Source organism: Bacillus sp. FSL L8-0199, assembly GCF_038005705.1.
In the GTDB taxonomy this organism is placed as follows: Bacteria; Bacillota; Bacilli; order Bacillales; family Bacillaceae_G; genus Bacillus_A; species Bacillus_A cereus.
The window spans coordinates 4003771-4119113 of record NZ_JBBOTS010000001.1; the positions used below are offsets into that span (position 1 = coordinate 4003771).

The window sequence follows — 115343 nt, forward strand, 5'->3', positions numbered from 1 at the left end:
TCTGATTCACTATAACTAATATCCTTAGGCATTTCAAATACACTTTCATCCGCAGTAAAGTTTGCAATGACAAGTAGTTTTTCATCTCCATATGTTCTTACATAAGCAAAAATAGAAGGGTCATTATCTAATATTAAATCATATGATCCATACACAACTATTTCATTATTTTTGCGTAGTTCAATTAATTTCTTATAGTAATAAAAAATTGAACCTTCATCTTGGATTGCTTGTTTCACATTAATCTCTTTATAGTTAGGATTTACAGTAATCCAAGGTTCACCTTTTGTAAATCCAGCGTGATTCTGATCATTCCACTGCATCGGAGTTCTAGCATTATCACGACCCTTTATATAAATAGATTCCATTACTTTTTCTATATCTTCACCATGGTCTATCACTTTTTCTTTATACATATTTAACGTTTCAATATCTCGATATTCATCAATTGATTGGAATCGAACGTTCGTCATTCCAATTTCCTCTCCTTGATAAATATATGGCGTTCCTTTCATCATATGAAGAACTGTCGCTAACATTTTTGCTGATTCAATGCGATACATTCCATCATTACCAAAACGAGATACAACGCGAGGCTGATCATGATTATTCCAATAAAGGCTATTCCATCCGGTATGCTCTAATGCTTTTTGCCACTTTGTTAAATTCTCTTTTAAAGTAAGAAGTGAGCATGGTTTTACATCCCACTTTCCACCTTCTCCTGAATCTAAATCCATATGTTCAAATTGGAATACCATTTGCAACTCTTTTCGTTCTTCTCCAGTATACAATTTCGCTTCTTCTGTCGTTACACCAGGCATTTCACCAACCGTCATAATATCATAATGCGATAATACTTCCTCATTCATTTCATGTAAATATTTATGAATGTTTGGACCGTTCATAAAATGCTTATGACCTGAAACATACCCCTCTTCTTCTGTTTCAACAGCTGGTAATCCCTCTTCTTTAGAAATAAAATTAATAACATCCATACGGAAGCCATCAATTCCTTTTTCTAACCAAAACTTCATCATTTCATAAACATCTTGTCTTACCTTTTCATTATCCCAATTTAAATCTGGCTGTTTTTTAGAAAACAGATGTAAATAATATTCATCTGTCATTTCATCATACTGCCATGCTGATCCACTAAACGCTGCTCCCCAGTTATTCGGCTCTTTTCCTTCTTTTCCAGGGCGCCATATATAGTAATCTCTATATTTATTATCTTTTGATTTACGTGATTCAATAAACCAATTATGTTCATCCGAAGTATGATTAACAACTAAGTCCATCATAAGTTTCATATTACGTTCATGCATTTCATGTAATAGCTCATCCCAATCTTCCATTGTTCCGAACTCGTTCATAATTTTACAATAATCGCTTATATCATAACCATTATCATCATTTGGAGATTCATAGACTGGTGATAACCAAATCACATCAATCCCTAACTCTTTTAAGTAATCTAGCTTTGAAATAATCCCTTGAAGATCTCCTATACCATCACCATTACTATCCATAAAGCTACGAGGATAAATTTGATATACTACACTTTCTTTCCACCATTGTTTTTCCATTATGCTACCCCATTTCATTCATCATTCATTTTTCTCTTTTTTAAGGCGCAAACGTTTTCATTAATGAATGATAACAGATTCTATCTCAATTTAAAATAGCGCTTACAATTTTTATTGTTCTTTTTCTAAGAAAACATATGAAAACCACTAATAAATCTCCAATAAATGAAAACGTTTTATTTTTTTATTTATTTTTTGAATCTATTCGTTTATAATGAACTCAAAGAAAACGTTTGCATAATTATTTCTAGGGGGAAATACCATGGCAGAACTTAAATTAGAAAACATTTATAAAATATATGATAATAACGTAACAGCTGTAACTGATTTTAATTTACACATTCAAGATAAAGAATTTATTGTATTTGTCGGTCCTTCTGGATGCGGAAAATCTACAACATTACGAATGGTAGCTGGACTTGAAGATATTTCAAAAGGCGAGTTTTCAATTGATGGTAAACTAATGAATGATGTTCCTCCAAAAGATCGAGATATCGCTATGGTATTCCAAAACTACGCTCTTTATCCACATATGAGTGTATATGATAATATGGCATTTGGATTAAAACTTCGAAAAATACCAAAAGATGAAATCGATCGTCGTGTGAAAGATGCAGCAAAAATTTTAGGACTTGAACAATATTTAGATAGAAAACCGAAAGCATTATCAGGTGGACAGCGCCAACGTGTTGCTTTAGGTAGAGCAATCGTTCGAGATGCAAAAGTTTTCTTAATGGATGAACCATTATCAAACTTAGATGCTAAACTCCGTGTTGCAATGCGCTCAGAAATTTCTAAGCTACATCATCGTCTTGGAACAACAACAATTTATGTAACACATGATCAAACAGAAGCAATGACTATGGCTTCGCGTCTTGTCGTTATGAAGGATGGAAAAATCCAACAAATTGGAACTCCAAAAGAAGTATATGAAACACCAGAAAACATTTTCGTGGGTGGATTTATCGGCTCACCAGCTATGAACTTCTTCCGTGGTAAATTGACTGAAACCGATTTCGTTATAGACAATACTATAAAAATTAAAGTATCTGAAGGAAAAATGAAGATGCTACGTGAACAAGGCTATGTAAATAAGGAAATTGTTTTAGGTATTCGTCCAGAGGACATTCATGATGAACTACTATTTTTAGAAGCTTCACAATCTACTGCCTTCACAACAAAAATTGAAGTCGCTGAGTTATTAGGTGCTGAATCCATTTTATATATGAAACTTGGGAATCAAGATTTTGCGGCACGTGTAGATGCAAGACATACGTTTTCACCTGGTGACCAAATTAAATTAGCATTTGATATGAATAAAGCGCATTTCTTTGATAACCAAACTGAACAACGTATTCGCTAAAAAATTTATCTTTACTATACACATACAAAAAACCGTCCACATATATTGAGGGCGGTTTTCATTATTATACTAGGGCTTCTACTGTATGAAATGATTGTCCTTTCGTGCTAATAATACCGAAAATCGGTAAATCACTAAGCACCACTTCTTCTTGCTGTTTCATAAAAGATGACGTTAATTGTTTTATCTCTATCCAAACGTCATTAATACAAAGTACATTGGAATCGTTCTCTTGTTGGCGAGAAAAAATAGAATCTATTTTATATAAACCTGCATTTTGAAAAAGCATATCAATGCGACTGAATGCATTCAAAGTAATGCTAATAACGCGTTGCCAATCTCCTTGCTTTCCCATATCATAGGATACAAAAAGTGCCTCTCCGCCTAGATTCATAATTTCCTCCACTGTTGCTTGTCCACTCTCTTGATCAATGTCCGTCACAATAACTTTTGCGCCTTGTTTAGCCAACAAAAGAGCTGTATTACGACCAATACCGATGCCACCGCCAGTTACGATAGCAACTTTTCCTGCAAGCTTCATTTTCATTACCCCTTCTATAAGTCTTACCGTCATTCAGTATACTCCTTTATAAGATTAATCTGCAAGCAAGAAAAATTGCTATTTCATTTGTAAACGTTTACTTTTTATCCTTCTTTTTTCTTACTATTACGCTGATCGAAAACTAAACCGATGAAAATTAAAATCCCCCAAAAGATTACACTACCTCCAGTCATTTTAATCTCCCCCTTATTATATAAAGATATTATTTTAATCATTATAACATTTTCTAAATTTTCAATCTATTAAAAATAAAAATGATATTATTACATAAATGGTATTTGTATAACAAAAAAAAAAAGACCTTCTTATTTTATGTATAAAAAGGTCTTTTTTTCATTATACAAGACTTATTACTTTCGTTTTTGTAATTAAATCCTGAAAACCACAATTATCTTTGCGGAACAACATCATATATATATTACATATTAATGGAATTCCTAATAGCAATACGTTCGGTAATAACACTACAAAAAATCTTATAATTAATGTTTGCAACGTTAGCTTTTCACTCTTCAATGAAATTAATTTTATTCTCGTTACCTTTTTTCCAAGTGTAACACCGTTCCAAATAAAGGGTAACACAATAAAATATATCGCCATTAATATAAAAACTACTGCGAAATCATATCTAAAATCACCTAAGCTTATATTAAAGCGCTTAAACATAGCACTATAGTTTCCGGTCATAACAGCTACTACTGCACCATACATAACCGAGATTAAAAACATGTCAATTAGGGAAGCACCTATGCGATTCATTACAAGCGCTGGACGATGCATCTTTAACTTCATTTTATGTCGACTCCTTCATATCCTTCTTTACCCGTCTCATCGTACCACTTCTAAAAAACATTGTAAACTAGCGTTTCTCTTACTTTTCTTGTACAATTTGTTACAATAGCATTATAAAGGAGGTTCCCATATTGAAAAAATGGATAATCCTATTCGTCGCCTTCCTATTAACTGGTTGTGCAGGAAACACAGGTCACTTAACTTATACGGTTAACGATGAATACGAACTCATACGTACTTCTGGAAATGCATTTGAACTTTTCCCCTCGCAAGATGCTGTATATGCCACACAATACATCCCTGCAAAAATTACAGACATTGCTTGGGATGATAAATACATTATTGCAAAACAAACCGAGGAAAAATCAGATCCGAATAACCCTGACGCAGCAATTGCAAATAAAAAAAGTGAACATTATTGGATTATTGACGTAAAGCACAATAAACGTTTCGGTCCCTACAATGAAAAGCAATTTAATGAACAAAAAGATGCGTTTAAAATTAAGGTGCCTTTTCAAAGTGTAGATTCATACATAAAAGAAATAAAAAAACAGTCAGCATAATATTTGAATGCTGACTGTTTTGTCTTACATTATTTTAGTGAGATGTTAAACGTTTGTGGCTCTTTTACAACATCTTGTGTTTCTGAATCCCCTGCAAGTAAATCATCAGTTGTAAACTGAATATCCTTTACCTTGTCTTTTCCATCGTCAAGTATTAAACCAATAATACCATCTCTTGTTTCACCAGGCTTATAGTCTTCTCTTGATACATTTTTTGTACCAACTAACGTATCTTCGTCATATAAAAAGTTTTGAGTGGCTACTTTAAAATGTTGCTTACCATTAATCATAACATCATTCATAGAGAAAAATTGCATATTTTTATTTCCGCTATTCTCCACTTTATATGTAATCTCAACGTAACGAATTGTATTACTAATCTCTGTTCCACTTAGCGATGCATACAATTCTGCATCTTCTTGGCTTACTTTATCCCCTAATCTCCGTTTTACTTCTTCAGGAGTTAGTGCCGTGTATACTTTCAATGTTTTTTTTGCCTTTTCACTCATCTGTGATAAAGAAATTACTTTCACATCTTGTACGTGAATTTTCATTGGCGCTACTTCAAATGTTTGATTCACAGAATGCATCTGCTCTAACTTGAAAGTACCCCATCCTGTTTCTTTCACTTTTTGTCCTACTTTTTTCAGCTCACGCCCACCATATTCTTTTGTTTCAGGAATAGATTCTTTCTTCTTTGGTTCAGCTTTCTTTTCTTCTTGATGGAAGCAACCACTTAACATAAGAAGAAAACTACATAAAACAAAAATACTTTTCCATGCTTTCATCATTTCATTTCTCCTAACGCTATCATTCATGAATATAAAATTAGTCCCTGGCTTTGTAAACTATAGAAACAATGACAAGTCCACAAAATGAACTTGTCAGTCCAGATACTATTATACCTCCAATTTGGAAAATATGAAAATAGGGATCTAGGAACGCGTGCACGATAAATATAATAGTTGCTACAACAATTACTGAAACCCAATACTTTCTTTTTTCCGAAGCTAAAATAAGATCTTTACCCATTTCATTTCTATACTTCCATAAAACGTATACTAATAATAGAACACCAATACATGTACTTCCATGTTGCATATATTTATAAACAGAGATACCGTACCATTCTCTTTGTAATAATGGTATTTTCATAACAAAATAGCCTGTCTTATGAGTGAATGCATCCCAAACAACATGCGTTAACATACCTAATAATGCTGAATAACAAAATACAAAAAGATTCTTCCATGTATGAAGCCCCCACCGCTTGTCTACTACATATGTATAATACCCAGCAAACGGTTTAGGTAAATGCGTTATAAAAGGCTTTTTTAAAATGTAATGATATATGTATGCTAACAAGAAGACAAGTGGTAAATTCAAATATAAGAATCCAAGCCATGTATGCCCAATTACACCATACGGTCTAAAGTGTAAAAAATATTCAAAGTCAGGCGCCATACTACCTAATATAAGAGCCGTTACTGAAATATGTTTAGAATGTTTTTTCGCAAAAGGAAGAACTGCTGCTGGATGTGCAAATGTAAACGGCATACTTTAACTCCTTCTCACATTTTCAATAGAATACCATATATCATAACGAGAGAATGGATCTTCATGCAATATTTATTTTCACATTGGAATATGATAGTTTAAATGATATAATCCACATAAAATATTCAGAAAATAAGGAAGGGATTCAGGTGTCATTAACACTTGTATTTGCCGCCTTTTTAGAATCAAAATCCTTTATGAATTGAGGTTTATATATTGATTGACGTACCTTTTTTACAAAATGTCACATTAAAAAAAGAAAATATCCCTAGTTTTTCCGCATATCCTTACTGCTTACCCGCTATTCGAACATTACAATCACTAGCTTTCCATCCAAATGTAACATTCATTATTGGAGAAAACGGAACAGGTAAATCAACATTACTTGAAGGAATTGCAATTGCGTTAGGCTTTAATGCAGAAGGTGGAACGAAGAATTTCCGCTTTAGCACTAACGATTCACATTCATCTTTACATGAATACCTTCGAATTTCCAAAAGTTTCAATACACCAAACGACGGTTTCTTTCTTCGCGCTGAATCATTTTATAACGTTGCTTCTTATATTGATGAAATAGATGTTATAAAATCTTACGGCGGCGTTTCACTACACGAACAATCTCACGGCGAATCATTCTTTTCCTTATTTATGAACCGTTTTTCAGGACAAGGTTTATACATTTTAGATGAGCCTGAGGCAGCTTTATCACCAATGAGACAACTTTCCATGCTCATTCGAATGCATGAGCTAGCGGAACAAGGTTCACAATTTGTTATTGCGACGCATTCTCCTATTTTAATGGCCTACCCTGAATCCACTATATATTCTTTAACACAAGAAGGGATTCACGAATCCACATTAGAAGAAACTGAGCATTACCAAACGACGAAACTTTTCTTTGAAAATCGTGATCGATTATTTCATCATCTATTTGAGTCGTAAAAAAAGAAGCAGCAATAGCTGCTTCTTTTTTATAGTGCTTCTATAAATAAGGCAACCCCGATACCGCCACCGACGCATAAAGAGGCAATTCCTTTTTCTAACCCACGTCTTTTTAATTCGTGAATTAAACTTACTGTAATACGAGCCCCTGTACAACCAATTGGATGCCCAAGTCCTACGCCACTACCGTTTACGTTCACTTTTTCACGGTCTAAGCCTAACTCTTTCTCTACAGCCAAATATTGAGCCGCGAAAGCTTCATTAATTTCAAGTAAATCTGCATCTTCCAATGACCAATCTACTTTTTCTAAACCTTTACGAATTGCTGGTGCTGGTCCAATACCCATAACTTTTGGATCTACTCCAGCTACTGAATATCCAACAATTCTAGCTAACGGTTGTAAGCCTTTTTCTTTCGCTTTTTCTTCGCTCATTAATACTAGAACCGCGCTTCCGTCATTCAGGCCAGATGCATTACCTGCAGTTACTGAACCATCTTTACGGAAAGCTGGTTTTAATCCAGCTAATTTTTCTGCTGTAATATCAGCACGTGGATGTTCATCCTTTGAAAATACTACTTCTTTTCTACGTTCTTTTATTTTAATAGGAACAATTTGATCGTCAAAGTATCCAGACTCGATTGCCTTCAGTGCCAATGTATGACTTCGAAGAGCAACTTCATCTTGTTCCTCTCTTGTAATTTCATATTGTTCAACTAAATTTTCCGCTGTTTCCCCCATCATAATATGATGAATCGGATCTTCTAACACTTCCCACACCGTATCACGAATTTCTCCGTGCTGTAGACGTTGTCCCCAGCGGTGTTGTTTCAATGCATAAGGGCTTGAACTCATTGCTTCTACTCCACCTGCAATAACAACATCACTTACACCTAATTGAATTTGCATTGCAGCTGACATAATTGCTTGCATACCTGAAGAACATTGGCGTTGGATTGTATACCCTGTAACTGTGTCAGGAAATCCTGCCGCTAATGCAGCTGTTCTTGCCGTATTTGCTTCATCAGTTCTTTGAATACAATGACCTAAAATCACTTCATCAACTTCGTGTGGTTCTACCCCGCCTCGTTTTACAGCTTCCTGAAGTACAGGAACAGCTAATTCTACTGGCGTTACATTTTTTAGCGCTCCCCCAAAAGTTCCAATTGGCGAACGAACTGCAGCTGTAATAACAACATTATGCATTTTGCACTTGCCCCTCTCTTATGTACCCTAGTCAGTTTTTAGGTGAAATTCCATAAGATGTATATCTATAACTATCATACTATAAACATACTAAAAAATCAAAATATTTAATATAATAAAAATAGAAGGAATTAACCTTCTATTCTGTCAATGCATATAAAAATTTTTGTAAAATTTTCTCTGTCGTTTCATTCAATTTGGGTAACTTATCTACCGGAAAATATTGAAGCTTCAATCCTTCATGATCAAGCCTTAATTCTCCGCCCACATGATGCCCTTGATACAGATGAATGACATTAAAAATTTCATCTCCATTAGGATAACGGAAATATACTTCCTTTCCTGAAAGGACACCAAGAAATTGCATAATTTTTGCTTGTAACCCCGTCTCTTCGAATAATTCTCGGCGAGCAGTTTCTTCTGTCGTTTCTCCTAATTCCATCGCGCCGCCAGGTACACCCCAATCATATGTATCTGAACGATATTGAAGCAATACTTCTTGATTATCATTTAATATAATGATTGCTGACCCAACGAGAATAAGTGGCCTTGTCCCAACGACTTTGCGTAACTCTTCAATATACCCCAATATGTAAACTCTCCTTTCCTCACCCTCCCTTATCATAACAAAATTTTTCTCCTTTTGTTGATGTAATTTCCAAGAAAAAAAAGGAAGTTTCCGCTTCCTTTTTTCCCATTTCTATTTCTTAAAACTTTCATATTTTACAGCTTCAAAAGCTTCTTCAATTTCATCATTACGATAATGGACGTATGTAAATCGCCCTAATTCTACTAATCTTGCTATTTCTTGTAACGCTTTATGCTGCTCATATGTTTCTTTCAGCTTAATATGTACATAAAACTTCATCAACGGATGTTCATATAAAGGTTCTCCCACCTCTACATATACATCTTCAACCCCTTGCACAACTCTTACATAACTTGCAAATTGATAAAGAGCTTCTCTGTCTGAAACGATTTTTAATGTATACATATATTCTCCCCCTTTTCTTTACTATATCAAAAAGATGATCACACCATGTTATAGAACTATGAAATTTTTTCGACTTGTCATCTATATATTCAATAAAGAAGGCGTTTATCCATACATGACATCTTTTTCCCACATATATTATAGGAAGAACTTTTTTTCATTTGAGGTGTTCCTTATGGATCCATACGTCAATATATGTATTTGTATTACTCCCGGCGCCGATATTTCTGATGACCGCATCGCAAAAGATTTAGCTGTTGCAGAATCAATTTGGCACCCCATTACATTTCAAATTCAAGAAGTAATTGTATTAAATGAACTTTTCCGTTTTTTTGACCGTGAAATCAGTTATAAAAATTCCATTCAAAGTCAAGAAAAGCTGGCATCCTTTTTCCAAACATGTGTAGATGAAGCTCCTGAATGCGACCTTTATATTTGTTATATTGGCAGTGATTATTTCAAAGAAACAGCAGTAATTGCCTGCGCTTATTCTTTAGCAAAACAACAGCAACTTACTGGCTATATCGTTTTAACAAATTCGGCTGCTCCTATGAAAAATATATATACGCTCGCTCACGAAATCGGTCATATTTTATTTACAAGACGTGTTCACGGAAAACTTACTCATGCAGATCCTCATTCTCCAACCGGCTCGGAGCACCACCCTTCTCCAACAAATCTTATGTATCCGATAGTCCCTCGTCCAGAAAACGTTCATATTCATTCCTTATTAACAGCAGAACAAAAAGCGCTCTCTTTACAAAGCTCTTTATTACAAAGAAAAAAACAGTAACCCTCATGTTACTGTTTAAAAAAACTTATTCCAATCAACAAAACAAATCCCGGCTGCTAGAAATAAAAATAGACAACTAAATGTAAATGTAATCCCCCTAAAAATCCCTATATAATATTTCTTTGGAAATAATTTTTGGTATATCCAGAGCAGCCGCTTTCCTATTAATTTAAAAAGATACATTCAGACTTATCCCCTAATAAAATATTAAAATAGTCATCATGTATTTTTTCGTGAAAACAGTATAGTTGATCCTAGAAATCAAATCCCTCATATACATATAAATAACTGTCCCTCTTGTTTATTCGTATACTTCTTTTTTTTCTAATTTTATATGAATTTTCAAAAGCATGTAAATAACAATGAAAAGAATTATTTGTTGTACATACATTCCAATAATACTTGATACATCTATCATTACAAATACATATTCTAATACAATTGGAACCAGTAAATATGACAGAGTAAACCAACCACCAAATTTAATATTTGTAACAGCCGCTAAAAGAACTACTATACCAACAAGAATGAAGCTTTCTGTACTAGTAAATTTAATAAATGTTGTACCATAAAAATTATTTAATAATGCAATACTGAAAATTAATAAAAACCACATTGCACCACTTATATACATAATTAAAAATTCAGTTCTTTTCCGCTTAAATGAGGCTGTTCTCATGCCCCATATTAATACACTAATTCCTACAAAAATCATAATCGGATAGCCAATTAATTCAATTAAAGAATAAGACAAACGATGGTCGACTTCACTAAAAAATACACTCTTCATCATCGTGAATGCTAATAAATTTATAATGAAATAAAGCAATAATTTATAATTTCCTTTTTTATCAACTTCCATCTCTTTGGCAAGTTGATTTGCATACTCTTTTGGAGCATGTCCGAATATATCATTTACACTCTTCCCTCTCTTTTCTCCTTCTATTAAATGAACTTCCCCATCTTCTATAAATGAAATAATATCAGCTTCTCTAATGCCCTTTGTTCGTAAATACCCTTGGGTATCATCTAAAAATTTTTGCCCTTCATTTGATAGCATTTTATCACTCCCTTATTTAACCATTTCTCTTCTATTCGTCTTCATCATAATTTCAACAAAAATTAAAATAAATAAACTTCCGTATAAACATATAATTTGAAATAGCATTGGCATAAGTTCTTCCGTTGTAAATGTTTTAAACACTAACATAATTGAAAGTGGAATGATTAAATATAAATTTTTAAACCATCCATCAAAATACATATTTACCGCTACTGTAATGATAAAAATACTACCAGCTAATAAATAACTTTGCATTTGAGTGAATATAAACATTTTGGTAGGATATATCACATCTAATACCGTAATAACTCCCATTAAAAACATCGGCGCAATCATAACTAAAAACCACATAGAAAACCACGTTTTTGTAAAACTTGTTACGAAGGTCATTTTGCGAAGTAGAAAATTAGGACCTATAACAACTAAAATAAATGAAAAACTATAACCGATACACTGAATAAGTGAAATCTGTAACATTCCATTATTCACTATTAAGATAGAAGCAATAATCCAAAACGTTACGATATTCATTACTGTAAAACCAATTTGCTTCCACGTTTCCCGTCTATCCTTTTCCATTACCTTTACAAGTTCATGCGCATATTCTTTCGGGGAGCTTCCGAAAATATCTTCTACACTCTTCCCCTCACTCTCACCTTCTATTAAATGCAACTCTGCATCTTCTAAAAAGTTTTCAATATCACTTTCTTTTACACTCTTTGCCGTCAAAAATAATCTCATATCTAACAAAAACTTTCGTGCTTCTCTTGATAGCATTATTTTTTTCTCCCCTTCCCTACCAGTAGACGCTCTACACTACTTTGCATCGCTTCCCAGCGATCCATAAATTCATCAAGTGCTTCCTCGCCTTTTTCTGTTAATGTATAATATTTTCGCTTTGGACCAGATGGAGATTCCTTCATTACGCTTGTTATTAGTCCTTCTTTTTGCATTCGTATTAATAACGGATAAATACTCCCCTCACTCGCCATTGTAAAACCATACTTCGCTAGCTTTTCACTCATTTCATAACCGTATATTTCGCCTTCAGAAATAATAGCAAGTAAGCATCCTTCTAAAATCCCTTTCAGCATTTGACTTGTCGACATAATTCAAATCCTCCTACTATCTTGCTTTACAAGATAGATAAGCGTAAGTATCTTGCTTTACAAAATAGTATAGCAAAGACTATTTTGCAAAACAAGATAGCTAACGATATTTTTTCCAAATGTTTGCAGGAATTTCATTATAGCTTCTCTAAATAGAGCACTATGAAAACTTTATTATGAAGGGATGTTTTTCATCATGGTTACAAATCGAGTTGTCTTTTTAACAGGTGCTGCAAGTGGCATTGGTTATGAAATGGGAAAGGCTTTTGCAAAAGAAGGTGCAAAAGTTGTGATTACCGATCGGCTTGAAGAACGTGCAAAAGAAGCTGCTGAACAATTACAAAATGAAGGTTTTCAAGCTATCGGTTTAAAATGTGACGTTACATCTGAAGAGGAAATTACAGCAGCAATTTCTCAAACAGTTGATCATTTCGGTTCATTACATATATTAATTAACAACGCAGGAATGCAACACGTTTCACCCATTGAAGACTTTCCAACTGAAAAGTTCGAGCTACTAATTCAAATTATGCAAATTGCTCCGTTTATCGCAATTAAGCATGCCTTTCCGATTATGAAACAACAAAAATATGGTCGTATTATTAATGTCGCTTCTATTAACGGCCTTGTCGGATTTGCTGGAAAAGCTGCCTACAATAGTGCAAAACATGGCGTAATTGGATTAACAAAAGTTGCTGCTTTAGAAGGTGCTACGAATGGTATTACTGTTAATGCCCTTTGCCCTGGTTATGTCGATACCCCTCTTGTACGTAATCAACTAAACGACTTAGCTACTACACGAAACGTACCACTTGAAAATGTTTTAGAAGATGTTATTTATCCACTCGTCCCACAAAAGCGCTTATTACAAGTACAAGAAATCGCTGATTATGCGATGTTTTTAGCGAGTGAAAAAGCTAAAGGTATAACGGGACAAGCTGTTGTTATAGATGGTGGTTATACCGCTCAATAAAAATAAAGTTTGCTCAAGAAGAGCAAACTTTATTTTTATTCCCGAGGATCTTCGTACTTTAGTAATTGCCGCGGGAGCTTCTCAATTGCAACAATTACCCCCTCTAATTTACTTTCAATACGGTGGAGTAAATATAATGTTACAACAATCGGAAACCCTACATTACCTATCATCTTGATCCACTCTTCCATCCTCTTCCCCTCCTTTCATTATATAAGTAAGAGAAAACACTGCATTTAGGCATAAAAAAACAAGCTATTATGTATTAGCTTGTTTTTCAAATAATGATGCAATTTCTCGTTTATAGTCCCCGCGTATAATACCTTTCTCAGTAATAATTCCTATAATTAATTCATTCGGCGTTATGTCAAATGCTGGATTATAAACATCCGTTCCAATTGGTGCTACTTGTTTTCCAAAGATTTTTGTAACTTCTGTTTCATCTCTTTCTTCAATAATAATTTCGGCTCCAGTTTCTTTCGTAACATCAAATGTTGACAGTGGAGCAGCAACGTAAAATGGGATATTAAAGTGCTTTGCTAAAATAGCTAAATTCATTGTCCCTATTTTATTGGCTGTATCTCCATTTGCGACAATTCGATCCGCTCCCACAATAATCGCGTTTATTTCTTTCGTTTGAATAGCATGAGCTGCAGTATTATCTGTAATAAGGGTCACATCAATATTTGCTTGCTTCAATTCCCACGTCGTTAAGCGACCACCTTGTAAAACTGGCCTCGTTTCACACGCATATGCATGTAAACGCACACCTTTCTCTTTTCCAATATAAAAGGGAGCTAATGCAGTTCCATATCTGGCAGTTGCAATACTTCCAGCGTTACAGATTGTTAAAATATTATCGCCATCTTTAAAACATGTTAACGCATATTCCCCAATATTTCGACACACCTCTTCATCTTCCTGTTGAATACGAAGCGCTTCTTCTTCTAATATTTTTTGTGCTTCTTTTATTGTAGTAATCTCTCGAATAGATTCTCTCATACGATCAATTGCCCAAAATAAATTTACTGCTGTCGGACGTGACGTTCCTAAATAATTACAATCCCTATTAAACTTCTTTTGAAATTCTTCAATATGTACAGTAGTATATTTTTTTGAAGCAAGCGCCAAGCCGAATGCAGCTACAATTCCAATTGCAGGTGCTCCTCGCACTTCTAGCATGACAATACTTTTCCATACCTCTTCAATCGTCGTTAATGTTTTGTATTCTGTGCTATGCGGTAACTTTGTTTGATTTAATACTGCAATGGCATCACCTTTCCAACTGACAGACCTCGGAATCGTAACAATTGTACTCATGCTTTTACCCCTCCAGAAGCTGTCTGTTGAAATAATGTTCGGAACAGTTGAATATCCGCACTTTTAGATTCATATTTTATTAGTTCTTTTCCTAAGGATAGCGCTTGTTTCTTAGCTTGAATTCTTGTTTCTTTATTTTCTATTTCATCTAAATCTGCTACATGAGCTAAACCAATTGTTCTACGAATTAGTTCACATCCGGCAAATCCAACAGCATCCGTAAAGATATTTTGCAAAATAATTGGTAACCATTGTTTTTCTTTCGTATATGCTTCTACACCTTCCCCAATCCATAACTTTGTAAAAGTCTCTACAAAATAACTCCACGTCTTTTCTATATGAAAAAATAGTACACTTCTCTTTTCTTCTTCTCTAGATAAAGCATTTAATAATAGATTTGCAATAAATTGACCTATGTCAAATCCAAATGGGCCATATGTCGCAAATTCTGGATCAATCACTTTCGTTTCAGAAGGTGACGAAAAAATACTACCAGTATGTAAATCACCATGAATAAGAGTTTCTTTTCTTGTTAAGAACTTATATTTATATTGTGCTACTTTTAGTTTTAAAGTTTTATCACTCCAAAGTTCATCAACCACGAGCTGTAAATCTGGCTCATAATCATTTGTATCATAATGTCCAAATGGATCTGTAAACACTAAATCCTCTGTAATTTTACAAAGGTCCGGATTTACAAAGGCACCTTCTAGTACCCTCTTCTCTTCTGACTGTAAACCAAAATCTGAAGTGTAAAATAAAACATGTGCTAGAAAACGACCAATATGCTGGGATAAAAGCGGATATTCTTCTCCGTCTATTAATCCTTTTCTTGTAATTGTTAGTCTTGATAAGTCTTCTACTACCGTTATCGCTAACTCTTCATCATGACTGTACACTACTGGAACATAATCCGGTACATACTGCGCAAAAATTTGTAATGCCTTGCTTTCAATCGTTGCTCTTTTTATAGACAATGGCCAGCTTTCACCAACTACTTTCGCATAAGGCAGTGCTTGTTTTATTATAATGGATTTCTCTCCATCATCTAATTTGAACACGTAATTTAAGTTTCCATCTCCAATTTCATGACAAATGACATTTGCCTTCTCTTCAAAATAGCCATGATCTTTCGCATATTGTACAGCTGTTATTTCTGTTAATGAATAATATCCCATCGTCTTCTCCCCCTTTTTAAATTCAGAGGTTTTTCTAACATAGAAAAACCTCTTTCCACTAAGAAAGAGGTTTGAAGTTTATCTTCTCCCCTCTTATCTGCCAGAAAGTTTTACTTTCTGCTGGAATTAGCACCGTGCCTTTTGGCGTAATAAACGCCCCATTTCACAATGGTATTACGGTCGGTTGCTGGGCTTCATCGGGCCAAATCCCTCCACCTGCTCTTGATAAGAGTTGTATAATTTTTTGAATTTTTAACTTTATGTTGAAGACTATACCAAGAATAAAAATCACTTGTCAACATTTTATTTGTATAATTCTGGACGGCGATCCGCAAAAACTGGAATTCCTTTACGTACTTCTTTAATTTTCTCGAATACAAGCTCTCCAAATAAAATTGATTCCTCTTCATTCGCCTCTACTACAACTTCACCCCAAGGATCCACAATTAAAGAATGACCTGCAAATACATTATTCGAATCCTTTCCTGCTCTATTACACGCAACAACATAACATTGATTTTCAACTGCTCTTGCTTGCAATAGCAAACGCCAATGTGCTAAACGAACTAATGGCCATTCAGCTACAACAAATAATAATTTTGCCCCTTTAGCAGTATGGACACGCATCCACTCTGGAAAACGAATGTCATAACAAATTGTTCCAGCGCATTCAACATCATCTAGCTTAAATTCGCCCGTACCATTACCAGCTATTAAATATTTATGTTCATCCATAAGCTGAAATAAATGTACTTTACTATATTCGTTGACTAGCTGTCCTTCATTATTTACAACATACATCGTATTTGTAACGCCTTGATCCGTTTGCTTCGCTATGGACCCACCAACAATATGTACATCATATTGCTTCGCCCATTCTATTAACTTTTCTTTCGTTTCCACTCCATCCCTATCTGCAATTTCAGAAAGTCTCGTTAAATCATATCCTGTTGTCCATAGTTCTGGTAAGACGATAACATCTGGTCTTTCCTTCATAGCTTCGCTTATTTTATTTTTAGCATTCTCAATATTTTTTTCTACATCTCCAAAAACAATATCCATTTGAATACATGCAACTTTCATTTTTTCAGCCCCATTCTTATTTTTCTCTTTACAAAATACTGGAAAGATTATATCATTTGTCACTAGAATTGTAACAACTTTCAAAAGAGGTGGAAAGTATGAAATTATTTCAACCTTCTGAGATAGTAACATCATTGCCAACACAATTTTTCGCTTCACTTGTTGCAAAAGTTAACAAAGTCGTTGCAGCTGGTCACGATGTTATTAATCTAGGTCAAGGTAATCCAGATCAACCAACACCGCAGCATATCGTAAAAGCTTTACAAGATGCTGCCGAAAAGACCATTCATCATAAATATCCGCCATTTCGCGGACATGAAAGCTTAAAGGAAGCCGTGGCTACATTCTATAAACGTGAATACGGCGTCGAATTAAACCCAAAAACTGAAGTTGCTATTTTGTTTGGCGGGAAGGCTGGACTAGTAGAATTACCGATTTGTTTTACAAATCCTGGTGATACGATTCTCGTTCCGGATCCAGGTTATCCAGATTATTTATCCGGGGTTGCTTTAGCAAAAGCACACTTTGAAACAATGCCGCTTATTGCAGAAAATAACTTTTTACCAGATTATACGAACATTGATGACTCTATTGCAGAGCGTGCAAAATTAATGTTTTTAAACTATCCAAATAATCCTACCGGTGCTACTGCATCAAAAGATTTTTTTGATGAAACCATTCACTTTGCTAATAAACATAATATATTAGTTGTTCACGATTTTGCTTATGGCGCTATCGGATTTGATGGTCAAAAACCTGTTAGTTTCTTGCAAGCAGATGGTGCGAAAGATATAGGAATTGAAATTTACACATTATCAAAAACTTTCAATATGGCTGGCTGGCGCATCGCTTTTGCTGTAGGGAATGAAAGTGTGATTGAAACAATTAACCTATTACAAGATCATATGTATGTTAGTATATTCGGTGCAGTTCAAGATGCTGCTCGAGAAGCGCTATTAAGTTCACAGTCTTGCGTAATAGACCTTGTAAATAGTTACGAATCTCGAAGAAACGCTCTTATTTCAGCCTGTCACTCAATTGGTTGGAATGTAGACATTCCAACAGGATCATTCTTTGCATGGCTTCCCGTTCCAAAAGGATATACCTCTGAGCAATTTTCTGATATTTTACTAGAAAAAGCACATGTCGCAGTTGCTCCTGGTGTTGGATTTGGTGAGCATGGGGAAGGGTATGTCCGTGTTGGTCTCTTGCATACAGAAGATAGATTACGAGAAGCCATTAATCGAATCGATAAATTAAATTTTTTCAAAAAGTAATTGACAACATGAAAAATATCTGACAAAATTCAGTTATCTTAAAAATTTAAACATTTCTAAATACTTCTTATCAAGAGCAGGTGGAGGGACGAGCCCGACGAAACCCGGCAACCGATCTACAATTGTAGACACGGTGCTAATTCTCGCAGCATGATGCTGACAGATAAGGAGCTGGTTGTAAAAAAACCTCTCCTTAGCTGAGAGGTTTTTTTATTTAACTAGGAGGTTATAACAATGAGCGGAATTATAGCGACGTATTTAATCCATGATGATTCACATAACTTAGAAAAAAAAGCTGAGCAAATTGCACTCGGTTTAACGATTGGCTCTTGGACACATTTGCCACATTTATTGCAAGAACAATTAAAACAACATAAAGGCAACGTCATTCATGTTGAGGAATTAGCTGAACATGAACATATCAATTCGTATTTACGTAAAAAAGTAACACGCGGGATGATTAAAATCGAATATCCATTATTAAATTTCAGTCCAGACTTACCAGCTATTTTAACAACTACATTCGGAAAGCTATCACTTGATGGCGAAGTGAAATTAATTGACTTAACTTTTTCAGACAAGTTAAAAAAACATTTCCCTGGGCCAAAGTTCGGCATAGATGGTATTCGAAACCTTTTACAAGTGTATGAGCGCCCTCTTTTAATGAGTATTTTTAAAGGGATGATTGGACGAAATATTGGGTATTTAAAAACGCAATTACGCGATCAAGCAATTGGTGGCGTGGATATCGTAAAAGATGATGAAATATTGTTTGAAAATACATTAACACCTCTTACGAAACGCATTGCATCTGGAAAAGAAGTTTTACAATCCGTATATGAAACGTACGGACATAAAACGTTATATGCCGTAAATTTAACAGGACGAACTTTTGATTTAAAAGAAAATGCGAAACGTGCAGTGCAAGCTGGGGCTGATATTCTATTATTTAACGTATTTGCTTATGGACTAGATGTACTACAATCACTTGCAGAAGATGATGAAATCCCAGTTCCCATTATGGCACACCCTGCTGTAAGTGGTGCTTACTCATCATCCAAGTTATATGGAGTTTCCTCTCCATTATTACTAGGAAAGCTACTACGTTATGCTGGGGCTGACTTTTCATTATTCCCATCTCCATACGGAAGTGTTGCACTAGAAAAAGAAGAAGCTCTTGCTATCTCAAAATATTTAACTGAAGACGATGCATTTTTCAAGAAGAGTTTCTCTGTTCCGTCTGCTGGTATTCACCCTGGTTTCGTTCCCTTTATTGTACGAGATTTCGGTAAAGATGTTGTTATTAATGCTGGCGGCGGGATACACGGACATCCGAATGGAGCGCAAGGCGGCGGTAAAGCCTTCCGTACTGCGATTGATGCTACTTTGCAAAATATACCTCTCCATGAAGTAGATGACATAAATTTGCATAGTGCACTACAAATATGGGGAAATCCCTCTCATGAGGTGAAATTATGAGTATTCAAGTATTTTGTGATTTCGATGGCACGATTACAAATAATGATAACATTATGTCCATTATGGAAAAATTCGCACCACCAGAAGCTGAAGAAGTAAAGAATAGAATTTTATCACAAGAGCTATCTATTCAAGAAGGTGTTTCTCAATTATTTCAATTCATACCTACTAATCTGCACGATGATATTATTCAATTTTTAATAGAAACTGCTGAAATCCGTAGTGGTTTTCATGAGTTTATACAATTCGTAAAGGAAAATAACATTTCTTTTTACGTGATATCAGGTGGAATGGATTTCTTCGTCTATCCACTCTTACAAGGAATCATTCCAAAAGAGCAAATTTATTGTAATGAAACAGACTTTTCAGCAGAGTTTATTACAGTTAAATGGCCTCATTCTTGTGATGATCATTGTCAAAATCATTGCGGATTATGTAAATCATCATTAATCCGTAAATTAAGTGATACAAATGACTTTCATATTGTAATTGGAGATTCTATTACTGATTTACAAGCCGCGAAACAAGCTGATAAAGTATTCGCTCGCGATTTTCTTATTACAAAGTGTGAAGAAAATCATATTGCTTATACACCGTTTGAAACATTTCAAGATGTGCAAGCTGAATTAAAACTTTTGTTGGAGGTGAAGGCATGAAACAACTTTTTCGTCAATGGTATGACTTAAGCGAGATAAAAAAAGAGTTAACAACACGAAATTGGTTCCCAGCAACAAGTGGTAATATTTCTATAAAGGTTAGTCATGAACCACTTACTTTTCTTATTACAGCAAGCGGTAAAGATAAAACAAAAACCACTCCAGATGATTTTCTATTAGTAGATCATGTAGGAGTTCCCGTTTTAGAGACTGAATTACGCCCTTCAGCAGAAACAATATTGCATACACACATTTATAACAATACGAATGCCGGTTGCGTACTTCATGTTCATACAACCGATAATAATGTCATCACAAATTTATATAGTGATGCAGTCATCCTTCAAAATCAAGAAATTATTAAAGCTCTCGATATTTGGGAAGAAGATGCAACCATTCACATTCCTATTATCGAAAACCATGCCCATATCCCAACACTTGGAGAAAACTTCCGAAAGCATATACAAGGAGATTCGGGTGCAGTATTAATCCGTAACCACGGTATTACCGTATGGGGCCGAGATAGCTTTGATGCAAAGAAGAGATTAGAAGCTTATGAGTTTTTATTCCAATTTCATATAAAACTATTATCAATTCAAGGAGGCGTTTCTAATGGCGCAAATTCGTATTCATGAAGTAAATACTCGTATTGAAAATGAAGTGGAAGTATCTAAATTTCTACAAGAGGAAGGCGTTTTATATGAGAAATGGAATATTTCTAAACTTCCTACTCATTTAAATGAAAATTATTCGTTAACAGATGAAAACAAAGCTGAAATATTAGCTGTGTTTTCAAAAGAAATCGCTGATGTTTCAGCACGCCGTGGTTATAAAGCACATGATGTAATTTCACTTTCAAATAGCACCCCTAACCTTGACGAATTATTAATTAATTTCCAAAAGGAACACCATCATACAGATGACGAAGTTCGCTTTATCGTCAGTGGTCATGGCATTTTCGCTATTGAAGGTAAAGATGGGAAATTCTTTGATGTTGAACTTGAGCCAGGCGATTTAATATCTGTTCCTGAAAATGCAAGACATTATTTTACCTTGCAAGATGATCGCCAAGTTGTAGCTATTCGTATTTTTGTGACAACTGAAGGCTGGGTTCCAATCTATTAAGGTAGTTAGTTGAATAAAAGGACTTGGACCCCCTTTTCCAAACTTTTATTCACTCTACATATATACATCCTCCTATGGAACAGGCTTATTTCATTTTGAAATAAGCCTGATTTTTTATTTACTTGAAAGTACTATTTCATCACAAATTTAACACCTTGATTTTTCAAGTGCATTTTCCGAACATTTTTTGAACATTTATTGAATTTTTTCTGAAAATTCTGTTTTATATGTGATATACTACAATTAATTAAGAAGGAAAATAATATCGCAAACAGAGGGGGATAATCATGAGCTTACTTATCGCACTTATACTTGGAGTTACATGTGGAGCATTTCCTGTTATTTTAGGAGCTATTATGGAAGAGTTAGAAATTGGTGTTTTAGGATTTGTCGCATCTTGTGTAAGCGCTTTATTGTTTGGTTTATTCGGCGCTATTCCTGTTTCAATTCTGTGTGCTTTTTATATAATACGCCATGCTCGTACAAAACAATTTGGCCCTAATCACATCGCACAAATTATCCCGTTCCCGGTTGAACGATGCCGCCGGGCTTCTAACTTATAATTATAAAAATTAAAGATGACTAAATAAATAAAAGTCCTCATTTGAGGACTTTTATTTATTTTCTTCTAGAAATTGAAACAATTCTTGTAAATGTAGGGCATCTTCACCATAGCTAACAGATACATGAAATATGCCGTCAATCTCAGCTTGCATATAAAGATCCACTCCATCACGATCATATTTCAATGCTAAATAAAACTCCATTTCTTCTAACATCTTTTTTGAGGTTCGAATTACATAATGCCCCTTCTCATCTCTTCCATATTCAAATTCTGGTTCAAAATCATATTTTTGTTTAAAAGCTTCTTTTTGTCTTTCATTAATTTGCATACAAGTAGCTCGCTGTACAGTATCAATCATCTCATCAAACTTTTGAAGGTCCACCTCGTTTACCCCCTTATATATTTTTTATATAATACTTGTGTTCCACTATTTTCTTCGCCATCCTTAATTAACTCTTCATACAATTCTTTCGCCAAACTTAAGCCTGGGACTGGTAATTGTAATTTTTCTGCTTCCTCTAAAGCAATTTTCATATCTTTCATAAAATGCTTTACATAAAATCCTGGCTCAAAGTCTCCTTTTAACATTCGAGGAGCTAAATTACTTAAAGACCAGCTACCTGCTGCCCCTGTTGAAATACTCTCTAACACTTTATCTGGATTCAGTCCAGCCTTCTTCGCGTAAGCAACAGCTTCACATACTCCAATCATATTGGAAGCAATGGCAATTTGATTACACATTTTTGTATGTTGTCCACTCCCAGCTGGTCCTTGTAATTGAATGTTTGTTCCTAACTTTTCAAGTAAAGGTAAGCATCTATCATATATTTCTTTCTCTCCACCTACCATAATTGCGAGTTTTGCTTCTTTCGCGCCAACATCTCCTCCTGAGACAGGTGCATCTAACGTATATATTTTTTTGCTTTTTGCAACTTCATTAATACGTTTTGCTAAAGTAGGTGTAGATGTCGTAAAGTCAATTGCTATCGTACCTTCTTTTGCATGTTCTATAATTCCTTCTATACCAAAATACACTTCTTCTACATCATGTGGATATCCAACCATTGTCATTACAATATCAACTTGCTTCACTAACTCTTTTGGCGTATCACACCAATGTGCACCAGCTTGCACTAAAGAATCTGTTTTTGCTTTCGTTCTATTATATACATATACTTTATGACCATCTTGCATTAAGTGATAAACCATACTTTTTCCCATTACGCCAATACCAATGAAACCTATTGATACAGTTTTATGTTCCATTTTCTCATCCCCTTTGTTCTAATAAATCATTTACCATCTTTCGGAACTCTTTATTAAAGTCATCATCCATACTATTTTTCACATTTGAAAATAACATAACAAAAATTCTTTTTTCTTTATTAAAATTATTAAAAGTGTTCCAACCAGATAATACACCATGATTATGAAAATAATCTGGATATATATAAAAACTAAATGCATATTTCCGTTCTGCTGAAGGCGAAAACATTGCTTGTATACTTTGTTCAGAAAGAAGTTTTCCATTTATAATTGCTTCGTCTAACTTCTTCATATCTCCAACTGTCGTATACATCTCACCACAACCATATAGCCAATCCATGCCTAACTTCTGCGCTGGTACAAGCTCTTTATCTTTTTTCACATAACCCTTTGTAAAATTTTTTTCTCCAGGTACCATATTTCCCATACCGGATTCATGCATATCTGCTTTTACAAATATGTTTTCTTTTATGTAATCTCCTAAAGGTTTTTTCGATATATGTTCTATTATATAAGCAAGCACCATATAATTATAATCTGTATATCTCCAACCTGTTCCTGCAGGAAATTCTAAATTTTGACGTCCAATCCAATTAATTAATTGTAAGCGGGAAGCCGCATTCACATTTCCTTTCGCATGTTCAGGTAAACCAGAGGTATGCGTTAATAAATGATATAGCGTAATATTTTTATTCTCCGGAAATGAAGGAATATATTTATTTACATTATCTTGAATATTCAATTTACCTTGTTCTTGCAACTGTAAAATAGATGTGGCAACAACTGTTTTCGTAATAGAACCGATACGATATTTTGTTTGAGGCGTATTTTCTATTTTATTTTGAACATCAGCATACCCATATCCTTTATTCAATATAACATGCTCTTTATCTGTTACCAAAACTGTTCCATTAAATTGCTTTCCGACTAAATATTGATCTAATTTTTGAGATATACTAGCATAAGCAATTTGTTGCTCTTCTTTTTCTTCTATATTCCCTTGTACTTCCGATTCAATAGTAGGATTCACTTTAGTTGTTAATACAGTGTTTTCCTTTATATTGGGGCTAACAAGAAAATAGTATACTCCGCCGCCAACTATAGCAGACAGTGAAGCCACCACCATTACTTTTTTTATCATATTGATCCTCCATAATTCCTTCGCTAAAAATTGTCCCCCCTATTCTATTATCAAACAATAAAAAAAAATCGCAACAATTTGTTGCGAAAAATTACATTTTTTCTTTTCTATACACACATACTTGATTCTTTCCATTTTTTTTCGCTTCATATAATGCAATGTCCGCTCGTTGCATTAATTCTTCTCTTGTAGTTCCTTGTTCATATAACGCAACTCCAAAGCTAGCTGTTAACTTCGAAATTCCAGTAAATTGCTTTGTTTCAATGAAGAATCGTAATGACTCCGCAACTTGAAATGCTTCCTTTTCTACTGTATTTGTCACTAATATAATGAATTCTTCTCCTCCCCATCTTGCAAATACATGTTGCTGCTCCACTTTAGATTTCATAAGCTCTGCAAGTTGTATTAATGCTAAATCGCCAAAATCATGACCATATGTGTCATTAACTGTTTTAAAATTATCTATATCAAATAAAATGATTGCTATTTTCTCATCACTACGTATTACCTTTTCCCATTCTACCTCTAGTATTTGTTGAAACTTTAAACGATTATAAATCTCTGTCAATGAATCTATCATAGCAAGTCTTTCTTGTTCTTGATAGGTTTCATCTAATTCTGTAATTTCCGTGCACTTTACAATAAATCTTGATAAATCTTCTGGCAATGGTGTCGCACGTAATAGAAAAGTAGATACTGCCCCTTCATAATTTAACATCTTAATTCTTCTACCACTAGATAAAGTATCGTCTAGCCATGTTATATCATGCGTCGTCGAGTAGTATCCATTTTCTCTAATAAAATGTTCAGCAAATACTAAATGTTGCTCACGATAGGCAAACAAATTTTCATATCCGAAAAAAGCTAAAAAATTTGTATTACAATCAACTATTTCATCATCTTCTACTATAAATAATAGATCATTTTGAAAATCAAACATCGTTTGAAGCAATTCCTGCTGCAAACTAACTTGCCTTACTAAAGAAAGTTGATACAAACTCTTATTCACTTCCTCTAACACTGCTTGCGGAGTTACAGGAGCTATTACAATATTACGTATTCCTAATGCAAGTACATCTGTGAATTCTTTTGTTATTTGTTGATCCCAAATGACAATGAATGTACTGTGCGGAGTATACATATTCTTTATATATTTTATTTGAGAATAATCTGTTACATACGTAATGATAATGTGTGGTTTCGTTCTTTGAAATAATAGTTCGCCCTCTTCAAAACTATTTGCTATAAACATACATTTTGGATGGATATTTTCTACCGTTTGTTGATGCTTACATCCATTTTCTATATAAAGGACATTTAACTGCAGATCTTGTAACACATTTTGGAAAACCGTATTCTCTAATAAAAAATGTAGTATGTTCATCACTAGTCTTCACTCACTTCATATATCTTGTTCTACTGAATTCCTCACAAATTTTTTTAAAAGACTGGTCTCCAATAAACTTTAATTTGTGAGAGACACATATTAACAAGCTAATTGAGAATGTTATCTTCGCTTTTCACTCTATAAATTCCTTTTTTAGTGTATGATTGTAGGAATTGTATCGTTTGTATGAATGCCCTAGCTAATTTTTAAAACTTGACAATTAAAATAAAGATATTATATTCTTAAATTCGATAACTTACAAAATGTAAGTAGTGTATATTATTTTTTTGAAAATAATTCGATATACAATTTGGAGGATATACAATGACAAACGACAACTTTTTTGATGTTCTATATGAACGCACATCTACACGTGCATTCAACCCAAATAAAGAAATCTCATCTACAGAATTACATGAGATTTTAAAAGCCGCAGCACAAGCACCTTCCGCTTGGAACTTACAACACTGGAAATTCCTTGTTTTTCAAGGTGAAGATGTACAAAAACGATTACACCCAATAGCTTATAACCAACAACAAATTCTTGATGCTTCTGCAGTAGTCGCTATTTTAGGCGATTTAGAAGCTTATAAAAATGTTGAGCCGGTATATGGTCCAATTGTAGAACAAGGATTTATGAAAGAAGAAGCAAAAGAACGCTTAGCTAAAAATATTGAATCTGCATATGCTCGTGAACAATTCCCAAGAGATGCTGCCTTTTCAAATGCATCTTTAGCAGCAATGCAACTTATGCTTGCAGCTAAAGCAACTGGTTGGGATACTTGTGCTATTGGTGGCTTCAATCCACAAGCACTGACAGACGAATTTAACGTTTCATCTCGTTACGTTCCAATTATGCTTATTACAATTGGTGAATCAACTTTAAAAGGCCACCCTGCACCTCGCATGAGCGTAGAGCAAGTGAGTGAGTGGGCAAAATAATAAAAAACGAAGGTAACTACGTTGCCTTCGTTTTTTATTTCCTGTCATACTTTTGTAATATTACTACAAATCATTCGACATTTATACTTATGGAAAAGTATATTCTATTCCCTCCTCATAAATAAACGTGACGTTTCGTGTCGAATTTTGTTAAGGCGTTGAAATATACCCGTGTATTTTTGTTACAATTGTGATACAATGATAACAAATAGATAACAAGAGAGGGATTTTCATTGAGTTCATACGGAAGCTTTATCGCACTTTTATGTTACATAGTAACTGTACTGCTTCTATATTTTATTGGTGATGCCGCAAACATCTCCATTTTACAATTTCCAAAAGAAGAAGCATTCCAATTAGAATCAGAAAAACATACTGCACGATCCATTGTGCCACTACTCCTAGCTCTTCCTGTATATATCATCGTTTTATATAAAAGTAAAAAAGTGTAAAGGCTACCCATTTCATTTATTTCGGTGGTTTTTACATTTTTTTGTTATATTCCCCCTATTTTAAACATCATTCCATACTAAACACCCAGCTAGTCATTTAAAATGAGAAAATCCCCTAGAAAAAATTCCACTCTCTGTCCAGTCACTAACTACCGAACTTACATAGATTATAAGTGTGAAGGGGGTGATGAGGATTATGTTTGGATCATTTGGATGCTGTGATAACTTTAGAGACTGTCATCATCATGAAAGAGAGTGCAGACATCATGAGAAAGAGAGAGAAGTAGTTAGACCACAACAACCAGCTGTATGTAACGTACTTGCTAGCATTTCAGTTGGAACAGAGCTTTCTCTTTTAAGCATTAGAGGTAATGGCACTTTCAACAATGTAATTTTTGAAGGTTTCGCTAACGGTGTTGCTCTTTTCTCTGCTTTAGCTCGTAATAACAAAGATGACAAAGATAACAATAAAGACGATAAACACAATCAAAATCGAAATACTTTTACTGGTATTTTACGTGTATGCCCAACTGATATCGTTGCAATCGCTATCTAATTCTGTCTCTTATCCTCGATAGTAAGCAAATAAGATTTACTTTTCTCATAGAAAAAACCTGAGACCGATTTCAAATCGGCTCAGGTTTTTTTATTGATTATATGCTTTTAACTAGTTCAACAACTTCTTCAGCAGTTGACATCATTAATGCTTTTTCTGCTAATGTTTCCATTTCTGCTTTTGACAACTTGCTTAGCTGTGTTCTTGCAGGAAGAATAGATGTTGCACTCATACTGAACTCATCTAAACCTAATCCTAATAATAATGGGATAGCAAGTGAATCGCCCGCCATCTCACCACACATACCAGCCCATTTGCCTTCTTTATGAGCAGCATCGATAACCATTTTTACAAGACGTAAAATAGATGGGTTATATGGTTGGTATAAGTAAGATACTTGTTCGTTCATACGGTCTGCAGCCATTGTGTATTGGATTAAATCATTTGTTCCGATAGAGAAGAAGTCAACTTCTTTCGCGAATTGATCTGCTAATACTGCTGAAGCTGGGATTTCAACCATCATACCAACTTCAATAGAATCAGAAACAGTTGTACCCGCTTCTACAAGTTTCGCTTTCTCTTCTAATAAAATCGCTTTCGCTTGACGGAACTCATCAAGAGTTGCAATCATTGGGAACATAATTTTTAAGTTACCGTATACGCTAGCACGAAGTAATGCACGAAGTTGTGTACGGAACACATCTTGCTCATCAAGACATAAGCGAATTGCACGGTATCCTAAGAATGGGTTCATTTCTTTTGGTAAATGTAAGTATGGAAGCTCTTTATCTCCACCGATGTCAAGTGTACGAACAACGACTGGTTGACCTTCTTTTACACCTTCAAGAACTGCTTTATACGCTTCGAACTGCTCTTCTTCTGTTGGAAGATTGTCACGGCCCATGTATAAGAATTCTGTACGGTATAAGCCAACGCCTTCTCCGCCATTATCGATAATACCTTGTACATCATTTGGTGTTCCGATATTTGCAACAAGCTCAACGTGATGTCCGTCACTTGTTACAGTAGCTTGGTCTTTTAATTTAGCCCATTCAGCTTTTTGCTCTTCAAATTTCGCTTTCTTTTCTTCAAACGAACGAAGAGTTTCTTCTGATGGATTTACAATTACTTCTCCATCTAAACCGTCAATGATAACGATATCGCCGTTTTGGATTTTCTCCATAACAACTTTCGTACCAACAACAGCTGGAATTTCCATAGAACGAGCCATAATTGCAGAGTGAGATGTACGTCCACCAATATCAGTAGTGAAACCCTTTGCATACTTACGGTTTAACTGAGCTGTATCAGATGGTGTTAAATCTTCAGCAATGATGATTACCTCTTCAGAAATTGTACCAGGATTTGAGAAGTTAATTCCTAGTAAATGTGCAAGAACGCGTTTTGTTACGTCACGAATGTCCGCAGCACGTTCTTTCATATATTCGTTATCCATGTTTTCAAACATAGAAATAAACATTGATGCAACTTCATCCATTGCAAATTCAGCATTTACTTTTTCGCTATTTACTTTATCTTTTACTGGGTTTACTAGTTCTGGATCATTTAACACTAATAAATGTGCTTCAAAGATCGCAGCTTTGTCAGCACCTAGTTCAGCAAATGCGTGGTCCTTAATAGCTTCTAATTCAGTTTTTGCTTTCTCAAGCGCAGCGTCTAAGCGTGCAATTTCTGCAGCTTCGTTTGTAATTGATTTCTTTTCGATGTTAAATTCAGGATTTTCAAGTCTGAAAGCCTTTGCAATAGCAATCCCACTTGATGCAGCGATCCCTTGAATGTTAAGAGTCATTATTCTCCTAATCCTTCGTTTTTCATAGTTTCTTCGATAGCTGCTAGTGCTTGAGCTGCATCATCACCATTTGCAGTGATTTTAATTTCTGCGTTTTGTTGAATGCCTAAAGACATAACGCCCATGATTGATTTTAAGTTAACGTTCTTTCCGTTATACTCTAAGTTAATGTCAGAACCGAATTTGCTTGCAGTGTTTACAAGTAGAGTTGCTGGACGAGCATGAATTCCTGAGTCGCTAGTTACTTTAAAGATTTTTTCCATGATAATTTATCTCCTTTAAATTACAGTATTTTTTAGTTGTATAGACGTGAGTACTACACCATCTATTGTATATAATAGGCGATGTTCGGTCAACCACATCGCCTATTATAATTATAAACATTTTGCGTCAAATTCCTACTGAATGTCAATAATAGCGGTTTCGCCCTTCTTAACATTTCCATCTTTTTTCAATTCGACTTGTTGCCCTTGTTGTAAGTTTGTAAAGACAATTGGTGTAATGATAGATGGTGCATTTTCTTTTACAAATGCAAGATCTACTTTTAATAATGGTTGGCCTTGTTTCACCTTGTCGCCTTGTGCTACAAGCGCTTCAAAACCTTCACCATTTAATTTTACAGTATCAATACCGAAGTGGATTAAAATTTCTTTTCCGCCTTCAGATTGAATGCCAATCGCATGTTTTGTAGGGAATACATTGACAATCTCACCGTTCACTGGAGAGACTACTGTTCCTTCAGTTGGTTCAATTGCAAATCCGTCTCCCATCATTTTTCCTGAGAATACTTGGTCAGGTACTTCTGTAATTGGTAAGATTTTTCCTTCGATTGGTGATACAATTGTTTCATTTTCATCAACTTTTTGAGGAGTTTCTTCCACTTTTACAGGTTCTTCTTTTTCAACATGAGGTGTACGACCTGACATAATATCATGAATTTGTGATTTTAATGTGTCAGATTTCGGCCCGAAAATAGCTTGAATGTTATTTCCAACTTCAAGTACACCAGCTGCTCCAAGTTCTTTTAAGCGGTCTTTGTTTACATTCTTTTGTTCGTTAACTTGAACACGTAAACGAGTAATACAAGCATCTAAAGAAGCAATGTTTTCTTTACCACCAAGTGCTACTAATACTTCACGAGGAAGTTCGCCTGCTTCTGCTTTTCCTGCGCCGTCATTTGCATTTGCCACTTCACGACCAGGTGTTTTTAGATTCCATTTGCGAATTGCAAAGCGGAATCCGAAGTAGTAAATAACTGCTAGTACAAGACCAACAATAATTACCCACCACCATGCTGTACGGCCTGGTAATACACCGAATAATAGGAAGTCAATTAAACCACCAGAGAATGTCATACCAATTTTAACACCTAAAATTTGCATTGTCATAAATGATAGACCAGCAAATACAGCGTGAATTCCGAATAATACTGGCGCTACGAATAAGAATGAAAATTCAAGTGGCTCTGTAATACCTGTTAAGAAAGATGTTAATGCTGCAGAACCTAAAATACCTGCTGCTAATTTTTTATTTTCTGGACGTGCTTCATGGTACATTGCTAAAGCTGCTGCTGGAAGACCAAACATCATGAACGGATACTTACCAGTTGTAAATGTACCTGCTGTTAATTCTACACCGTCTTTTAACTGTGCCATAAAGATTTTTTGGTCACCACGGATTAATTCGCCAGCTGCATTTGTATACTGACCGAATTCGAACCAGAACGGTGAATAGAAAATGTGATGTAATCCAAATGGAATTAATGAACGTTCAATTAAACCGAATATAAATGCTGCGATTGTTCTATTTGCATCAATCATTTGATGTGAGAACGTGTTTAAGCCACCTTGAATGTATGGCCAAATGAAGCACATGATAATACCTACTATTAAAGAGAATGTTGCAGTTGCGATCGGTACGAAGCGCTTACCTGCAAAGAAACCTAAGTATGATGGTAATTCAATGTTGAAGTATTTATTATAGCAATATGCCGCTACTATACCGACGATAATACCACCAAATACTCCTGTTTGTAGCGTTGGAATACCTAATACGTTTGCATACGCTGGATCTGCAAATCCAATTTTTACTGGGTCTGCTCCAGAACTTGTTACTTTCACTAGCTTATCTACTTCTAAGAACACACTCATCGTTTTGTTCATAATTAAGTAGCCGACGAATGCTGCTAAACCAGCTACTCCGTCTCCACCAGCTAAACCAATTGCTACCCCAACTGCGAATAATAATGCAAGGTTAGCGAAAATAATATCACCAGATTGTTCCATAATTTTTGCAACCATTACGAACCAATCTGCTTTTAAAGCAGGAATAACATTTGTTAACTGTGGATTTTGAAATGCATTACCAAATCCAAGTAAAATACCTGCCGCCGGTAAAATCGCTACTGGAAGCATTAACGCTTTTCCGACTTTTTGAAGAACACCAAAGATCTTCTTAAACATGGAAACCCTTCCTCTCTTATCTATATTGATACCTTCCGACAAACGCCAAAAAGACATGAGGAAAAAAAGATAGAACGATAGCTATACAAAGGGTAGTATATCCCTTTCTCTAGCTTACATTCCTTACTTTTCTCCACTCATGCCTGATCGAATCAGTAACACGTGTCAAAAATAGGTTTACGTATAAGTTCACTATAATTAAGGCAAACGTTTTCGTTACTCACCTTAATGTGTTTGTCGAAATTTGTATAACTTTGCAATAGTTATTATACATAACTATTGTAAGCGATTCAATCATTTTTTTTAACGTTTTCATTTTAGACAAAAATATATGACTTTTTACACATGCTCTGCCTTCACTAAGCGTTGCAAGTGCATCGTTAAATAAATACTTTCAGCTTCATATACAGGTAGTTGCAACTCTTTTTGCATGACCTTAACTAGCTTCCAAGCCAAGTTATAGCAAACTGGATACTCCGCCTTTAATAAATCAGCAAAACTTTGCGATTCTTCTACTTTTTCTCCTTTTTTCACCCTCTCAATAGCATATTGAAGATGACGAATAAGGCGTAAATAATGAATGCTCTCTTGGTCTAATGTAATTTGTAAGTTTGTCTCAATTAAAGATACAAGTTGTGCAATGAGACGGGAGTTTTGATTAACTGAAGATAAATCAGAATTTGTAAGCGAACTGTAAATGTGAAGTGCAATAAAACCAATTTCTCCTTCTGGCAATGTAATTTGCAAACGAGAATTTAAAAGTTGTACAACACCTTCCGCAATTGCATATTCCTCTGGATAGAGCATTTTTGTTTCAACTAAAAAAGGGTTATCAATTGTAAGTCCTTGTTTTAACCTTTTAATCGCAAATGAAATATGATCCGTTAACGCAATATGAATATGTTCATTTAGTGGAGATTTCGCTTTTTCTTGAATGTACAGCATAATATCGTTCATCAATTCAATTAATTTTTCACTAATATGCGGCACTAATAATTTATATTGTTCACGATCACGTTCATTTTTTAAGACAAACATTTTTTCGATTTGTTCTTGCTCCAATACATCTTTCGCTTTTTTCCCAAATCCAATTCCTTTTCCAATCACTACTACTTCCTCGTGTTCAGGATGGCTAGCAATGATGACATTATTATTTAAAACTTTTTTAATTTCTAGATAATTATTCATATAACACCACCCTCGTACTTAAATAGCCTACTTTCATGTTACAGAATATTCTTCTTTGTCGTCAATGTAAAACATCTGCCATTTAATAAAAATTCATTTTTTAGACATGTTTATATATGATGCGTATAATGTAAGAGCAACTGTACATAGAAAGGAGATAACAGCATGATTAAAATGTTTGTAAGTGATATCGATGGTACAATGATGCAACACGGAGGTCTTATTGATGAACAAGATGTTGCGGCACTACGCAGCCTTGCCGAACAAAATGTTATTCTTTGCTTCGCTTCCGGAAGACTTGATAATGAAATTGCAGACTTAATGAAAGCTGTAAATACAAATTTTCATCGCATTAGTGTAAATGGTGTTTTTGTATATACACATGAAAATAAACAACTATTATCTGCAACTTTTGATTCCAGCATACTTCCCGATTTGTTAGCTATGACGAATGAAGATCCTTATTTCCGTTATGTAAGTGATGAGCATAATTATTACATTGAAGAGAAAACACCTTTTATTCAAGAACTTGAACAACAAGTAACTATGACTTCTGTTGAAGAACCAAACTTACTACAGAAGATTGATGATACAATTTTCCCAAATAAAATTTCTGTCGGTGGAACAAAGGAGAACTTACAACTCCTTCAGAAAAAAATTGATGAAAAATTCCACGGGAAAGTTAGTACTTTCATCTCAGCAGAACAATGTTTAGATGTAATGCCACCGAATGTTAGTAAAGGCTCTGCCATTTCTGTTTTATTAAATGAGTTTCAAATAAAACCTGAGGAAATTGCTTGTATAGGGGATTCTTACAATGATATTCCTATGTTTTCTTTAACTCCTCACAGTTTTGCTATGTCACAAGCAGATGATGCAGTAAAAAATCACGCTCACTATGTAGTAAATCACGTCAAAGATGCTGTTAACCACGTAATTGCTCATAATAAAAATACGACTCATTCCTTATAAGGATGAGTCGTATTTTTATTTCTTTACATGTTAACCATTTTCAATTCCACTGTACTTCACAAACTGAAATATACTATTTGTTACGTGCGATATTCGTAATAAATTTATAACGATCTCCACGATAAATACATTTCACGTACTCTAGCGGTACCTCACCTTCTGAATATGACCATTGACGCATTACAAGTACAGGCGCCTTTTTAGGAATATGCAGATGTTCAGCTTCATTTTCCGTCGCAACGGAAGCTTCAATTGACTGAGTAGCGCTAACAAGTTTAAAGCCCAGTTTTTTCTCTAAATGTTCATATAAAGATTGTTGCAATATCTCTTCGTTAATATCTTTTACAAGAGCTGGCGACAAATATGTCGTCTCAAAAGCAATCGGTTCATCATCAGCTAAGCGAATACGCCTCACTTCATAAACCGATTCCCCCTCCTGTATTCTCAACCGGTCTGCTATTTTCGCAGTAGCTGGAACTAGGCGGAAACTAAGTAATTGACTACTTGGGTTCATCCCACGAGAAATCATGTCTTCTGTGAATCCCGTCATTCCTTGCAATTTTTGTTCCACTTTCGGAAGTTGGACAAATGTTCCAATTCCACGCTTCCGATATAAATAGCCTTGTTCCACTAAATTATTAATCGCCTGTCTGATTGTCATTCGACTCACTTCGAACTTATCACAAAGTTCATTCTCAGATGGGATTTTATCTCCCGGCTTCCATTCGCCGTCCTCAATTAGCTGTTTCACCCACTCTTGAATCTGATAATAGATCGGAAATGGTGAATACTTGTCGATGTTCATCAGCAATCGCCTCACTGCATAAAGATAGAGCTTCTTGATCAGCGATTACGGTTACATTCGGATGACGTTGTAAAACTGTAGCCGGACACTCTTCACTATATTCACCTTGCAATAATTCTTTAACAGCTTCTGCCTTTTTAGAACCCATAGCAACTAGTAGAACTTGTTTCGCTTTCATAATGCTTCCAATTCCCATTGTAATCGCATGAGTTGGCACATCTTCTTCTTTTTCGAAGAAGCGAAGGTTTGCTTGGCGTGTAGATTCTGTTAATTCAACAATGTTTGTTGGAGAATTAAACGGTGTTCCTGGCTCATTAAATCCGATGTGACCGTTTTCACCGATTCCAAGAATCTGTAGGTCAACTGGGTTAGCAGCTAGAATGCTCTCGTAACGTTTGCACTCTTCCTCTAAATCACTTGCCATCCCGTTTGGTACATAAGTTTGTTTAAATGGAAGATGATCAAACAACTGTTCTTGCATGAAATAATGATAGCTGTTTTTATCTTCATGTGGTAAATTTACGTACTCATCTAAGTTTACAGTGGTTACACGGCTTGTATCAAGTTTATTTTTTCGCATTTCTGCATAAATACCTAATGGAGAGCTTCCTGTAGCCATTCCTAACGTTGGATTTTCTTTTGTTTTTACAACTTCTTCAATTAATTTATAACCTGCTTCTGCTAGTTCTTCTGGAGTTTTTACAACAAGAATATTCATTTAATTACTTCCCTTCCTTCATATGAATTCCTAAACGAACCGTATCATATACATGTAAATCTTCATTCATCACAACAAAGTCTGCATCTTTTCCTACCGCTAATGCACCTTTATTATTTAATCCAAACTCTTCTGCTTGGTTAACTGATGTCATCAGTACTGCATCTTCGATTGAACAACCTGTAAATTCAATTACATTTCGGAAAGCTTGATCCATTTTTAAAATACTACCAGCTAACGTTCCATCTTCTAATCGAGCACTACCATCTTTTACATGTACTGGCTGTCCGCCAAGCTCATATAATCCATCTTCAAGACCCTTTGCACGCATTGCGTCAGTGATAACACTTACTTTTTTTGGTCCTTTTAACTTATATGCTAATTTCACCATATCAGGGTGAATATGAATGCCATCTGTAATTACTTCAACCATTACATCTGGATTTAATAACACATGACCAACAACTCCTGGTTCACGGTGATGTAATCCACGCATTTGATTGTATAAATGTGTCGCATGTGTAATCTTTCTATTTTTTAGTTGCGCATCAATTGCATCTGTATGCCCCATTGTGCCAACTACACCAGTTTCAGCAAGATATTGTTCAAACTCTAACGCTCCCTCTTCTTCTGGTGCATATGTTACTAATTTAATTAAATTCCCACTTGCTTCTTGCCATTGTTTAAATTGCTCAATATTTGCAGGAACGATATGTTCAAGTGGTTGTGCACCTGCACGTTTCTTTGAAACATAAGGTCCTTCTAAGTGAATATATTCGAAATGCGCTCCTTTTTCTTTTGCTTCTTTTGCAGCAGTTAACGCTGCTTCAATTGCCTCTGGAGCTTGTGTCATTGTTGTTGGGAAGTAAGTTGTAACCCCTTCTTTTAACATTTCTTTACCTAGAGTTACTAACCCATCGCTATTTGCATCCATCGCATCAATATCGTATCCACCATGAATATGAACATCGATCATACCTGGAATTACAATCTTCCCTGTAGCATCAAAAACAGTTTCATTTTCTTGTGGTACATATTGAGCCATCAAACCAATTTCTTTAATGGTTTCTGCGTAACGAATAAATCCGTTTTCCACTATTTCTTGACCTGTGTAAATTTTGGCATTGATGACAATTTGCGTTTTCATTTTCATCGATCCTTTCCCATGAATTACCTACTTGTTATTATTACCTTATTCGCCTAGTTCCATCTTAATATACGCACGAGTAGTTGTCTATACATTCTAATGAAATTTCCTTTTTATTCAACAGAAAAGGAAATTTCTTACGTCTCTTATAATTATAATATATATTATTCATTTTTCCAAAAAGGGACAGTATCGCCCCCTAATCTAGAAATCACTTCAATAATGGCATTAACCCGCTAGACTCTAACATAATATGTTCACCATCTGTTTCCATTTCTACTGTACGTTTATTCGTTCTATATACCATTATACCGTGCCTTTTTAAGCGTTTCACTACACTTTGGTGAGGATGTCCATACGGATTACTACTCCCGTACGACAAAATAGCAAACTGCGGTTCCACTTTTTTTATAAACGTTTCACTTGTTGAAGTATATGAGCCGTGATGCCCCACTTTTAACACATCTGCATGGACATCAAATTGTTTTAATATTTCATGTTCTGTCCGTACATCCGCGTCACCCATTAATAAAAAATCCGCTTTTCCATATCGCACCTTTAAAACAATTGATGATTCATTATTTTCATCTTTTGATTTCCCGTTGTTTAATACTTGTATAGAAACATGTGGATCCAGCGGTATATATTGTCCTTCCTTTACTGAAACGAAAGGTATCCCTCTTTTTTTAATATTATTCCGATACGTATGATAAGTAAGAGAACTATATGTTTTTCCGCTATCTAATATAAGCGATACCGGCATTTGCTCTACAATTGGAATTAACCCCCCTATGTGATCCATATCGGGATGCGTACTGACAATTACATCTAAATGATTAATCCCTTTCTCAATTAATTTCTGAATAATAACCTCTCCTGCTTCATAAGGTCCTCCATCAATTAACATTGTTTGTCCATTTGGCATTATAATAAGTGTTGCGTCACCTTGCCCCACTTTTAAAAAGCTCACTTTCATTTTACTAAGATGTTGCCGATGCATATGTAAAGGAGACGTAGTATGAATGGACATCATATACCTTTTAGCTGATGCGCTATTTAAAGAAAAACATAATAAAACAGAAACTAATAATAAAATAATCCGCATACCTCTCATAACTCGTCTCCTTTTTTCATTTAGTATGGCACTGTAAATAATTGATATACAAAAAAAGCTTAGCAAAATGCTAAGCTTTTATTTCGATATCTCTTGTAAGGAACCGAAGAATAAATCTGCTTCATTCATTTGTTCATTCTCTTCAGAAAGCAGTGGTAAATCATCTAATGTTTTCAATCCAAATGTGTCCAAAAATTCTTTTGTTGTTCCGTATAAAATAGGACGCCCTGGTCCTTCTGCTCTTCCCATTTCTTTTATAAGTAAATGTGAAACCAACGTTTGTAACGCCTTATCAGTTTTAACTCCTCTAATCTCTTCCATTTCAGTCCTTGTGATTGGTTGGCGATATGCAACAATCGCTAAAGTTTCGAGGGCAGCTTGTGAGAGTGAAGCAGCTGTTGGTGTATCTATTAATTTTTGATAATATGAAGCATGTTCTTTCTTTGTAGCAAAACGATATACTTTTGCATACTGTACAATTTGCAAACCACGGTTTGCACCTTCACATTCTTGTTGCATTTCTTCTAAAATATTTATTACTTCATTCATTTCAATTTCAAGAACTTTCGCTATTTGTTCTGGATAAATCCCTTCATCACCAGAAACAAATAAAAGGCCTTCAATAATTGACTTTTGTTCTTTCCTATCCATTTCACGAGCTCCTTCCTTCTATTTTCTCATAAAAATACACATCAAAAAAACCGAATCACAATTAATGCGTTCGGTTCAATATTTTTTCTCTTGTTCCAAACGATACATAAAAACATAGCATGAGATAAAATGTTTCTATCCCATTTTCACATACTTGCTCTATGCAGATTTATTAGAGCTTGATACGAAAATTTCATCAAAATTATGTTCTTGCTCAATTATGATTTGTTGATTTTTCATAAGTTCCAGAACTGCTAAAAATGTTACAACCATTATTTCACGTTCATCATCAACAAACAAATCATAAAAACTTTGGCGACCACCCTTTATTTTTAACTGCTTTAAAATATCAGTCATTCGCTGTTCAATTGGTATTTCTTGACGAGTAATACGTGTTGTTACAGGTTTTTTTGCCTTTTTACGGCGCATTAATTTTTGAAATGCTGCTAGCATATCATATAACGTAACATCAAGAGGTAAGCTTGTCTCCTCTTCTTGTTGCAACGATGTAAAGTCAATTGGTGGACGTGTATATAGCTGTGCTCTTTCTTGTTCTCTTTCTTTTAACTCAGTAGCAACTTGCTTATATTTCTTATATTCAATTAACCTCTCCATCAATTCTTGACGAGGATCATCTATAAAATCATCACCGTTATCAAGTACATCTTCTTCATGTTTCGGCAACAACATCTTACTTTTAATTTGTAATAACGTTGCAGCCATTACTAAATACTCACTTGCAACATCTAATTGAAGTTCTTTCATCGTATGCACATAAGATAAATATTGCTCTGTAATATCTGCTACAGGAATATTATATATATCAATTTCATAACGATGTATTAAATGTAACAATAGATCTAACGGCCCTTCAAAAGCCTCTACTTTAAAATTATATTGCACAAAGCATCCCACCACATTTTTTCTATAACAACATAAGTATAGAGCATACTCATGTTCTATCCAACCTTTTTAAGAAATTTAATTAAAAATAGACCGATGCCTATGTCATCATGCCCACCACTTCATATGATAACAGTGTAGTAAGAACAATGTAGGAGGTCAAAAAACTATGGGTCACGTTGATTGTGGTTTTAGCGGTGGGTTCGCATTACTTGTTGTACTGTTTATTTTGCTAATTATTGTAGGAGCAGCTTGCTTCTGCTAATATGAACAATAACGGCTAGGGGGAAACCTCCTAGTCGTTTATTGTTCATATTTCTATGATACACTTATATGTATAACCGTTAGATAGGAGCGAGAAAACATGTATCCTACCGAATACATACAATTTTTAATTCATTTCCATGGAGATTATGACTATTTTGAATGCCACGAAATACTAGAAGAGTATTGGAAAACAAAACCAAGAGGTAATCGTGATCATTACTTAGTTGGTCTCATTCAAATTGCAGTTTCTTTATACCACCAAAGACGTGCTAATTGGAATGGTTCCACAAAAATGATGAAAAGCGCAATCACAATTTTAGAAAAAAGCGGTGTGCCTTTACAACGTTTAGGAATTAATCAAGTACAACTTCTTTCCTTGCTCAATGACAGATTGCAATCTATCCATAAAAAAGAACGTTTTGTACCTTTATTTTTACCCTTATCAGATCCATCGTTAGAGAAGCAGTGCATAGAGTTATGTCAAAAACAAAACCTCTCTTGGAAAGACTTGAATGCTATCCCAGGTGAATATATTATAAACAAGCACACTTTGCGTGATCGCACAGAGGTCATTACTGAACGAAACGAACAATTACAAAAAAGAAAGCAGAGATAATAAACTACTTATCTCTGCTTTCACGAATGTATATTTTGTTCTAGCCCTTTACATTTTTCGCAAAAACTTGCCGTTTGCTCATTTCCGCAAATTGTAAACTCAAGAAATTTACTCTTTAACTCTTGAACCATCTTCGTCCCAATCCCCACATGACGGTGAGACGGGTTCACACTCAAATGCTGAATTTCTAATACTTGATTCTCTTTTTTTACAATCCCCATTATTCCAACAAAATCTTCATTTTCTTTCCACAAATACAATTGCCAATCATCTTTTGCTTCATATTCTTTCATTGTCAATTGTAATGTTTTCACATCTTTTTCAGTTGGCATAAACGAAAGAAGCCCCATTGCAATTTTTTCATAACTTTTTTTAAAACGAATTAACATAACCCTTATCCCTTCTTACAAAAGTTACAAACTAGTAATCCCCTCAATCACTCTTTTCATATCACATTCATTTTACAATATTTTCAACAGAGTGAGAAGAGTCTAAAACAACTTGATAATCATACAAAGCGAAAAGAAGAAAGTCAAATCTATGTTTCAGCACTATTCCTTTAATAAATAGAGTTAAAAAAAGAAAATTTTATATGGAATGGAAAGAAACATATCATTCAACAGCACTTCATTCATAGTTACCCTAAAGCAGCACAATTCTAGCAAAATTAATATAACAAAAAATATTTATTGAAACATATAATGTAATGTATTCTATGTAATTGGTTAAAGGTTTGTTCTCACAAGCAATATATTTTAGCAACAATACTACTTGTATGATGAGCTGTAGAAGAAGTACTCAATCTCATTAAAAATAAAAAAGAGAGCAAAAGCTCTCTTTTTCCTTACCTTATTCTTCCCAAACTTTAACTTCTTTCATTACATCGCCTTGACGCATTTTTAATACTGTTTCAATACCGCTTGTTGCTTTACCAAATACAGTATGAACACCATCTAAATGCGGCTGTGGCTCATGAACGATAAAGAATTGGCTACCGCCTGTGTTACGGCCAGCGTGAGCCATAGAAAGTGATCCTACAAGGTGTCTATGAGGGTTTCCATCAGTTTCACATGGAATAGAGTAACCTGGGCCACCTGCACCTGTACCTGTTGGGTCTCCACCTTGGCTTACGAAGCCAGGAATAACACGGTGGAATGTCACACCGTCATAAAATCCTTGCTCTGCTAATTTTTTAAAGTTTTCTACTGTTTTCGGTGCTTCTTCTGGGAAAAATTCCAAGTCGATTTTTTCACCGTTTTCCATTAATATGTATCCTAAAGTTTTCATACGTATATGTCTCCTTTCAATTATCTCAGCACTATATTACCACATTCATGACTAGAAACAAAAAGAATCCGACAATCTAGATACTTCTTTTTTGAAATGTGGAAAAAGCTAGGTGACAAATAAGAAATATATACTATAATAACTTTGTTGCCCGAAAATTTTAGAAAGAGAAAGGGAGCGATTTTTCGTGAAAACGAAATTATTAGCTCTGCTATTAGCTGTAACGGTATTTATGATGCCAACAGCTTCATTTGCAGACATCATCGAGGGAGAATCAATTGTTACATTAGGAGAGAACTTATCCGAACAACAAAAACAAGATCTGTTAAAAGAAATGAAAGCACCAAAAGATGCTACAATTATCACTGTATCTAATGCGGAAGAACATAAATTTCTAGAAGGCATTGTTCCAAAAGCACAAATTGGTACGAGAGCAATTTCTTCTTCTATGATTACATACACAAAACCAGGATCTGGTCTTATTGTACGATCAAAGAACATTAACTGGGTAACAGATGCAATGTACACTAACGCTTTGATTACAGCAGGTGTAAAAGATGCAGAAATTCAAATTACTGCACCTTTTAAAGTTTCAGGAACTGCAGCTTTAACTGGATTAATGAAAGCATACGAAACTGCGTCCAATAAACAAATTCCTGAAGAAGTTAAAAAAGTAGCGAATGAAGAAATGGTACAAACAGCCCAGCTTGGTGATAAAATTGGTGAAGAAAAAGCAGTTCAACTTGTTGCAAAAATTAAAGAAGAAATTGCAAAAGAACAGCCAAAAACAACAGAAGATTTACGTTCATTAATTAAAAAAATTGCTGATCAACTCGGCATTACATTAACAGATGAACAGTTAGATAACTTAGTATCGTTATTTGATAAAATGAAGAATCTTAATATCGATTGGAATCAAGTTGGTAGTCAATTAAACAAAGCAAAAGAACATGTTTCTGCCTTTTTAGGATCTGAAGAAGGGCAAAGTTTTCTAGATAAAGTGAAAGATTTCTTCTCAAGTATCATTGATTTTGTTAAATCTTTATTCAAGTAAAAAAGAAGCCCGCCAATGACGGGCTTCTTTTTTATACAAGTAACGGTAATTTCATAACAGCCTCTTCAACCGAACGCACTATATGATTTGCTTTCTCCTTTACATATGGATGGGCATGATGAAGAGTAAATGAATGCGGGGTTACTTCAAACATAGAAATATCATTGAAAGAATCTCCAATACAAGCAACTTCATTTGCTTCAATTTGCAAATGATCCATTAGTCGCTTTAGAGCACTCCCCTTACTCACGCCTCTTGGCATAATATCAACATAGCGTTTACCTGATATAAAAACTTCCGCTTCGCCTTGAAACGTATCTCGTAGCTCTTGATCTAACGTCACAATTTTCTCTTCTTCTCCAAAAACAAACAATTTTGCAGGGTGTACAGTCTTACCAAACTCTTCTTCTAACGCTTCAATTTCAGCGATATGCACGCCCATATACGCTTCAAAATTATGGTGATGTTCATTCTTCCTTTTTGTATATCGCTGCTCATTTGCACAAACAATATCCGCTAGTCCTTTTTTATGTATATATCGATATATTTCCTGGGCAACCACATTTTCAAAACTCGATTCATGAAATAAATTTCCATCCGGAAGTAACATTGTCGCTCCATTTAAGCCAGTTGTGTAATATGGGAATGCAAACCTTTTTACAACTTCATCAATTCTGTGTGTAAAGCGGCCAGAGGCAAAACAAATATTTGTCCCTTTCTCAGCTAACCAACACAGCGCACGTTCATCTTCTTTTTGCATATGATTCACATCGTAAACGAGCGTGTCATCTAAATCACTTACAAATAATTTAATCATGTCCTCTTCCCCTTCCATACACAATATCTACTCTAAGTGTACACAAAAAATGTTTGATTTTTGTTAAAAAATAATAAATTTTTGCTAAAAAAAATAAACGGGTGTATAATCCCGTTTATTTTTGTCTTTTTACATTTTGAGGTCTTACAATACTTGGTCGTACTTTTAAACTAGACATCGTTGGACGGAGTAAAATTTTTGTTAACGCGCCCCAATCAAATGGTAAAAACGGCCATAAATAAGGTGTTTGTAAACTTTTTATAGACGTTAAAAATAAAATTAATATCGTCATACCAATTACAAATCCCATCTCATGGAAGAGACCTGTTAAAATAATAACAAACAATTTCCCAACCTTATTCCCTAATCCTAATTCATAACTCGGTGTTGCATATGCACCAACCATCGAAACTGCTACATACAAAATTACTTCTGGCACAAACAAACCTACATCAATTGCAATTTGACCAATTAATATAGCGGAAATCAACCCTGCTGCAGACGATAACGGCGTTGGAGTATGAATGGCTGCCATCCTTAAAAACTCAAGTCCGACCTCTGCCATTAACACCTGTAATAAAATTGGTAAATGCGTCATCTTAGTCGGTCCAATAAAAGCAAGATTTGCTGGCAAAAGAGTTGGATCAAATACAAACACTAACCAAAATGGTAATAAAAATAACGAGAATATAACACCTAAAAAGCGCACCCAGCGTAAAAATGTACCGACAGCTGGATTTTGTCTAAACTCTTCCGCGTGCTGTAAATGATGAAAATATGTTGTCGGTGTAATCATAGCACTTGGCGATGTGTCAACGAGTACTAACACATGTCCTTCTAGTAGATGATTTGCTGCTACATCTGGCCTTTCTGTATATCGAATAAGTGGGAATGGGTTATAGCTTTGCTTTACAACAAATTCTTCTACTGTTTTATCCGCCATCGTAATTCCATCTACATCGATGTTATTTAATTCTTGTTTTATAATCTTTACTAAATCTGGATTTGCAACATCTTGAACGTATGTAATACAAATATCCGTTTGCGATCTATCTCCTACTCGAACCATTTCATTTCGAAGACGTGGATCTCGAATTCTCCTACGAATTAACGCTGTATTTACAACGATATTTTCAACAAATCCATCCCTCGCACCTCGTACTACCTTTTCAGTATCTGGTTCTGTCGGTGTTCGCCCTGGATAACTACGAACATCGATCGCGAACGCTTCCGTTTCACCTTCCACAAATATCACGATGAGTCCTGATAATACTTGGAGCATTACCTCATCCATCGTTTTCACTTTACTTACTTGTTGATGGATTAAGCGATTCTCTAAAAGCTTCACTGTATCTTCTTCTACATCCCTTATCTCATTTGTATCCACCGCTTCTTCTAAAATAGGGATAATATAATTTGTATCACAAAGTCCGTTTACAAATAGCACACCAATTTCTTTATTCAAAATTTGAAATTTACGAATGCCGACATCGTATGTAACGCCTAGTCCAACTGTCTGTTTTAAATAATTTTCATTGTCACTTATGAAAGTTGATATAGGGATATCCACTTTTTTAGGCTTCGTCATAAAACCCACTCCTTTCTAAAATTAATTGAATTGCTTTCTTTGTAATAGGTGACCCTCTCTCCCATTCATCATTTCCGCACATTTTACCAATATCACCAACTCCAACAATGACAGGAACATTTAAATCGTCTAAACAATATATTGTATCTCCACTAATCCTGCCAATTTCACCATCTGGAAGTCCAAATTTATCAACACCATATTCGGTTAAATTCCCGTTCCGATCTACACTTACATCTACACGTGCCCATTCCCAATGATGCGTATTAGACGCTACTGCTAAAATACCGAGCACATCAATTTGTTTATGGGTAGCCACATATTTTAATGCCTTTTCACCAGACCCTTCTCCAATAAATCCACTGTCATCAAACATGACAAATACAGGGTCATATGGCGTTTGCATAATAAGCTCAACAACTTTTTTCCCTGTCAATTTGGTTGGATTACTTTGTGATGCTGAAATACACCTTCCCCCAAATTCCTTCGTTAAAAGCTCAATTGTCCGCTTTGCATATTCATCTCCATCTGTGACCAAAACAACCCTTCGTCTCATTTGATTTATCCTTTCGGTTTACATATAAGTGCTATAAAAAATGAAAACAATATCGCTGCGGAAATGCCCGCAGACGTTAAACTAAACATGCCAATACCAATTCCTAAATATCCATGTTTTTCTGCTGCATGCATTGCTCCGTGCAATAGTGAATGTCCAAAACTTGTAATAGGGACTGTCGCTCCAGCACCTGCAAACTTTATTAGTTTATCGTACAATCCAAATCCATCTAAAATTGCTCCGATGACTACAAAAGTTGCCATTAAATGAGCTGGTGTTAACTTTACGAAATCTAACAATAGTTGCCCAATTAAACAAATAGCTCCACCTACAAGAAATGCATATATAAAATCCACAATTCACTCTCCTTTAACTCTCTCAAATACGACACCATGTGCAATTGTTGGAATCGTTTCCTTCTGTTGCATCATCATCGGGTTTAATAATGCACCAGTCGCAACGACAAAAATTCGTTGTAAATTCCCTTTTTGCATCTCGTGTAATAAATGGCCATACGTAACAACTGCTGAACAAGCGCAACCACTACCACCTGCAAACACTTCTTCTTGACTTGATTCATAAATCATCAATCCACAATCATTGTATATATGCCCAAGATCATAACCTTCCTCAAGTAAAAGTTGTTTCGCAATCGGCGTCCCAACAGCTGATAAATCACCCGTAACAATCAAATCATAATCATCGGCACTTCTTCTTAAATCTTCAAAATGTTGTTGAATTGTATGAGCTGCTGCTGGAGCCATCGCTGCCCCCATATCCAAAGGATTTGTGATTCCTAAATCTTGCACTTTTCCGATTGTAGCTGACGTAATTTTAATTGCACTTTTTTCATTGCTAATTAATATAGATCCTGCACCAGTCACAGTTGAATTTGCTGTCCCTGGTTTTTGCCCACCGTACTCTGTTGGATAGCGAAATTGTCTTTCAGCCGTTGCATTATGACTGCTTACTGTAGCTAAGACACGATTTGCAAATCCACCGTCTATAAAAGCTGAGCCAACTGCTAAAGTCTCCATAGACGTCGCACAAGCGCTAAACATTCCTAAAAAAGGAATGCCCCACTTACGCGCAACATAATTTGCTGTCACTGTTTGATTTAATAAATCTCCCGCTAAAAAGAAATCAATTTGCGATGTTTTTATATTCCCTTTTTGCACTGCTTGTTGAATTGAGTCTGACATTAATCTTCGTTCGGCGAGCTCCCAATTTTCCTCTCCACAATGCAAGTCATCATATGAAATATCAAATTTTTTTCCAAGAGGGCCCTCAGCTTCTTTCGGACCGACAGCAGTGCCCGTTGCATTTACATATATATCATTTTGAAATACCCACGTTTGTTTTCCGGTCAACCTCATACTAGCCCCTCCTTTAAGACATAAAAATTTTAAAGGTATACCTTATTAACCCAATGATATATGCACCAACAACCCCAAATACAATCACACTTCCTGCCAGTTTAAACATATTTGTAGCAATCCCTAGAACAACCCCTTCGCTCTTATGTTCTAAGGCAGCGCTCGCCATAGAATTTGCAAATCCTGTTACCGGTACCGCTGATCCTGCTCCAGCAAATTGACCAATTTTATCATATACACCACACCCTGTTAAAATCGCGGATAATAAAACAAGGGTTGCAACAGTTGGGTTTCCCGCCTCTTGTTCACTGAAGTGAAAATAATGTATATAAAATTTCATCAATACTTCTCCAACTGTGCAAATGAGTCCACCTACAAGAAATGCTTTGATACAATTTAGTAAATAGTTTGGCTTTGGATGATACTCCTTCACTTTATTTATGTAATCATCCTTCAATTTCTGACTTGTCATTTATATACTGCCTCCTACTTTACGAAATAAATCCAGTGAAACAACGATCCTATTACTTTCCCAAGTACAAGAGCAACGAGTAAAACAATAATCTTCCCCTCTACCCCTACTCGTTTCGCTAAAATAGGTAGAACATTTAACACCTCTGTTAATGCTGCTGCAAGCATTCCAATGAACGTGCCACAAAATATCCCTAATATAACGAGCCAATATTGCGACGTTTGAAATGTAATGTTTTTCAAACTGCACCAAGCCCCTGTTAAAGTACCTGCAATGACTGCCCACTCAAAATATTGAATATGCTTTCCACTTCTCGTTAATTGGGCTAAACGGGGGATTATACCAAGTACAGCTAAAAATGCGACATATCCGCTACCTACCGCAATCCCTCCAGCTAAACCAATTAAAATAACAAATCCAGACTCAATCATCGGCAAGTTGTTTCATATTATCCTTGTTTTCATTAACGATTACATACTGATCAAGTGACTGTTGGTATTGAAACATCTCAACTTCTAGCGGACTTGGCTCTTCATTAATTCGCTTTTGAAATACATGATTAAAGAATAAAACCATCCCTAAGCCAAGACCTAAAGAATAAGGAATTTGAAATAAAAGTGGTTGCGCATTAATTTCTCCAGTAATCATGTAATATAACCGTTGATGTACTTGTTGCATACTTACATCTTCATGGAAATAAATGATCGCAAGGGCCGCTCCAATGAACAGTAACAGCCATACAAGCCCGAAAAAAATTGGGTGTGTCTTCTTTTTTTCATATATAATTTCAACAAGAGTTTGTCCAGAACCGAGTAAATTAATTTGTACATGAGATGCTTTCTGTTGAATAATCTCAATTACTTTCATAACATCAATTACAACATGCGTCTTATCATGCGCTGTTATTTTGTAAACTATCTCATTTTGTAACAACTCAACTACAGAAGAATCTCCGGCAAGTTGAGCAACATCGCCCAGCTTTACTTCATAAGTAGGAGAAACCTTTAAACGATTGCGCATTTTAATATAAATCGTTTGTTCCAACTTTCATTCACTCCTTCACTCTTCCTCGTAGTTGTAGTATGGTTATTGAATTTTTTTCTAATACAATTTTTTCATAAAAAAACATCTGCACCATTTCGGTACAGATGTTTTTTACTTATGCCTTTTTCTTAAATAAGTTTGCAATACTTAATGCAAGCCCTCCCCAAATCACTACTATTCCAATAACCATCATCATAATCGCTGATCCACTCATTATGAAACACCTCGATCTTTCCATTCTTTTTCAAGCTTGGCAGAATCCGAATGTATTTGTGCATTCCATTTCTTTAGACTAATAATTAGCGCAACGATAAGGAAGGCTGCTGCTATCGACCAACCATACGTTACAACAAACTCAGTCGGATAATCTCCATAATTCTTTTTAATATTTTGGATTGTACCATCAATTAGCATATACCCTAACATAAGCGGAGTAATAACGAGTAAACTCACTCTCCAAAACGTTCCTAATTTAATATCAGATACAAAGTTTGCATGATTTTGATAAACTGGTAAACGACGTAAAATGAGCCCTATCGTCACTACTTCCGCAAGTGCAATTGTAATTAATCCGAAATTATTAGCGAAATAGTCGACAACATCTAAGAACATAAGCCCACCACGTGTTGCAAATACAAGAGAAACTAACACGAGAAGGGTTCCCATAATTCCAATGGTTTTTTCCCGACTTAAACTGAATTTTTCAGATACAGCGGCAAAACATACTTCCGCGAGTGAAATAAGTGATGTGATTCCAGCAACCGTTAACGATAAGAAAAATAATACACCAAACAACGGTGACATCGGCAATTCATTAATAATTTGCGGAAATACTACGAACGCAAGCCCAACGCCAGCACTTGCTACTTTATCAACCGGTACTCCCATATTATTTGCCATAAATCCAAGAGCTGCAAAGACCCCAATACCTGCTAATAATTCAAATCCTGAGTTTGCAAATCCAGTAATAAAGGCATTATTTGTTGTATCCGAGTTTTTCGGTAAATAACTAGAATACGTAATCATAATTCCAAATGCTAAAGATAAACTAAAGAATATTTGACCATAAGCAGCAAGCCATACTTTCCCATCAAAAATACGACTCCAATCTGGTTTAAAGAATGCATCTAGTCCTTGCATAGCACCTTCCATCGTCACTGCACGAACGACGATAATAAGGAACATAACAACTAATAAAGGAATAAATATACGGTTAACAACTTCGATTCCTTTTTTAACTCCTTTAAATGCAACGCCAAGCACAATAATCCAAACGAGAGCTAACGGAATTAATACTTCCGGTACAAGTCCTCCAAATTGTCCTGGCTTATCTGCAACATGTAAGTACTCTTTAAATAAAAATGATTGCGTGTCTTTTCCCCATGCTCCAGTAATTGCAAAGTATGTATACGATATAGACCAAGCAATAATCACTGCATAATATGTTGAAACGATAAATGTTACGCACATTTGCCACCATCCAATAAATTCGGCACGCGGGCTAATACGGAAAAATGTAAGTGGTGCTGAACCACGATGACGATGACCAAGGGCAAATTCAAACGCTAACAATGAAATACCAGTCGTTAATAATGCAAATAAGTACGGTAAAAAGAATGCTCCTCCTCCATTTTCATACGCTGTATAAGGAAAACGCCATATGTTTCCTAATCCAACGGCAGATCCGACCGCTGCGAAAATAAATCCAGCTCTCGTTCCCCATTGTTGCCTCGTTTCCATGTTTCCTTCCCCCTTTATGACAAGCTCATACTTGGATTATATTTCAAATTAACTAAATTATCAATAAATTCTGTTAATTTTTGCGAAAATTAACATCTCTCTCCTATTAACGGCATAAAAAAATCGAATAGACAATTATTCGTCTATTCGATCTTTCATCTGTTTTAATATTTTCTTTTCAAGTCTTGAAACTTGTACTTGCGAAATGCCTATGCGCTCTGCTACTTCTGACTGTGTTTGATCTTTATAGTAACGCAAGTATACAATTAAGCGCTCTCGTTCATCTAGTTCTCTAATCGCTTCTTTTAAAGCAATTTTATCGAACCATTTCGTTTCAGATTGATCTGCAATTTGATCTAAAATAGTGATTGGATCTCCATCGTTTTCATATACAGTTTCATGTATAGATGAAGGGGCCCGGCTCGCTTCTTGTGCTAGAACAACTTCCTCTGGCGTTAGTTCTAGTGCCTCTGCCACTTCATTAATCGTTGGAGCCCTTCCGAATTCTTTCGAAAGCTCATCTCTCATCTTTCGAATTTTGTTTCCTGTTTCTTTTAAAGACCTACTAACTTTCACTGATCCATCATCACGTAAGAAACGTTGTATTTCGCCAATAATCATTGGAACTGCATATGTTGAAAATTTCACGTCGAAAGATAAATCAAATTTATCTACCGATTTCAAGAGTCCAATACATCCAATTTGAAATAGGTCGTCTGGTTCGTATCCTCGATTAAGAAACCGCTGTACAACCGACCAAACGAGGCGCATATTACTTTGAACGATTGTATCTCTCGCTTGTTGATCTCCATCTTGACTTTTTTGAATTAACGCTTTTAGCTCGTGGTCCTTTAACTGAGGTTTCTTCTTCTCATTTTTGACCTCTATGTCCATAGGCTATTCTCCTTAATTGCATAGAGCGTTACTATTTGATAAGTATTTTGTCAAATGGATTGTTGTCCCGAAAGATTCGTTTGAAATAACTTCTACTTCATCCATAAAATTTTCCATGATAGTAAATCCCATTCCGGAACGCTCTAATTCAGGTTTAGTTGTAAAAAGGGGTTGTCTCGCTTCATCTAAGTTAAAGATTCCAATCCCTTCATCTCGAATCGTGAGTTTCACCATTGCTTCTTCCAAAATTACAGAAATATAAACAATACCTTCTGCATTTCCTTCGTATCCATGAATAATTGCATTTGTAACCGCTTCTGACACAACTGTTTTAATCTCCGTTAATTCTTCCATCGTTGGATCTAGTTGTGCAATGAAAGCCGCCACAGTAACGCGAGCGAACGATTCATTTTGACTTAATGCTGAAAATTGAAGGTTCATTTCATTTCTCATCTATGCCACCCCCAACGTCGCGAGCGCGTGCGCTTCACTTTCTTCTAAGCGAACAATTTTGAATAAGCCCGACATTTCAAATAAACGCTTAACAGGCGGTGAAATTGCACAAACAACCATTTCTCCACCTAATCCCTTTACGTGTTTATATCGGCCTAATATAACACCTAGACCAGAACTATCCATAAAAGATAAGTTCTCTAGGCTCAAAACAATATGATGAACACCATGTGTCTCAATCATATCTGTTACTTTCGTTCGCAACTCTTCAGCCGTATGATGATCTAATTCACCCTCTAGTCTCACACATAGGACGTCACGTTTTACTTCTAATTGCATGGAAAGACTCACACGATTTCCTCCTTATGCTCAAACTTTACTTATTCACATACATAAAGATTTTCGTGATACAAAATAAGAATCCTTCCTGCTGACAAAAGAAGAACTATTTCGTCATAAAGTGAAACCTTTCAGCATTATTCACTTACATACGAATAGAAAAGCGGCAAAATATTTGCCGCTATTTTGATGTTGAAAACATCCCAAAGCTTCTTTTAAATAACTCCCACCAGCTCGCTGCAGCAACATCTTCTTTTGCTACAATTGTTTGTTTTAATAAAACATCCTTATCTTTTTTAATAACAAGTGTACCAAGCGCGTCACCCTTTTTAATCGGTGCTTTTACTTTCTTTTCAGCAATTACTTCTTGTTTTACCTTGTCCATATTCTCGCCCTTCTTCATAAGAAGAGAAACATTATCTGATGCAACTAAATCTACTTTTTCTTTTTTCCCTTTCCCTACTTGAACTGTCTTAATTTTTTCGCCGCGCGTATACAATTTCTTTGTCATATATTGTCCAAATGCATAGTCAAGAAGCTTCGTCACTTGGTTGTTCCGTTCTTTTGATGTTGGTGCTCCCATGACAACTGAAATGATACGCATGCCATTTTTTTCAGCCGATGCTGTTAAACAATATTTCGCTTCTGTCGTAAAACCTGTTTTTACTCCATCTACGCCAGGATAAAAACGTACTAGCTTATTCGTATTAACGAGCCAAAACTTTTTATCCGTATCTTCACGTAAATAATCTTCGTACTTACCTGTGTATTTACGAATAAGTGGATACTTCATCAATTCTCTCGCCATTATAGCCATATCATTTGCTGTCGAATAATGGTCTTTGGCCGGAAGACCTGTTGGGTTTTGAAAATGTGTATTTTTCAGCCCTAGATCTTTCGCCTTTTTGTTCATCATATTTACAAATCCTTCTTCTGAACCTGCGATATGCTCGGCTACTGCAACAGATGCGTCATTTCCAGATGCAATTGCAATACCCTTTAACATCTCATTTACAGTCATCTCTTCCCCAGGTTCTAAAAAGATTTGCGATCCACCCATTGAAGCTGCATGTTCGCTCGCTCTAACTTTATCGGTCAGTTTTAGTTTTCCTTTTTCAACTTGTTCCATAATTAAAAGCATTGTCATAATCTTTGTCATACTAGCAGGTGGTAATTTTTCATTTGGGTTTTTATCAAATAAAACTTTACCTGTATCTTGCTCAATTACGATTGCTGACGACGCTTGTTCCGCTAACTTCGGCGTTGTTTCTTCTGTTTTCTCCTGCTTCGTTTTCTCAGATTGTGCGAAACTCACTGAAGTTCCAGAAAGCAATAACATGAAACAAACAAGTATTCCAAAAACTCGCTTCATGACTAACCCTCCATTCTATATCAGACCTATTTTTTCCAATTTATCCTTTTTTAATACCAAATTTTTCTAACATTTTCAGTTGACAAACACATTCATCCCCTATATTGTATTAAGTGTATTACACGAAGTAGTACACTTAATACATATGAGGAAGGAGACATTGCTCTTGCATATTCAACTTGATCCAAGAAGCAACACTCCGATATGGGAACAAATTGTTCAAAATATAAAAGAACTCGTATTGAAAAACATATTGGCTCCAAGTGATAAACTTCCTTCTGTACGCGAACTCGCTTCTTTACTCGTTATAAATCCAAATACAGTGAGTAAAGCGTATCAAGAGTTAGAGCGACAAGGAATTATTGAAACGTTACGAGGAAAAGGAACATTTGTATCCCAATCGATTACCCCAACATTAGACGAAAGGAAAATCGCTATGGTTGAAAAGCAATTTCATCAATTACTATTAGAAGCCTCTTATCTTGGTATTACGAAAGATAAAATTCATGATTGGATAGATTCATACTATAAAGAGATTGGAGGGAATACAGATGTTGAAAGTGACAAACTTGAAGAAAACAATTGATAATCAAACAATTTTAGACGATGTTTCTTTCACATTGCAAAGAGGGAGTATCATCGGATTACTCGGAAGAAACGGTGCGGGGAAAACAACTTTATTGCGAACGATGGTCGGCATTTTGGACCCAGACGAGGGAACTGTTACATATGAGGATATCGACATCCATAAAAATCCTGAAACGAAACAAAAAATCGTATATGTTCCTGATTCTACTAATATACTGAACGGCTATACGATAAAAGAAATCGTAAAGTTTTATAAAGAAGTTTATACCGCATTTGATGAAACACATTTCTATGAACTGTTAGAACGTTTTAACTTACCAAACAAACGAATTCGTAGCTATTCAAAAGGCATGAAAGCACTGCTCGCCATCATTTTAGCCGTTTCTACAAAGGCAGAATATGTCATTTTAGATGAACCGACAAATGGACTTGATCCTATCGTGAAAAGGAAAATTTTACAGTTTCTCGTTGGAGAAGTTGCAGAAAAAGAGATTACCATTTTCATCTCCACTCATCATTTAGATGAAGTAGAACAAATTGCAGATACAATTATTATATTAAAAGGCCATACTATCTCGTCTATTACATCACTAGACGATGCAAAATCACGATTTGCAAAAATACAAGTAGCTTACGAACGTTCATTACCTCAAAAGCTAGAAAACTTAAGCAATATTAAAATATTAAATCAAACAGGAAAAGTATATACAATCTTAATTGAAGGAAATGTGGCAGCTACATTAGAAAAGTTTCATAAAGAACAGCCACTGCTCATTGAAGAATTAACAATGTCACTTGAAGATATTTTTATCACTACATTTGAGGAGGATTCACATGTTTCATAAAGCTTTATGGATGAGGCAATGGAAGCAAGGAAAATATATAATTCTATTATTTTGGTTAACTAGTTTATATCAACTACCTTATAAATATTATCAAGAAGCGCAAATGCAACTAAAACTATCAAAAATGAAGTTTGGTGACTATGCATATTACTACTCCTACTATTTTCAGACATCTGATGGTGCCGTCTTCTTTCAAGGAGCTACTCTAATTGCACTCGCTTGTCTTTTAATTGGATGGGAACGTAATAATCAATCAACTGATTTTCTATTCTCGATGCCTTTTAAACGAAAGGATATTTTTTTAACAAAATGGTGGCTTGGTGTTTTGAATATTATTACAGTACAAATTGTTTGCTGGATTAGCATGTACGGAATAAAGAACATGTCGTTTCACAATGAGTATCAAACCTTTGCTCCGTTCTATAGTTACTTTCTATATGCTACCGTTGTACTTATCGCTATTTATACATTCGCCTTATTTATCGGGACTCTTACTGGACATATATTTTCTCAAAGTATTTTAACTATCATTCTATTATTTTTACCATACGGTTTTGGATTGTTAATTTCCGGATTCATTTATTCACACACACAATGGTCTGTAGATGCAATGGGAGAAATAGAGCACCATACTCATGAGTACTTACAACATATAGGTATCATTTCACCATTAGAATATTTTTCTATTACTTATGATTACCACCCGATAGAAACATTTGATGACTATGGCAATAAACTTCCCAGTGTATCACAGGACAATCCTACGGAGCGTATTTCTGTACCTTCTCCTTGGACACTATTAACACCATTTGCTTACATCATTACCTTTTTATCAATAGCAACCTTTCTATACACACGTACACCGAACGAACAAAGTGGAAAAATACTATTGTTTCCTAACTTGCAAAAATGGTTCATAATTTGCACTGTTCTATGCTTCGGACTACTTGGTGGTAGAATATTAGGCGGACGAGATGCACTTCTGTCTTATTATGTTGGATTTTTCCTATTCGCTACCATAAGTTACTTCATTTTTACACGTCTATTAAAATTGAAATTTGCTTTTGTAGGGAAATAAATATGCATTAAGATGGTGGATACATGTTTCCAAAAGCATTATAGATGTGAAACTATAAACACGGAACAATGGCATTAATAGAAGCTGACAAAAGAAAGATGTTATGAATTATTTAACTCTTATATGAACTAAATAAAAAGGCATTGCACAAGAGCAATGCTTTTTATTATATATGTCCCTATCTAAATAAAGAGGTTATTTCACATTCTCTCTCCTATCCCCATACACCATCTCTTCTTTCATCCCAAATCCATCACCATTTTGCACAATTTGCTCTGTCGGTGCAACTACACTTTCAGCAATTTTCCATTCCCCACGCTCTTTCACAAATACTTGTAGAAAATAGTTCATGCCATCTAGTTGATATGCATTTTCTTTTTTCACATTATAGTGAATCGCAATGTAGTATACTTGAATGTTTTCTTTTCCTGCTTTTGATACGTATTGCGATAATCTCGGTATATAGAGGGCCGCTTTCTGAAAAGGTAGTTGTTTCGCTTTAACAAGCGATGAACTTGTTACATTACGTAATGTGTCCTGATTACGAATATTATCGCTATGGTGGAATAATACTGCGTTTTGCATAGAACGAACCCATAATTTCGAATATAAGACTGTATTATCGGTTTCAATGTACTTCACTTCTTTTCGTACCACTTGGATAGGCGTATCTGCGTACGTAAATGTTTGAAAATAGAAAAAACCACCAAATAAAATGGTAAGTGCAGCAATATATTTCATAATCTTTCCTCCGATCTTTTAATTAAAGTATCGGAGTTTCAAAATATTTTTATTCAAAAGAAAAAGGATAGGAATGCTTTCGCTTCCTATCCTCATTTATTATAATACGCGGCCAAATAGTTCTAAGACCATTTCTATTTCTTGGTCGCTCCAACCTTTAAATCTCTCTTTATAATATTCTTTACGCACAGCTTCAAGTTTTTCAGTTACTTCTCTTCCGTGCTCTGTAATTTCTAAGTACACGATTCGACGATCTGAATTAGAACGTTTTCTTTCTACTAATCCTTTTCGTACGAGACGATCTGTAACAGCTGTAATATGACTGGAGGTTACGTTTACTTCACTCGCAATTTGCGAAGCCATCTGTGGACTCTTTAAAAATAACGCACGTAATACAGAAAATTCATTATATGGCATATGTTCTGCAAAACGTGTATTAATATCATTTTGTAATAAACGTATCATTTTTCGAAATGATGCAGATAAATCTAAAATCAGTGTTTCTCTTTTTTCGTTCAATAGCCTCGTCCCTTTTTTATCATATTTACACATATTATAATCTATAAATACCTATGTTGTACATGCTTTCTTTCCTCAACATTCTCATTTATGTAACTTTTTTCATATAAATTTCTTTTTTGTTCACACATATACATATAAAAAGGATGGTGATGGAAAATGCAGGGTGGAATGAATCCTTATTTACACAACGTACGCACAGCTAATACTGGTAAAGAAGCTACTATTACTGTACAAGGCGAAGGCGTTGTCAAAGCAAAACCGAATGTTGTTATATTAACGCTTGGCATTCGAACAGATGATAAAAATGTAAAACAGGCTCAAGAAGAAAATGCAGTGCAATCCAAACAATTGCTGGATGCACTTAAACAGCTTGGTATTGCCGATAAAGATATAGAAACGATTTCTTATACGATTACTCCTCAATACGAATATGTAAATGATAAAGCATTGCTACAAGGATACCGTGTAGAGCATTTGTATGAAATTACCGTTTTAAATGTACAAAAAGCTGGGGAAGTATATGATATAGCCGTTTCAAATGGCGCAAATGTAGCAAAAGGTTTACGTTTCCGAGTATCTCATCCAAATAAATATTATGAGCAAGCTCTCATTCAAGCTCTGCACCAAGCAGTAGAAAAAGCTCGTGCTATTGCGAGTACATATAATTTAAATATTAATCCTGTTCCCCTCTCATTCGTTGAAGAATCTGCCCAATTACCACGGGAGGTTACGTCTTATGCTACTTTACATGCGCAAGCAGCCCCGCCCATTCAATCGGGTGAATTAGAAATCATTTCATCCATACGGGCTATTTTTACGTATTTATAACGAATTCTCTTTACAAGTAAACGTTATCATTTTACTTGTTGTAAAAACATGATGTTCTGATATAATAAAGAACGGTGAGCTCTTACAAAAGAGATATCACGGGTGGGAGAGGGATATGAAAAAGAAGGTTTAACATGAAAGGAATACTTGAAAGAACATTTAAATTAGGTTTACACGAAACATCACCAAAACAAGAAGTTTTAGCTGGAGTTACGTCATTTTTCACAATCGTATATATTATGATTGTAAATGCGTCAATCTTATCAGATGCTGGCATTCCTCTTGAAGCTGGAATTTTAGCAACTGTTTTTAGTTCATTTGTCGGATGTCTACTCATGGCATTTTGGGCAAATGCACCTGCTATTCTTGTCCCGGGTATGGGTGTAAATGCATTCTTCACGTACACAGCTGTGCATACGCTTGGACTAACTTGGCAAGAAGCATTGGCTGCTGTCTTTATCTCTGGTATTATTTTTGCAATTGCCGCTTTTACACCAATCGCTCGCGTGCTATCAGTATCAATTCCAAAGTCATTAAAGGAAGCGATTACTGTCGGCATCGGATTATTTTTAGCGTTTATCGGATTGCAAAAAGGTGGTTTAGTCGTTTCGAACCCAAATACTGCTGTGGCAATGGGGAAATTAAGTAATCCTGTCGTTCTTGCGACATTACTTACTCTTATCATTGCACTTGTATTATTTATTCGTAACGTACGTGGAAACTTTTTATGGACGATTGCAATAGGAACTGGTATCGCCTGGCTATTTGGTCTTGTGGATACGAGTCAAGTGGGAAGTAGTTCATTCTCATTCGCCAATTACGGTGATGTGTTTGGAGCTATGTCATTTGGGAAACTTTCTTCCTTACCATTTTGGATTGCAACATTCTCTTTAAGCATGGTGCTTATTTTTGAGAACATGGGACTTCTGCACGGTTTATTAGAAGATGATCGTAAATTCCCACGTGCTTACCAAGCCAATGCAATTTCAGCAATGACATGTGGTCTATTTGGCACAAGTCCTACCGTTTCAACAGTAGAAAGTGCCGCAGGTATTACTGCAGGTGGTAAGACAGGTCTGACGTCTATCGTTACTGGGTTGCTATTTTTTGCATCACTGTTTGCTCTTCCATTTGTCAAATTAATTCCTGATAGTGCCATTGCACCCATCTTAATTATTATTGGCGGTCTGATGATTACAAGCATTCAACAAATTCCTCTGAATGATTTTTCAGAAGGATTTCCAGCATTCTTAATTATCGTTATGATCCCGCTCACATATAGTATCGCTGATGGCATTGCGTTCGGATTTATTGCTTACCCTATCTTAAAAGTTGCTCTTGGAAAGCGTAAAGAAGTCGCACCATCTATGTATATCATTACATGCTTATTCTTAGCTATGTTTGTATTACATGCTATTGGTTAAAAAAACACCGAGGAAATCCTCGGTGTTTTTTTACTTAAACCATCCTTTTTTATAAAACCAGGCCATCATTCCGCCGCCAATTAGTGCCATAATAAGTAGACAAATAAAATAACTATATTGTCCACCAAGCTCTGGCATATGCGTAAAGTTCATTCCATATACTCCCGCAATAAATGTTAATGGCATGAAAATAGTCGAGAATACAGTTAATGTTTTCATAATGTTATTCATATGATGTGAGTTTAATGAAAAATAACTATCCCGAATATCTGCTGTTAACTCTCGGCTTGCCTCAATCATTTCTGTTAGTTTAAGCAAATGATCATGTATATCTTTAAAGTAAATTTCATGATCGCTTATACCGTAAAAACGAGTCGAATTTAAAATACGATATAATAAATCACGCATCGGAATAATTGTACGCCTTAGCTTTGATAAATCTGCACGTATATCAAATACCTCTTCTAATACACTTCCTGCTGTCTCCCCCGTTAAATTATCATCAATTGCATTTAAATGATCCTCAATGTAATATACAGGCGCAAAATAGTCATCTACAATTTGGTCGATAATTGTATGAGCTACGTGTAAAGGACTATTTTTAATACGCTTCTTTTCTCCAAGTGTTTTCCATACTCTTTCGATTGCATTGTTATGAGAAAAGTGGAAAGAAACAATATAACGATCACTAATAAATAAATCGATTTCGTGCGGTTCTAGTCCATCTTCCCCAAATGCATGAAGAACTAAAAAGTTATATCCATCATAAAAATCAACTTTTGGCCTCTGTACATATTCTATACAGTCTTCAATTGCAAGGGGATGGAACTTAAAATGGTCTTGCAGAATATATGTATACTCTTCTTTCGTTGGCTTATATAAATCTAGCCAATACCATACAATATGGTCTTTCTTTGTTTCTTCTAGCGAAACATCATATAATACTTCATCTGTTTTTGTTACTGCACAAATTCTAATCATAATTTCACCCATTATTATTATAAACAAAAAATAGTAAAAAAAGCCAAGGAGAAATCTCCTCAGCTTTTTTTATTACTTCGTTACGATACTGTGTACTAAAGTTGGTGCATCTACATGTTCTTTAGAAATCTTCATGTTCTCATAAATTTTCGCTTTTACATCTTCAACATTTTCGCGGTTTGCGTAAATTGTAACAAGGGATTCACCTTGCTTCACGCTATCGCCTACTTTTTTGCGCAGCATTAGACCAACTGCTAAATCAATTTCAGACTCTTTCGTTGCACGTCCTGCTCCTAAAAGCATTGCTGCTGTTCCGATTTCGTCTGCAACGATTTCTGATACATATCCGTCTTCTTTCGCTTCCACTTCAATTTTAAATTGTGCTTGTGGCAATTTAGAAGGATCATCAACAACAGATGCGTCGCCGCCTTGAGCTGATAAGAACGTTTTAAATGATTCTAGCGCTTTTCCGTTGTTCATTACTTCAATTAGCTTTTCACGTGCATCTTCTAAAGATGAAGCTTGTCCAGCAAGGTACACCATTTGACTTCCAAGTGTTAAACATAACTCTTCTAAATCTTTCGGCCCTTTACCTTGTAATGTATCAATTGCTTCTTGTACTTCTAGTGCGTTACCAATAGCTTCACCAAGTGGTTGACTCATATCCGAAATAACTGCCATCGTGTTACGACCAACGTTATTACCGATACGTACCATTGCTTCTGCTAAACGTTTTGCATCTTCATCCGTTTTCATAAATGCACCTGCTCCAGTTTTTACATCAAGAACAATTGCATCTGCACCAGCAGCAATTTTTTTACTCATAATCGAACTTGCAATAAGCGGAATTGAGTTTACTGTTGCTGTTACATCACGAAGTGCATATAACTTTTTATCAGCAGGTGTTAAGTTACCACTTTGGCCGATAACTGCGATTTTGTTTTCATTTACAAGACGCATGAATTCATCGTTTTCAATTTCCACATGGAATCCTGGGACTGCTTCTAATTTATCAATTGTACCACCAGTATGTCCTAAACCGCGTCCAGACATTTTCGCTACTGGTACATCTAAAGCAGCTACTAATGGACCTAATACAAGTGTCGTTGTATCACCAACACCACCTGTTGAATGCTTATCTACTTTTACACCTTCAATAGCTGATAAGTCGATTGTATCACCGCTATTTACCATTGCCATCGTTAAATCAGCACGCTCTTGATCGTTCATATCTTGGAAGAAAATTGCCATTGCAAGTGAACTTACTTGATAATCAGGAATATCACCATTTGTATATCCTTCAACAATAAAGTTAATTTCTTCTGTCGTTAATGCATGTCCGTCACGTTTTTTTGCAATTAGGTCCACCATTCTCATTGTGAGGTCACCCCTTCATTTGTTTTACGATTGCTTTTACTAATGCTAAGAAGTTCGCTTTAACACGTTCTGTCGTTTCAATTACTTCATCGTGGTGAAGTGGCTGATCTAAAATACCAGCTGCCATATTTGAAATACAAGAAATACCTAATACTTTCATACCAGCATGACGCGCTACAATTACTTCAGGTACTGTTGACATACCAACTGCATCTCCGCCAAGTGTACGAAGCATACGAATTTCAGCAGGTGTTTCATATACAGGACCTGTCATTCCTACGTATACACCTTCTTGTACTTTAATATTTAAGTCTGCTGCAACTTGTTTCGCCATTTCGCGAAGTTCTACCGTATATGACGTAGACATATCAGGGAAACGTACGCCCATTTCAGAATCATTTGGTCCGATTAATGGATTCGTACCCATGAAGTTAATGTGGTCTGAGATTAACATAAGATCGCCTGGCTCAAATGATGTATTTACACCACCAGCTGCGTTTGTTACAACAACTGTTTCTACACCTAGTTCTTTCATAACACGAACTGGGAATGTTACTTTTTGCATGTCGTATCCTTCATAGAAGTGGAAACGTCCTTGCATTGCTACTACTGTTACACCTTGAAGTGTACCGAATACTAGTTGACCTGCATGGCCTTCTACAGTTGATACTGGGAACTCAGGGATTTCACTGTAAGGTACTGTTACTGCGTTCTCAATTTCGTCTGCTAATACACCTAGTCCTGATCCAAGGATTAGTCCTACTTGTGGTGTCTCTTGAAATTTCTCTTTTAAGTATGAAGCTGATTTTGTAATAAGTTCACGATTCATTTGTTTATCCCCCTATTTCTTTAGCTCGTTTAAGAAGCTTGTTCCGTATTCTGGCATTTTCACACCGAAGTTTTCTGCTACTGTTGCACCAATATCAGCAAATGTTTGACGAAGTGGTAACTCTTGTCCGCCTTCTTTCATGCTTGGGCTATATGCTAATAATGGTACATATTCACGTGTATGGTCAGTACCAGGATGAATTGGATCATTACCGTGGTCTGCTGTAATTAGTAATAAATCATCTTCTTTTAGTTTTGCGAATACTTCTGGAAGACGTGCATCATATTCTTGCAGAGCTTCTCCGTATCCTTGTGGATCACGGCGGTGGCCGAATAATGCATCAAAGTCAACTAAGTTTAAGAAGCTAAGACCTGTAAAGTCCATATTTAATGTATCTACAAGCTTATCCATTCCATCCATGTTAGACTTCGTACGAAGTGATTCCGTTACCCCTTCGCCATCATAAATATCAGAGATTTTACCAATAGCAATTACATCGTAGTCACTATCTTTTAATTCATTCATTACTGTACGGCCGAATGGTTTTAGTGCATAGTCATGACGGTTTGGTGTACGTGTAAAGTTTCCAGGTTCACCAACGAATGGACGAGCAATAACACGACCTACCATGTATTTCTCATCTAATGTTAATTCACGTGCAATTTTACAGATTTTATATAACTCATCAAGTGGCACTACTTCTTCGTGTGCTGCAATTTGTAATACGCTATCAGCAGAAGTATAAACGATTAAAGAGCCTGTTTCCATTTGCTCTTGACCAAGTTCATCAAGAATCTCAGTTCCTGAAGCTGGCTTATTACCGATAATTTTACGGCCTGTTTTTTCTTCTAATTCATCAAGTAATTCTTTCGGGAATCCTTCCGGGAACACTTGGAATGGTGTATCAATGTAAAGGCCCATGATTTCCCAGTGACCTGTCATTGTATCTTTACCAGTAGATTTCTCTTGCATTTTTGTGTAATATCCAAGTGGTTTCTCTACTTTAGAGATACCTTTCATTTCTCGAATGTTACCAAGACCTAATTTCACCATGTTAGGCATTTGTAACCCATTCATATGTTCAGCAATGTGACCAATTGTGTCAGATCCTAAATCACCAAATTGCTCAGCATCTGGTGCTTCACCGATTCCCACAGAGTCCATTACGACTAGGAATATACGTTTATATTTATTCATAACTGCGACCTCCTATAAGTTCAGTTCTACTTCTTGTAGTATGTTCAAAACGCTATAAAGTGAAACTGTTATCCAAAAGAATTCTCATTGTCAAACAGTACTTCTTTAAATCATTTTCTAACCTATTTCGTTTACTTGAAACGATTCAAAAACATTTCTAGTTTTTTCTAAGTCAGATGTCAGACATCTGATACTGATATCATAACATGTTTACGCTTTCTTTTTAATACATTTTCGTAGAATTTCTCATTTTCTTCACACTTCTATTGTAATCCATTCTGCAACGAAGTGCTAATTTTTTTATGATTTATTTCTTCATATTAAAAATAAAAAGTAGCTCTAAAGAGCTACTTTTTATTTTACTTCTATTGTTTCTTCTTTATGTTCATGCAATTCGCCTTTTCTTACATGTACTTTCACTTTGTAAGCACCGTTCTCTTTGAAAGTATGTTTTGTTTCATACTCTCCTTTATTCCCTTCTTTCGCTGGAATAAATTCGTGTTTTTCAACACCATCTTTCCAAATCTCTAGTTGTACTTCAGCACCAGTTAGGGCTTCTTCTTTTTGTTTTAAATGAACTTTCATTGTAGATTCAGCATTTGCCTTTATGTCTCCAGCCATAAGATGGATCATTGTGTCACTTTTATGATCTCCATGTCCTGCACTGTGATCACTATTTTCTTTTTTTGCATCTTCTACTTTCGCATTTCCTACAGCAACTTTTACTTCTGGCATAACGTGCATTTCACGTGCATTTGTGTGAGCGATAATATGGTATACTCCATCCGTTTCGAATGTTTTCTCTACTGCATAAACACCTTTTCCTTTATGCTTACCATCTAACATCTCGTGTTTTTCGTCGCCATCTTTCCAAATTTCAAACTTTACATCATCGGCATCCGTTACTTTTTCTTTCCCTTGTGTAACAAGTGCTTGTACTTCTGTTTTTTCACCTGGTTTAATTTCTTTCGGATTTGTTTGTACTGCTACTTTTACAGCTTCAAGTTTCTGTTCTTTTTTCGGTTCTTCTTTGTTTGTATTACAGCCAGCCAACGCTAGCATCGCGATAAATAAAGTTATAATCAGTTTTTTCATCATCATTTCCTCCTTTATACTTTATTTAGTATAGAGGAAATACATTGTAATATTCCAGTCTTCTGCTGAAAACAATATACGAAATGTTTGTGAAGTTTCTGTGAAACGCTCTTCCCCTCTTAATCTATGAAAAAAAGAGCATAGTAACTATGCTCTCGGATGAAACTGTTTATATACATCTTTTAATCTAGTTTTTGAAACGTGCGTATAGATTTGCGTCGTTGAAATATCTGCATGTCCAAGCATTTCTTGTACAGCACGTAAATCTGCTCCATTTTCTAATAAGTGCGTAGCAAACGAATGACGCAACGTATGAGGTGTAAGCTCTTTTTCAATATTTGCTTCTTTCGCTAATCGTTTTAATATTTTCCAAAATCCTTGTCTTGATAATCGATTACCATGATGGTTTAAAAAGAGTGCATCTACTACTTTTTTCCCCATTAATTCTCTTCTTCCTTTTTCAATATACTTTTGAATCGCTTCCGTTGCTAAACTTCCTAGTGGAATAATTCTTTCTTTATTCCCTTTCCCTATGCAACGAACAAATCCCATTGTTAAATGTACATCTTCTAAATTGAGTGCAATCAATTCTGAAACACGAAGTCCTGTCGCATACAGTAACTCTAGCATCGCCTTATCACGAATCCCAAAAGCACTTGTCATTTTTGGTGTTTGAAGTAACGCCTCTACTTCATCAACTGATAATACTTTTGGTAATTTCCGTTCCCCTTGTGGCGTTTCAATATGTACGGATGGGTCGTGTTCTACCGCTCGTTCACGAAGTAAAAATTGGTGGAACGAACGAATTGATGCGATATGACGCGCCAATGTTTTCGAAGATTTTCCGTTCTCTTTTAAATACTGCAAAAAGTTAACAATGTGTAAACGGGTCACTTCATGAAAAGTTTTCGTCTGTTCCACATTTTGCAAATACTTTACGTAGCTTTTTAAATCCCGTTCATAAGATACTACTGTATTCTTTGCTAATCCTTTTTCGACAACCATATAATGAATAAAATCTTTTAATTGATCTTCCACTCTACACTACTCCCCATTTTCATAGAAAAACATCATTCTATTTACGAAAGCATCCTTTGCCGGTTCTTCATTCCCTGATACTTTTTCTACAGTCTCTTCTTTAGGTTTTTCATAACGATGATAGCTTTCATATTCTTCATTTATCCATAGTATAGCGAAATAAAACAAAATCGTACAACTTGTAAATAATAAAAATACTTTTATTCCATCAAAAGTTAATTTTAAAGCTCGGCGCATTGTAAATTCCTCCAAAATATAAGTTATTACAACATATGCCAAGCTTTCACCAATTTATACCTTATTCAAATAAAAAACCTCTTCCTAGATAAATAGGAAAAGGTTATTTTTCATCCGTTTCATTTTCTTGACAATTTTTACAAATCCCATGGAATGTTAAACGATGATCTTTCACCTTAAAGCTCCAGTCTCGTTCTACTTTCCTTTCCACTTCACCAAGTAAATCTTCTTGTATTTCTTGTACAGCACCACATTGTGTACAAATCAAATGATGGTGGAAACGCTGCGCACCTTCTTGGCGTAAGTCATAGCGTGAAACACCGTCTCCGAAGTTAATCTTATCGACAACTTTTAACTCAGATAATAGTTCTAAAGTTCGATAGACGGTTGCTAATCCGATCTCTGGCGACTTTTCTTTTACAAGGAGGTAAACATCTTCTGCGCTTAAATGATCTTCTTCATTTTCTAGCAGCACACGAACTGTTGCTTCACGTTGCGGTGTTAATTTGTAGCTCGCTGCATGTAATTGCTTCTTAATTCGTTCAATTCTTTCTTCCATTCGGTACTACTCCCTCCTCGCCACTCTTACACCATTATATCAGAAGAAGGGCTTCTGTCAAAAGAAAAAACAATAAAAACAAATTGATAATTATTCTCAAAAAGTATTTATTTTTTATTAATAGCCTCAACGACTTCTTTCATTAAAACTGGTGATGCGTAAGCCTCCACACTAGAAGCAAGTGCTAACACTACTCCAATTACAAGAAAGAAGCATGTATAACGGATTAATAATGGTAATAGTGGCTCGGTTATTTTTCTAATAAATTGATGCCTAATCATCCGTAAAGAAAAACTTGCAGCAATAGTTGTCATAACGAGAAAGACTGGAATGATAATTAAATTTTGTGGCAAAACAGATACAAATGCTAATAATAGTCCATTCCATCCATGCTGACTTACTAAAAAACCAACTGTAAATCCAACGACAACTCCTTTTACAAATAATAAAATAAAAATAAGTGGTAATCCAATAATTGAAATCCCTAAAATCCAAATAAACCCGATGTATTTTAATTGCGAAAAGTAACTTTCTCGAAACATTTCGCCCGCAATAGCAAATTCTCCTTTAGAGACTTGTCCAAAAAAACGTTGTAAATAAAATGATAAATCTTGTTTTTGATTGATTTGTAAACTATTCACCAGAATGGCTCCGAATATTACTCCCATCAATAATAAAACGGCGTTAAATATATATAATGAAGAGTTTTCCTGTATGTGAGACATTACACGGTCTTGCCAATTTTTTCGCCACATTTTTCTTCCCTCCGTTCACACTCTTATTAAAAATGTATGAAAGAAAGAAAAAAGTATGACGAATTAACATTGAAATTCCGCTCTACTTTGCTAAACTAAAAAGTAGAGAATAGGAGGGATTTCTCTTGAAACCATTATTATTAGATTTTCCAACATTATTTCAAACTGAACGCTTGCAAGTTCGTAAACCATTTCCAGGTGATGGTGCAGAAGTATATGAAGCAATCCAAGCTTCTCTAGAAGACTTAGTACCGTGGATACCAATTAACGCTGAAACAGAAGAGAGTGCTGAAGAAATTGTTCGCGAAGCTCACGGACAGTTTTTACTTCGTGAAACACTTGATTTTCACTTATACGATAAAGTATCTGGTACATTCATCGGAGCAATTACACTAAAGCCTGAAAACTGGGATATTCCAAAGTTTTCACTTCACTTCTGGCTACATAGTGCCTATACAAAACAAGGCTATATGACCGAAGCTGTTAAAGGTGCAATTCAGTTCGCCTTTGATAAACTAGGCGCTAGAAGAATTGAAATTCGTACTGATGCAACAAATATAAATGCATGTAGCTTAGCAGAACGTCTAGAATTCATTCTAGAAGGTACAATGGAAAATGATTTCCTAGCACCAGATGGTAGCTTACGTGATGCACGTGTATATGCAAAAATCAATTAAAAAACACTCGCCTTTGGCGAGTGTTTATTTTTGTAGTTGTAAATATTGTACTGCAAACATCGTCTTCGCATCATGAATACGAAGATCTTTCATAAGAGTAATCGCTTCTTCTAACGATACTTCCATTAATTCCACAAACTCATCTTCATCTAACTCAGCTTTATTTTCTTTTTTTGTCAAACCTGTCGCTTTATATACATATAAAATTTCATCTGCGAATCCTGGAGATGTATAGAAAGAAGTAATGAGCTCCATATTTTCACATACATATCCTGTTTCCTCTTCTAATTCACGAACTGCTGTTACCTCAGGTTTTTCACCAGGTTCTAACTTGCCAGCCGGAATTTCTATAATCGCCTTTTCAAGTGCTTTACGATACTGCTCAACAAGCACAATTTTCCCCTCATCAGTAATAGCAATAATAGCAACTGCACCAGGGTGATTTACAATTTCACGTTTACTCATTGCTCCATTTGGTAATACTACATCATCAACACGAACTTTTATAACTCTACCATCAAAAATCGGCTCAGTTTTTACTGTTCTCTCTGCAAGATTACTCACACTACTTCATCTCCCTGTTCTATTTCCTATTCTTTCCTCATACATTTTACCACATTGAAAGGAGCGTGATAGAAATGAAAGTTTATATTTTACCAAATCGCGTCACTTTAGTCGGAAAAGCATGGCAAATTCGCCATAAGCTAAAGCAATATAGCAAAGAGTATACAACTGTACAAGAGTGGATTACAGCAAATAAAGTGAAACATTAATCATGCTTTTACGGGCAGTTAATGCGCAGCGAAAAGTAAACGTTTGTCAACCTCTTTTCCCTCTCGTACAATAAAGGTAAGGAGGTTGACCTATGAAAAAACGTCAATTAGGAAACTCAGATTTGTTTGTTACAGAAATGGGCCTTGGCTGTATGTCTCTCGGTACATCTGAAACAGAAGCTATGCATATTATCGATGAAGCGATCGATTTAGGAATTAATTTTTTTGATACAGCAGATTTATATGATTACGGATTAAATGAAGAATTTGTTGGAAAAGCCTTGAAGGGAAGAAGAGACCAAATTGTACTTACAACGAAGGTTGGAAATCGTTGGACAGAAGAAAAAAATGGCTGGTCTTGGGATCCTTCTAAAGCTTACATAAAGACTGAAGTAAAGGAAAGTTTACGTAGACTTCAAACTGATTATATTGACCTTTACCAACTTCATGGCGGAACGATTGAAGATCCAATAGATGAAACAATTGAAGCTTTTGAAGAATTGAAAAAGGAAGGTATTATTCGCCATTACGGTATTTCTTCTATACGCCCAAATGTCGTTCGTGAGTATGCAAAACGCTCAAACATCGTTAGTGTACTAATGGAATATAGCCTTTTAAATCGTCGTCCAGAAGAATGGTTCCCCCTTCTGAATGAACACCAAATTAGCGTCATTGCCCGCGGGCCACTTGCAAAAGGAATTTTAACTGACAACAATGCAAGAAAAATAGAAAGAGTAAAGGAAAAGGATTATCTCTCTTATTCTTACGATGAATTACATACAACTCTAGCGAGTGTAAAAGAAACGATTGGAGAACGCTCTTTAACAGGAACAGCTATTCAATATTGCTTACATAATAAGACTGTTGCAGCTGTTATACCTGGTGCAAGCTCGCTTCAACAATTACAGGAAAATATACGAGCTAGCCAACAGTTACCTTTAACGAAAGAAGAATATATACAACTTCAAAAGATTGTTAAATATGACACATATGCTTTGCATCGTTAAAAATATCGAATTACCGATAAATAGAAGATTGTCTCCAGTATTAGGAGACAGTCTTTTTTATAACGTATCATATTTATCAGGATTCGTTCCTACATGTAAATCACGATTCAACGTGTTAATTTGACGTATCTCTTCTTCAGTTAGTGCAAAATCAAAAATAGTAAAGTTTTCTTTAATACGAGATGGTGTAACAGATTTAGGAATTGTAACAATCCCGCTTTGAATATCCCACCTTAATATAACTTGTGCAGGTGTTTTTTCATATTTGTTAGCAATAGCCTGAATGATTGGATGCTGGAATACTTCTCCGCCCCTCATTAACGGACTCCATGCTTCCATTTGAATTTGCTCATCTTGACAATAATTGCGCAACTCAAATTGCGTCAACATCGGATGAAGTTCCACTTGGTTTACCATCGGCTTCACTTTGCAATTTGGTAATAATAGTTCTAAATGATGTTTATGAAAATTAGAAACACCAATCGCGCGCACTTTACCTTCTTCATACAATTTCTCCAAAGCTCGGTACGTATCAACATACTTCCCTCTTACCGGCCAATGTATTAAATATAAATCTACATAGTCCATTTGTAATTTTTTCAAACTCTTTTCAAATGCCTCGAGTGTCTCCTCATATCCTTGATCGTCGTTCCATACTTTTGTTGTAATAAATAGATCTTCTCTTGAAATTCCTGATTCACGTATCGCCTCTCCGACACCGCTTTCATTTTCATATACAGTTGCTGTATCAATCGAACGGTATCCAACTTCTAACGCTGTTTTTACTGCTTGTTTTACTTCGTCTCCTTCTTTCGCTTTATATACGCCTAGACCAATCATCGGCATTTTCACGCCATTATGAAGTGTAGTTGTTGGAATATGCACAGTCGTCTCCCTTTCATTGTTACATTTTTATAAGCCACAACTTTATTTCAACAAGATTCATCCCAAAAGTCAAAACATACGTACAGTTTACATAACACTTTTATATAGCTAAAAAATAACGTGAATTCATTCATTCACGTTATTTTTTCTCCATTCTTTCGCTTTTTCATCCACATTGCGCACAAACTCATTTTTTCCTTCCGTATATAACGCGCCATCATATGTATACTTTTCGGCTAATTCTTTCTTTAAGGTTGCATATGCCTCTGCTTCTTCACAATGAGCCATCATATAATCACGAAATGCTAAATGCCTTACTATCTCTGGATTTCCTTTTTCAAACACGTGTAAATGATACGAACGTTTTTCTTCAGTTCCATGAATATAATATCGGCGTCTTGAAATACCATTTTCCCCTTTTACGATGTAACCAAGCTCTATAAATCGTTCATTCCACCCATCTACTCTTTCGATATTTTCTACTTCCATGATCATATCAATAATAGGTTTAGCTGCCAGTCCAGGAACTGACGTACTTCCAATATGATGAATTTTTACCGTTTCTGGCATCGCTGATTTTAATCTTTTAGCCTCCATTTGAAATTTTTCACTCCAATGGTTTTCATGTGGAACAACGACAATTTTTCTCATTCTAACTCCCCTTTTCTTACAAGCTCGTCAAAAAATGATCAGTGGTATTTCACTGATCATTTTTTATTATTTAAAGTCTTTCCAAGTAAGGTTACTTTCACTTAGCAGTTCTTCAAATGATTTATTCTTTTCACGTTCTTTTTGTTCTTGGCGCTTTCTTTCCAGTTCAGCTGCCTCTTTTTCCTCTTCCCTCACTTGCAACTCTTTCTTCTTACTCTTTAATTGTTGCATGAGTGAATCATTTAATTGATCGCCTAATGTAAGTGTTTCTTTCTTTGGTTGATTCACTTGTGATTGTCTTTGTCTTTGTATTTGTCTTTGTTTCTTTTTCTTCATGCTACTCACCTTTTACTTTTTTCTCCATTATAGTAGATACACGATGAAATCGACAATAAAAAAGGGTCTTTACTCTATTATTCACTTTTTGTAAATATGTTAATTTTTCGAAAAGACTAAATTTTTGTGTAGCTATAATCCTATGAATCTATTAAAATTATGTCGTATGATGTCAGATTATAAAAAAAGGAGAATTATATTATGTGGAAAAAAATTATTCCTGCCGTTGCTGTTTTAAGCACCATTACTTTTTCAAGCGTATTTGCCGCTCCCCCATCTCAGAATCCAGCTGAACAAAACCACTACATAGACGTACAAATGCTTGGTATTAATGATTTCCATGGACAACTAGATACTGTTAAAAAAATCAATAATAAAGAAGCTGGTGGCGCTGATTACTTAGCTACTTATTTAAAAGAACGTAAAAAACAAAACCCTAATACACTTCTCGTACATGCTGGTGATATCGTCGGAGCTAGTCCACCAGTTTCAGCATTATTACAAGATGAACCGACAATTGAATTTTTAAATGACTTAAAATTTGATGTTGGTACAATCGGAAACCATGAATTTGATGAAGGTATTGATGAAATGCAACGCCTCATTTACGGTGGATATCATGAAAAAACAGGAAATTTCAAAGGAGCTAACTTCCCCTATGTAGCTGCTAACTTCTACAATAAATCAACTGGCCGCTTATTTTTACCACCGTTTACTGTAAAAATGGTAGATGGTGTTCCTGTAGGATTCATTGGGGTTGTTACAACTGATACACCAAATGTCGTTATGCCTACGATGCTTAAAAATGTACAAATTACTGATGAAGTAGAAGCAATTAATAAATCAACACAACAATTAAAACGCCTCGGCGTTAAATCTATCGTCGTTCTTGCTCATGTCGGTGGAACAACCGATGAGTCTGGGGTAACAAATGGCGATCTTACTCGAATTGCAAATGAAACAGACCCAGAAGTTGATGTTATTTTCGGTGGACATAGTCATACGTATGTAAATGGTACAGTAAATAATAAACTAATTGTCCAAGCAAATTCATACGGAACGGCTTTCTCAGACGTGGATGTAACAATTGATCGTAAAACAAAGGATATTGTAAAGAAAAAAGCTGAAGTTGTTACAACGTATCATGAAGGTGTAGAACCTGATAAACAAGTAAAGAAAAAACTAGATCAATATAAAGAAAAAATCGCACCACTTGTAAATGAAGTGGTCGGAAAATCTACAGCACCTATCGACCGTAAACAAAATGATGCTGGTGAGTCCACTCTTGGAAATTTAGTTGCCGATGCTCAGCGTCAAACGATGCAAACTCAAATTGCCCTCATGAATCCTGGTGGCATTCGTAATGACTTAGATGCTGGTGATATTACGTGGGGTGAGTTATACGGCATTCAACCTTTTGGAAATCAATTGATTAAAGTAGATTTAACAGGTCAAGACATTCGCGATATTTTAAATCAGCAATGGCAAAAAGGAACAACAAGAATGCTTCAAATTTCAGGTATTCAATATACGTGGGATGCAAATAAACCAAACGGTGAAAAAATTACAAATATACGTTTAACAAACGGAGAAGAATTATCTCCATCTACAACGTATAGCGTAGTTGCAAATGCCTTCTTAACTTCTGGCGGTGACGGATTTGTATCATTTAAAAATGGTACAAATGCAGAAACTGGTCCAAACGACTTTGAAGCGTTAGTCGATTACGTAAAACAATTAAAAGAACCAATTCAGCCAGTTATTGATGGAAGAATTCAAAAAGTAAATTAAGTGTTTCTCTAATAATAAATTTCATTTTTCACACCATAAAGGATTTGTACTGATCCTCTATTTTATACGTAATATACATCATAAAAAGGATACTCGTTCTTCCAATGAACATAGTATCCTTTTCTTTAGTTATCAAAATGTGATGTTTTGTCAACTTCATATTGCTGTAAAAATTGTTGCAACGCTTCTTCTACAAGTTTAGATTTTTGAATTCCTTTCGATTCTGATATAAGGTCCAATCTTGCTAATATTTCTGTATTAATAGAAAAAGTTCGTCTCTTTTTCTCTGTACTTTTACTCACAATTGGTGCAATTACTTCTTCTCTTTTTCTTAATAACTCATAAATACTTTGTAGTTGCTCATAAATTAATAATTGATAATCTGTTTTCTCATATTGAAGGGCGGTCGCTTCTTGGAGTTGTAAGTGACGTGGTTCTTCTCCATCTCCTACAAAAATACGTTTCTTCTGCTCTCCATCATATTCGTATCCAATCAATCTTAATTTCTTCGATAATGTATACGGGCTTATTTCAAGACGTTTTGCTATAATAGCGATGGATTCACGTCTATTTAAACCATCTATAATTTCTCCAATCGTCACAATTTCCCTCCTCCCGTGTTGAAATGACACTAGTATGGTATGTTACAATGATTTTCTAACAGTATATGCAAAATGAATAGCCTGTGCGATTCATACGATTTCACAAAAGGAGGTTTTCAATATGCTTTTTCGTAGCTACACCCCTCAGTTCTATAATGAAAACAAACAACTCATTCCTAATAGTATCGCTACGATAGAAAGCGTTATGATTAATAATCGAAAACAAACTCTCCTTATGCGTGGACAAAACGTAGAGCAACCTATTTTATTATGCTGTCACGGCGGACCTGGGATGGCACAAATCGGATTTATTCGCCATTTTCAAAAAGAATTAGAGAAGCAATTTATTGTTATTAATTGGGATCAGCGCGGGGCTGGTAAATCCTTTTCAATGAAAGATTTCGGAGCAAATTTCACAATCGAACAATTCGTTTCCGATGCAAAAGAAGTGATTCAATATGTACTTAAAAGGTTCAACAAACAAAAACTATTTCTCGCTGGTCATTCTTGGGGAAGTATTATTGGGCTTAACATAGCACATCAATATCCAAAGTATATCGAGGCTTACATCGGTATTGGGCAAATTGTACATATGAAACAAAATGAAGAATTGCTATATCAACATTTAATTCATTCTGCAAAAAAACATGATCATAAAAAGGCATTAGCTTCCCTTTTAAAATTAGGCAAACCACCATTTTTAGATACGAGACGTCTCATTATTCAAAGAAAGTGGCTTGGCACATTTGGAGGCGCAATCCAAAACGGATCTTCCTTTTCTTTCATACGAAAAGGTTTCTTTTCTCCTGAGTATACGCTATTAGATTGGTTCAAGTTTCTCGCAGGAAATTTAAAATCTGGCGTTTTATGGGAAGAAATGCTGACAATCGATTTCTTTTCTTCTATCTCAAGTTTATCTATTCCAGTTTATTTTTGTTCTGGTCGCTATGATTATCAAACTCCTTATGCACTCGTTCAGGAATATTGCGATATTATTGAAGCGCCTATAAAAAAGATGATTTGGTTCCCAAATTCAGCACATTCTCCTGATTTAGAAGAACCAGAATTATTCGCTAATTCTTTGCAATCAATTAAACAAGAGCTAGCTTTTCAGCATTAGTAACAAAAGGCTCTTTTACATTTCATAGAAAACATTTTATAATAATATGTCGCAAGTATGTATAAACATAGCAAAATGTTTCATATTTACTTGTCTTAACAGAATAAAAATTTAGGGAGATTACATTTATTATGAACGCTGTACTCGTCGCAGTAGCAATTATGCTATTGCTTAGTTTGTTACGTGTCCAGGTCATTGTCGCCATCATTGTTGGAGCTTTAACAGGCGGAATTATCGGCGGACTCGGTATTTCAGAAACGATTAACACTTTTACAACTGGTCTTGGAAACAGTGCTCCAATCGCTTTAAGTTATGCAATGCTTGGTGGTTTCGCTATTTCCCTTTCCAAAACAGGACTTCCAGATGCTATGATTCAAACTGCATTAAAATGGATTGGCAATGAACAAGACACGAAAAAACAAGTTTATTCTAAAATACTTATTTTATTCATTATCTTAACGATGGCTTGTTTCTCGCAAAATGTGATTCCTGTTCACATTGCTTTCATCCCCATCTTAATTCCAGCACTTTTAAAAGTATTAAATGAGCTGAAAGTGGATCGCAGACTTGTCACATGTATTATTACATTTGGATTGATTACTCCTTATATGTGGATCCCTGCAGGGTTCGGAAAAATTTATCATGACGTATTGCAAACCAACGCTGCGCAAAGCGGCCTTACATTTGATGTCACACTTATTCCAAAAGCAATGACTATTCCAGCAATCGGTATGATTATTGGATTATGTGTAGCAGTATTCATTACGTACCGAAAACCTCGTACGTATGAAACAGAACAAATTCATACTACCGAAAATGAAATCGTTCCCTATACAAAACGTAGTATTACTTTCGGGTTATTATCTATCATTGCTACATTAACTGTTCAATTAACAACAGAATCAATGATTTTCGGTGCTTTAGCAGGTATTATCGTCTTATCAGTTAGTGGCAGTCTACCACTTAAAGAAGCAGATGCGATATTAACAAGCGGAATGCGTATGATGTCCTTTATTGGCTTTGTTATGATTGCTGCCGCCGGATTCGGCGCTGTTCTTCGAAAAACAGGACATGTTGAATCTCTAGTGCAAACGAGTGCACATATAATTGGAAATAACAAACCACTCGCTGCATTTCTTATGCTCGTTATTGGACTTCTCGTTACGATGGGAATTGGTTCATCCTTTTCAACCATCCCTATCTTAACAACCATTTTTGTACCTCTTTGCATTCAGCTTGGATTTAGTCCAATGGCCACAATTGCTATTATCGGTACAGCCGGAGCGCTAGGTGACGCAGGATCTCCAGCATCGGATAGTACCCTTGGACCAACATCCGGTTTAAATGCTGATGGTCAGCACCATCATATATGGGATACATGTGTACCCACTTTTCTACATTACAATATACCGTTACTTATATTTGGCTTTATTGCCGCAATTACATTATAAAAAGGTGCGTATAAAACGCACCTTTTACTTTTTCATTTTTCCTTTTAATTGTTGAAAAGCTACTTTTCCGTTACCTTTGACACAGCTTTCAATTGTCGGTAGTGATGAACCTATCCATTCACACTCTATGCTCCCATTCGGTCCAACAATTTTTAATTTATCTGGTATATGTATATTTAGAAATCTCGCTGACCGAATTAACTCAATAGCAATCTGATCACTTGAGGCTACAATTCCATCTATATATGGATTGTTTTGCAATAATGTAATAAATTGTTTATTTGTATACCCTTGTACACATTCTTCTCGATAAGAGATTCCTTCATCCCAAACAGCGTCTAAAAACCCTGCTATATGATCTTCCATTTCTTCACTTTCTTCTCCCTCACCGAAATATGCAAGAAAGTGACACCCTTTCTCTTTTAATAAAGAAACAGCTCTCTGTCCACTTTCATAATAATTTCCATGTAATTGTTGCTCATCAATCACAACAAACGGAAATGGAATTTCTCCTACACTTTTAAAAACTGCTCTTGTCAAAATAACACCTGCAATGTTATTTTGCTTCAGCATATGTATGTACCTATCTTTATTCTCTATATTACAAATAATGATTTGATAACCTTCTTTATATGCTATTTCCTCAATACAATGTAGCAAAGTGATGTTTGATTGGTTACATAAATTATCTACAAGTAATGCAATTATCGTTGAATTCTCTTTAAATAGTGGCTTCGCTGCACTGTTTGGCCTATAACGTAATTCTTCAATTGCTTCCTTTACTTGTTTTACTGTGTCCTCATGAACGTATCCTTTTTCATTAATAACTCGTGAAACGGTTGCGACTGAAACACCTGCCAATTTTGCAACATCACGTATAGTTGCCACATCGTCACCCCTTAATATGGTAATAGATTACAATTTTACGGTATCCTAAATTACACTATCCGTCAAGACTAATAACTCACATTTCTGAAAATTGTTACATCACTTCACTAAACGATACTCCAACTGAATTTCATGTAAAATTGGGATATTATCATATCCAATACGTGGAATTTCTTTCTTTATTTTTCGTGCCTCCTCTACCGCATTCAAATATAAATTAGTCATTACAAAATTACGTTTTTGGTAAAATCGTAACGCATTCATATTATCATTAGTTGTAATAAGCCAAACCTGTCTGCACCGTTCTTCTTCTGCAACTTGTAATACACAATCCACAAGTTTCGTCCCTATTCCTTTTCTTTCTTCAAAGCTATCTAGCGATACAATTTCGCACATATTTCCGGTCACTTCATACGTTATAATTCCGATTATTCTGTCATCTGAGAGCGCAACAAATCCTGGCAACTCTTCTAACTGATGTCCCTTACCACGTGAAACCATCAATGAACTTCCCCAATTCTCACACATGAACATTCGGATTGTTTCTTTCATCGCTGGCGTAATTTTTTGTATATGCAGCATTTCCTATTTCTCCCCTTTTATATCATTGTGATACAATATAAGTGTATCACATGTAACGGTATTTGGAGGATGAGGTAAAGTATGAAACGTTTTTTTGCAGCATTGTTTACTATACTAGGTGCAATAACTGCGCTTGGGATTTTCTTTACAAATAAAGTGATGTACTTAAAGAAAAAAACAGAGGAAGAAGTACTCGAAAGAGAAACGAAAAAACATTTTCGTATAGAGGATTTTGATGCTCTTCATAAAGAAGAAATTCATATCCCTTCACAATTCGGATACGACCTTCACGGATATTACATTCCTGCTGGTCATTCCACCAATAAGTTTATGGTTTTTTGCCACGGTGTAACTGTAAATAAAATAAACTCTGTAAAATATGCAAACTTATTCTTAAAAAGGGGATATAACGTCCTCATTTACGATCATCGTCGTCATGGTAAAACTGGCGGAAAAACAACAAGCTATGGATACTATGAAAAACATGATTTAAAATCCGTAGTTGACTGGCTAAAAAACCGTTTTGGCACCAATATTACACTTGGTATTCATGGTGAATCTATGGGAGCTGCAACACTTCTTCAATACGCAGGACTTGTAGAAGATGGTGCTGATTTCTATATTGCAGATTGTCCTTTCTCTGATTTTCACGGACAATTACAGCACCGTTTAAAGGTTGAATTCCATTTACCAAAATGGCCTTTATTACCTTTAGCAAACGCATTTTTGAAAGTTCGTGACGGTTATACAATTCGTGAAGTTTCACCAATCGATTGTATAAAAAACATTAACAATCCCGTTCTCTTTATTCATAGTAAAGATGACGACTATATTTTAGCTGATATGACAAAAGCGTTATATGAAGCGAAAGAAAATAATAAGCAACTTTATATTGCAGAACACGGTGCACACGCTTGCTCTTATAACGAAAATAAAGAAGAGTACGAAGCAGCCGTCGATCAATTTTTAAACACATATGTGAAAGAAACAAAAAACAGGCTTGCATAAGCCTGTTTTTTATTGCGCTAAAACGTCTGTAACTTGTTCCATATTTTCAGAAATCCATTGCATTGCATCATCTAACGTTGGGAATTCTGTCGTTTGAAATGTTACTTCATCTTGCAGTAACCAAACATCCTTTGCCTCTTGCCCTACACCTGCAATGGACCAATGCAACAAACTATATGGATGATTATCATTCAAAAATGATGCCCACGTGCGCTCATTTGCAATGTTTCGTAATGTATGTAATTGTTTATCCATCTCTCGTCACCTTACTCTAGTCAGTTATGAAAACTATTATAACACTCTCTTCTTTCTCAAACAAAGTGCTCTTTTTCCCCGCTATTTGCGGGCAGTAAAACTCCCACCTCAAAATTCGGCTGAAACAAAGAAGTTAGGTGGGAGATTAACTGCCCCTAAAAGCCCGATTGGTTCAACTAATAATTAGTGGGGGATGCCTCCCCCACTAATTAAAGTTTCACTTTATATTGCCAAGCACTTCCCTTGATTATATGATGAAATTAAGCGTTTGGGAAGGAGGGATAACGTTGGCAAAAGTACAAATTAAAGTAAATGATAATGGCTCTTTTCGCGTTACAGGGGACGTGGAATTAGTCGACTCACAAGGGAATGCATTCCCAGCAAAACCGGCATTTTCTTTATGCCGTTGTGGTTTATCAAAAAATATGCCTTATTGCGACGCTTCGCATAAAGGTAAATTCGAGTCTGTTGTTAGAGCACCAGAGGCAGAATAATTTTACATGTGACATGCACATTTTTTTGTGCATGTTTTTTCTTTTTAGGAACTCCGTTATATCCCTTGTCTTTACAACATTTCTAATACTTTTATTTCCATTCCAGCCTGCATATATTTTCACACAATTCTTCACATTCGAATATTTTTTACTAGCCTTTTATTTTTTTTGTGCTATAATTTGAGCAAACAGCATCCTTCGGGGTCGGGTGAAATTCCCAACCGGCGGTGATGAAGTGAAAACTTCTAAGTCCGTGACCCGTTTTCAACTCGAAAACGGTGGATCTAGTGAAACTCTAGGGCCGACAGTATAGTCTGGATGGGAGAAGGATATGTTTCTAGTTTTTTATATAGTGAATACACTTTTATTTCAGTATGCATATTTTTAAAGATTCATTTTGATTCTTTATATATGTTTAATTTTCTATACTTATTTTTTATACTGAAATAAAAAGAGACAACTAGCGTTTAAAAATTCGATATTTTGCTAGGTTTTTTCCTTATGCAGAAATATCAATTATCGTTAGGTTTCTTTCCTATGCTTTCGTATTCAAACTATATTTCTAGAAATCACGTCTCCCAAACCCCAAGGATATTAAATCCTTGGGGTTTTTTGATTTTTTTTGGAGAGGTGAAGAAAATGACAGATCAAGAATATATGAGGATTGCCCTGCAGTTAGCAGAAGGAACATCAGGACAAACAAGTCCAAATCCTATGGTTGGTGCTGTTGTTGTAAAAGATGGAAACATCGTTGGTATGGGGGCTCATTTACGAGCTGGTGAAGAACACGCAGAAGTTCATGCCCTTCAAATGGCTGGTCAGAACGCCAAAGACGCTACCGTTTATGTAACACTGGAACCGTGTAGCCACTTTGGAAAAACACCACCTTGTTGTGAATTGCTCATCGAAAAAGGAGTTAAGCGTGTTGTAATTGCTACTCTCGATTGTAATCCGCTCGTTTCTGGTACCGGAAAAAGAAGATTAGAGGAAGCTAAAATTGAAGTAACTACCGGTGTTCTTGAAGCAGAAGCAGTTTTATTAAATCGCTACTTTTTTCACTACATGAAAACGAAACGCCCTTTTGTAACAATCAAAACAGCGATGAGCTTAGATGGAAAGACAGCAACTGTAACTGGTGAAAGTAAGTGGATTACAGGTGAACAAGCACGTGCTGATGTTCACCAATATCGCCATACACATGATGCAATTCTTGTTGGAGTAAATACAGTTATAGCTGATAATCCTCATTTAACAACAAGAATTCCAAATGGTGGGAAACATCCTATTCGCGTTATTTTAGATACCCATTTACGAACGCCACCATCTTCTCATGTCATAACAGATGGTTTAGCACCAACATGGATTATTGTCGGTAGGGATGTAAAGAAAGAGAAGATATCTTCTTATGAATCTAAAAATATAGCTATATTCCAAATGGAAACGAAGTATATAGAAATCGAGGACCTTCTTTCCTTTCTTGGAGAGAAACAAATTCTTTCTCTATTCGTTGAAGGTGGCCAATCGATTCATGCAAGTTTCTTAAAAACAAACAATTTTAATGAAATTGTAACCTATATAAGCCCGAAATTAATTGGTGGGAAAGATGCTCCTACTTTATTTGGAGGAAATGGTTTTTCAAAATTACAAGATGCGCTTTCCTTGAAAATTCAAGAGATGAAACAAATTGGTGATGATATAAAAATCGTTGCGAATGCCCGAAACGAGGTGACGGAATGTTTACAGGAATTGTAGAAGAATTAGGAACGATAGCAAACATGCAACAAAGTGGAGAAGCGATGAAATTAACGATTCATGCAAACAAAATTTTATCAGATGTTCACTTAGGTGATAGTATCGCGGTTAACGGTATTTGCTTAACTGTAACAAGCTTTACAACTACTTCATTTACAGTTGATGCAATGCCTGAAACGATGCAGTCGACATCACTTCGCATGCTTAAACCGCACTCTAAAGTAAATTTAGAGCGAGCAATGGCTGCAAATGGACGATTCGGTGGACATTTCGTTTCAGGACATATTGATGGCATCGGAACGATTTTAAATAAAAAACAACATTACAATGCCGTCTATTACAAAATAGCAATTTCTGATGAACTGCTGCGCTATTGTTTGCAGAAAGGGTCCATTGCTGTTGATGGAACGAGTTTAACGATATTTGATATAGACGAATCTTCCATAACGATTTCACTCATCCCGCACACAGTAAGCGAGTCTGTCATTGGAGAAAAAAATGCCGGAGATATCGTAAACATTGAGTGTGACATGATTGGTAAATATATCGAACGCTTTATTACTAAACCTACAAAACGAGTAGGTTCAATGACTGAAAGCTTTTTACAAGAAAACGGATTTCTATAAGGGGGAAGCACAATGTTTCATCGTATTGAAGAAGCTCTAGAAGATTTAAAACAAGGTAAAGTCGTTATCGTATGTGATGATGAAAACCGAGAAAATGAAGGCGATTTTATTGCTTTAGCAGAGTACATTACACCAGAAACAATTAATTTTATGATTACACATGGCCGTGGTCTCGTTTGTGTACCGATTACAGCAGGGTACGCAGAACGTCTACAATTAGAACCAATGGTATCTCATAATACAGATTCACATCATACTGCGTTTACAGTGAGCATTGACCATGTTTCTACAACAACAGGGATTAGCGCTCACGAACGTGCAACTACGATACAAGAATTGTTAAACCCCGCATCAAAAGGCGCTGATTTCAATCGACCTGGACATATCTTTCCATTAATTGCGAAAGAAGGCGGTGTCCTGCGTCGTGCAGGTCATACAGAAGCTGCTGTTGATTTAGCAAAGCTATGCGGTGCCGAACCAGCTGGAGTTATTTGCGAAATTATAAATGAGGACGGCACGATGGCACGTGTACCTGATTTAATAGAATGTGCAAAACAATTTGATATAAAAATGATTACAATAGAAGATTTAATTGCTTATCGCCGCCATCATGAAACACTTGTGACGAGAGAAGTGGAAATTACATTACCTACAGATTTCGGTACTTTCCACGCAATTGGCTATTCTAACTCATTAGATACGAAAGAACATATCGCACTTGTAAAAGGTGATATTTCAACAGGTGAACCGGTACTTGTACGTGTTCATTCTGAATGCTTAACAGGAGATGTATTCGGTTCACATCGCTGCGATTGCGGACCACAACTCCATGCAGCACTTGCTCAAATTGAGCGTGAAGGAAAAGGTGTTCTTCTTTATATGAGACAAGAAGGAAGAGGCATTGGGCTTCTTAATAAGCTTCGCGCTTATAAATTACAAGAAGAAGGATTCGATACTGTAGAAGCAAATGAAAAACTCGGCTTCCCTGCTGATCTTCGTGATTACGGTATCGGTGCTCAAATATTAAAAGATTTAGGTTTACAAAGCTTACGATTATTAACGAATAACCCAAGAAAAATTGCTGGCTTACAAGGTTACGATTTAGAAGTAGTCGAGCGTGTACCGTTGCAAATGCCGGCAAAAGAAGAAAATAAATCGTATTTACAAACGAAAGTAAATAAATTAGGACACTTACTAAACTTATAATTAAAGGAGAGATTTATTATGGTATTCGAAGGTCATTTAGTTGGTACAGGATTAAAAGTTGGAGTTGTTGTTGGACGTTTTAACGAATTTATTACAAGTAAGTTACTTGGCGGAGCTTTAGACGGATTAAAGCGTCACGGTGTAGAAGAAAGTGATATTGATGTTGCTTGGGTTCCTGGTGCATTTGAAATTCCTTTAATCGCTAAAAAGATGGCTAGTAGCGGAAAGTATGATGCTGTTATTACATTAGGTACTGTAATCCGAGGTGCTACAACACACTACGATTACGTTTGTAATGAGGTAGCAAAAGGTGTTGCGTCTTTATCACTACAAATGGACATCCCAGTTATTTTCGGCGTATTAACGACAGAAACAATTGAACAAGCGATTGAACGCGCAGGTACGAAAGCTGGTAATAAAGGGTATGAATCAGCTGTTGCTGCAATTGAAATGGCTCACTTATCAAAACAATGGGCATAAAAAAAAGAGGCTGCGGCCTCTTTTTATTTTTTCACCTTTTTTTGTACATCTTTTATTAATTCATTCATCGTTTTTCCTTCTGTTTTTATATGAAGAGCTTGTGCTGTTCTCCATACATTCTCTCTTTTTTTCGCTTCTTCTATAATAGTAATTTCTTTTCTAACTTCCTTTAAATCTTTTCCTTCCGTTTTCAATCCAAAATGTTCAGCTTTCGTTCGAAAGTGTTGTTCGATTCTTTGTTGCATCTCTTTTTGTTCAGGATTTTCAGCAGCCTTAACTGGATCAGAACTTATTGCTTTTATTAAAATTAAACAAGTCATAATCGCTAATATGTATTTGTACATGTAAAATCCTCCAACCCAATATAAATTACATATTTACTATGTACAACTAGGGCTTGGAAAATTCGTCTACAAAAATTCTTTTTTTCGCTCAAAAACCAATAATATCAAGCGTTCACAACTATTTATTACATTTTATTTACAAAAAAAGCAAACCCTTTTACAAGTTTGCTTTTTCATCTATCTTATAATGCACATTCTTCAATCTCAAATCCTAAATCTGCAATCATACCCCAGTCCGCAGTCGGCTCTTGTCCAGCTGTCGTTAAGTAGTCCCCGACAAAAATAGAATTTGCTGCAAATAAACCGATTGGCTGTACAGAACGTAAATTGATTTCACGTCCTCCTGAAATACGAATTTCTTTTGTTGGGTTTACAAAACGCATCATTGCAAGTACTTTTAAACATTCTACTGGCGTTAACTCTTTTTGCCCTTCAAGAGGTGTCCCCTTTACAGCAACAAGGAAATTACAAGGGATAGAATCTGCATCTATACGTTGTAATTCAAATGCAATTTCAGCACGCTCTTCAATTGTTTCTCCCATGCCAAAAATTGCTCCAGAGCATGGTGAAATACCAGCTTGTTTTGCTTTTTGAACTGTATCAACACGATCATCATACGTATGAGTTGAACAAATACTATCGTAATTATTTGCATGTGTATTTAAGTTGTGATTATAACGGTGCACGCCTGCTTCCGCTAAACGTCCTGCTTGATCTTCATTTAAGAAACCTAAACAACAACAAATCTTCAAGTCTGTCGTTTCACGAATTTCCTTAACTGCTCCAATTACGTGATTTACCTCTTTATCCGTCGGACGACGACCAGACGCTACAATACAATATGTACCTGCTTTACGGCGTATTGCTTCATGTGCCCCTTCTACAATCTTCTCCTGCGTTAACCATGCATATTTATCAATCGGTGCTTCTGAAATAATAGACTGTGAGCAATATCCACAATCTTCAGGACATAATCCAGATTTCGTATTAATAATCATATTCAATTTTACTTTCTTACCAAAGTGATGATGGCGAATAATGTAAGCTGCATTCATAATTTCTAAAACTTCTGTATCATCAGCTTCTAATATCGCTATTGCATCTTCTTTCGTAATCATTTTCTCTTCCACTACGTCGTATGCAAGTTTTTTCCAATCCCTTTTTGTTTGTACTTGTTTCATTTCATCTCTTCCCCTCTTTTGTTATATGTATAAATAAAGCATGATACGTTGCCATTATCCCTTCATTTCCCGTGAAGTCTCTTTCGTATATGCGTAGCATCGCACGAAAGAGTGAGGGACTTTGACAATATGATCCTTCATTGCTATTAGTTGCTCCTACTTTTCGAATAGAATGCAGAAACTCCTTAACTTCTGTAAAACTCTCTATGTAACATGTTTCAGAAACATGCACATCCCCTGTTTCTATCTTACATATATGAAGCAACTGATCTTTTGAATAAAAACGTTGACCAATCGATGTTTCATTTTTTATATTTCTTTCTTCTTTCGCACGTTGGAACGAAGCATGCAATTCTTGAAATGTTTCATGTCCAAACGTTGAAAAGAGTAATATCCCATCTATAGACAAATGTTGAAATAAATTTCTTAACACTTGTTGTAAATTATTTAACCATTGAAATGTAGCATTTGAAATAATGACATCATATGATTCTTCTAATCGTAATTGCTCAATATCTTCACAGTGAAACGTTACATTTTTTACATTTTGTTTAGTTTGCGCAATCGCAATCATACTTTCAGCAAAATCAACTGCTGTAATATGTGCTTTCGGAAATAACTTTGATAATTGTTCTGTTACATACCCCGTCCCGCATCCCAGTTCTAAAATACGTATTGATGCCGTTTCACTATATCGTTCCTTTAAGATTGAAAGTAATGAATGTGCCATCTTTTTTTGTACATTTGCATATCGATCGTAAGATACGGCTGCCCCATTAAACCGTTTTTGTAGTAACGTTTTGTTGATCATGTCGTATCCCCTCTACAAATTGAATTATCTCATTTGCACAATATTCAAAATTCGTTACACATAATGCATGCCCTGCTTCACTTACTACTTTCAGCTCGCTGCTGCTATTCTCCGTCATACTACGTGCCGCAGACAATGGGCATATTACATCCTGTTCTCCGTGAATAAGTAGTATAGGTACTTTAATTTCTTTTAGTTCTTCTCTCATATCTGTTTCTATTAAATAATCCAAACCTAGTTGTAAAGACTGAATAGAATCACCTTTAAAACGGTCTACAATGTCTTCAAAGTTTTTATTCCCTTTTAGCTCATCTTTCGTAAACATATTTTCATAAAAACGCTTGAGCGTATCCTCTCTCCTTCTCGCCAAATTCCTTTTCAGCCGTTCTACATGCAAAGCATTCCATCCATTACTATAGTCGCTCGTATTTGTAAATTTAGCAGTCCCACCAATTAATACGATGCCTTTTGCCTGAATCTTTTTATAAGCTTCAACTGCTGCTAACGCTCCTAGTGACCATCCAACTAAAATTACGTTGTCGTTATGCGCTACATCTATAATTCGTTCCGCAAATTCACTTCGTTCTTTCACATTACGCCAATCTACGCATTCAACAGGATATCCTTTAAAATACGGAAGTACTAAATCCCAAATATTCTCTTCCATTCCCCATCCGGGGATAAAAATAATCTTTAGCTCGTTCATACGAAAATCTCCTCTTCTTTCGCAATGTGAATAATTCGGTCAATAGCCCATTTTAAATCAGCTATTGTATGTTGCGATGTAACTGCAAAGCGAATTCGAGAACTATGAACCGGCACAGTTGGCGGACGAATTGCAATGGCCGCAATCCCTACCTCTTGCAACCTTTTACTAAATCGTAAAGCATGTTCATTTGAACCGACTACAATCGGTACAATATGAGTTGAACTATTCCCAATATCAAAACCAGCATCCCTTAATTTAGTTCTGAAGTATTCTCCGTTTGCTATAAGGTTCTCTCTTCTTTCGTTATCTTCTTTTACAATTTCAATTGCTTTTTGCACTGCTCCTAACGTACTTGGTGGTAAAGCTGTAGTAAAAATAAAGCTTCTCATCATATTTTGTAAATACTCTATATAAATTTCATCACCTGTCAAATACGCACCATAACACCCTAAAGCCTTGCTAAACGTCCCCATATGTATATCAATTTTTTGAGCAAGATTTTTTTCTATATGAGATAACCCAGCTCCGCCGATTCCATATATTCCACTCGCATGTGCTTCATCGACTATAATGATTGCCCCGTATTTCTCTTTCAGCTGTACTAAATCTCTCAAATACGCAGTATCACCATCCATACTAAAAACGGTATCTGTTACGATTAATTTTCTGCTTTCAGGCGAAGCCATTTTCAACAGCTTCTCTAAATGATCCAAATCATTATGACGATACCTTTTATGCTCTGCCCCGCTTAATATGATTCCATCAACAATACTTGCGTGATTTAACTTGTCACTAAAAACAATATCGTGCCGAGAGGCCAAAGAAGATATGGCACCTATATTTGCCGTATACCCACTATTTACAATTAAAGCTCTTTCAGTACCTTTCCAGTCACATATGCTTCTCTCAACCTCTTCATATAATGGATGATTTCCTACAACGAGACGAGAGGCAGTCGCTCCAGTTCCATATCTTTTTGTACAGGCAATAGCAGCTTCTTTTAACCTTTCATCTCCAGCTAACCCTAAATAATTATTTGACGCTAAATTTAACATCCTTTTTTTATCTCGAATAAGCCAAGTCTCTTCTGCCTTCTCTGTTACATGCAAATCACGATACTGCCCTTGCTCATGTAATTGTTGTAATTTACATTGAAGGTGCGCCCGCCACGTTTGATTCATTTTGGATAAACTCCTCTAATTTTGAAATCATAATATGTTCTTTTGCAGATTCTAATACTTCTTCTTTCGTAAACTCACCTTCAAAGAATGGTAATAATCCTAAAACTGGTACCCCGCTCAGCTCTTCAATCATCTCTTTATTTTCTTGCACTCTTTCCATTTCACATTCTTTGCAACCTGATAAAATGACACCCGCTACGGTTAAGCCATGCGCCTTTGCATAAGCAATCGTTAACACTGTATGATTTACTGTTCCTAATGTAGGACGAGCTACTACAATAAGAGGCAACTGTAATTCTTTTGCAAAATCAATTACTAAAGCATCTTCTGTATATGGGACAGCAAGCCCACCTGCCCCTTCTACAAATAAGCTATTAAACTCTTTTAATAGTTCATTATAGTAATCAGTAATTTCTTTTAACTTTACTACTCTTCCAGCTCTTTTCATGGCAAGTCTCGGAGCAAGTGGTGCTTCAATAGAATAAGGGCAAATTTCATTTTCTTGTGTCGGCACACCTGATAATGCTTTTAACCTTGCCGCATCTCCCTCAGGGTTTGATGCAACATGCCCACTTTGCAACGGTTTATATACTCCGATGTTATATCCCAATTCTCTAAATACACCGGCTAATGCACCGGCAACGACAGTTTTCCCCACTTCAGTATCTGTTGCTGTTATAAAAAAACCGCGCATTATTCTCCCTCCGTAACATCCGAGATTGCTTTATACAAAATACGTAACATATCATCAATCTCCTCAATTGTAGAAGCAAGAGGTGGCATAAATACAATCGTATTACCGAGCGGTCGCAAGATCATACCCAGCTCTCTTGCGCGTTTACATACTTGAACACCGACTCTTTCTGTCCAGTCAAACGCTTCTTTCGTTTCCTTATTCTTCACAAGCTCAATACCAACCATTAATCCGCACTGACGAATATCACCTACATGTTTATACGCAAAGAGCTTTTCTAATTGCGCTGCCACATAATCCGTTTTATGTGCCACTTCTTCTATTAAATTTGTTTTTTCGTATAGCTCTAAATTCGCGATTGCTACGGCACACCCTAACGGATTGCCTGTGTAGCTATGTCCATGGAAAAATGTTTTTTGTTCTTCATATTCTCCTAAGAAGGCATTATATATTTCATCCGTCGTTACCGTAACTGCAATTGGTAAATATCCACCTGTTAAACCTTTCCCAGCAGTTAAAATGTCTGGCGTCACATTTTCATGTTCACACGCAAACATTTTCCCTGTACGCCCAAATCCAGTCGCTACCTCATCTGTAATAAATAATACATTGTACTTAGTACATAAATCGCGCAGTCCTTTTAAATATCCTTTTGGCATTGTAATCATCCCGCCAGCACCTTGCATTAATGGCTCCACAATGATGGCAGCTACTTCTTCATGCTTTTCTTTCAACAATTCTTCCATTTCTTCTAAATGGCTTTTTACAATTTCCTCCCTATTATTTCCGTAAGGAGAACGATATGTATATGGATACGGCATTTTAATCGCATCAAATAAGAGCGAACTATACACTTGGTGAAACAAGTCTATTGCTCCTACCGAAACAGCTCCAATTGTATCACCGTGATATGCTTCTTTTAATGTAACGAATCTTTGTTTCTTTCGTTTCCCTTTATGCTGCCAATATTGGAAAGCCATCTTAATTGCAATTTCAACAGCGGTAGAACCTGAATCAGAATAGAATACCTTCTTCAATCCATCTGGTACAACCTCAATAATTTTTTCTGCTAATAAAATAGATGGAACGTTAGCAAGTCCTAACATAGTAGAATGAGCAATTTTATTTAATTGCTCACGAATTGCTTCATCTAATTCCGGTACTTGATGTCCGTGAACATTTAACCATATAGATGAAACACCATCCCAATATTCATTACCATTTACATCGTATAGCTTTCTTCCCTCTCCACGTTCAATAATGACAGGATCTTCTTCTAAATAATCTTTCATTTGTGTAAATGGGTGCCATACGTAAGCTTTATTTTTCTCTGCTAATTCTTCATATGTATAAGATGATTTTTCAATCGTTTTACTATTTATTGTCACAATTGTCACCCCTAATGTTAACTTGTTTATAAATACAGTTAACATTAAATCTGAATGACTGTCAATTATTTTAAAATCAAATAGTTCTTAAAAAAGAACAACTTATCATACGATAAGTTGTTCTACTTTCCATGCTGTATCTTTCCAATTTCTAAAATAATTTCTTCATCTTTTTTCCCCTCTGTATCAATTCCAAGTTGCTTAGCGTGCTCAATTAATAAATCATGACGCTTCTCAAACCTAGCGGTATTTACTTCTTTCGTAACCTCTTCTTTTGTTTTTCCCTCTGTAGAAACTCCTAGTTTCTCTGCTGTTTTTTCCATTGATTTCTTCTCTTCTATTTCTTTTACTTTCTTCACTTCTGATTGTTGTATTTGCTTTTGTTTCAGCTGCTCTGATTCAGCCGCAAAAGCTGTGTAAATTCCAGCACTTCCTCCAATAACTAATAAAGTGGTAAAAAGAATTATTTTTTTCTTCACTCTTTCCTCCCCCTTTCAAATTCATTATAACGTACATTTTTACAGCATTAAAAACAATTATCCTTTATTTCCCTAAAAAAACATTTAATATTTTTATTGACATGTAAGATGAAAATATGATAAAAATTTAACTAACATCATATGAATCGGCGTTGATAGGATTTAGTAGTATTTCGATTTCTGATTTCAGAGAGCTGGTGGTCGGTGCGAACCAGTACAGAGCGAATTATGAATTACCCCCTGGAGCTTCTTTTACGAAACGTGAGGAGTAGTGAAAGACGGTTATAGACCGTTATGTCTAAAGAGTGGTGAAACGACACTGTTTCACAATTTAGGGTGGTACCGCGAATTTTTCGTCCCTGCATATATTGCAGGGACGTTTTTTATTTTATAAACGCATATCATATGACCCTTTATTTTGTGATACATTCATTTCACAAGCTAGGGTGGTACCGCGATTTCTTCGTCCCTGCATAATTATATGCAGGGACGTTTTTTTATCCAATCATTTCCGTATCATATAGAAGAACAAACAATTACCGGTAATTTGTCACAAAATTCTAAATTTTAGAAGGAAATATACAATATTGGCGAATTTTATATAAAAAAGAGCTATTTCATATTACTTAGGAGGGAAAAACAATGGTTTCAAAAATTGAGTCTGTTCTTTTAACAATTTTTATCTTTTTCTGTATTGGTTTTAGTGTTATTCAATTAGAAGTTTCACCACACATCCCAATTTTATTTGGTATCGTTCTTTTATTAGCATTTGGATTCTTGAAGAGAATCTCTTGGTCTACTATGGAGAAAGGGATGATTAGTAGTATTTCAGCTGGTATTCCATCTATATTTATTTTCTTACTTGTAGGCGTATTAATTAGCGTTTGGATCGCAGCTGGAACTATTCCGACTTTAATGGTATACGGCTTCCAACTTGTATCTCCAAAAATTTTCGTTCCAACTGTTTTTGTTGTTTGTGCAATTGTTGGAACGAGTATCGGTAGTGCTTTTACAACTGCTGCAACTGTAGGACTTGCCTTTATGGGAATGGGTACTGCCCTTGGATACGATCCAGCTCTTATTGCTGGTGCAATTATTTCTGGTGCATTCTTCGGAGATAAAATGTCTCCTTTATCTGATACAACAAACTTAGCGCCTGCTGTAACGGGTGTAGATTTATTTGAACATATTCGTAACATGCTTTGGACAACAGTGCCAGCTTTCATTATTGCTTTTATCGCATTTTTCATTTTAGGAAGCGGATCTGATGGAAACGTTGATTTCTCAGCATTTATTAACACATTAGAAAAAAATGCAACGATTTCTATCGTTACACTTATTCCTATTTTATTACTGTTCCTATTCGCATTTAAAAAGGTACCTGCAGTTCCAACATTACTTGCAGGAATTGTGGTAGGGATTATTATTCTCTTTATTTTTAAACCTAGCACTTCTTTAGCTGATTTAATAAAAATTATGCAAGACGGTTACGTTTCTAAAACTGGTATCAAAGATATTGATAGCTTATTATCTCGCGGTGGCCTGCAAAGTATGATGATGTCAATTGCTCTTATTTTTCTAGCTCTTTGTATGGGAGGATTATTACAAGGAATGGGTATTATAGCGCAGCTGATGAATATTATCTCTAGCTTCGTAAAAACTAGTACACGCTTAATTATTTCTACTGCTTCAACTGCAATTGGTGTAAACTTCTTACTCGGTGAGCAGTACTTATCCATCGTTTTAACAGGACAAGCATTTGCTAATAAATACGATGAAGTCGGTTTAGAACGTCGTAATTTATCACGAGTATTAGAAGATGCTGGTACAGTAATTAATCCACTCGTACCATGGGGTGTAAGTGGCGTATTCTTAACAAACGTTCTTAGCGTTCCAACATTCGATTACCTGCCATACGCAATCTTCTGTTTAGCGTGTCCAGTCGTAACCATTATCGTCGGCTTTACTGGATTCGGTCTTTCATGGAAAAAAGAAAAAGCAGTACCAGTTTCATAATATAACAAAAAGGATTACCAAATCGGTAATCCTTTTTATATTTCTCGACTATCTATTCGCTTTCTTTCTTCTAAATAACATAAGTAATCCCGCTCCAACAAACGCAAGACCAGCTCCAATTGTAGAAGCAATACTTGCACCTGTTTTCGGTAAATCACGTTCATCTTTTTCAGCTTCTTTATTTTCACTTACAGTTGTTGTTGTTTCTTTTGTATTTTGATCATCTGTTGTAGTTTGTCCAGATCCAGTATTGTTTCCATCTTGTTTTGGTTCATTACCATTATTACCTTCTTCTGTTGGTGGTGTTGGGTTTTCTCCATTACCTGTTGGCGGTGTTGTTGGATTTTCTCCCCCACCTGTTGGCGGTGTCGTCGGATTTTCTCCACCACCTGTTGGCGGTGTCGTTGGATTTCCTTCACCAGTTTCTTTATCATCATTTTTCTTCGTTATATCAATTGCATATTTCGCAAATTCATTTTCAGATGGTCCAACATATGAAATCTTTCCATCTTTCTTTATATACTTTTGTGCATTTGGTGAAGAATCAAATGTTGTATTTAATTTATCTGCAACAATCGGTTTAAATGTCCAATTTTGATCAGCTGCTGGATCAATATTTTTTATTTTTTGCATATACTTCACAATGATTTGACGTGTTTCATCTTGTGATTGGTATACAACTTCCCCTTTACTTACACCTGGGAACGTTTGGCTACTTCCACGATAGTTATTTGTAGCGACGATGAACTCTTGCTTGTCAGCTACTAGCTTACCTTCATATGTCATATTTACAATACGATTAGCATTTGCATTTACAACTTTTCCATCTTTATCGTATTTCGCCGGTTGTGTTACATCAATTTCGTATTTTAAGCCATCTAAAATATCGAAGTTATATGTAGGATAGCCTATATTTACTAATGGCTGTTCTTCTGTTTTCTTTGGATCAATTGTATTAAACTGACCTGCAGACATTTCAAGCCATTCTTTCACTTGTGCCCCATTTACTTTTACAGCATATAACGTATTTGGATACACGTATAAATCTGCAACGTTTTTAATTGCTAACGTTCCAGCTGGAATATCCGTATAATATGTAGCACCGTTTCGGCCACCTGCTTTAAATGGTGCGCCTGCAGATAAAACCGGAATATCTTTAATCTTTTCGTACTCTGGTTTTTTAAGTTCTTGTTCTACATACCATTTTTGCGCATTTGTCACAATTTGTACGGAAGGATCATCTTGTACTAATGAAAAATAACTATTAATTGGTGCTTTCGTTTCACCTACAGGTGTATTTACATAGTCGATTGTCGCTTGATGCTCATCTTTAATTTCATTAACTAATTTTTGATCAGATTCTACTAATGGGGTACCTTTACTATTAGCAATCGGGCGAAGTTGTGGCTTAGATTGATCTTTTTGTACTTCCCATTTTCCGTTTACCTTTTTCAATTGCATATCAATAATACCTAAGTTACTACCAAAAACACCAGGCATTACAACTGGAACACCATTAAATACATCCTTCACTTCAGTATGTGAATGTCCCATTAATACTGCATCTACGCCAGGAACTTGTGTTGCTAAATGATATGATGCATTTTCCATTCCTTCGTTGTATCCACTCTTATCAACACCTGAATGCGCTAGTGCAACGACAATATCTGCATGTTCCTCATTTTTCAGTTTCGGTACTAATTTATTCGCTGTTTTGACAATATCTTTCGCTTTTACTTTTCCTTCTAAATTTGCCTTATCCCAGTTCATAACTTGAGGTGGGACAAATCCTATTACACCAATTTTTACTATTTGTTTTTTGCCTGCTTCATCCACTACTTCTTTCTCTAAAATATGATATGGTTTAAAATAATTTTCATCGTTCGCTTCATTATTATCATGATCATCTTTATAAACATTCGAGTTAATAACCGGGAATTCCGTTTTACTAATTACTTTGTTTAAATAGTCTAAGCCGTAGTTAAATTCATGATTCCCAAGAGAGATGACGTCATACTTCATTAAATTCATTACACGATATAATGGATGTGTATAACTAGGATCCACAGGATTCTTCGGATCTTTTATTTTATTTGCTACATAATCTCCAAGCGGTGTCCCTTGTAATGCATCTCCATCATCAAATAGGACAGAGTTTTTCGCTTCTTCACGTGCTTTATTAACGAGTGTTGCAGTTTGCACGAGACCTACTTTATTATCTGTTTTCGTTTGATAATAATCGTAATTCATTAAGTTAACGTGAATATCTGATGTTTCTAGAATTCGTAAGTTAACTGTACTCTCCCCAGTGTTCTCATCTGCATGAGCTGTTGTTGGCATTACTTGCGGTGCTATAACACCAATCGCAAGAGTTGCTCCAGCTAGCATTTTTTTTGACTTTTTCACAAAAAATCCCCCTTATACAATTACCAGAAATAATGAAATGAATCCCTATCTGTCTCTAACCACATACCTTTTTTCTTCTATTAGAGACACAATTTTCATTTCACCCTGCGCTAACGAGTAGTCCCCTTAAACGCCCGATTGATGAAGACTATTAATTAATAGGAAATAAAGCTCCCACTCATTAAAGTTTCACCTTATCTGACATTATCATATATAAAGTTCTTTCCTATCGTCAATATTTTTTGACAAACTTCAACAAATTTTCTGTAAAGTTATTATAAACTTTTCATAAACATATAATATGCCCTTACATTGCTAATACTGCTGAATATGATACAATTACCAATTACAAGGAGGATGAATTTATGAAAAAAGTCATCTTAACAATTGTTTGTCTCCTCCTTCTGATCATTTCTTATTCTTATTTTGAAAAGAACGACGAGACAAAACAAAATGAATCTGAAGAAAAAACAGAAAAAACATCTGCCCCAAATTGGATTGATAAGCAAACAAACGAATCTTTTTATCATCTTGTATTAGGTGATTCACTCGCTAAAGGATATGGATCGACACAAGGTGGATTTGCTGAATTAGCTTCTAAGCAAATAGAAGCACAAATTCATAAACCAATTACAGTAGAAAACCTTGGGGTAAACGGTCTTACAACAGATCTTCTCGCTAAAAAAGTTCAATCAGAAGATGTAAAGGAAAAAATTAGAGCAGCAAATATAATTACAATTAATATTGGAGGAAATAATTTATTTCGTTTAAATCGTGATGTTGGTGTTATAGATGGTATAAAAATGTTAAATAAAGAAAAAGCCCATTTTGAAGCGGATATAAAAAGTATTGTAAAGACAGTTCGAGATCAAAATCCGGACGCTTTACTCATTCTCTCAGAACTCTATAACCCGTTACAACTCGATGACTCCATCGCAAGTTATGCAGATATGTTTTTAGATGGCTGGAATGAATCTGTTTATTCCATTTCCAAAGCAAATCAACCATCTATCGTTTTACCAATTCGCAAATTAATATCGAATGATAAAAAAGAGTTATTATTTGACCAAGTACACCCAAATGATAACGGCTATGCAATTATTGCCAACACATTTACAAAGCAAGTGTTATCCTACAAATATTAAAGCGACCATGAAACAATTCTATTTTTATAACATGTCTTTTTTGTTACAATGATAGTGGAAGGGGGCCTTTATATGGAATCACGCGAGTGGGAACGTATTGTTGATCATCTTCTTTCGCTAGTGCCTCTTTTTTATCGCAAATTTATGCTTCCTGGAGAATTTTCTTCTCAAAGACATATGCCGCCATCACATACACAAGTATTACTGCTTTTGCATGAAAACGGCACATTAGCAGTTTCCGAAATCGGCAAGCGGCTAGCGATTTCACGGCCTAACATGACACCTCTATTAAACAAACTTATTCAAGAAGAACTAATAGAGCGTCATTATAGCGAAAAAGATCGACGGGTCATTTTAATTTCTCTAACAGCTGAAGGGAAATTATTAGTAAATCAGTATCAGCAATTCATTTTAGACAAACTAAAAGAAAATTTCCAAACATTATCTGAGGAAGAGCGCGAAAAGCTCATTCATTCTCTTCAAACCATTCAAAATTTAATTTTGAAAACAAACGTATAAAGCTGCTTCTAAATAGAAGCAGCTTTATGATTCGTAATAATTACCATAGTATACATTGGAATATGGCCATGTTGTTAAATATGGTTTTTTTTCCTGTGTAGGCTGTTGTGTTGGTAATTGTGGTATTTGTGATAATTGCTGTAATTGTTGTTGCCGATATAATTCGTATTGTCTACTCGTATCATAAACCGGATAATAATTTACATATGGATATACTTGAGGCACGTAATAATAATACATTATCCTCTCCTCCTTTTTCTTAAACATATTCAAAGGAGAAAATGAATGTGACATTGTTTATAATTGTACAAGTGGTTCTCTCACTCGTTTCTTCCTTTTCTTCAAACGTAACTTACGGTTCTTTTCGTATAAATAATGCACAACGAAATATGAAATGAGACCAAACACAACTCCTAAAATCGTCATTCCAATTAATACATACACTTCACTTTGTAATAAGCTCTTTAATATCGTAAAAATGTGACTTGAAAACAAGTCCGATATGGTAAATGGTTCATGATGAATTTTCTGTACATGAAATGGATAAATCATTTTTCCTAGCGCATACGCAAGCGGAAATAAAAATACTGGGAGAAACGATATTTTCCCAATAATATTGCCAATAACTGCCGCAGGAAAAGATCCCTTTGCTAACCTGACGATTGGATAAAATATTACATATACGAGCGATGCCGTATAAATGACTAACATTTCTAAGCCGAATCCTATAGCAAACCCTAACGATACTTTCTTTGCGCCTTCTGGCGATCGAAGCAACTTATAATATTGAAACTTTAATATTCTCCACATCCGCTGGAAAAACGAATATGTTTTCTTAGTTGTTTTCACCCTCATCATCTCTTTAACTATATTTTTATATGTAGTATGTCCTTACACACTCTGAAAAACAAATTTAGTTTTCTCTTTTATTATAAATGATATCGAAATGGTTAACCAAATATACATCCGACATTTTAATATAAAAAAACCTCCCTTTTAGGAAGGCTCTTCTACATTTTTAAATAAACTCACTAATAACGCTTTTTGAGCATGCAATCGATTACCAGCTTGCTCAAAGACGATAGACTGCGGTCCATCTATAATTTCTCCTGTTACTTCTTCTTCACGATGGGCAGGTAAACAGTGTAAGAAACGATATGTTTGCTTCGCATGCTTAACAAGTTCGTTATTGATTTGGTAAGGTTGAAATAAAGTATACTTCTCTTCTTCGCCCTCTTGCCCCATGCTCATCCAAACGTCAGTATAAATGAAATCTGCTTCATTCACCGCTAATTCAGGATCATGCAAAACTTCAATTTCAGCTCCTGTTTCCTTGGCAATTGCTAACGCTTTTTTTACAATCTCTTCATTCGGTTCATATTCTACAGGCGTTGCAACAGTCATATGCATTCCAACTTTTGCACTCGCTAGCAACAATGAATGACACACATTATTGCCGTCACCTACGTAAGCCAATTTTATTCCTTTAAATGTATTTGTTTCTTCATATATCGTCATGAGGTCTGCCAATGCTTGACAAGGATGATGATCATCCGTTAAACCGTTAATAACAGGAATACTCGATTCTTTTGCAAGCTCTTCTACATCCGCGTGTGAGAATGTACGTATCATGATCCCATCAATATACTGCGATAATACTTTTGCAGTATCTGAAACGCTTTCTCCTCTTCCCATTTGCATCTCTTTCCCACTTAAAAACATACCATGTCCCCCGAGTTGTACCATTCCCGCTTCAAAAGATACACGAGTACGAGTGGAATGCTTATCAAAAATAAGCCCTAATATTTTGCCTTGTAATAAAGGCTCTTGCTTATTCTTTTTTAAATATATAGCGAACTCAATTAAAGAAATAATTTCTTCTTTCGTTAATTCTTCTAGTGTTAAAAGATCTTTCGTATTTAATTTCGGTACTTGTACAGTTGACATGAAACTTCCCCCTTATATGATTGATACGTTTTTTGTACAAACTACTTTTTTTATTATATATACTGCCTGTTCTAACTCTTCATTCGTGACAATGAGTGGCGGTAATAGTCTTATCACATTAGGACCTGCTTGTAATACGATAAGTCCTTCGTTTTCTAGTTGTTCTATAAAACTCGCAACTTCATGCTTACACTCAATCCCAATCATAAGCCCCTTACCACGTATATTTTGAATACATTCGACATGCTGTAATTCCTCTTGCAACTTCTCTAATACGTACTCGCCTTTTTCTTGTACTTCTTTTAAAAACGATGGTTTTTTACTTACTTGCAATACTTCTTTCGCTGCAGCCATCGCGATGTAATTCCCGCCAAAAGTTGAACCGTGTGATCCTGCAGTAAACGACGCTCCGAGCTCTTTCCGGCCAATCATCGCTCCGACAGGAATCCCATTCCCAAGCGCCTTTGCAACGGTAACGATATCAGGCTCTATTCCCACTTGTTCATAAGCGAATAGTGTTCCAGTTCTTCCTATCCCCGTTTGTACTTCGTCTATAATAAATAAGGAACCGAACTTATTACATAATGTTTCAATCTCTTTCAAAAAAGATAGATCAGCAGGTATTACTCCTCCCTCTCCTTGAACAACTTCTACCATTACCGCCGCAACTTCTTCATTCATTACTTCCTCTAATGCTTTAATATCGTTAAAAGGGATATGTAAAAAAGATGGAAGTAATGGACCAAATCCTTCTTTTACCTTATCTTGGCCCGTTGCACTCATCGTTCCAAATGTTCTACCGTGAAAAGACTGCTGGCATGTTACGACGAGAGATTTTCCAGTATGCTTACGTGCTAACTTTAAAGCTGCTTCATTTGCCTCTGCCCCACTATTACAGAAAAACACATAATCTAATGCTCTATTTTCTGTTAATAATGACGCAACTTCTTCTTGCAAGCTGTTTGTAAACAGGTTAGATATATGCCATATATCATCAAGTTGCTCTTGTACACCTTTGAGAACAGTAGGGTGACAATGTCCTAAATTACATACGCCAATTCCTGATGTGAAATCTAAATATTCCTTACCGTTATTATCAATAACTTTCGTTCCAGTTCCCTTTACAAACTCAATAGTTCTTCTGCCATACGTTTGAAAAAGATGACTCGTCATGCAATACTCACACCTTTCGTTACCGTCGTTCCAATACACTCTCCCGTAACCTCAGTAAAATCTTTTGTACCATTCACAATACTTATCTTTTGCACTCCCATTTTTAATGATGCTAGTGCCGCCTGTACTTTCGGAATCATCCCACCTGTAATAACACCTGTTTCTATAAAAGTAGCAATTTCAGATTCATCCGTTTCCTTTACCAAATTCCCTTCATGTAATATTCCATCTACATCCGTAATAAAAATAAGCTCTTTTGCCCCTAACGCAGCCGCAATCCCAGCTGCAGCATTGTCCGCATTTATGTTATAAACTTCATTACCATTTACCCCGATTGGAGCAATAACAGGAATATACTCCATATTTATTAATCCTTTTAATAAGGCTGTTTCTACATAACTTACTTCCCCCACATATCCTATCTCTTCACTGACAGGTTGAACTTGAAGTAAATTGCCGTCACATCCTGAACAACCTACCGCAAGTAAATTATGCGTTTGTAAATTCATTACGAGTTTTTTATTCGTACTTCCGCATAGCACCATTTGAACAACATCCATAACTTCTTTTGGTGTTACGCGTAATCCATCTCTTTTTTCTACGTTGATGTTACAATCTTTTAATTTGGCATCAATTTCTGGCCCACCACCATGAACAATCACTACTTTATACTTCTGTTGCAATTTCTTTATACATTCAAAAAACACAGCTTTTAATTGATTCAACATACTACCGCCGCATTTCACTACAATATATTCGCTCATCTTCTCTCTCCTTATGTACGATAACAAGCGTTTATTTTCACATATTCATAGCTTAAGTCACAGCCCCAAGCTGATCCTGTCTCTTCTCCTAAGTGTAAGTACACATTAATGACTATTTCATCTTCTTGTAATCTCTCTTTCATTTCTTCTTCAGAAAATGTTTGAGGCTCACTATTTTTTAATACCAATATAGATTGAAGAGTAATGTCAATTGTATTCGGATTAATAGCTACTTCACTTTGTCCAATACTGCTAATAATTCGCCCCCAGTTTGGATCTTCACCATGTATTGCTGTTTTCACAAGACTCGAACCGACTATTTGCTTTGCAATTTTTTTTGCCTCTTCATTCGTTTGAGCTCCTAGCACATTTACTTCTATTAACTTTGTAGCGCCTTCACCATCTTGCGCAATTTTCTTTGCTAAATCTTCACATACCTTCTGTAAAGCACATACGAAAGTTTCCCAATCTGTATGTTCCATATTTATCGGCCTTGTTTCTGATAATCCACTTGCCATAACGATGACCATATCATTCGTAGAAGTATCTCCATCCACCGTAATTTGATTAAATGTATGATTCGTTATTTGTGATAATGCTGTTTGCAATACGTCATGCTCTATATGAGCATCTGTCGTAATAAAACTAAGCATCGTTGCCATATTCGGATGAATCATCCCTGAACCTTTTGCAACACCCGCAATCGCCACTTTCTTCCCATCAATAATCATTTCATAGCAAGTTTCTTTCGTTATGAGATCCGTCGTTAAAATTGCTTCAGAAAAAGAATATGCTTCACTTTCTTCCTTCGTCGGTATAAGAGTTGCAACTCCCTTTCGGATTATATCCATCGGCAGTGGAACACCAATTACACCTGTTGAAGCTACAGCAACGTAATTTTCTTTCATCCCAAAATGTTCCGCCCCTAATGCGCGCATCTCGTATGCGTCTTGTAATCCTTGCATTCCAGTACAAGCATTTGCATTTCCACTATTAACGATAATTGCTTGTAACTTCCCTTCTGCCGTTATACTATCCTTCGTTACTTGCAAAGGAGCTGCTTGTATTTGATTCGTTGTATACACAGCGGCACATGATGCTGGTACGTCACAAACGATGGCACCTAAATCCTTTTTCTCCTTTTTCAGACCATTTGCAGTACCAATTGCCGAAAAGCCTTTCGGCGTTACAATTGAACCATTTTCTAATTTTGTAATAGACGCTACTTTAATCATCATGTCCCCCTTATAGATAAAGCGGCATATGTTGTAAACCTGTTGTCTCTTCTAGTCCCGCTATTATGTTTGCATTTTGAATCGCTTGCCCAGCCGCGCCTTTCATCATATTGTCTATAACAGAAACGACCGTAACTCTTTCTGTTCTTTCATCGTAAGCTATGCCAATATCGCAATAATTTGAGCCTCTCACTTCTTTTGGACTTGGAAATTTCCCTTGCTTACAAATTCGGATGAAAGGCGATTGTTCATACGTTTCTTCATACAATTTTTGAAGTTGCTTTATTTCCATCTTTTGTTTTACTTTTGCATAAAGTGTAATCATGATTCCTCGTGATATCGGTATTAAATGTGTGCTAAATGTAATTGGCTGTGATTCACTATTCCATTCTGTAAGCATTTGCTCAATCTCTGGAACGTGCTGATGCTGGTTTACTTTATAGATGTGTAAGTTATCGTATAGCTCAGGAAAATGAGTCATTGTTGTTGGTGTTTTACCTGCTCCTGATACCCCTGATTTCGCATCAATAATAATCGAATCTTCTTCAATCATGCTACTACGTACTAACGGCGCTATCGCTAGCAATGTGGCTGTAGCAAAACATCCTGGGTTTGCAATTAAATTTGCCTTTTGAATCTCAGTCCTTTTCCATTCACTTAACCCATACACTGCTTTTCTAAGAATTTCTTCTTTCGCTGCTGGCCTTTTATACCACAGTTCATATGAAGAAGGATCTATCATACGAAAGTCTCCAGATAGGTCAATTACTTTTAAACCTTCTGCTAATAACTTGGGAGTTAACTCCGCCGATACTCCTGCTGGTGTTGCTAGAAATACGATTTCTGCTTCTTTCCCTATTGTCTCCACATCAATTTCTTGTAACGTATGAACGAGAACATTTCGAAGATGCGGATATACATTTGTTATACACTCACCAACTTGTGAAAAAGAATGAAGAGATGCTATAGAAAAATATGGATGTTGTTCTAATAAACGAATTAACTCAATACCCCCATATCCAGTGGCTCCAATAATTGCGACTTTCATAAGTTCCTCCTCAAATCGATTCTTTAAATTAAGTATGATTATAATATTGTATATTTATAGAGTCAATTAAATATTTATAAATTTTACAAACTTAAAAAACTTAATTTTACTAGAAAAACAATATACAAAACCGAATTTTTATACAAAAGTAGTGCGTGGTAGTTTTTTCATTTCACTTCAAGTACAATAAAACAATACATACGTACATACAGGCGGGAAAAAATATGAACGAAAAATTAATTGAGAAAATGATTATAAAAAGTTTTCAGCAATATCAATGCAGTCCAATATCAAAAGAAGATCAGGAAATGCTAGTGAAACATATTCAAACGATGACTCATTCAAATATTGAAATTGATTTATACGAGGAGATTGAGGATATTGTTTATGATTATGTGACTGGAAAACAATAAAAAATAGGAGATTTCCATGTGGAAATCTCCTATTTTTTACTTAATGATTTACCTGCTACACGTTCAAATAAACCTGGGAATAAAGCATAAAGTTTCGGGCCAATTCCCATCCACTTCGGTAAGTTTACTTCACGTTTTTTCATGTGCATCGACTTTACGATTTGTTCTGCTACGTATGTTGGTTTTAACATGTAACGTCCCATATTCTTTACATATGTACCAGATTGATCCGCTATTTCAAAAAAGTTTGTATCTATCGGACCTGGATTAATTGCTGTAACATAAATATCTGTATTCGCTAATTCCATGCGTAAACTATTCGTAAATCCTAATACAGCATGTTTCGTTGCTGCATACGCACTTGATTTCGGAGTTGCAATTTTTCCGGCAAGGGAAGCAATATTAATAATATGTCCTTCGTTCTTGTTTACCATATAAGGTAGTACCGCTTTCGTACATGCTACTAATCCAAATACATTTACTTGGAACATATCTTTCACTTCATCCATTGACGCATCTTCAAACGTTTTAAAAATACCAAATCCCGCATTGTTTACTAATATATCAATACGTCCCACTTCTTGTAATACCTTTGAAAAAACAGACTGTACTTCCATCTCTTCACTTACATCTAATACATAATAATAGCAAGGCGTATTATAAGTTTCTTTAATTTTGTCTACTAACGCTTGTAGTTTCTCTTCTGTTCGAGCCATTAATACTGGAGTCGCTCCCTGTGCTGCAACTTGCATTGCAACTTGCTCACCAATCCCACTAGAAGCACCTGTAATGACGATTACTTTATTTTGTAAACGTCCTGTCATTGCTGTCACCTACTTTGCATAATAAATCAATTGTTGCGATGACTCATCAATCATCACTTGTTGATTATATGCTAAATAGTCCAATTGTCCAACCGTTTCTGAAATAGTAAGTGGTAATTGTTCTTTATATAATACCGGAAATAGTTTTACACATACTTCAAATGCTGTCATTGGTTTTTCCTTTAATAACTCAAGCACTTTAAAAGCACGTGTTTCTTGCTTTTGTAATCTCGTTTCAATAAGTTGTTTCACATTTAGAACATCTTCCCCATGCCCTGATAAAATGCGTGAAATATTCATTTCGCTTAAACGCTGTAATGTTTGATTATATTGTAGTAATGGGCGTGCCCGTTCTGTTTGCCCTTCATATGGTGGTTCTAGTATTGGATTCGAAGAAATATGACTGATGAGAGCATCTCCACCAATTAATATTCCATCAGATTCTCTATATAAAGAAATATGAGTAGAAGCATGACCTGGTGTTTCAAGTACTATAAATCCAGGCAAAGAATCAATACGATCTCCTTCTCTCACAGTATGCGTTAACGATCTATTACAAGAATATTTAAGTGTCCTCGTCGTCAATAACGACTCGTCTTTCAAAAATGCTGCTGGCACACCAAACTGTAAGGCCGTCTCTCTAAAAAATTCATGATACCGCTTTAAAAATTCTGGATTTTGTGTGATCCAAGGCTCATTCCAAGGATGTCCAATAATATTCGTCTTCTCAGAAAATATATTTAAAAGTCCACAATGATCTGCATGATGATGCGTAATGACTACTGTTTTAATATCTTCTAGCGTATGTCCTAATGCACCTAATTGACTTTCTAACGCATTCCTTGCCTCTTCTGTATTCGTCCCTGTATCAATTAATGTTAATGTCTCCCCCTCAACTAAAAACACATTCACAGTTTCCACTGCAAATGGTACAGGAATCTCCATTCGGTGAATCGCCGTCATGCTTAGCCCCCCCTGTCTCTTTCCGGTTCAAAAATGAATACTTCTTCAGTTTACAACTTCTATATATATTTGTCATTATTTTCAGATAAAAAGAGGTGTTTCCTATAAAAAAACGAATGTATGTACATTTATAAGAATTTCTAACCAAAATTAAAGGAGGAACATCATGTCTATTCAAAACATTTCCTTTCTCGGTGCAGGCTCCATTGCCGAAGCTATTATTGGTGGCTTGTTACATGCAAATGTTGTTAAAGGTGAACAAATTACTGTAAGTAATCGTTCTAACGAGACAAGATTACAAGAGCTACATAAAAAATACGGTGTCAAAGGTACTCATAATAAAAAAGAATTACTTACTGATGCAAATATTCTTTTTCTAGCAATGAAACCAAAGGATGTTGCAGAGGCACTTACCCCTTTTAAAGAATACATAAATAATAACGTGCTTATTATTTCATTACTAGCAGGTGTTTCTACTCACTCAATTAGAAAACTACTTCAAAAAGACGTTCCAATTATTCGTGCAATGCCAAATACATCCGCAGCCATTTTAAAATCAGCTACCGCTATCTCCCCTTCAAAACATGCAACAGCGGAACATATTCGCACTGCAACATCTTTATTTGAAACGATTGGTCTCGTCTCTGTTGTAGAGGAAGAAGATATGCATGCTGTCACTGCATTATCCGGAAGTGGACCTGCTTATATTTATTACGTAGTGGAAGCTATGGAAGAAGCTGCAACAAAAATTGGTTTAAAAGAAGATGTTGCAAAATCACTTATTCTTCAAACGATGATTGGTGCTGCTGAAATGCTAAAAGCAAGTGACAAACACCCTTCTATTTTGCGAAAGGAAATTACTTCTCCTGGTGGAACTACCGAAGCAGGTATTGAAGTATTACAAGAACATAAATTTCAACAAGCACTTATTTCTTGTATTACACAGGCAACGAAACGATCACATAATCTTGGAAAAACATTAGAACAACTAACAAAAGAAAAATAGAAAAAGGAGCTCAAGTTTATTTGAGCTCCTTTTTTTATAATTACACTTAGTTATTGTTCTTCCCAAAAATCTCTTCTTGCAGGCGACGACCAGTCGGCGTTGCTGCAAGTCCACCTTCTGCTGTTTCACGAAGTGCTACTGGCATCGTTTGTCCGATTCTAAACATTGCCTCAATTACTTCATCACATGGAATTGTACTCGTTACACCAGCTAATGCTAAATCTGCTGAGATCATCGCATTTGCAGCTCCTGCTGCATTACGTTTTACACAAGGTACTTCTACAAGTCCTGCAACAGGATCACACACTAAACCAAGCATGTTCTTTAATGAAATTGCCATCGCTGTAGCTGCTTGATCTTGTGTTCCACCAGCCATCTCAACTGCAGCTGCAGCCGCCATTCCACTTGCTGAACCAACTTCAGCTTGGCATCCTCCTGCCGCACCAGAAATACAAGCGTTATTCGCAACAACCATACCGAAAGCTCCTGCTGTAAATAAGAATTCAATCATTTCTTCACGTGTAGGTTGCAATTTTTCTCTTAGTGCAAATAGTACACCTGGCACTGTTCCAGCAGACCCTGCTGTTGGTGTTGCACAAATAATTCCCATCGCTGCGTTTACTTCATTTGTTGCAACAGCTTTGCTTACTGCATCCAAAATCGTATCTCCAGATAAGCCTTTTCCACTCTTCATATACGCTTGAACTTTTACAGCATCTCCACCAGTTAAACCAGTTGGTGATTTCACGCCGCGAATACCACGTTCTACTGCTTGCTCCATCACTACTAAGTTCTTTTCCATACCAGCAATTACTTCTTCACGTGAAATACTTCTTGTTTCCATTTCACATTGAATCATAATTTCTGCGATTTTTACATTTTGTTCTTTAGCTTGCGCCACTAGTTCCGCTGCGTTCCGAAACATGGTGTGTCCCCCCTGCAATTATTCCATAATAGTTACTTGACAAATATTTTGTTGCGCTTTTATTTCTTCAATTACTTCATCTGCTAATAATTCATCTGTTTCGATGACCATAAGCGCTCTTCTTCCTTTTTCTTTACGAGATACACTCATCGTACTAATGTTAATCTCATGTTTCGCAAGGATTGAAGCTACCGCTGCAATAGCACCGAAGCGATCGTTATTTACAATAAGTAGTGCTGGGCTCGTGCCTGATAATTGAAGATCGAATCCGTTTAACTCTACAACTTCAATTTTACCGCCACCAATTGAGCAAGCAACAACTTCAATTTCCTCTTCACCTTTATACAAACGAATTCTCGCTGTATTTGGATGAGGTGCATTGGCATCTTCTTCAATGAATTCCACTTCAATTTCGCGCTCTTTTGCTATTTCTAGCGCCTCTGGAATACGTAAGTCATCTGTTTCAAATCCTAATATTCCACCGATTAGCGCTACATCCGTACCATGCCCACGATACGTCTTTGCAAATGATCCATATAACGAAATGCTTACTCTTTCTGGTTCATGACGAAACAGCTGGCGAGCAACTTGCCCCATTCTTGCCGCGCCTGCTGTATGTGAACTTGATGGTCCAATCATAACTGGACCGATAATATCAAATACTGAGCGATACTTCATCATAACTCCCCCTAAACCTCTATGAAAAAAATTTATTCTACTATTCTATTAAGCTGCTACATCTGTCGCTTTTCCAGTTGTACCACGAATTTGTTCTGCTATACGAATTGGATAGTTTTTGAATAAAAGTAATTCAATATAACCTGAAATAATACCAGTTATCATAATACATAAGAACCTTAGCATTATTTTCATTTAAAAATGATACAAGATAATCCACAATAAAGTCTGGTAGCAATCCAAAGTTTAACACAGAAGCCATTGCAAGCATAGCATAAACAAGTGATATAACCATTGCTAATGCAACTAAATTTGCATCCGCTATTCCACCTAGACTACCTGCTGATGTTCTGAACTCTTTTAAAGAGTGGTATACCAATTAAATCTCCACCACCTTATTAATAAAAAGCTTCAACTAAGGAACTTGCAATAGATACACTCGCTAATCATATCGTTTAGCTAAAAAGTGAAAAAGACTTATGACAAATAATAGTAATATCTTTCCTATTATAATTCTCGTGTTACTCTCTCATGATTTAGTCAACTTCACTTGTTACGATAATGACTAAAATACATGTGACTTATCATAAATTATAATCTGCCCTCATTATAGCTTGTTTTTTATAAAACGCTTACTTTTGTTGAATTTTAAAAGTTCTGAATAAAAGTCCGTTTCTGCTATTTGTATCACTTGTATGTCATCTGACTTATATAACAGTTTTTCTAAATAATCATTATTTCGTATTTTTATCCTATATATTCAAACCATCCTAATTTTCTGTATCATCCAAGTATAAGTATAAAATAATAACAGTTTTATTTTTAAATTTTTTTAGACATAAAAAAATGGTAACCCGCCGTTACCATTTTTTATAAAATTATCATTTTTCTACTGGGAATGATTTCAAATCCGTCGCTATTTCTGTATTAGAAAACAACTCTCTAGCCTCTTTCAATAATTCCTTATATGTATCTCCTTGATAGCGAGAACTAATGTGAGTTAATATTAGTCGCTTCGCATTTGCCTGAAGTGCAATGCTCGCAGCTTGCTTAGATGTAGAATGAAAATAATCATACGCTTGTTGCTCATCTTCTGCTGCGAAAGTCGCTTCATGGACAAGTACATCTGCATCTTGCGCAAGCTCCCTACTCGCTTCGCAATATCGCGTATCACCTAAGATAGTAATAATTCTCCCTTTTTGAGGTGGGCCGATAAACTCATTTCCATTTAATATCGTGCCATCCTCTAATTCAACTGCTTCACCATCTTTTAAACGTTTAAAGATTGGACCTGGTTTCACACCCATCTCAAGCAACTTATCAACTAAAAGAGCACCTTGTATATCTTTCTCTACAATACGATATCCAAAACATTCTATACCGTGTGACAATCTTTTCGTTTCTACATAAAATTCATTATCTTCAAATACGGTACCTTCTTCTGTTATCTCCACAACTTCAAGTGGATATTTCACATGTGTCGTACTTACCGATAATGCCACTTCAATAAATTGTTTAATTCCTTTCGGTCCATACACCGTTAAAGGCGTAGTTCCTCCTTGAAATGAACGGCTACCTAATAAACCAGGCAATCCAAAAATATGATCGCCATGTAAATGCGTAATAAATATTTTTTCAATGCGGCGCGGACGTACAGATGTATGTAATATTTGATGTTGCGTGGCCTCGCCACAATCAAATAACCAAGTTTGTCCTCGTTCTTCTAACAATTGTAAAGCAATTGCTGAAACGTTCCTTCCTTTTGAAGGAACACCTGCACCAGTTCCTAAAAATACAAATTCCACTTTCTTTCCTCCAGCTCTAAATATACTCTATCTCTCATCTTACGGAATGTTATTTCAAATGGCAAATTGAATTTACATAACCAATCATCTAGACAACTATATAACACGAACGTTATACTTAAAAAATTTAGCTATTGTTCGTGTTTTATGGTAAAATGATTATACTACATTTTAAGGGAGCGTTTTATTATGAAAGAAGTATTTCGTTTACAAACTGATTTTTCATCTTCATTTGATCGCTGGGTAAGTTCTTTCGTGTCTGATCACCCAGCACAATTAGAATGGACAACTTTAAAGGAATTAATCCATGAATATACAACATCACATACAAATGATACGTTACCAGCATATATTTCTTCAGCTTTAACATATTACGCCCAACGTGTTTCAACTACAAACAGTTCAGAAATTGTTATTTTTGAAAACCCTACAATCTCGTAATCTATAATAAAAAAGCACTGGTTACAGTGCTTTTTTATTTATACTTATTTAACAAATGATCATATTCCGTCCAAAAGTCGGTATACATACTTCGCTCAAACTCATTTGAAATTATCTTTTCACTTGATTTATTAAATAATTCTTTTGCTTGTAGTGCAAAAGAAACAATTTGTTTTCTATATTCATTTTCATTCAATTCTATATGAAGTCCTTCATAGTATATAGCCTTTTGATTAGTAGAAATAACTTTGACAAAGTCCTTTAAAATCACGTTTTCACCTATATGATTTATAGTCCAATGAATTGAAATTGGGCATCCTAACATTAGCATAGTGCCACATCCGTGCAAAATAAGCCCCGCTTCATTTTCAATATCACAAATATATTCTTTATCTAAAGTTCGTAACAAAGCTAAAGCTGATTCACTTATTCCCCATTCCTCATCCATACCTGTCTGCGTAATAATCGTTCCAGCCACATTTAAATATATTTCTCCATGAGAACATAAATCTTCATGCTCATTAAACAACCATTTTTGATTCTCAATATTTATAATAAAATTTTGTGGTCCCATTACAAATTCCCCTTTTATAAAAATATTTTTCCATATTATTCATAATCAATATCATGCATTTCATCCCACATATCTATTATAAATCCGTTTAATATTTTAAAAACACAGATAAAAAAGATATTGACACTACGATTTTCCATTGCTAACATTCAACATGTAATTGAATATGGTCTCTGTTAGGTGAGGCTCCTGTATAGAGAAACGCTGCTGCCCAAAAATGTCGAGAGACGCCAATGGGTCAACAGGAAAGGTCGGAATGAAGGCCTTTTTTAACGTAGCTGGTTTCAGTACCTATGCTATACAGTGCTAAAACTCAACGAGGGAGAGGTGCATGTATTTTGTCATACACAAAAACTGTTTTTATTTATGTCTACTAACAGTCTTTGTTGTGGACTCTTTTAACTGCGAATTCAGACCTTTACTCGTTTTGAGTAAAGGTCTTTTTACGTCTATATGCACCTTACTATGAAACAAACATAGCATATTCAGAAACTACTAAATTGTACGGAGGTGAGGAACAGTTGGCAATTGATGATTCGGCCCAGATACCCATACGTTTTACATTCATATTTCATCATGTAGGTAGGAAAGAAACTGTTCCTCACCATTTCAAATAGTTAGGTAACAGATTGTTTCCTCCTTCATGACAGAGGAGGAACTACCGATGTTTAATTTACAAAGACAAGAAACAAAGCATGCTTATGAGCAAGATAGCATGCAAACAAATAACGAATTATTAGTGGAGGTTGCAACACAAGATGTAAGCTCTGCGTTAAAACTTTTAGAAACAACACAAGGTGGATTATCTAAACAAGAAGCGTCTCGTAGACTTTCTTTATATGGTCCGAATGAAATAGCTCATAATAAAATGGCGCCGTGGTACATTCAATTTCTATTGGCATTTAAAAATCCATTTATTTTCGTTTTATTAGCTCTTGGAGCACTCTCCTTTTTCACAGATGATATGCAAGGAACGATTGTCGTATCTGTAATGGTCCTACTTAGTGCAACGATTCGGTTTTCCCAAGAATTTCGTTCTCAAAAAGCTGCCGATAAGTTAAAAGCTATGGTTCGAACAACTGCGAGCGTATTTAGAATAAATGGATTTGTACATGAAACAAAAAATGTAAAGAATTTAAACCGAAATTACACAACAGAAATTCCAATTGAGGAACTTGTACCTGGCGATATTATTTCCCTTTCAGCTGGTGATATCGTTCCAGCTGATGTGCGTGTTGTATCCGCTAAAGATTTATTTGTTAATCAATCTTCTTTGACAGGGGAAGCACTTCCTGTAGAAAAATACGAACACTGCTACCATACAGAAAATAAGCATATCTTACCGAAAAACATGAAAAAAAATTACAATCCACTCGATATGGAAAACCTTTGCTTCATGGGAACAAATATTGTAAGTGGTAGCGCAAAAGCTGTTGTCATCTCAACAAGTACCGATACGTATTTCGGCTCTTTAGCAAATAAGGTAATTGGAAAGCGTGTAGAAACAAGCTTTGATAAAGGTGTAAACAAAGTAAGCTGGCTCTTAATTACATTCATGCTTATTATGGCACCCATTGTCCTTCTCATTAATGGATTCACAAAAGGAGATTGGCAAGAAGCTTTCTTCTTCGCTATTGCCGTCGCTGTTGGCCTTACACCTGAAATGTTACCAATGATTGTAACTGCTAATTTAGCTAAAGGTGCCGTTAACATGTCTAAACAAAAAGTAATTGTAAAACAGCTAAATTCTATTCAAAACTTAGGTGCTATGAACATTCTTTGTACAGATAAAACCGGAACTTTAACAGAAGATAAAGTGGTCCTTGTTCGTCACTTAGATCCCAAGGGAAATGAATGCAATCGCGTCTTGCAATTTGCCTATTTAAATAGTTTCTATCAAACTGGATTGAAAAATTTAATAGATAAAGCTGTTATTAAGCATACAGAGGAAAACAATAAATTTAATCCATCAGCTTTTCAAAAGCTAGATGAAATTCCATTCGATTTCGCCCGCCGGCGTATGTCAGTTATCGTAAAGGATATTTCAGGTGAACATACAATGGTTTGTAAAGGTGCCGTAGAAGAAATTTTATCAATTTGTAACTACACTGAAGTGGATGAAAAAATCGTTCCACTCACCGAGGAAATACGTTCAAATGTCAAAAAACTAAGTGAGACACTAAATAGTGAAGGTATGCGGGTTATTGCTGTGGCTTATAAAAAAGATAGAAGAATAAATGATACAGAGTACGCAGTAAAAGACGAAACTGATATGATTCTCGCTGGATATATCGGCTTTTTAGATCCACCGAAACCATCTGCAGCAGCTGCAATTCAAGCATTACAAAAACATGGTGTACAAGTGAAAATTTTAACTGGCGATAACGAAATTGTTACAAGAAAGGTTTGTAAAGAAGTTGGATTAGATATCGGCGAACCAATCCTCGGTTACGAGATTGATTCTTTACCAGATAAAGCATTAGCAAAACTTGCTGAAGAAACGACTGTATTTGCGAAGCTTAATCCAATGCAAAAATCTCGTATTATACACGCATTACAAGGAAATGGACACACTGTAGGTTACATGGGAGACGGCATTAACGATGCTGTAGCATTACGTGAAGCTGATGTCGGAATATCTGTTAATACTGCTACTGATATTGCGAAAGAAGCTTCCGATATTATTCTACTCGAAAAAAGTTTAACTATATTAGAAGCAGGTATTTTAGAAGGACGTACTACATTCGGAAATATTTTAAAATATATTAAGATGACAGCTAGCTCTAACTTTGGTAATGTGTTTAGCGTGTTAGTAGCAAGTGCTTTCATTCCTTTTTTACCGATGCTTGCCATTCATCTTTTAATTCAAAACTTACTTTATGATATTTCACAACTTTCTATTCCATGGGACAAAATGGATAAAGAGTTTCTAGAAAAACCACGAAAATGGGATACTGCAAACTTACGAAACTTCATTATTTGTATCGGCCCAATTAGTTCCATATTTGATATTATCACATACGTAGTCATGTGGAATGTATTTGGTGCAAATACACCGAGCGAGCAATCATTATTCCAGTCCGGATGGTTTGTCGTTGGATTGTTAACACAAACTTTAATTGTTCACATGATAAGAACACAAAAGATTCCATTTATTCAAAGCACTGCATCAACACCAGTCGTTTTATTAACTGCTCTTATTATGGCAATCGGGATTTATATTCCATTCTCACCACTTGGTGCAGCCGTTGGTTTACAAGCATTGCCACTTAACTACTTCCCTTGGTTAGTAGGAATACTATTAGGCTACGCTTTTTTAACACAATTCCTAAAAAAGCTTTATATTAAAAAGTTTCATAGCTGGTTGTAAAAATAAGAATGAGTGGGTATTCCCCGCTCATTCTAAAAGACATAACACATATTTATTTATGGAGGTGACCATGATGGTATGGTACGACATTGTATTCAGATTAGTTATCGTAATTATTGTAGGAGCTTGCATTGGAATGGAAAGACAATGGAGACACGGAATGGCTGGGTTACGGACAAATGCTCTCGTATCACTTGGTACCTGTATAATAGGAAAGGTGTCATGATTTTACTACTTCATGACACCTTCTACATAAACTTATTTTCTAACTTTTGTTGAAACGACTTCTCTTGCTTACGTAGTAGTTGACTACCTCGTTGTAAAATCGGTGTTCCATATTTATCGTTAATTTGATCAATGACAGCAAGTAGTGGCTCTTTTTTCGCATCCTCTTCAAATGAAAACAAATCTAATTGTTTCACCGATTCTGTCTTCCACTCTATTTCAGTAGCTGTAACACCTAGTAAACGAACGGAATCACCATCCCAATGTTGCTTCCATAAACGGGATGCTGCTTGAAAAATATCGCGTTCTTCCCAAATTGCATTTTTCAATTGCTTACTCCGTGTTACTGTTCGCCTATCATGGTATTTAATCATAATTTGAATATTATAGCTGACAAGGGTTCGCTTTTGTAATCTTTTACTCACTGATTTTGATAACCGTTCTAACATATCAAGTAATTCTTTCTCTTCATCCATATCCTTTGAAAAAGTCATCGAGTTACCGACACTTTTATGTTGGCCCATTTGACTCGGATCCACTTCCCTATCATCCGTACCTTTTGCACGCTTTTGTAAATCAATACCGTGCTTCCCAATTTTAGCGCGAATGATATGCTCGTCTCCCTTCGCTAACTGTTCAATTGTATGTATATGAATTTCATTTAATTTTTCAGCTGTTTTTTCTCCAATCCCATGCATTGCTTCAACTGGAAGTGGCCAAATCATTTCTGGAATATCACGTTTTCGAAGTACGGTAATACCGAGAGGTTTTTTCATATCAGAAGCTGTTTTTGCTAGGAAAAGATTTGGAGCAATTCCGATACTACA

131 protein-coding genes, 2 pseudogenes, 4 riboswitches and 1 other annotated feature (2 of these 138 only partly in view) are annotated in these 115343 nt (G+C 35.5%); of the genes and pseudogenes, 43 read left to right on the top strand and 90 right to left on the bottom strand.

Annotated elements, in window-relative coordinates; all coding sequences use genetic code 11:
• On the bottom strand, positions 1 to 1586 hold the 5' portion of the coding sequence (gene malL / locus NST86_RS20395) for an oligo-1,6-glucosidase (RefSeq protein ID WP_000415178.1). Its footprint begins 91 nt before the window's first position; only the first 1586 of its 1677 coding nucleotides appear in the window; the start codon lies at positions 1584 to 1586; the stop codon falls past the left edge of the window.
• Positions 1587 to 1848: 262 nt separating this feature from the next.
• Here malL and NST86_RS20400 point away from each other — a divergent pair, with 262 nt between their 5' ends.
• Positions 1849 to 2949: an ABC transporter ATP-binding protein gene (locus NST86_RS20400; protein WP_000818931.1), complete on the top strand. Its 1101-nt coding sequence runs from the start codon at positions 1849 to 1851 to the stop codon at positions 2947 to 2949.
• Positions 2950 to 3013: 64 nt separating this feature from the next.
• Here NST86_RS20400 and NST86_RS20405 read toward each other — a convergent pair whose 3' ends face one another.
• The 3 genes from NST86_RS20405 to NST86_RS20415 all read right to left on the bottom strand — a co-directional run bounded on the left by NST86_RS20405 (position 3014) and on the right by NST86_RS20415 (position 4303).
• Complete coding sequence (locus tag NST86_RS20405) at positions 3014 to 3523, bottom strand: SDR family NAD(P)-dependent oxidoreductase (protein WP_000218410.1); 510 nt, start codon at positions 3521 to 3523, stop codon at positions 3014 to 3016.
• A gap of 71 nt (positions 3524 to 3594) precedes the next feature.
• The gene (locus NST86_RS20410) at positions 3595 to 3684 is read right to left on the bottom strand and encodes a hypothetical protein (RefSeq protein ID WP_000145653.1); all 90 of its coding nucleotides are present in this window, start codon (positions 3682 to 3684) and stop codon (positions 3595 to 3597) included.
• 163 nt (positions 3685 to 3847) lie between these two features.
• Entirely contained in the window at positions 3848 to 4303 is a 456-nt protein-coding gene (locus NST86_RS20415) for an RDD family protein (RefSeq protein WP_000769095.1), read from the bottom strand.
• A gap of 131 nt (positions 4304 to 4434) precedes the next feature.
• Here NST86_RS20415 and NST86_RS20420 point away from each other — a divergent pair, with 131 nt between their 5' ends.
• Positions 4435 to 4866: a DUF3997 domain-containing protein gene (locus tag NST86_RS20420; protein ID WP_086424055.1), complete on the top strand. Its 432-nt coding sequence runs from the start codon at positions 4435 to 4437 to the stop codon at positions 4864 to 4866.
• Between the two features lie 29 nt (positions 4867 to 4895).
• Here NST86_RS20420 and NST86_RS20425 read toward each other — a convergent pair whose 3' ends face one another.
• Both NST86_RS20425 and NST86_RS20430 read right to left on the bottom strand, forming a co-directional pair.
• On the bottom strand, positions 4896 to 5657 hold the full coding sequence (locus tag NST86_RS20425; RefSeq protein WP_000973894.1) for a hypothetical protein: 762 nt from the start codon (positions 5655 to 5657) through the stop codon (positions 4896 to 4898).
• A gap of 37 nt (positions 5658 to 5694) precedes the next feature.
• On the bottom strand, positions 5695 to 6423 hold the full coding sequence (locus NST86_RS20430; RefSeq protein ID WP_016118573.1) for a DUF4184 family protein: 729 nt from the start codon (positions 6421 to 6423) through the stop codon (positions 5695 to 5697).
• 216 nt (positions 6424 to 6639) lie between these two features.
• Between NST86_RS20430 and NST86_RS20435 the strand changes: the two genes are divergently transcribed.
• The gene (locus NST86_RS20435; RefSeq protein ID WP_086424057.1) at positions 6640 to 7365 is read left to right on the top strand and encodes an AAA family ATPase; all 726 of its coding nucleotides are present in this window, start codon (positions 6640 to 6642) and stop codon (positions 7363 to 7365) included.
• Between the two features lie 29 nt (positions 7366 to 7394).
• Here the strand turns inward: NST86_RS20435 and NST86_RS20440 are convergent, their stop codons facing one another.
• The 3 genes from NST86_RS20440 to NST86_RS20450 all read right to left on the bottom strand — a co-directional run bounded on the left by NST86_RS20440 (position 7395) and on the right by NST86_RS20450 (position 9564).
• On the bottom strand, positions 7395 to 8570 hold the full coding sequence (locus tag NST86_RS20440) for an acetyl-CoA C-acetyltransferase (RefSeq protein ID WP_000552070.1): 1176 nt from the start codon (positions 8568 to 8570) through the stop codon (positions 7395 to 7397).
• Positions 8571 to 8709: 139 nt separating this feature from the next.
• A complete protein-coding gene (locus NST86_RS20445) occupies positions 8710 to 9159 on the bottom strand; it encodes an NUDIX hydrolase (protein WP_000540528.1) in 450 nt (149 codons plus the stop codon).
• Between the two features lie 111 nt (positions 9160 to 9270).
• Positions 9271 to 9564: a DUF3928 family protein gene (locus tag NST86_RS20450; RefSeq protein WP_000288330.1), complete on the bottom strand. Its 294-nt coding sequence runs from the start codon at positions 9562 to 9564 to the stop codon at positions 9271 to 9273.
• Between the two features lie 175 nt (positions 9565 to 9739).
• Here NST86_RS20450 and NST86_RS20455 point away from each other — a divergent pair, with 175 nt between their 5' ends.
• Positions 9740 to 10357, top strand: coding sequence for an ImmA/IrrE family metallo-endopeptidase (locus NST86_RS20455; RefSeq protein WP_016118574.1), 618 nt, complete (start codon positions 9740 to 9742; stop codon positions 10355 to 10357).
• Positions 10358 to 10372: 15 nt separating this feature from the next.
• Here the strand turns inward: NST86_RS20455 and NST86_RS20460 are convergent.
• From NST86_RS20460 to NST86_RS20475, 4 genes and pseudogenes are all read right to left on the bottom strand, one after another.
• Positions 10373 to 10584: pseudogene (locus tag NST86_RS20460) on the bottom strand (DNA-binding protein).
• 74 nt (positions 10585 to 10658) lie between these two features.
• The gene (locus NST86_RS20465) at positions 10659 to 11417 is read right to left on the bottom strand and encodes a DUF1129 domain-containing protein (RefSeq protein WP_016118575.1); all 759 of its coding nucleotides are present in this window, start codon (positions 11415 to 11417) and stop codon (positions 10659 to 10661) included.
• A 12-nt stretch (positions 11418 to 11429) separates the two neighbouring features.
• Positions 11430 to 12197, bottom strand: coding sequence for a DUF1129 domain-containing protein (locus NST86_RS20470; protein ID WP_086424058.1), 768 nt, complete (start codon positions 12195 to 12197; stop codon positions 11430 to 11432).
• The gene (locus tag NST86_RS20475; RefSeq protein WP_000107978.1) at positions 12197 to 12529 is read right to left on the bottom strand and encodes a PadR family transcriptional regulator; all 333 of its coding nucleotides are present in this window, start codon (positions 12527 to 12529) and stop codon (positions 12197 to 12199) included. Before NST86_RS20475 ends, NST86_RS20470 begins: the two co-directional genes overlap by 1 nt.
• Before the next feature lie 196 nt (positions 12530 to 12725).
• On the opposite strand from NST86_RS20475, the gene NST86_RS20480 reads away from it, so the two are divergent.
• Positions 12726 to 13502, top strand: coding sequence for a 3-hydroxybutyrate dehydrogenase (locus NST86_RS20480; RefSeq protein ID WP_086424059.1), 777 nt, complete (start codon positions 12726 to 12728; stop codon positions 13500 to 13502).
• 35 nt (positions 13503 to 13537) lie between these two features.
• On the opposite strand, the gene NST86_RS20485 is transcribed toward NST86_RS20480, so the two are convergent.
• From NST86_RS20485 to NST86_RS20500, 4 genes are all read right to left on the bottom strand, one after another.
• Positions 13538 to 13693, bottom strand: coding sequence for a YvrJ family protein (locus NST86_RS20485; RefSeq protein WP_000393337.1), 156 nt, complete (start codon positions 13691 to 13693; stop codon positions 13538 to 13540).
• A 67-nt stretch (positions 13694 to 13760) separates the two neighbouring features.
• On the bottom strand, positions 13761 to 14822 hold the full coding sequence (mtnA, locus tag NST86_RS20490) for an S-methyl-5-thioribose-1-phosphate isomerase (RefSeq protein ID WP_086424060.1): 1062 nt from the start codon (positions 14820 to 14822) through the stop codon (positions 13761 to 13763).
• Positions 14819 to 16000, bottom strand: coding sequence for an S-methyl-5-thioribose kinase (mtnK, locus tag NST86_RS20495; RefSeq protein WP_086424061.1), 1182 nt, complete (start codon positions 15998 to 16000; stop codon positions 14819 to 14821). Before mtnK ends, mtnA begins: the two co-directional genes overlap by 4 nt.
• A gap of 90 nt (positions 16001 to 16090) precedes the next feature.
• A riboswitch (SAM riboswitch) is annotated at positions 16091 to 16232 on the bottom strand.
• A gap of 71 nt (positions 16233 to 16303) precedes the next feature.
• Entirely contained in the window at positions 16304 to 17167 is an 864-nt protein-coding gene (locus NST86_RS20500; protein ID WP_002098106.1) for a carbon-nitrogen family hydrolase, read from the bottom strand.
• A 14-nt stretch (positions 17168 to 17181) separates the two neighbouring features.
• Between NST86_RS20500 and NST86_RS20505 the strand changes: the two genes are divergently transcribed.
• From NST86_RS20505 to NST86_RS20530, 6 genes are all read left to right on the top strand, one after another.
• Entirely contained in the window at positions 17182 to 18360 is a 1179-nt protein-coding gene (locus tag NST86_RS20505; RefSeq protein WP_086424062.1) for a pyridoxal phosphate-dependent aminotransferase, read from the top strand.
• A gap of 64 nt (positions 18361 to 18424) precedes the next feature.
• A riboswitch (SAM riboswitch) is annotated at positions 18425 to 18530 on the top strand.
• Positions 18531 to 18594: 64 nt separating this feature from the next.
• Positions 18595 to 19839 (top strand): 2,3-diketo-5-methylthiopentyl-1-phosphate enolase, encoded by a 1245-nt coding sequence (gene mtnW, locus NST86_RS20510; RefSeq protein WP_000014178.1) that lies wholly within the window; start codon positions 18595 to 18597, stop codon positions 19837 to 19839.
• Positions 19836 to 20495: a 2-hydroxy-3-keto-5-methylthiopentenyl-1-phosphate phosphatase gene (locus tag NST86_RS20515; RefSeq protein ID WP_086424063.1), complete on the top strand. Its 660-nt coding sequence runs from the start codon at positions 19836 to 19838 to the stop codon at positions 20493 to 20495. The genes mtnW and NST86_RS20515 overlap by 4 nt, the downstream gene beginning before the upstream one ends.
• Positions 20492 to 21130, top strand: a complete 639-nt coding sequence (locus NST86_RS20520) for a methylthioribulose 1-phosphate dehydratase (RefSeq protein ID WP_000811338.1) — start codon at positions 20492 to 20494, stop codon at positions 21128 to 21130. The genes NST86_RS20515 and NST86_RS20520 overlap by 4 nt, the downstream gene beginning before the upstream one ends.
• Positions 21108 to 21620 carry a 1,2-dihydroxy-3-keto-5-methylthiopentene dioxygenase gene (locus NST86_RS20525; protein ID WP_000057317.1) on the top strand — a complete coding sequence of 171 codons (513 nt, stop codon included), beginning with the start codon at positions 21108 to 21110 and terminating at the stop codon, positions 21618 to 21620. The genes NST86_RS20520 and NST86_RS20525 overlap by 23 nt, the downstream gene beginning before the upstream one ends.
• A gap of 287 nt (positions 21621 to 21907) precedes the next feature.
• On the top strand, positions 21908 to 22183 hold the full coding sequence (locus NST86_RS20530) for a hypothetical protein (RefSeq protein WP_000054659.1): 276 nt from the start codon (positions 21908 to 21910) through the stop codon (positions 22181 to 22183).
• A gap of 51 nt (positions 22184 to 22234) precedes the next feature.
• Here NST86_RS20530 and NST86_RS20535 read toward each other — a convergent pair whose 3' ends face one another.
• The 4 genes from NST86_RS20535 to NST86_RS20550 all read right to left on the bottom strand — a co-directional run bounded on the left by NST86_RS20535 (position 22235) and on the right by NST86_RS20550 (position 25976).
• The gene (locus NST86_RS20535; RefSeq protein ID WP_000365622.1) at positions 22235 to 22567 is read right to left on the bottom strand and encodes a DUF3909 family protein; all 333 of its coding nucleotides are present in this window, start codon (positions 22565 to 22567) and stop codon (positions 22235 to 22237) included.
• A gap of 5 nt (positions 22568 to 22572) precedes the next feature.
• Positions 22573 to 23451, bottom strand: coding sequence for an NAD(P)-dependent oxidoreductase (locus NST86_RS20540; protein WP_000400471.1), 879 nt, complete (start codon positions 23449 to 23451; stop codon positions 22573 to 22575).
• 4 nt (positions 23452 to 23455) lie between these two features.
• Entirely contained in the window at positions 23456 to 24592 is a 1137-nt protein-coding gene (locus NST86_RS20545) for a serine hydrolase (RefSeq protein ID WP_227593081.1), read from the bottom strand.
• A 91-nt stretch (positions 24593 to 24683) separates the two neighbouring features.
• The gene (locus NST86_RS20550; RefSeq protein WP_001023191.1) at positions 24684 to 25976 is read right to left on the bottom strand and encodes a GGDEF domain-containing protein; all 1293 of its coding nucleotides are present in this window, start codon (positions 25974 to 25976) and stop codon (positions 24684 to 24686) included.
• Between the two features lie 327 nt (positions 25977 to 26303).
• Between NST86_RS20550 and NST86_RS20555 the strand changes: the two genes are divergently transcribed.
• From NST86_RS20555 to NST86_RS20565, 3 genes are all read left to right on the top strand, one after another.
• Positions 26304 to 26921 (top strand): nitroreductase family protein, encoded by a 618-nt coding sequence (locus NST86_RS20555; protein WP_000180372.1) that lies wholly within the window; start codon positions 26304 to 26306, stop codon positions 26919 to 26921.
• A 233-nt stretch (positions 26922 to 27154) separates the two neighbouring features.
• Positions 27155 to 27373, top strand: coding sequence for a hypothetical protein (locus tag NST86_RS20560; protein WP_000100485.1), 219 nt, complete (start codon positions 27155 to 27157; stop codon positions 27371 to 27373).
• A gap of 196 nt (positions 27374 to 27569) precedes the next feature.
• Positions 27570 to 27929, top strand: a complete 360-nt coding sequence (locus NST86_RS20565) for a DUF3915 domain-containing protein (RefSeq protein ID WP_340934247.1) — start codon at positions 27570 to 27572, stop codon at positions 27927 to 27929.
• A gap of 97 nt (positions 27930 to 28026) precedes the next feature.
• On the opposite strand, the gene ptsP is transcribed toward NST86_RS20565, so the two are convergent.
• The 4 genes from ptsP to glcT form a co-directional block, all read right to left on the bottom strand.
• Positions 28027 to 29739 carry a phosphoenolpyruvate--protein phosphotransferase gene (ptsP, locus tag NST86_RS20570; RefSeq protein ID WP_000174207.1) on the bottom strand — a complete coding sequence of 571 codons (1713 nt, stop codon included), beginning with the start codon at positions 29737 to 29739 and terminating at the stop codon, positions 28027 to 28029.
• Positions 29739 to 30002: a phosphocarrier protein HPr gene (gene ptsH / locus NST86_RS20575; RefSeq protein WP_000411080.1), complete on the bottom strand. Its 264-nt coding sequence runs from the start codon at positions 30000 to 30002 to the stop codon at positions 29739 to 29741. Before ptsH ends, ptsP begins: the two co-directional genes overlap by 1 nt.
• Positions 30003 to 30137: 135 nt before the next feature.
• On the bottom strand, positions 30138 to 32201 hold the full coding sequence (ptsG, locus tag NST86_RS20580; protein ID WP_000473174.1) for a PTS glucose transporter subunit IIABC: 2064 nt from the start codon (positions 32199 to 32201) through the stop codon (positions 30138 to 30140).
• A 339-nt stretch (positions 32202 to 32540) separates the two neighbouring features.
• Positions 32541 to 33389: a glucose PTS transporter transcription antiterminator GlcT gene (gene glcT / locus NST86_RS20585; protein ID WP_001067317.1), complete on the bottom strand. Its 849-nt coding sequence runs from the start codon at positions 33387 to 33389 to the stop codon at positions 32541 to 32543.
• Between the two features lie 165 nt (positions 33390 to 33554).
• Here glcT and NST86_RS20590 point away from each other — a divergent pair, with 165 nt between their 5' ends.
• A complete protein-coding gene (locus NST86_RS20590) occupies positions 33555 to 34361 on the top strand; it encodes a Cof-type HAD-IIB family hydrolase (RefSeq protein WP_000594241.1) in 807 nt (268 codons plus the stop codon).
• 73 nt (positions 34362 to 34434) lie between these two features.
• Here the strand turns inward: NST86_RS20590 and phnF are convergent, their stop codons facing one another.
• The 6 genes from phnF to scpA form a co-directional block, all read right to left on the bottom strand.
• The gene (gene phnF, locus NST86_RS20595) at positions 34435 to 35166 is read right to left on the bottom strand and encodes a phosphonate metabolism transcriptional regulator PhnF (RefSeq protein WP_021727649.1); all 732 of its coding nucleotides are present in this window, start codon (positions 35164 to 35166) and stop codon (positions 34435 to 34437) included.
• Positions 35096 to 35884, bottom strand: a complete 789-nt coding sequence (gene nagB, locus NST86_RS20600) for a glucosamine-6-phosphate deaminase (protein ID WP_001024210.1) — start codon at positions 35882 to 35884, stop codon at positions 35096 to 35098. Before nagB ends, phnF begins: the two co-directional genes overlap by 71 nt.
• Positions 35885 to 35888: 4 nt before the next feature.
• Positions 35889 to 37031, bottom strand: coding sequence for an N-acetylglucosamine-6-phosphate deacetylase (nagA, locus tag NST86_RS20605; protein WP_001987227.1), 1143 nt, complete (start codon positions 37029 to 37031; stop codon positions 35889 to 35891).
• Positions 37032 to 37242: 211 nt separating this feature from the next.
• Positions 37243 to 38145, bottom strand: coding sequence for a ComEC/Rec2 family competence protein (locus NST86_RS20610; RefSeq protein ID WP_001214829.1), 903 nt, complete (start codon positions 38143 to 38145; stop codon positions 37243 to 37245).
• Positions 38146 to 38223: 78 nt separating this feature from the next.
• Positions 38224 to 38796 carry a segregation/condensation protein ScpB gene (scpB, locus tag NST86_RS20615; protein WP_000375170.1) on the bottom strand — a complete coding sequence of 191 codons (573 nt, stop codon included), beginning with the start codon at positions 38794 to 38796 and terminating at the stop codon, positions 38224 to 38226.
• Between the two features lie 159 nt (positions 38797 to 38955).
• Positions 38956 to 39699 (bottom strand): segregation/condensation protein A, encoded by a 744-nt coding sequence (scpA, locus tag NST86_RS20620; RefSeq protein ID WP_001199753.1) that lies wholly within the window; start codon positions 39697 to 39699, stop codon positions 38956 to 38958.
• A 169-nt stretch (positions 39700 to 39868) separates the two neighbouring features.
• Here scpA and NST86_RS20625 point away from each other — a divergent pair, with 169 nt between their 5' ends.
• Positions 39869 to 39964: a YjcZ family sporulation protein gene (locus NST86_RS20625; RefSeq protein WP_000510194.1), complete on the top strand. Its 96-nt coding sequence runs from the start codon at positions 39869 to 39871 to the stop codon at positions 39962 to 39964.
• 99 nt (positions 39965 to 40063) lie between these two features.
• Positions 40064 to 40582 carry a DUF309 domain-containing protein gene (locus NST86_RS20630; protein ID WP_000283589.1) on the top strand — a complete coding sequence of 173 codons (519 nt, stop codon included), beginning with the start codon at positions 40064 to 40066 and terminating at the stop codon, positions 40580 to 40582.
• A 20-nt stretch (positions 40583 to 40602) separates the two neighbouring features.
• Here the strand turns inward: NST86_RS20630 and ribT are convergent, their stop codons facing one another.
• The gene (gene ribT / locus NST86_RS20635) at positions 40603 to 40971 is read right to left on the bottom strand and encodes a GNAT family N-acetyltransferase RibT (RefSeq protein WP_000908401.1); all 369 of its coding nucleotides are present in this window, start codon (positions 40969 to 40971) and stop codon (positions 40603 to 40605) included.
• A 460-nt stretch (positions 40972 to 41431) separates the two neighbouring features.
• On the bottom strand, positions 41432 to 41869 hold the full coding sequence (locus NST86_RS20640) for a peptidylprolyl isomerase (RefSeq protein ID WP_000853782.1): 438 nt from the start codon (positions 41867 to 41869) through the stop codon (positions 41432 to 41434).
• A gap of 187 nt (positions 41870 to 42056) precedes the next feature.
• Between NST86_RS20640 and NST86_RS20645 the strand changes: the two genes are divergently transcribed.
• Complete coding sequence (locus tag NST86_RS20645) at positions 42057 to 42923, top strand: DUF1002 domain-containing protein (RefSeq protein WP_000850515.1); 867 nt, start codon at positions 42057 to 42059, stop codon at positions 42921 to 42923.
• Positions 42924 to 42954: 31 nt separating this feature from the next.
• Here the strand turns inward: NST86_RS20645 and NST86_RS20650 are convergent, their stop codons facing one another.
• From NST86_RS20650 to dacF, 14 genes are all read right to left on the bottom strand, one after another.
• Positions 42955 to 43758: a Cof-type HAD-IIB family hydrolase gene (locus NST86_RS20650; protein WP_002000777.1), complete on the bottom strand. Its 804-nt coding sequence runs from the start codon at positions 43756 to 43758 to the stop codon at positions 42955 to 42957.
• Between the two features lie 97 nt (positions 43759 to 43855).
• Positions 43856 to 45328 carry a spore germination protein SpoVAF gene (spoVAF, locus tag NST86_RS20655; protein ID WP_000165596.1) on the bottom strand — a complete coding sequence of 491 codons (1473 nt, stop codon included), beginning with the start codon at positions 45326 to 45328 and terminating at the stop codon, positions 43856 to 43858.
• Positions 45315 to 45884 (bottom strand): stage V sporulation protein AE, encoded by a 570-nt coding sequence (locus tag NST86_RS20660; RefSeq protein WP_001254415.1) that lies wholly within the window; start codon positions 45882 to 45884, stop codon positions 45315 to 45317. Before NST86_RS20660 ends, spoVAF begins: the two co-directional genes overlap by 14 nt.
• A gap of 5 nt (positions 45885 to 45889) precedes the next feature.
• A complete protein-coding gene (gene spoVAE / locus NST86_RS20665; RefSeq protein WP_000345904.1) occupies positions 45890 to 46240 on the bottom strand; it encodes a stage V sporulation protein AE in 351 nt (116 codons plus the stop codon).
• 3 nt (positions 46241 to 46243) lie between these two features.
• A complete protein-coding gene (gene spoVAD, locus NST86_RS20670; protein WP_001241161.1) occupies positions 46244 to 47260 on the bottom strand; it encodes a stage V sporulation protein AD in 1017 nt (338 codons plus the stop codon).
• Positions 47261 to 47273: 13 nt separating this feature from the next.
• Positions 47274 to 47732 carry a stage V sporulation protein AC gene (spoVAC, locus tag NST86_RS20675; protein WP_000203810.1) on the bottom strand — a complete coding sequence of 153 codons (459 nt, stop codon included), beginning with the start codon at positions 47730 to 47732 and terminating at the stop codon, positions 47274 to 47276.
• A gap of 14 nt (positions 47733 to 47746) precedes the next feature.
• The gene (gene spoVAB, locus NST86_RS20680; protein ID WP_000572936.1) at positions 47747 to 48163 is read right to left on the bottom strand and encodes a stage V sporulation protein SpoVAB; all 417 of its coding nucleotides are present in this window, start codon (positions 48161 to 48163) and stop codon (positions 47747 to 47749) included.
• Positions 48156 to 48776: a stage V sporulation protein AA gene (locus NST86_RS20685; protein WP_016118582.1), complete on the bottom strand. Its 621-nt coding sequence runs from the start codon at positions 48774 to 48776 to the stop codon at positions 48156 to 48158. The genes spoVAB and NST86_RS20685 overlap by 8 nt, the downstream gene beginning before the upstream one ends.
• A 115-nt stretch (positions 48777 to 48891) precedes the next feature.
• Positions 48892 to 48990, bottom strand: coding sequence for a methionine/alanine import family NSS transporter small subunit (locus tag NST86_RS20690; RefSeq protein ID WP_000016826.1), 99 nt, complete (start codon positions 48988 to 48990; stop codon positions 48892 to 48894).
• The gene (locus NST86_RS20695) at positions 48990 to 50516 is read right to left on the bottom strand and encodes a sodium-dependent transporter (protein ID WP_000450089.1); all 1527 of its coding nucleotides are present in this window, start codon (positions 50514 to 50516) and stop codon (positions 48990 to 48992) included. Before NST86_RS20695 ends, NST86_RS20690 begins: the two co-directional genes overlap by 1 nt.
• A gap of 135 nt (positions 50517 to 50651) precedes the next feature.
• On the bottom strand, positions 50652 to 51410 hold the full coding sequence (sigF, locus tag NST86_RS20700) for an RNA polymerase sporulation sigma factor SigF (protein WP_000350729.1): 759 nt from the start codon (positions 51408 to 51410) through the stop codon (positions 50652 to 50654).
• A 12-nt stretch (positions 51411 to 51422) separates the two neighbouring features.
• Positions 51423 to 51863, bottom strand: coding sequence for an anti-sigma F factor (gene spoIIAB, locus NST86_RS20705; protein WP_001243398.1), 441 nt, complete (start codon positions 51861 to 51863; stop codon positions 51423 to 51425).
• Positions 51864 to 52214: an anti-sigma F factor antagonist gene (gene spoIIAA, locus NST86_RS20710; protein ID WP_000059135.1), complete on the bottom strand. Its 351-nt coding sequence runs from the start codon at positions 52212 to 52214 to the stop codon at positions 51864 to 51866. It lies immediately after the preceding gene.
• Between the two features lie 169 nt (positions 52215 to 52383).
• The gene (gene dacF, locus NST86_RS20715; protein ID WP_000831995.1) at positions 52384 to 53574 is read right to left on the bottom strand and encodes a serine-type D-Ala-D-Ala carboxypeptidase DacF; all 1191 of its coding nucleotides are present in this window, start codon (positions 53572 to 53574) and stop codon (positions 52384 to 52386) included.
• A gap of 166 nt (positions 53575 to 53740) precedes the next feature.
• Between dacF and NST86_RS20720 the strand changes: the two genes are divergently transcribed.
• Genes NST86_RS20720 through NST86_RS20730 form a run of 3 tightly spaced genes read left to right on the top strand, consistent with a single transcriptional unit; the run spans position 53741 to position 56085 of the window.
• Complete coding sequence (locus NST86_RS20720; protein ID WP_000548022.1) at positions 53741 to 54160, top strand: GntR family transcriptional regulator; 420 nt, start codon at positions 53741 to 53743, stop codon at positions 54158 to 54160.
• Positions 54126 to 55007: an ABC transporter ATP-binding protein gene (locus NST86_RS20725; protein WP_016118583.1), complete on the top strand. Its 882-nt coding sequence runs from the start codon at positions 54126 to 54128 to the stop codon at positions 55005 to 55007. The genes NST86_RS20720 and NST86_RS20725 overlap by 35 nt, the downstream gene beginning before the upstream one ends.
• Positions 54997 to 56085, top strand: coding sequence for an ABC-2 transporter permease (locus tag NST86_RS20730; RefSeq protein ID WP_016118584.1), 1089 nt, complete (start codon positions 54997 to 54999; stop codon positions 56083 to 56085). The genes NST86_RS20725 and NST86_RS20730 overlap by 11 nt, the downstream gene beginning before the upstream one ends.
• A gap of 195 nt (positions 56086 to 56280) precedes the next feature.
• Here NST86_RS20730 and NST86_RS20735 read toward each other — a convergent pair whose 3' ends face one another.
• Together NST86_RS20735 and NST86_RS20740 are read right to left on the bottom strand one after the other, a co-directional pair.
• Positions 56281 to 56826, bottom strand: a complete 546-nt coding sequence (locus NST86_RS20735; protein ID WP_000873783.1) for a hypothetical protein — start codon at positions 56824 to 56826, stop codon at positions 56281 to 56283.
• 99 nt (positions 56827 to 56925) lie between these two features.
• A complete protein-coding gene (locus NST86_RS20740; RefSeq protein WP_001003305.1) occupies positions 56926 to 57345 on the bottom strand; it encodes a MarR family winged helix-turn-helix transcriptional regulator in 420 nt (139 codons plus the stop codon).
• Positions 57346 to 57504: 159 nt separating this feature from the next.
• Here NST86_RS20740 and NST86_RS20745 point away from each other — a divergent pair, with 159 nt between their 5' ends.
• Complete coding sequence (locus NST86_RS20745) at positions 57505 to 58176, top strand: SIMPL domain-containing protein (RefSeq protein ID WP_001161448.1); 672 nt, start codon at positions 57505 to 57507, stop codon at positions 58174 to 58176.
• A gap of 134 nt (positions 58177 to 58310) precedes the next feature.
• Positions 58311 to 59600 (top strand): NCS2 family permease, encoded by a 1290-nt coding sequence (locus NST86_RS20750; RefSeq protein ID WP_000676242.1) that lies wholly within the window; start codon positions 58311 to 58313, stop codon positions 59598 to 59600.
• A gap of 30 nt (positions 59601 to 59630) precedes the next feature.
• Here the strand turns inward: NST86_RS20750 and corA are convergent, their stop codons facing one another.
• The 9 genes from corA to spoIIM form a co-directional block, all read right to left on the bottom strand.
• Positions 59631 to 60593 carry a magnesium/cobalt transporter CorA gene (gene corA, locus NST86_RS20755; protein WP_002000765.1) on the bottom strand — a complete coding sequence of 321 codons (963 nt, stop codon included), beginning with the start codon at positions 60591 to 60593 and terminating at the stop codon, positions 59631 to 59633.
• 60 nt (positions 60594 to 60653) lie between these two features.
• On the bottom strand, positions 60654 to 61958 hold the full coding sequence (locus NST86_RS20760; RefSeq protein ID WP_001243071.1) for a pyrimidine-nucleoside phosphorylase: 1305 nt from the start codon (positions 61956 to 61958) through the stop codon (positions 60654 to 60656).
• Between the two features lie 7 nt (positions 61959 to 61965).
• Positions 61966 to 62787 (bottom strand): purine-nucleoside phosphorylase, encoded by an 822-nt coding sequence (locus NST86_RS20765; RefSeq protein WP_001078446.1) that lies wholly within the window; start codon positions 62785 to 62787, stop codon positions 61966 to 61968.
• Between the two features lie 12 nt (positions 62788 to 62799).
• Positions 62800 to 63984 carry a phosphopentomutase gene (gene deoB / locus NST86_RS20770; protein WP_001046079.1) on the bottom strand — a complete coding sequence of 395 codons (1185 nt, stop codon included), beginning with the start codon at positions 63982 to 63984 and terminating at the stop codon, positions 62800 to 62802.
• A 354-nt stretch (positions 63985 to 64338) separates the two neighbouring features.
• Complete coding sequence (locus tag NST86_RS20775; protein ID WP_000733456.1) at positions 64339 to 65079, bottom strand: FixH family protein; 741 nt, start codon at positions 65077 to 65079, stop codon at positions 64339 to 64341.
• 147 nt (positions 65080 to 65226) lie between these two features.
• Positions 65227 to 66117 (bottom strand): site-specific tyrosine recombinase XerD, encoded by an 891-nt coding sequence (xerD, locus tag NST86_RS20780; protein WP_000390088.1) that lies wholly within the window; start codon positions 66115 to 66117, stop codon positions 65227 to 65229.
• Between the two features lie 6 nt (positions 66118 to 66123).
• Positions 66124 to 66354 (bottom strand): YqzK family protein, encoded by a 231-nt coding sequence (locus tag NST86_RS20785; RefSeq protein ID WP_001250432.1) that lies wholly within the window; start codon positions 66352 to 66354, stop codon positions 66124 to 66126.
• Between the two features lie 103 nt (positions 66355 to 66457).
• Complete coding sequence (gene fur / locus NST86_RS20790; RefSeq protein ID WP_000392657.1) at positions 66458 to 66913, bottom strand: ferric iron uptake transcriptional regulator; 456 nt, start codon at positions 66911 to 66913, stop codon at positions 66458 to 66460.
• 107 nt (positions 66914 to 67020) lie between these two features.
• Positions 67021 to 67638 carry a stage II sporulation protein M gene (gene spoIIM, locus NST86_RS20795; RefSeq protein WP_013142149.1) on the bottom strand — a complete coding sequence of 206 codons (618 nt, stop codon included), beginning with the start codon at positions 67636 to 67638 and terminating at the stop codon, positions 67021 to 67023.
• 155 nt (positions 67639 to 67793) lie between these two features.
• Between spoIIM and NST86_RS20800 the strand changes: the two genes are divergently transcribed.
• Entirely contained in the window at positions 67794 to 68345 is a 552-nt protein-coding gene (locus tag NST86_RS20800) for a GNAT family N-acetyltransferase (RefSeq protein ID WP_000803479.1), read from the top strand.
• A 24-nt stretch (positions 68346 to 68369) separates the two neighbouring features.
• On the opposite strand, the gene NST86_RS20805 is transcribed toward NST86_RS20800, so the two are convergent.
• Complete coding sequence (locus NST86_RS20805; protein ID WP_000067041.1) at positions 68370 to 68909, bottom strand: NUDIX hydrolase; 540 nt, start codon at positions 68907 to 68909, stop codon at positions 68370 to 68372.
• A gap of 74 nt (positions 68910 to 68983) precedes the next feature.
• Here NST86_RS20805 and mciZ point away from each other — a divergent pair, with 74 nt between their 5' ends.
• Both mciZ and NST86_RS20815 read left to right on the top strand, forming a co-directional pair.
• The gene (gene mciZ, locus NST86_RS20810; protein ID WP_000870302.1) at positions 68984 to 69118 is read left to right on the top strand and encodes a Z-ring formation inhibitor MciZ; all 135 of its coding nucleotides are present in this window, start codon (positions 68984 to 68986) and stop codon (positions 69116 to 69118) included.
• A gap of 92 nt (positions 69119 to 69210) precedes the next feature.
• A complete protein-coding gene (locus NST86_RS20815) occupies positions 69211 to 70125 on the top strand; it encodes an aldo/keto reductase (protein WP_000747213.1) in 915 nt (304 codons plus the stop codon).
• Positions 70126 to 70182: 57 nt separating this feature from the next.
• Here the strand turns inward: NST86_RS20815 and NST86_RS20820 are convergent, their stop codons facing one another.
• The 3 genes from NST86_RS20820 to NST86_RS20830 form a co-directional block, all read right to left on the bottom strand.
• Positions 70183 to 71010 (bottom strand): aldo/keto reductase, encoded by an 828-nt coding sequence (locus NST86_RS20820; protein ID WP_061663474.1) that lies wholly within the window; start codon positions 71008 to 71010, stop codon positions 70183 to 70185.
• A gap of 126 nt (positions 71011 to 71136) precedes the next feature.
• The gene (locus NST86_RS20825; protein WP_016118585.1) at positions 71137 to 71661 is read right to left on the bottom strand and encodes a GrpB family protein; all 525 of its coding nucleotides are present in this window, start codon (positions 71659 to 71661) and stop codon (positions 71137 to 71139) included.
• A 66-nt stretch (positions 71662 to 71727) separates the two neighbouring features.
• Positions 71728 to 71997 carry a YqkE family protein gene (locus NST86_RS20830; RefSeq protein ID WP_016118586.1) on the bottom strand — a complete coding sequence of 90 codons (270 nt, stop codon included), beginning with the start codon at positions 71995 to 71997 and terminating at the stop codon, positions 71728 to 71730.
• Between the two features lie 201 nt (positions 71998 to 72198).
• Here NST86_RS20830 and NST86_RS20835 point away from each other — a divergent pair, with 201 nt between their 5' ends.
• Entirely contained in the window at positions 72199 to 73788 is a 1590-nt protein-coding gene (locus NST86_RS20835) for a bifunctional metallophosphatase/5'-nucleotidase (protein WP_061663473.1), read from the top strand.
• Between the two features lie 125 nt (positions 73789 to 73913).
• Here the strand turns inward: NST86_RS20835 and NST86_RS20840 are convergent, their stop codons facing one another.
• The gene (locus NST86_RS20840) at positions 73914 to 74390 is read right to left on the bottom strand and encodes a ribbon-helix-helix domain-containing protein (protein WP_000151931.1); all 477 of its coding nucleotides are present in this window, start codon (positions 74388 to 74390) and stop codon (positions 73914 to 73916) included.
• A 121-nt stretch (positions 74391 to 74511) separates the two neighbouring features.
• Between NST86_RS20840 and NST86_RS20845 the strand changes: the two genes are divergently transcribed.
• Together NST86_RS20845 and NST86_RS20850 are read left to right on the top strand one after the other, a co-directional pair.
• Positions 74512 to 75510 carry an alpha/beta fold hydrolase gene (locus NST86_RS20845; protein ID WP_000898973.1) on the top strand — a complete coding sequence of 333 codons (999 nt, stop codon included), beginning with the start codon at positions 74512 to 74514 and terminating at the stop codon, positions 75508 to 75510.
• A 131-nt stretch (positions 75511 to 75641) separates the two neighbouring features.
• Positions 75642 to 76961 (top strand): Na+/H+ antiporter family protein, encoded by a 1320-nt coding sequence (locus tag NST86_RS20850; RefSeq protein WP_000994810.1) that lies wholly within the window; start codon positions 75642 to 75644, stop codon positions 76959 to 76961.
• Between the two features lie 24 nt (positions 76962 to 76985).
• On the opposite strand, the gene NST86_RS20855 is transcribed toward NST86_RS20850, so the two are convergent.
• Both NST86_RS20855 and NST86_RS20860 read right to left on the bottom strand, forming a co-directional pair.
• Positions 76986 to 77849 carry a LacI family DNA-binding transcriptional regulator gene (locus tag NST86_RS20855; protein ID WP_086424065.1) on the bottom strand — a complete coding sequence of 288 codons (864 nt, stop codon included), beginning with the start codon at positions 77847 to 77849 and terminating at the stop codon, positions 76986 to 76988.
• Between the two features lie 99 nt (positions 77850 to 77948).
• Positions 77949 to 78431 (bottom strand): GNAT family N-acetyltransferase, encoded by a 483-nt coding sequence (locus tag NST86_RS20860; RefSeq protein ID WP_000902436.1) that lies wholly within the window; start codon positions 78429 to 78431, stop codon positions 77949 to 77951.
• An 81-nt stretch (positions 78432 to 78512) separates the two neighbouring features.
• On the opposite strand from NST86_RS20860, the gene NST86_RS20865 reads away from it, so the two are divergent.
• Positions 78513 to 79439 carry an alpha/beta hydrolase gene (locus NST86_RS20865; RefSeq protein WP_000819234.1) on the top strand — a complete coding sequence of 309 codons (927 nt, stop codon included), beginning with the start codon at positions 78513 to 78515 and terminating at the stop codon, positions 79437 to 79439.
• A 9-nt stretch (positions 79440 to 79448) separates the two neighbouring features.
• On the opposite strand, the gene NST86_RS20870 is transcribed toward NST86_RS20865, so the two are convergent.
• Positions 79449 to 79694, bottom strand: coding sequence for a DUF2552 family protein (locus NST86_RS20870; RefSeq protein WP_000360793.1), 246 nt, complete (start codon positions 79692 to 79694; stop codon positions 79449 to 79451).
• 287 nt (positions 79695 to 79981) lie between these two features.
• On the opposite strand from NST86_RS20870, the gene NST86_RS20875 reads away from it, so the two are divergent.
• From NST86_RS20875 to ribH, 5 genes are all read left to right on the top strand, one after another.
• Positions 79982 to 80188, top strand: a complete 207-nt coding sequence (locus NST86_RS20875) for a CDGSH iron-sulfur domain-containing protein (RefSeq protein ID WP_001151579.1) — start codon at positions 79982 to 79984, stop codon at positions 80186 to 80188.
• 190 nt (positions 80189 to 80378) lie between these two features.
• Positions 80379 to 80522, top strand: a riboswitch (FMN riboswitch).
• A gap of 305 nt (positions 80523 to 80827) precedes the next feature.
• Positions 80828 to 81940: a bifunctional diaminohydroxyphosphoribosylaminopyrimidine deaminase/5-amino-6-(5-phosphoribosylamino)uracil reductase RibD gene (gene ribD, locus NST86_RS20880; protein WP_086424066.1), complete on the top strand. Its 1113-nt coding sequence runs from the start codon at positions 80828 to 80830 to the stop codon at positions 81938 to 81940.
• Complete coding sequence (gene ribE, locus NST86_RS20885) at positions 81922 to 82566, top strand: riboflavin synthase subunit alpha (protein WP_000493915.1); 645 nt, start codon at positions 81922 to 81924, stop codon at positions 82564 to 82566. The genes ribD and ribE overlap by 19 nt, the downstream gene beginning before the upstream one ends.
• A 12-nt stretch (positions 82567 to 82578) precedes the next feature.
• The gene (ribBA, locus tag NST86_RS20890) at positions 82579 to 83772 is read left to right on the top strand and encodes a bifunctional 3,4-dihydroxy-2-butanone 4-phosphate synthase/GTP cyclohydrolase II (protein WP_000468983.1); all 1194 of its coding nucleotides are present in this window, start codon (positions 82579 to 82581) and stop codon (positions 83770 to 83772) included.
• 18 nt (positions 83773 to 83790) lie between these two features.
• Positions 83791 to 84252 carry a 6,7-dimethyl-8-ribityllumazine synthase gene (gene ribH / locus NST86_RS20895; RefSeq protein WP_000230899.1) on the top strand — a complete coding sequence of 154 codons (462 nt, stop codon included), beginning with the start codon at positions 83791 to 83793 and terminating at the stop codon, positions 84250 to 84252.
• A 23-nt stretch (positions 84253 to 84275) separates the two neighbouring features.
• Here the strand turns inward: ribH and NST86_RS20900 are convergent, their stop codons facing one another.
• From NST86_RS20900 to NST86_RS20935, 8 genes are all read right to left on the bottom strand, one after another.
• Positions 84276 to 84596 carry a hypothetical protein gene (locus NST86_RS20900; RefSeq protein ID WP_000280032.1) on the bottom strand — a complete coding sequence of 107 codons (321 nt, stop codon included), beginning with the start codon at positions 84594 to 84596 and terminating at the stop codon, positions 84276 to 84278.
• 182 nt (positions 84597 to 84778) lie between these two features.
• Entirely contained in the window at positions 84779 to 85777 is a 999-nt protein-coding gene (bioB, locus tag NST86_RS20905) for a biotin synthase (protein WP_000815856.1), read from the bottom strand.
• Between the two features lies 1 nt (position 85778).
• A complete protein-coding gene (bioC, locus tag NST86_RS20910) occupies positions 85779 to 86588 on the bottom strand; it encodes a malonyl-ACP O-methyltransferase BioC (protein ID WP_000608903.1) in 810 nt (269 codons plus the stop codon).
• Positions 86554 to 87294, bottom strand: coding sequence for an alpha/beta fold hydrolase (locus NST86_RS20915; RefSeq protein WP_001004164.1), 741 nt, complete (start codon positions 87292 to 87294; stop codon positions 86554 to 86556). Before NST86_RS20915 ends, bioC begins: the two co-directional genes overlap by 35 nt.
• Positions 87291 to 88478, bottom strand: a complete 1188-nt coding sequence (gene bioF, locus NST86_RS20920) for an 8-amino-7-oxononanoate synthase (RefSeq protein WP_016118592.1) — start codon at positions 88476 to 88478, stop codon at positions 87291 to 87293. Before bioF ends, NST86_RS20915 begins: the two co-directional genes overlap by 4 nt.
• Positions 88444 to 89172 (bottom strand): dethiobiotin synthase, encoded by a 729-nt coding sequence (gene bioD / locus NST86_RS20925; RefSeq protein WP_001213931.1) that lies wholly within the window; start codon positions 89170 to 89172, stop codon positions 88444 to 88446. The genes bioF and bioD overlap by 35 nt, the downstream gene beginning before the upstream one ends.
• A complete protein-coding gene (bioA, locus tag NST86_RS20930; RefSeq protein WP_016118593.1) occupies positions 89172 to 90605 on the bottom strand; it encodes an adenosylmethionine--8-amino-7-oxononanoate transaminase in 1434 nt (477 codons plus the stop codon). Before bioA ends, bioD begins: the two co-directional genes overlap by 1 nt.
• 77 nt (positions 90606 to 90682) lie before the next feature.
• Positions 90683 to 91039 (bottom strand): hypothetical protein, encoded by a 357-nt coding sequence (locus NST86_RS20935; RefSeq protein ID WP_086424068.1) that lies wholly within the window; start codon positions 91037 to 91039, stop codon positions 90683 to 90685.
• 143 nt (positions 91040 to 91182) lie between these two features.
• Positions 91183 to 91403 (top strand) — a binding site (T-box leader).
• A 278-nt stretch (positions 91404 to 91681) separates the two neighbouring features.
• Between NST86_RS20935 and nhaC the strand changes: the two genes are divergently transcribed.
• Positions 91682 to 93055: a Na+/H+ antiporter NhaC gene (gene nhaC, locus NST86_RS20940; protein ID WP_016118595.1), complete on the top strand. Its 1374-nt coding sequence runs from the start codon at positions 91682 to 91684 to the stop codon at positions 93053 to 93055.
• Between the two features lie 48 nt (positions 93056 to 93103).
• On the opposite strand, the gene cpdB is transcribed toward nhaC, so the two are convergent.
• Positions 93104 to 95461 (bottom strand): bifunctional 2',3'-cyclic-nucleotide 2'-phosphodiesterase/3'-nucleotidase, encoded by a 2358-nt coding sequence (cpdB, locus tag NST86_RS20945; protein WP_086424069.1) that lies wholly within the window; start codon positions 95459 to 95461, stop codon positions 93104 to 93106.
• Between the two features lie 365 nt (positions 95462 to 95826).
• Here cpdB and NST86_RS20950 point away from each other — a divergent pair, with 365 nt between their 5' ends.
• Complete coding sequence (locus tag NST86_RS20950; protein WP_016118597.1) at positions 95827 to 96606, top strand: GDSL-type esterase/lipase family protein; 780 nt, start codon at positions 95827 to 95829, stop codon at positions 96604 to 96606.
• A gap of 72 nt (positions 96607 to 96678) precedes the next feature.
• A complete protein-coding gene (locus NST86_RS20955; protein WP_000445819.1) occupies positions 96679 to 97125 on the top strand; it encodes a MarR family winged helix-turn-helix transcriptional regulator in 447 nt (148 codons plus the stop codon).
• 24 nt (positions 97126 to 97149) lie between these two features.
• On the opposite strand, the gene NST86_RS20960 is transcribed toward NST86_RS20955, so the two are convergent.
• From NST86_RS20960 to argC, 7 genes are all read right to left on the bottom strand, one after another.
• Positions 97150 to 97365 (bottom strand): hypothetical protein, encoded by a 216-nt coding sequence (locus NST86_RS20960; RefSeq protein WP_000291957.1) that lies wholly within the window; start codon positions 97363 to 97365, stop codon positions 97150 to 97152.
• 57 nt (positions 97366 to 97422) lie between these two features.
• Positions 97423 to 97983: a DUF2062 domain-containing protein gene (locus NST86_RS20965; protein ID WP_002005691.1), complete on the bottom strand. Its 561-nt coding sequence runs from the start codon at positions 97981 to 97983 to the stop codon at positions 97423 to 97425.
• Between the two features lie 138 nt (positions 97984 to 98121).
• Positions 98122 to 99072 carry an ornithine carbamoyltransferase gene (argF, locus tag NST86_RS20970; RefSeq protein WP_086424071.1) on the bottom strand — a complete coding sequence of 317 codons (951 nt, stop codon included), beginning with the start codon at positions 99070 to 99072 and terminating at the stop codon, positions 98122 to 98124.
• Between the two features lie 12 nt (positions 99073 to 99084).
• Positions 99085 to 100245 carry an acetylornithine transaminase gene (locus NST86_RS20975; RefSeq protein WP_033694206.1) on the bottom strand — a complete coding sequence of 387 codons (1161 nt, stop codon included), beginning with the start codon at positions 100243 to 100245 and terminating at the stop codon, positions 99085 to 99087.
• Positions 100242 to 101009: an acetylglutamate kinase gene (argB, locus tag NST86_RS20980; protein ID WP_086424072.1), complete on the bottom strand. Its 768-nt coding sequence runs from the start codon at positions 101007 to 101009 to the stop codon at positions 100242 to 100244. The genes NST86_RS20975 and argB overlap by 4 nt, the downstream gene beginning before the upstream one ends.
• An 11-nt stretch (positions 101010 to 101020) precedes the next feature.
• Complete coding sequence (gene argJ / locus NST86_RS20985; RefSeq protein WP_016118602.1) at positions 101021 to 102244, bottom strand: bifunctional glutamate N-acetyltransferase/amino-acid acetyltransferase ArgJ; 1224 nt, start codon at positions 102242 to 102244, stop codon at positions 101021 to 101023.
• A gap of 10 nt (positions 102245 to 102254) precedes the next feature.
• A complete protein-coding gene (gene argC / locus NST86_RS20990; protein ID WP_016118603.1) occupies positions 102255 to 103292 on the bottom strand; it encodes an N-acetyl-gamma-glutamyl-phosphate reductase in 1038 nt (345 codons plus the stop codon).
• Between the two features lie 224 nt (positions 103293 to 103516).
• On the opposite strand from argC, the gene NST86_RS20995 reads away from it, so the two are divergent.
• On the top strand, positions 103517 to 103705 hold the full coding sequence (locus NST86_RS20995; RefSeq protein WP_001003220.1) for a YqzH family protein: 189 nt from the start codon (positions 103517 to 103519) through the stop codon (positions 103703 to 103705).
• A 29-nt stretch (positions 103706 to 103734) separates the two neighbouring features.
• On the opposite strand, the gene NST86_RS21000 is transcribed toward NST86_RS20995, so the two are convergent.
• On the bottom strand, positions 103735 to 104529 hold the full coding sequence (locus tag NST86_RS21000; RefSeq protein ID WP_016118604.1) for an SDR family NAD(P)-dependent oxidoreductase: 795 nt from the start codon (positions 104527 to 104529) through the stop codon (positions 103735 to 103737).
• A 9-nt stretch (positions 104530 to 104538) separates the two neighbouring features.
• Positions 104539 to 105492, bottom strand: coding sequence for an MBL fold metallo-hydrolase (locus tag NST86_RS21005; RefSeq protein WP_016118605.1), 954 nt, complete (start codon positions 105490 to 105492; stop codon positions 104539 to 104541).
• 166 nt (positions 105493 to 105658) lie between these two features.
• On the opposite strand from NST86_RS21005, the gene proI reads away from it, so the two are divergent.
• Positions 105659 to 106498 (top strand): pyrroline-5-carboxylate reductase ProI, encoded by an 840-nt coding sequence (gene proI, locus NST86_RS21010; RefSeq protein ID WP_016118606.1) that lies wholly within the window; start codon positions 105659 to 105661, stop codon positions 106496 to 106498.
• A 46-nt stretch (positions 106499 to 106544) separates the two neighbouring features.
• Here the strand turns inward: proI and sdaAA are convergent, their stop codons facing one another.
• From sdaAA to rnz, 4 genes are all read right to left on the bottom strand, one after another.
• A complete protein-coding gene (gene sdaAA / locus NST86_RS21015) occupies positions 106545 to 107423 on the bottom strand; it encodes an L-serine ammonia-lyase, iron-sulfur-dependent, subunit alpha (protein ID WP_000489461.1) in 879 nt (292 codons plus the stop codon).
• A gap of 18 nt (positions 107424 to 107441) precedes the next feature.
• Complete coding sequence (gene sdaAB, locus NST86_RS21020; protein ID WP_016118607.1) at positions 107442 to 108101, bottom strand: L-serine ammonia-lyase, iron-sulfur-dependent subunit beta; 660 nt, start codon at positions 108099 to 108101, stop codon at positions 107442 to 107444.
• 133 nt (positions 108102 to 108234) lie between these two features.
• The gene (locus NST86_RS21025) at positions 108235 to 108480 is read right to left on the bottom strand and encodes a hypothetical protein (protein WP_016118609.1); all 246 of its coding nucleotides are present in this window, start codon (positions 108478 to 108480) and stop codon (positions 108235 to 108237) included.
• Between the two features lie 502 nt (positions 108481 to 108982).
• Positions 108983 to 109906: a ribonuclease Z gene (gene rnz, locus NST86_RS21030; RefSeq protein ID WP_000397453.1), complete on the bottom strand. Its 924-nt coding sequence runs from the start codon at positions 109904 to 109906 to the stop codon at positions 108983 to 108985.
• Positions 109907 to 110095: 189 nt separating this feature from the next.
• Here rnz and NST86_RS21035 point away from each other — a divergent pair, with 189 nt between their 5' ends.
• Positions 110096 to 110347 (top strand): DUF3932 family protein, encoded by a 252-nt coding sequence (locus NST86_RS21035; protein WP_000665709.1) that lies wholly within the window; start codon positions 110096 to 110098, stop codon positions 110345 to 110347.
• 34 nt (positions 110348 to 110381) lie between these two features.
• Here the strand turns inward: NST86_RS21035 and NST86_RS21040 are convergent, their stop codons facing one another.
• The gene (locus NST86_RS21040) at positions 110382 to 110921 is read right to left on the bottom strand and encodes a hypothetical protein (RefSeq protein ID WP_016118611.1); all 540 of its coding nucleotides are present in this window, start codon (positions 110919 to 110921) and stop codon (positions 110382 to 110384) included.
• Between the two features lie 165 nt (positions 110922 to 111086).
• Positions 111087 to 111254: riboswitch (M-box (ykoK) riboswitch) on the top strand.
• Between the two features lie 331 nt (positions 111255 to 111585).
• Between NST86_RS21040 and mgtA the strand changes: the two genes are divergently transcribed.
• Both mgtA and NST86_RS21050 read left to right on the top strand, forming a co-directional pair.
• Entirely contained in the window at positions 111586 to 114291 is a 2706-nt protein-coding gene (gene mgtA, locus NST86_RS21045) for a magnesium-translocating P-type ATPase (protein WP_140159103.1), read from the top strand.
• A 73-nt stretch (positions 114292 to 114364) separates the two neighbouring features.
• Positions 114365 to 114499 (top strand): annotated as a pseudogene (locus NST86_RS21050) (MgtC/SapB family protein); the annotation flags it as partial.
• Positions 114500 to 114539: 40 nt separating this feature from the next.
• Here the strand turns inward: NST86_RS21050 and NST86_RS21055 are convergent.
• Positions 114540 to 115343 carry the 3' portion of a DNA polymerase IV gene (locus NST86_RS21055; RefSeq protein ID WP_001208856.1) on the bottom strand. Its footprint extends 435 nt past the window's final position, so only the last 804 of its 1239 coding nucleotides appear in the window; its start codon lies beyond the right edge, outside the window; the stop codon is at positions 114540 to 114542.

Coding starts and splice junctions, on each gene's coding strand:
- NST86_RS20870 (WP_000360793.1), bottom strand. CDS start 79,694: ATGGATAAACAATTACATACATTACGAAACATTGCAAATGAGCGCACG.
- argF (WP_086424071.1), bottom strand. CDS start 99,072: ATGTCAACTGTACAAGTACCGAAATTAAATACGAAAGATCTTTTAACA.
- NST86_RS20555 (WP_000180372.1), top strand. CDS start 26,304: ATGACAAACGACAACTTTTTTGATGTTCTATATGAACGCACATCTACA.
- NST86_RS20995 (WP_001003220.1), top strand. CDS start 103,517: ATGAACGAAAAATTAATTGAGAAAATGATTATAAAAAGTTTTCAGCAA.
- nagA (WP_001987227.1), bottom strand. CDS start 37,031: ATGAAAACGCAAATTGTCATCAATGCCAAAATTTACACAGGTCAAGAA.
- NST86_RS20765 (WP_001078446.1), bottom strand. CDS start 62,787: ATGAATCGTGAACTTATTACAAAATCAGCTTCATACTTAAAAGAGAAA.
- NST86_RS20540 (WP_000400471.1), bottom strand. CDS start 23,451: ATGGAACATAAAACTGTATCAATAGGTTTCATTGGTATTGGCGTAATG.
- spoIIAB (WP_001243398.1), bottom strand. CDS start 51,863: ATGAGAAATGAAATGAACCTTCAATTTTCAGCATTAAGTCAAAATGAA.
- NST86_RS20955 (WP_000445819.1), top strand. CDS start 96,679: ATGGAATCACGCGAGTGGGAACGTATTGTTGATCATCTTCTTTCGCTA.
- NST86_RS20785 (WP_001250432.1), bottom strand. CDS start 66,354: ATGCGCCGAGCTTTAAAATTAACTTTTGATGGAATAAAAGTATTTTTA.
- argC (WP_016118603.1), bottom strand. CDS start 103,292: ATGAAAGTCGCAATTATTGGAGCCACTGGATATGGGGGTATTGAGTTA.
- NST86_RS20745 (WP_001161448.1), top strand. CDS start 57,505: ATGCAGGGTGGAATGAATCCTTATTTACACAACGTACGCACAGCTAAT.
- spoVAC (WP_000203810.1), bottom strand. CDS start 47,732: ATGACAAGTCAGAAATTGAAGGATGATTACATAAATAAAGTGAAGGAG.
- mgtA (WP_140159103.1), top strand. CDS start 111,586: ATGTTTAATTTACAAAGACAAGAAACAAAGCATGCTTATGAGCAAGAT.
- ribH (WP_000230899.1), top strand. CDS start 83,791: ATGGTATTCGAAGGTCATTTAGTTGGTACAGGATTAAAAGTTGGAGTT.
- ptsG (WP_000473174.1), bottom strand. CDS start 32,201: ATGTTTAAGAAGATCTTTGGTGTTCTTCAAAAAGTCGGAAAAGCGTTA.
- NST86_RS20525 (WP_000057317.1), top strand. CDS start 21,108: ATGGCGCAAATTCGTATTCATGAAGTAAATACTCGTATTGAAAATGAA.
- NST86_RS20625 (WP_000510194.1), top strand. CDS start 39,869: ATGGGTCACGTTGATTGTGGTTTTAGCGGTGGGTTCGCATTACTTGTT.
- ribE (WP_000493915.1), top strand. CDS start 81,922: ATGTTTACAGGAATTGTAGAAGAATTAGGAACGATAGCAAACATGCAA.
- NST86_RS20775 (WP_000733456.1), bottom strand. CDS start 65,079: ATGAAAAAACTGATTATAACTTTATTTATCGCGATGCTAGCGTTGGCT.
- NST86_RS20545 (WP_227593081.1), bottom strand. CDS start 24,592: ATGATAAAAAAAGTAATGGTGGTGGCTTCACTGTCTGCTATAGTTGGC.
- NST86_RS20455 (WP_016118574.1), top strand. CDS start 9,740: ATGGATCCATACGTCAATATATGTATTTGTATTACTCCCGGCGCCGAT.
- dacF (WP_000831995.1), bottom strand. CDS start 53,574: ATGAAGCGAGTTTTTGGAATACTTGTTTGTTTCATGTTATTGCTTTCT.
- NST86_RS21000 (WP_016118604.1), bottom strand. CDS start 104,529: ATGACAGGACGTTTACAAAATAAAGTAATCGTCATTACAGGTGCTTCT.
- NST86_RS20915 (WP_001004164.1), bottom strand. CDS start 87,294: ATGAACGAGCTAAAGATTATTTTTATCCCCGGATGGGGAATGGAAGAG.
- sdaAB (WP_016118607.1), bottom strand. CDS start 108,101: ATGAAGTATCGCTCAGTATTTGATATTATCGGTCCAGTTATGATTGGA.
- nagB (WP_001024210.1), bottom strand. CDS start 35,884: ATGAATATTCTTGTTGTAAAAACTCCAGAAGAACTAGCAGAAGCAGGT.
- NST86_RS20515 (WP_086424063.1), top strand. CDS start 19,836: ATGAGTATTCAAGTATTTTGTGATTTCGATGGCACGATTACAAATAAT.
- ptsP (WP_000174207.1), bottom strand. CDS start 29,739: ATGACTCTTAACATTCAAGGGATCGCTGCATCAAGTGGGATTGCTATT.
- NST86_RS20465 (WP_016118575.1), bottom strand. CDS start 11,417: ATGCTATCAAATGAAGGGCAAAAATTTTTAGATGATACCCAAGGGTAT.
- deoB (WP_001046079.1), bottom strand. CDS start 63,984: ATGAATAAATATAAACGTATATTCCTAGTCGTAATGGACTCTGTGGGA.
- spoVAD (WP_001241161.1), bottom strand. CDS start 47,260: ATGAGGTTGACCGGAAAACAAACGTGGGTATTTCAAAATGATATATAT.
- mtnW (WP_000014178.1), top strand. CDS start 18,595: ATGAGCGGAATTATAGCGACGTATTTAATCCATGATGATTCACATAAC.
- NST86_RS20485 (WP_000393337.1), bottom strand. CDS start 13,693: ATGGAAGAGTGGATCAAGATGATAGGTAATGTAGGGTTTCCGATTGTT.
- NST86_RS20850 (WP_000994810.1), top strand. CDS start 75,642: ATGAACGCTGTACTCGTCGCAGTAGCAATTATGCTATTGCTTAGTTTG.
- NST86_RS20565 (WP_340934247.1), top strand. CDS start 27,570: ATGTTTGGATCATTTGGATGCTGTGATAACTTTAGAGACTGTCATCAT.
- NST86_RS20650 (WP_002000777.1), bottom strand. CDS start 43,758: ATGGAAGGGGAAGAGGACATGATTAAATTATTTGTAAGTGATTTAGAT.
- ribT (WP_000908401.1), bottom strand. CDS start 40,971: ATGTTAATTCGTTTTAAAAAAAGTTATGAAAAAATTGCAATGGGGCTT.
- argJ (WP_016118602.1), bottom strand. CDS start 102,244: ATGATTAAAGTAGCGTCTATTACAAAATTAGAAAATGGTTCAATTGTA.
- ribD (WP_086424066.1), top strand. CDS start 80,828: ATGACAGATCAAGAATATATGAGGATTGCCCTGCAGTTAGCAGAAGGA.
- sigF (WP_000350729.1), bottom strand. CDS start 51,410: ATGGACATAGAGGTCAAAAATGAGAAGAAGAAACCTCAGTTAAAGGAC.
- NST86_RS20950 (WP_016118597.1), top strand. CDS start 95,827: ATGAAAAAAGTCATCTTAACAATTGTTTGTCTCCTCCTTCTGATCATT.
- nhaC (WP_016118595.1), top strand. CDS start 91,682: ATGGTTTCAAAAATTGAGTCTGTTCTTTTAACAATTTTTATCTTTTTC.
- mtnK (WP_086424061.1), bottom strand. CDS start 16,000: ATGGGATATTATTCATTAACAGAAATAACAGCTGTACAATATGCGAAA.
- spoVAF (WP_000165596.1), bottom strand. CDS start 45,328: ATGACGAAGCCTAAAAAAGTGGATATCCCTATATCAACTTTCATAAGT.
- bioD (WP_001213931.1), bottom strand. CDS start 89,172: ATGCGCGGTTTTTTTATAACAGCAACAGATACTGAAGTGGGGAAAACT.
- glcT (WP_001067317.1), bottom strand. CDS start 33,389: ATGAATAATTATCTAGAAATTAAAAAAGTTTTAAATAATAATGTCATC.
- NST86_RS20830 (WP_016118586.1), bottom strand. CDS start 71,997: ATGAAGAAAAAGAAACAAAGACAAATACAAAGACAAAGACAATCACAA.
- NST86_RS20760 (WP_001243071.1), bottom strand. CDS start 61,958: ATGAGAATGGTGGACCTAATTGCAAAAAAACGTGACGGACATGCATTA.
- bioB (WP_000815856.1), bottom strand. CDS start 85,777: ATGAAACAAGTACAAACAAAAAGGGATTGGAAAAAACTTGCATACGAC.
- NST86_RS21005 (WP_016118605.1), bottom strand. CDS start 105,492: ATGACGGCGATTCACCGAATGGAGATTCCTGTACCATTTGCAGTGGAA.
- NST86_RS20550 (WP_001023191.1), bottom strand. CDS start 25,976: ATGAACATACTACATTTTTTATTAGAGAATACGGTTTTCCAAAATGTG.
- NST86_RS20470 (WP_086424058.1), bottom strand. CDS start 12,197: ATGCTATCAAGAGAAGCACGAAAGTTTTTGTTAGATATGAGATTATTT.
- NST86_RS20450 (WP_000288330.1), bottom strand. CDS start 9,564: ATGTATACATTAAAAATCGTTTCAGACAGAGAAGCTCTTTATCAATTT.
- NST86_RS20530 (WP_000054659.1), top strand. CDS start 21,908: ATGAGCTTACTTATCGCACTTATACTTGGAGTTACATGTGGAGCATTT.
- NST86_RS20415 (WP_000769095.1), bottom strand. CDS start 4,303: ATGAAGTTAAAGATGCATCGTCCAGCGCTTGTAATGAATCGCATAGGT.
- mciZ (WP_000870302.1), top strand. CDS start 68,984: ATGAAAGTTTATATTTTACCAAATCGCGTCACTTTAGTCGGAAAAGCA.
- NST86_RS20835 (WP_061663473.1), top strand. CDS start 72,199: ATGTGGAAAAAAATTATTCCTGCCGTTGCTGTTTTAAGCACCATTACT.
- NST86_RS20480 (WP_086424059.1), top strand. CDS start 12,726: ATGGTTACAAATCGAGTTGTCTTTTTAACAGGTGCTGCAAGTGGCATT.
- fur (WP_000392657.1), bottom strand. CDS start 66,913: ATGGAAGAAAGAATTGAACGAATTAAGAAGCAATTACATGCAGCGAGC.
- mtnA (WP_086424060.1), bottom strand. CDS start 14,822: ATGAGTACAATTGTTACGATTCCGAGGTCTGTCAGTTGGAAAGGTGAT.
- NST86_RS20410 (WP_000145653.1), bottom strand. CDS start 3,684: ATGACTGGAGGTAGTGTAATCTTTTGGGGGATTTTAATTTTCATCGGT.
- NST86_RS20960 (WP_000291957.1), bottom strand. CDS start 97,365: ATGTATTATTATTACGTGCCTCAAGTATATCCATATGTAAATTATTAT.
- scpB (WP_000375170.1), bottom strand. CDS start 38,796: ATGGATAGGAAAGAACAAAAGTCAATTATTGAAGGCCTTTTATTTGTT.
- NST86_RS20845 (WP_000898973.1), top strand. CDS start 74,512: ATGCTTTTTCGTAGCTACACCCCTCAGTTCTATAATGAAAACAAACAA.
- spoIIM (WP_013142149.1), bottom strand. CDS start 67,638: ATGTCTCACATACAGGAAAACTCTTCATTATATATATTTAACGCCGTT.
- ptsH (WP_000411080.1), bottom strand. CDS start 30,002: ATGGAAAAAATCTTTAAAGTAACTAGCGACTCAGGAATTCATGCTCGT.
- bioF (WP_016118592.1), bottom strand. CDS start 88,478: ATGAATCAAACGTGGCGGGCGCACCTTCAATGTAAATTACAACAATTA.
- phnF (WP_021727649.1), bottom strand. CDS start 35,166: ATGAACATCGACAAGTATTCACCATTTCCGATCTATTATCAGATTCAA.
- NST86_RS20400 (WP_000818931.1), top strand. CDS start 1,849: ATGGCAGAACTTAAATTAGAAAACATTTATAAAATATATGATAATAAC.
- NST86_RS20475 (WP_000107978.1), bottom strand. CDS start 12,529: ATGTCGACAAGTCAAATGCTGAAAGGGATTTTAGAAGGATGCTTACTT.
- NST86_RS20520 (WP_000811338.1), top strand. CDS start 20,492: ATGAAACAACTTTTTCGTCAATGGTATGACTTAAGCGAGATAAAAAAA.
- NST86_RS20660 (WP_001254415.1), bottom strand. CDS start 45,884: ATGAGACGAAGGGTTGTTTTGGTCACAGATGGAGATGAATATGCAAAG.
- NST86_RS20630 (WP_000283589.1), top strand. CDS start 40,064: ATGTATCCTACCGAATACATACAATTTTTAATTCATTTCCATGGAGAT.
- bioC (WP_000608903.1), bottom strand. CDS start 86,588: ATGATCAACAAAACGTTACTACAAAAACGGTTTAATGGGGCAGCCGTA.
- NST86_RS20610 (WP_001214829.1), bottom strand. CDS start 38,145: ATGAGAGGTATGCGGATTATTTTATTATTAGTTTCTGTTTTATTATGT.
- ribBA (WP_000468983.1), top strand. CDS start 82,579: ATGTTTCATCGTATTGAAGAAGCTCTAGAAGATTTAAAACAAGGTAAA.
- NST86_RS20430 (WP_016118573.1), bottom strand. CDS start 6,423: ATGCCGTTTACATTTGCACATCCAGCAGCAGTTCTTCCTTTTGCGAAA.
- NST86_RS21040 (WP_016118611.1), bottom strand. CDS start 110,921: ATGGGACCACAAAATTTTATTATAAATATTGAGAATCAAAAATGGTTG.
- NST86_RS20590 (WP_000594241.1), top strand. CDS start 33,555: ATGATTAAAATGTTTGTAAGTGATATCGATGGTACAATGATGCAACAC.
- NST86_RS20735 (WP_000873783.1), bottom strand. CDS start 56,826: ATGAAATATATTGCTGCACTTACCATTTTATTTGGTGGTTTTTTCTAT.
- NST86_RS20975 (WP_033694206.1), bottom strand. CDS start 100,245: ATGACGAGTCATCTTTTTCAAACGTATGGCAGAAGAACTATTGAGTTT.
- NST86_RS20865 (WP_000819234.1), top strand. CDS start 78,513: ATGAAACGTTTTTTTGCAGCATTGTTTACTATACTAGGTGCAATAACT.
- NST86_RS20725 (WP_016118583.1), top strand. CDS start 54,126: ATGTTGAAAGTGACAAACTTGAAGAAAACAATTGATAATCAAACAATT.
- NST86_RS20690 (WP_000016826.1), bottom strand. CDS start 48,990: ATGAGTGGATCAGCGATTATGATGATGGTTATTGGAATAGTAGTGATT.
- NST86_RS20405 (WP_000218410.1), bottom strand. CDS start 3,523: ATGACGGTAAGACTTATAGAAGGGGTAATGAAAATGAAGCTTGCAGGA.
- NST86_RS20425 (WP_000973894.1), bottom strand. CDS start 5,657: ATGATGAAAGCATGGAAAAGTATTTTTGTTTTATGTAGTTTTCTTCTT.
- sdaAA (WP_000489461.1), bottom strand. CDS start 107,423: ATGTTTCGGAACGCAGCGGAACTAGTGGCGCAAGCTAAAGAACAAAAT.
- NST86_RS20900 (WP_000280032.1), bottom strand. CDS start 84,596: ATGTACAAATACATATTAGCGATTATGACTTGTTTAATTTTAATAAAA.
- NST86_RS20730 (WP_016118584.1), top strand. CDS start 54,997: ATGTTTCATAAAGCTTTATGGATGAGGCAATGGAAGCAAGGAAAATAT.
- NST86_RS20965 (WP_002005691.1), bottom strand. CDS start 97,983: ATGATGAGGGTGAAAACAACTAAGAAAACATATTCGTTTTTCCAGCGG.
- argB (WP_086424072.1), bottom strand. CDS start 101,009: ATGAGCGAATATATTGTAGTGAAATGCGGCGGTAGTATGTTGAATCAA.
- NST86_RS20440 (WP_000552070.1), bottom strand. CDS start 8,570: ATGCATAATGTTGTTATTACAGCTGCAGTTCGTTCGCCAATTGGAACT.
- corA (WP_002000765.1), bottom strand. CDS start 60,593: ATGGGTGAAATTATGATTAGAATTTGTGCAGTAACAAAAACAGATGAA.
- NST86_RS20860 (WP_000902436.1), bottom strand. CDS start 78,431: ATGCTGCATATACAAAAAATTACGCCAGCGATGAAAGAAACAATCCGA.
- NST86_RS21035 (WP_000665709.1), top strand. CDS start 110,096: ATGAAAGAAGTATTTCGTTTACAAACTGATTTTTCATCTTCATTTGAT.
- proI (WP_016118606.1), top strand. CDS start 105,659: ATGTCTATTCAAAACATTTCCTTTCTCGGTGCAGGCTCCATTGCCGAA.
- NST86_RS20815 (WP_000747213.1), top strand. CDS start 69,211: ATGAAAAAACGTCAATTAGGAAACTCAGATTTGTTTGTTACAGAAATG.
- NST86_RS20825 (WP_016118585.1), bottom strand. CDS start 71,661: ATGAGAAAAATTGTCGTTGTTCCACATGAAAACCATTGGAGTGAAAAA.
- NST86_RS20695 (WP_000450089.1), bottom strand. CDS start 50,516: ATGGAAACGAGGCAACAATGGGGAACGAGAGCTGGATTTATTTTCGCA.
- NST86_RS20505 (WP_086424062.1), top strand. CDS start 17,182: ATGAAATTATTTCAACCTTCTGAGATAGTAACATCATTGCCAACACAA.
- NST86_RS20750 (WP_000676242.1), top strand. CDS start 58,311: ATGAAAGGAATACTTGAAAGAACATTTAAATTAGGTTTACACGAAACA.
- spoVAB (WP_000572936.1), bottom strand. CDS start 48,163: ATGATTGAGTCTGGATTTGTTATTTTAATTGGTTTAGCTGGAGGGATT.
- NST86_RS20640 (WP_000853782.1), bottom strand. CDS start 41,869: ATGAAAACTTTAGGATACATATTAATGGAAAACGGTGAAAAAATCGAC.
- bioA (WP_016118593.1), bottom strand. CDS start 90,605: ATGTTAACTGTATTTATAAACAAGTTAACATTAGGGGTGACAATTGTG.